We start from the raw sequence: 112,254 nt of genomic DNA, 5'->3' as shown, positions 1-112,254 counted from the left end.
GACCGCGACGTACAGCCGCCCGAAATACGTCTTCGGCGCCCGCAGCCACTGCACCACCTGCTTGGCGTCGCGGATACTCGGACTAGTGCCGCTCGGAATCACACCACTCTTGATCATGTTCAGATCCGCGTCTGAACAGTTCAACGACGCTATCCGCGCCGCCGGGGCCTCCGGCAGCAGCAGCGTGAACTCCCGCGCCAACGCGTCCGCCGACACCGGCGCGATGTAGAGGATCTGGTTGACCGTCACCACGCTCACCGCGTCCCGCCCTCTCGCCGCGGCGCGCACGGTGCGTTCGCCCTTGTCGGACTTCACCCACGAGTAGTACTCGACCCCGGGGCGCTGCAGCAGGTTCAGCACCTCGACGAAGTCGTCGTCGAGCCGCCCGCCGCGCACCAGCCCCCGCTGGCTCAGTTCATCATCCGTGTCGGCCGCCAACTGTTTCCGCTCGTCGGGCGAGTACCACAACGCCCCGCGTACCAGTGTCGGGTGGATGTCGCCAAGGTTGAGCCGCTCGAGCAACACCTCGTACGTCTGCAGGCTCAACTCCACCGGCTTGCGCAGCACTTTCTCACTCCCCCTTTGTCGAGCCATAAAGCTCTTGCTATCGAGTGCTCTTCAGGCTTTGAATGGCAAACCCGCTGACTTTCGCTGAAATCCCACACGGATCGGAGAAGTAGGGATTTCCGGTGGACAGTCGTGAGAAAATCATGAGCATCGTCTGATTATTTACGCCAACGGCGAGTTGACAGACGTACGGCCTCTCACCGCCGTTGGCAAATTTCACCACGGGGTATCCAAGCGTCGAAGACTGCGGCTCGAATGTGGTCACGCCGCTATTCTGAGCCTTTAGCGCGTAGAGGTGGCTAAGGCCGTCCTTGTCGATCGTGTCGACTCCCAGTGCGACGGTCCCCGAACCGTTCGCGAAGACGAACGTGCAGAACTTGCCTGCTCCCAGCAGTGACACGCGGATCGACTCGACCGGCCCGCCGACCTGGGCAACCTGGTTGGAAGTCGCCAAACTGCACGGCTCCGTCTCGGCCGCCGTCGTCATCAACGGTTCGTCAACCGCAGGCGCACCGTGATGAGGAACGGCAGCCGAGGCCGACGTCGCGACTGGTCTCGGTGCGGCATTACCTGAAGCGGAGGACGAACACCCCGTTGAGGCAACAGCCGCGACACACGCCAGAACCGCGACTGCAAGCGCACGCGTTCCCATTCGGTCACTCTTTCTCGACGCCCGTGCAGTCGCTGCCCGGCCGTTAATGCCAATTGTTGACTTCCCAAGATCAACCTAGCCGCAGTTCTCGGCTCAAGTCAGGGACGCAACCCCGCAGGGGCCGTTCCTCCCCTGTTCGGGCTACGCCCCGATTACCGGCGGCGTCGGCCGGTTGCCGTCGTAGCCGCCGAAGATGGAGTCCGGGTCCTCTTCGGTCAGGAGGATCTTGCGCTGGTGCTCCTCGTCTTCGGGGCCCTTGCCGCCCTTGCCACCGCCGCCGGCGCCCATGCCGCCCATGCCGGGCTGGCCCTTGGCGCCGGCCGCGCCCATGCCGCCGGGCCGCGCGACACGCGCGCCTTCGCCCATCGCGCCGGCCCCAGTACCGGCCCCGGCGCCAACGCCACGGCCGACGCCGGCCGCGCCGCCGCTCGAGGCGCCGCCGCCAGGTCCGAATCCGCTGCCGCTCCCACCTGACTCGAAGCTGCCACCTCCGCCCAGTCCGCCACCGAAGCCGCCCACCGGCCCAAAACCGGGACCGAAGCCGGTGTTGGCGCCGCCAGGCCCGTTGACCCCAACGCCGCCGGGCCCTTGCCACGACGGTGATCCAGGACCACCGGGCGTCTGCGTCGGACCCGCGAACGCCGCTTTCGTGCTGTCGTTCGCCGCCGGCACCACAGGTGGAGGGGTCGCGCTCACCGGCGAGTGTCCCGGCGGCGGAGGTGCCTGGTAGCCCGCGGCTCCAGGAGGAGCGGTGTAGTGACTCGGTCCGCCGGAGTGCCCGCCAGCCGAGTGGCCGCTGCCGGCAGCGTGCTTTCCACCGGATGTTCCGGTGTCGATGGGGTTGGGCGTGACCCCACCTGCAGACACGTTCGGGTCGTGCGCCGCGGGGTAGTCAGCCGGCATGGTGTCCGTTCGTGGCTGGCTGCTCTGGTGGTAGCCGTCGTAGAGTTCGACGTTCTTGTGAGTGTCGTTGTCGAATTGGGCAGCCTTGATCTCGTCGTCGCTGGCGCCGATCGAAAGCCAGTCTTCGACCGTATCGTCGTCCGGTCGCGTCTGGTCGACAGCGACGACGTTGTTCTTCACGTACGTGAAGGCTGAAGACTGTTCTTCGATCGACTGCCGCATGGTGTCCATCTTTTGCGCGGCGGTTCGAGAGGTATTGATGAGCGGGCTCAGTCCCGCACTACCGGTGTCGGCGGCCTCGCCTTTCCAGAAGGTGTTCAACGTCGTCTGGCTGGTTGTCAGCTTTTCGGCGACATCGTTGTGGATGTCTCTGAGTTGCCCACACCCGCTTCCCATGGCATCCAGGCTGGTCGTGTCGCCGGGGGCGTGCAGCTGCTGATAGATGTCGAATCCACTTTGCGGCATCTCAACTGGCCTTCAGTCGAGTGATCTCCGCGGCGGCGATCTGCTCCGCCATCTTGCACGGGTCCGCCAGGTACGGGTTTCCGGTCCTCAGCTGCGTGTTCACCGTGTAGGTGAGATCATCACGAACGCCGACAGCCAAGACGCATGAACCGGGACCCTCGTCACCCGCGCTGTAAACGACAGCCGGGTATCCCTCGACCGGCGAGTGAGGCGCGAAGGTCGAGAGGCGGCCAGCTTGGTTCTCAAGGTAGAGGCTGTTGAGGCCGCGCTTGTTCCCCGAATAGAACCCACCGCTGACGTTCCCGGTGTTGTCGGCGAAGTTCCATTGGCACGACTTACCGACGATCGACTGGGCGATTGCGGTTCCCTTGACCTTACCTGCGGCTTTTTCGACCTCACTTATGGACAAAGCGGAGCACGGGTCGTCCTCGAAGGCCTTGGTATTTGTCAACGGATGGTCGACTTTCGGCGCCAGCATTGGTTCGCCAGAGGGCGAACTAGGCGCTGCTGGCGTCGGTTGCCCTGCCGTCGAACTCCCGCACCCAGCCACAACAATTGCCGCAAAACCCACGAAGGCAAGCTGGTATACGTTACGGACTCGCATCAATCGACCTTCCCGGCGCTGCGAATTGCATCAATCGCGGCGTGATCTTGGTTCACGTATGCTGTGCGGATCTGTTTCAGGGTGTCGACGTAAGACGAAAGGAAGTCGACCGTTCCCCTGAGGAATTGGTTGTACGCGATGGTGGCGCGACCCGTGGCACTCATGTAGTCCTTGCTCACCTGGTCCGAGCCGGGATAACCGAGCTGGGCGAACTGTGCAGCGACGGTGCGCGCTTGTGAGTAGTCGTCGTTGAGGCTGTCTTCCAACTGCTGAATGACTTTGTCCATCGACTGCGCGTCGAACGCCCAGCTGCCGCCGCCTGACGCCGCGGCGAAGTCTGCCTTTGCTTGACCCGCGCCGAGCGCGTTGTAGTCCGGAGGCGGGCCCGACGTCACGGTCTGGCCACCGGCCAGTGGCACCGGAGGCGCACCGGGTGGCGGTGGCGTGACCTGCCCCGGTGTCAAGCTCTCGTTGTAAACGCCCTGCAGTCCACCCTGGTTTCCGTCTGGCATGTCGTGCCTCCCCGCACGGGCCGCTCCGGTCTGGGGGCGCGGCCTACCCTGTGTTCAGCTTCAGCTCCAGCAAGTGACCTTAACAGGGACGACTCCCCCACAAGATCGGTTCCCACAAGATCACCCACCGTTGTCAATCAGCTCGTCAGACGTTGAAAAAACACAGCTCAATTGGCGATCTGTCAATAACCCGCCGCTACTCCATTAGGACGATTGCCATTCCCCCTCCCTTCCGATTCGCTAAGGGCAGCACCAGCGGCAGGCGAACTGAGGGGGCACGTGCCGACCGACACGACGCTGCCGCCGCTGGATCCGTTTGCCGGGGTGCCCGACAAGAGGTACGAGCTGAAGGCCGCGGACCTGCTGAAACCCGGCACGAGCGGGATTCTCAGATGGCGCAGGCAGGCGACCAACGCGCCGATCGTGCAGGTCGAGGACGCGTACATCACCGGGACGTTCGACCTGCGGGCCGCCGAGTTGGGGTACCTGTTCCGCTTCGAGCGGTGCCGGTTCGAGTTTCCGCCGGATGTGCGGGAGGCGAACGTGCTCGGGCTCGTCTTCCGGAAGTGCTGGTTGCCGGGGCTCAAGGCCCGCAACCTGCGTAGCCGCAACGATGTTCGGCTCATCCGGAGCGTGGTGGAGGTCGGGCCGGAGGACAGTGAGATCCCTGAGACCACGATCATGCGCGGCGACGATCGCGAGCGCGGCATGCCCAACGCCGCCGTGAACCTCACCGACGCCGTGATCGAGGGCTCGGTCGTGCTGACGCGCACGACGATCAAGCACCCCCACGGCAAAGCGATCCAGGCCGACCGGCTGGAAATCCACGGCGCGCTGCTCGCGTACCGGCTCGAGGCGCGCGGCGAGGTGCGCATGCCCGGCATGCGCACGGGCGGCAACGTGAACTTCTCCGGCGCGACGTTCGACAACCCCGACGGCTTCGCGTTCAACGGCAACGGCATCCACATCGGCGGCAGCCTGCTGTGCGAAGTGGACAACTACGGTCCGGCCGCCGAACGGAAACGGTTCTCCGCCAAGGGCATCATGTACTTCCCGAGCGCCACTGTGGACAGTGACATCGTGCTGCGGGAGGCAAAGCTCACCGTCGACCAGCGCGGGCCGGTGGCCGTGGACGCGTGGAAGTCCAACGACCCGTACCTCGACCCGCGGCCCGCGCTCGTCGCCGATCGGCTGAAGGTCGACGGCAACCTGGAGCTGTCCGACGGGCTGCAGGCGTTCGGCACGCTGCGCATGGTCAACGCGCGCATCGGTGGCTCACTCAGGCTGGCCGGCGCGGAGATCAAGATGGCGCGCGGCCGCGCGACCCCCTACTACGACCGCGCGCTGCACCTCGACGGGTCGACCATCGGCGGGGACGTGGAGGCCACCAGCCTGCGCGTGCCCGTGGGGCAGCTGCGCATGGCGGACGTGCAGATCGGCGGCAACTTCCTCGCGTGGAACGCGATGTTCCTGCACCCCGGGCGCGACGTCTTCTCCGCGCGCCGAGCCAAGATCGCGGGAAATTTCCAGCTCACCGACGCGACACTGCAGGGCACGGTGCGCCTGCAGGGCGTCGAGGTGGGCGGCAGCGTGAACCTCTACGGCAGCAAGCTCACCGAGCCGGGGCAGCGCACGTCGTCGAGCTTTTCGCTCGACGTCCGGACCGCGCGAATCGGCCGTGACCTGGTGCTGACGGAGAACAAGGACCGTGCGTTCGTCGCGGAGGGCGGCGTCAACCTCGACGGCGCCCAGATCGCGCGGCGCCTCGAGCTCGGCGGCGCGCAGCTCGAATCCCTTCCCTCGCACGGGATCGCGCTCGACGCGAGCGACGTGACGGCCGACGAGTTCCTGTTCGGCTTCCGCACCCCGCCCGCGGGACGCGTCGTGCTGCGGCGCGCGCACTGCGGGACCCTCGGCGACACGGAGGAGTTCTGGGCCGCCGCGGACGGCATCGAGCTCGACGACTTCCGTTACGACGCCCTGAAACACGGCATCCCCCTCGACGACGACCGCGCGCTGGACCATCGCATCGCGTTGCTGAGCAAGGCGATGCGCGGCTACCGCCCTGGCCCGTACGACCAGCTCGCCGCGACCCTGCGCGCGGCCGGCAACGAAGAACACGCCTCGACGGTCGGCCTGCGCAAGCAGCAGTTCCGCTACGAGGCGCTCGCGAAGGGGTTCAAGATCTTCGGCCCCGGCGTGCGGCTGTGGAGCTTCCTGCAACGCTCGATGGTCGGCTACGGCTACCGGCCCGTTCGCGCGCTGGGCTGGCTGCTGACATTGCTGGTGCTCGGCAGCCTCTGGTTCGGCCTCGGCAGCGACGACTGCGTGCAGAACCCCGGCCGCTACGCCGTGAGCGGCCCGCGCTGCCTGGTCAACCAGCAGGACACGGGCCTGCAGTGGAACCCGGTGATCTACACGGCCGACCTGCTGGTGCCCATCGTCGACTTCGGCAACAAGTCGCGCTGGTACATGCACGGCGCCGACAACTGGGTGGCCGCCGGCTTCACCGTCTCGGGCTGGCTGCTCGCGACGACCGTGGCGGCCGGCTTCGGCCGCATGGTGCGCCGCGACAGCTGAACAAGAACCTCACTCCGACAACCCCGACCAGAACGCGACCTCACGAGCGTCGGCGGGCTCCTCGGCCAACGGCGCGCCACCGAACTCGTGCCGCAGGTACCCGCGCAGATCCCAGCCGCAAACCACCACGTCAGCGTGGTAGACGGACAACACCGGGTACCCCGACGCCCCCGCGATCGCCGGCAGGTAGCGGTGCCCACAGACCGGCACCAGCTGGGGCACCGTGGCGAGACATCGCTGGGCGCAGGCCAGCGCGTTGGAGAGCACCCTGGGCCGCTCGCCCCACGACGCGTGCCAGAAGCCGTTGTGCTCGACCTCGTACAGCAGCCCGTCGACGGGCCAATCGAGGCGTTTTCGCAGGTGATCCGGGTTGCCGTGCAGCCAATCGGGCCACCGGTCGCCCACCGGGACGCCCGCGGCGAGAAACGCCCGGTGGTCCAGGGAGAACCGGAAGCCGAACTGGGCTTCGACGTCGGTGAGCTCGGCTTCCGACAAGCCCGGACGCAGGGGCTCCCCGAGGCTTTCCTGCAGCGTGCGGGCCTCCTCCACCGTGAGGACTTGCTGGACATGTGACATACGAAGAAGCGTACGTACCGCCCACACGGCCTCGCGCGTCCTTTTCCGCCGGTTTGACGGTCGGACAACAACCCTCCCTCTGCGGGGTGAGGTTCTTCTCTCAGACCGTGGTTGACGGAACACACCGCAGCCACGTGTAGTTCACTCGTCGCGTGAGTTCCGCACAGGCGCGAGTACGCGCACCCGAACTGACCGGCGACGTCTGGCTCAACACCGGTGGCCGGCGACTCTCCCTCGCGGAGTTGCGAGGGCGGATCGTGCTGCTCGACTTCTGGACCAGTGGCTGCATCAACTGCCTTCACGTGCTCGATGAGCTGCGCCCGCTCGAAGAGGAGTTCGGCGACGTCCTGGTCACCGTCGGGGTGCATTCGCCGAAGTTCCTGCACGAGGGCGAGCGCGCGTCGATCGAGGCGGCCGTGCGCCGCTACGAGGTGCACCACCCCGTGGTGAACGACCCGAAAATGGAGCTGTGGTCGCAGTACGCCGTGCGCGCGTGGCCGACGCTGGTGGTCGTCGACCCCGAGGGCTACGTCGTGCACGTCGCCGCGGGGGAGGGGCACGGCGAAGCGCTGCGACGCGTCGTGGCGGATCTCGTGGCGAAGCACGCCGCGAAGGGCACACTGCGCCGCGGCGGCAACCCGTACGTGCCGGTGGAAGAGCAGCAGACGGAGCTGCGGTTCCCGAGCAAGGCCGTCGCCACGGCGGAAGGCCGCATCCTCGTCGCCGACACCGGGCACCACTCCGTGGTCGAGTTCGCGTCCGACGGCGAGACCGTGATCCGCCGCTTCGGCAGCGGCGAGCGCGGCGCGCAGGACGGGCCGTTCGACGTCGCCAGCTTCACCGAGCCCTCAGGCATCGCGCTGCTGCCCAACGAGGTCGCCCAGCGCGCCGGCTACCACGCTGTCGTCGCCGACACCGCGGGTCACCGGCTGCGCGGCCTCGACCTCAACACCGGCGAGGTCACCACGGTCGCCGGCACCGGCAACCAGTGGCGCAACGGCACGGACACCGGCAAGGCCCTCGACACCGACCTCACGAGCCCGTGGGACGTCGCGTGGTGGGCGCCCGCCGGCGGTGTCGTAGTGGCCATGGCCGGCAACCACACGCTCAGCGTCTTCGACCCCATCTCCGGCGACATCCGCCGCTTCGCCGGGACAACCGTTGAAGGCCTCAAAGACGGCGAAGTGAGCGAAGCGTTCTTCGCGCAGACGTCCGGCCTCGCGCCCGACGGCGACAAGCTGTGGCTCGCCGACGCGGAAACCTCGTCGCTGCGGTGGATCGAGCCCGAGGGCGAGACGTTCACCGTGCACACCGCCGTCGGCACCGACCTGTTCTCCTTCGGCCACGCCGACGGCCCGGCCGACGACGCGCTGCTGCAGCACCCGCTGGGCCTGGCCGTGCTGCCCGGCGACCGCATCGCGATCGCCGACACCTACAACGGCGCCGTCCGCCGCTACGACCCGTTCACGCGCGAGGTCACCACGCTCGCCACCGGCCTCGCCGAGCCGCAGGGCCTGCTCCTGCACGATGGTGAACTGCTCGTCGTCGAGTCGGCCGGCAACCGCGTCGCGCCGGTCGGAGCCCAGGTCACGACCGTGGCCGGCGAGAAGAACGCCGTCCGGCGCCCGCCGACGGTGCTCGCGCCCGGCGACGTCGAGTTCGCCGTGGTCTTCACACCGCCACCGGGTGAGAAGCTCGACGCCCGCTACGGGCCGTCCACGCGGCTCGAGGTCAGCGCGTCGCCGCCGGAGTTGCTCGCCGACGGCGCCGGCATCGGCACCGACCTCACCCGCCGCATCCGGTTCGCCGACGGCGTAACGGAAGGCGTGCTGCAGGTCGTCGCCCAGGCGGCCAGCTGCGACGAGGGCGGTGAGCACCCCGCGTGCCGCATCACACGGCAGGACTGGGGTGTGCCGGTGCGCTTCGAGAGCGGTGGTGAGCGCACGCTCAGCCTGGTCATGGCGGGTGGGCCGAAGCCGGCGGCACCCGGTCAGTAGCATTGGGGACGTGCCTGACAAGCCCAAGCTCCAGATACAGATGCTGCAGGACCGCGTGCTCGTGCGCCTGTCGCCGGAGGAGGGCGAACGCCGCAGCAGCGGCGGAATCGTGATCCCCGCGACCGCGCAGGTGGCCCGCAGGCTCGCCTGGGGTGATGTACTGGGCGTCGGCAACAGCGTGCGCAACGTCAAGCAGGGCGATCGCGTGCTCTTCAACCCGGAGGACCAGCTCGAGGTCGAGATCCAGGGTGAGGGCCACTTCGTGCTGCGTGAACGGGACATCCACGCCGTCGCCACCGAGCGGACCGAACACGGCACGGGGCTCTACCTGTAGCTCCCGGCCACGGGAGGGCAGGCGTGCGCGAAGACGAGACCTCGCAGGACCTCTTCATCGACGACCTGCTGCCGGAGCGCGAAGACGACGACCTCGCCACCGAGATCTTCGCCGTCGTCGACGGGCCGCCGCTGCCGGAGACGCCGCAGCGGCGCCTGCGCAAGGGTGTCGCGCGCACGTTCATGATCGTCGGCTGCGCGCTGGGGCTCTTCGTGCTGCTGTACGCGATCGACCTCGTCACCAGCGCCGGCGACGTGCCGCGCGGCGTGGTCGTGGCGGGTGTCGACGTCGGCGGCCTCTCCCACGCCGACGCCGAGGCCAAGCTGCGAACGGAGCTGCAGCCGCGGCTGACGCAGCCGGTGACTTTGCACGCGGGCGACATCACGACGTCGATGGTGCCGTCGGAGTCCGGCCTCGGCCTCGACTGGCCGGGCACGCTCGCGCAGGCCGGGCACCAGCCGTTGAGCCCGATCACGCGGTTCCTGTCGTTCTTCACCGCGCGCGACGTCGGCGTGGTGACGCGCTCGGACCAGGAGCAGGTGGCGCAGGCGCTGGGCATCCTCGCGACGGACAAGCTCAACCACCCGCTGGTCGAGGGCAGCATCGGCTTCCAGCCCGGGGACGACGGCGCCGTCACGGCGTACCCCGTGGAGCCGCGGCAGGGCCAGGAGCTCACCGACGTCCGCGCGGCCGCGCAGACCGTGGCGAACGACTGGCTCGCGCCGGGCGGCGTCACGCTGCAGATGGCCGTGACGCCGGCGAAAGCCACGTCGAACGGCGTCCACGCGCTGCTCGACCAGGTCGTGGCCCCCGCCGTCGCCGCGCCGGTGGTGCTGCACGGGCAGGGCAAGGATGTCGCGCTGAAGCCGGCGGCCATCGCGGCGTCGTTCCAGTTCGCGCCGCGCGACGGCGGCTCGCTCGAGCTGCGCATCGACCAGGGCAAGCTGCAGCAGGCCGTGGAATCCGACCTCGCGTCGACCGAAACCGACGGGCGCAACGCCGAAATCGTGTTCACCTCGGGCGCGCCGACTGTCAACCCGTCCGAAGACGCCCGGAAGATCAACTGGGCCAACACTTTCAAGTCGCTCACGGCCGTGCTCGCCAAGCCGGCGGGGCGTGACCTGCCGGTGGCCTACGACGCCACGAAGCCGAGCCTGTCCACCGACGCGGCCAACGCGCTGGGCATCAAGGAGGTGATCGGCGAGTTCACCACGAGCGGGTTCTCCGGCCCCGCGGCCACGAACATCCAGACGCTCGCCGAACGCGTCTCCGGCACCATCGTGAAACCCGGCGACACGTTCAGCCTCGGCGCCCGTTCCGGCGCGCGGACCGCGGCCGACGGCTACGTCAGCGCGCCCGCGAACGAAGACGGAACCGGTCCTTCCGTGGTGGGCGGCGGGGTTTCGCAGCTCGCGTCCACTTTGTACAACGCGGCGTACCTGGCCGGTCTGGGGGACGGCGGCCACCTCGCCCACGACCATTACCTCGACCGCTACCCCGCCGGCCGTGATGCAAAAGCCATCGACGACGCGGGGAACCCGGTGGAGCTGAAGATCACCGACAACGACGACACGGGGTTCGCGATCCAGGCCAGCGTCAGCGCGGATTCCGTCACGGTGCGGATCTGGGGCACGAAGCACTACCTCGTCGAGGGCCGCACCGGGGGCACGTCCGACGAGGTCTCGCCGACCGTCCAGTTCGGACCCGGGCCCGACGGCGCGTGCCACTCGTCCATCGGCGCGCCGGGCTTCAGTGTGTCCGACACGCGCGTGTTCCACGCCCTGGCGACGGGCAACGAGGTTCGTGAGGAAACGCGCAACACCACGTACTCGCCGCAGCCGATCGTCATCTGCTGACGGCGTCCACACCGGACGGAACGGCCCGGCCCGCAGAAGAGGGCCGAGCCGCGAAGTCACCTGTTGATACTTCGCCTGCCCCACAGGCTCGCGACCAAGGCCACGCCGAGTGCGGCGACACCGACCTGGGTGATGATTTCGAGCCAGTCGATACCGCTCGTGTCGGCGTATCCGATGCCGCGCGCGATGGCGCTGCCGATGAAGGCGGCTGCGATGCCCACGAGGAGCATCAGCCAGATCGGGATGTTCTGTTTGCCGGGCACGACCAAGCGGCCGAGCAGGCCGAGGATCAAGCCGACCACGATGGCGCTGATGATGCCTGAGACGGTCATCGAAACTCCTCTGCCAGATGGGTTCCGGGCCGAGCCGCGGACTCGGCGTCCGGATGCCCTGGAAACGGGCGGCCGAAACTCGAGACCACGGCGATACCACCCACCTGGCACCAGCGTGCCGTGCCCCGCGGCGGGAGCTCTCACCCGCAGCGGGCGAAGTCACCCGAAGAAACACGGATGCCCCCGGCCCGAGATGGGCCGAGGGCATCCGCAGGGGAACGGGAAGGGCCTAGAAAGCCGCCTCGTCCAGCTCCATCAGCGCGTTGTCGGCGCCTTCGACGATCGTGCGGCGCGAGGACAGCTCCGGCAGCACGGACTTCGCGAAGAACGACGCCACGGCCACCTTGCCCTCGTAGAAGGCCACGTCCTTGGCCGCCGCGCCCGCGTCGAGCTTGGCGATGGCGACCTCGGCCTGCTTGAGCAGCTGCCAGCCCACCAGCAGGTCGCCCATCGACATCAGCAGCCGCACGGTGTGCTGGCCGACCTTGTTGATGCTCTGCGGGTCTTCCTGCGAAGCGGTGAGGAAGCCGATCATCGCGCCGAGCATGCCCTGGGAGTCCTCCAGGGCCTGCTTCAGCAGCGCGCGCTCGTTCTTGAGCCGGCCGTTGCCCGCCTCGGACTCGATGAACTTCGTGATCTCACCGGCGAGGAACGCGAGCGCCTGGCCCTTGTCGCGCACGATCTTCCGGAAGAAGAAGTCGAGCGACTGGATGGCCGTGGTGCCCTCGTAGAGCGAGTCGATCTTCGCGTCGCGGATGTACTGCTCGATGGGGTAGTCCTGCAGGAAGCCGGACCCGCCGAGCGTCTGCAGCGACTGCACGAGCTGCTCGGTGGCGCGCTCCGAGCCGACGCCCTTGACGACCGGCAGCAGCAGGTCGTTGATGCCGTGCGCCAGCTTCAGCGCGGCCTCGTCCCCGTCCTGCGTCCACAGCTGGTCCTGGAACGACGCCGTGTACAGGTAGACGGCGCGCAGGCCCTCCGCGTACGCCTTCTGCAGCATCAACGAACGGCGCACGTCCGGGTGGTGCGTGATGGTGACGCGCGGCGCGGCCTTGTTGAGCATGTTCGGCAGGTCGGCGCCCTGCACACGCTCCTTGGCGTAGTCGCGCGCGTTGAGGTACCCGGTCGACAGGGTGGCGATGGCCTTGGTGCCCACCATCATCCGGGCGTATTCGATGACCTGGAACATCTGCGCGATGCCGTTGTGCACCTCGCCGAGCAGCCAGCCCTTGGCCGGGGTGCCGTGCTGGCCGAAAGTCAGCTCGCACGTGGTGGACGCCTTGATGCCCATCTTGTGCTCGACGTTCGTCACGAAGGCGCCGTTGCGCTCGCCCAGCTCACCGGTCCGCGAGTCGAAGTGGAACTTCGGCACGAGGAACAGCGACAGGCCCTTGGTGCCCGGCTTGGTCTCGATGCCGGGACCCTCGGGGCGCGCCAGCACCAGGTGCATGATGTTCTCGCTCATGTCGTGCTCGGCGGAGGTGATGAACCGCTTCACGCCGTCGATGTGCCAGGAGCCGTCCTCCTGCTTGACGGCCTTGGTGCGGCCGGCGCCGACGTCGGAGCCCGCGTCGGGCTCGGTCAGCACCATCGTGGCGCCCCACTGGCGGTCGATCATGAGCTGCGCCCAGCGCTTCTGCTCTTCGGTGCCGTTGTTGTTCACGATCATGGCGAAGTTCGGGCCCGCCATGTACATGAACAGCGGCGCGTTGGCGCCGAGGATCAGCTCGGACGCGGCCCACTGCACCGTGGGGGGCAGGCCGAAGCCGCCGAGGTCGTTGGTGAGGCCGAGACGCCACCACTCGCCGTCCAGGAGCTGCTTGTAGCTCTTCTTGAACGGCTCGGGGATCTTCACGCTGAAGGTCTTGGGGTCGTACACCGGCGGGTTGCGGTCCGCGTCGGCGTAGGACTCGGCGAGCGGGCCGGTGGCGAGCTTGTTCAGCTCCGAGAGCACGCCGCGCGCGGTCTCCTCGTCCGACTCGGCCAGCACGCCCTTGCCAAGGCGGTCCTGCACGCCGAGTACCTCGAAGAGGTTGAACTCCAGGTCTCGGACGTTGCTCTTGTAGTGGCCCATGTCGTCACTCCGTGTCGTGTTCGGCTTTCCGGCCGGGCACATGTTCCCTTACTCGCCGGTAACTTCAGGATATTACCTACGAGTAACTGGAGCAAGCGGTTCCCCTCTTCCAGGGGTGTGGATTCAGCCGAAAAACCGACATCGACCAGGAAGCCGACCTCAGGGCGTGCCGCGCGCCACGGCGCGGTCGGCGGGCAGGGGCGTGTGGGCGTCGTCGGTGTGGGGCACGAGGATGCCACTGCGGAACGCGATGGTCACGGCGTGTGTGCGATCGCGCGCGGTCAGCTTGCGCAGGATGCTCTTCACGTGCGTCCGGACCGTCTCGACGGAGAGGAACAGCAGCTTCGCGATCGCCGAGTTCTCCAGGCCTTCGGCCACGAGCTGCAGCACCTGGTACTCGCGGCGCGACAGCGGCATCGCACCCTTCGGCTGGGTGAGGTTCTCCTCGGCCGGCGCCGCTCTGGGCGACGGCTGCCGCTTGGGCCGCGCGGTGAGCGCGGCCAGCGCCGGGTCGATGTAGCGCCGGTCGGTGTGCGCGCGCCGGACGGCTTCCGCCAGCCGCCGCGGGTCCACCGCCCGCGGCACGATCGCGTGCACGCCCGCCGCGATGGCCGTGGCGAGGTACTGCTGCGTGCGGTTGACGTCGCGAACCAGCGTCACCAGCACCACGGCGGGGTCGCCGGAGTTGAGCAGCTTCGTGAGGTGGCAGTGGGGATCCAGCGCCGAGTCGAGGATCACGACGTCGGGACGCACCTGCTCGCACAGCTGCATCGCGGCGTGGTGGCTCGCCGCCTGACCCGCCCAGTGCAGCCCCGGCGTCCGGTGGACCATCGACGCGAGCCCCTCCCGAAAGATCGGGATGGGATCGACGACGGCCACCCCCAGGCTGCGGTTCGCGGTCGGTTGTCCGGGCACAGCCGGCGTTCGGTGGGGCTCGATGCCGCGCATCTCGGGCCTCCGTCTTCCAGGTCGTTCCCGGGTCGCCGGACGCCCGCGCACGCCCCCCGGCGTGCCGTCCTGGCACCACCCGATCCCCCCTGCTGGGACCGGACAGGAATGACACCTTGTCCTTGATTCGACTCCTCCGGAAGGCGCTTGTGACGCGGTTTCCCCCTCATGGCCGTATCGGCCGGTTGCAGCAAACCCTCCGTAGAAAAACCCTTGTGATCTGCGGCTTTTTGGCCCTGTACGGCATCACTGGCTCGTCCGTTTGCTACTGAGGGTGTAGCCGAAAGATGGTCGCTACGTGACAACCCGTGCACGCAGCGCGGCGAACTCACTTGCGAGGCCGGTGGGCGTCCAGTGGGCGTTGAGGCCGCTCGGGTTGGGCAGGACCCACACGCCGGTCTTGCCGATCACGCGCTCCTGGGGGCCGACTTTGGCTTTCTTTTCGCCGAACGCGGTGCGGTAGGCGGTGATGCCCAGCACGGCCAGCCAACGGGGTTTGTTGTCGAGGACTTTGTCGACCAGCGCCTTGCCACCTTCACGCAGCTCGTCGTCGGTCAGCTCGTCCGCCCGGGCGGTGGTCCGCGCGACGACGTTGGTGATCCCGAGGCCGAGGTCGAGGAGCTCGTGCTGCTCACTCGGGTCCAGCAGCCGCGGCGTGAAACCTCCGACGTGCAGGGCGGGCCAGAAGCGGTTGCCCGGGCGGGCGAAGTGCAGGCCGAGCGCGCCGGAGTAGAGGCCGGGGTTGATGCCACAGAAAAGCACGTCGAGGCCGGGCGCGATGACGTCGGGAATGACGACGTCCTGCGCGGCAGCCAGTTGGTCTTTGGTGGGTCGGATGGGCATGGGCCCAGTCTCGGGCACGCTGTCAGGCATGACCACGACACCCGACGGTTGCTCCGTGGACCTCTACCTGCGGCTGCCCGCGGCCGGCGAACCGGAGATCGTCCACGACGCCGTGCCCGACGCCGCGTCGATCCTGGAGCTGGGCAGCGGCTGCGGACGCGTGACGCACCCATTGCTGGAGCTCGGCCACGTCGTGGTCGCGGTCGACGAGTCTCCGGAGATGCTCGCCCACGTCCGCGGGGCGGAAACGGTCTGCACGCGGATCGGCGACCTGCGGCTGGAGCGTGAGTTCGAGGTGGTCCTGCTGGGCAGCCACCTGGTCAACACGGCCGATTCCGCGGAGTGCCACGCGCTGCTCGCGGCGGCTCGGCGGCACCTCGCCCCCGGGGGCCGGCTGCTCGTCGAATGGCACCCGCCGGAGTGGTTCGACCACGTGGTCGACGGGCCGGGCGGGCTCCTCGGGGAGGTCGCCGTTTCGCTGCACGACGTCGTCCGCGCGGGCGATCTGCTGTCCGCGACGGTGCGCTACCGAGCCGCCGAACGGGTGTGGCACCAAGAATTCACCTGCCGGCGGCTGGGTTTTCCGGAGCTGTCCGAGGCGCTGACCTCGGCCGATCTGACCTTCGGCGAGTGGCTGACCGCTGACCGGGATTGGTTCTCGGCGGACGGGGTAGCGGATCACGTACCGATCTAGGTAGCCTGTGTGATCTCTCGCACAACGTCGTAGGGAGGAGCCCGCGTGCAGCTTTGGGTTGTCCTCGCACTGGTGGCCCTCACCCTGGCAGCCGCCTCGCTGATCGTGGTTCTGGAAGACCGGCGCGCCGCCAAGCGGGCGGCGCTGCGGCGCAAGGCGCGGCTAGCGCGTCTGGGCGAAGTCGATCCGCTCGCGCCCGGCCGGCTGAGCGTGGATCGCTGAAGGGATTCCGCGCAGGGCGAGCAGCAGGGCGCCGAAGAGCCAGCCGAGTCCGGCGCCGAAGGTGTTGGTCATGAGGTCGTCGATGTCGAAGATGCGGTAGACGAACGGCGCCGTCCCGAAGTTCGCGGTGAGCTGCGTGATCTCGACGGCCAGTGACACCGCCGCGCCCACGGCCAGCGCGCCGACGAGGCCGCGGCGCCACAGGATGCGGGCGAAGATCCCGAGCGGCACGAAGAGCAGCACGTTGAGCGCGGCCTGCTGGAACGTCTGCGTGCTGAACCAGTGCGCAGCCGAAAGGCCGTGCTTCACCAGCTCCGTGTGGATGTCGGCGATCCACTGGAACGGCCGCAGCTGCACCGTCTGTTCGAGGCGCCGGCCGTTCGCGCTCGGCAGCGGCAGGAAGACGACCGCGAGCGCCATGCACGCGTAGAAGACGACCGCCGCGGTGGTCACGAGGCCGCGCAGCCGCGGGCGGCCGTAGCGCGCCAGCTGCAGCACGAGCTGCGGGACGAGCAGCGTGCCCCACAGCGCGAGGAATCCGATGAATCCGTACTGCAGGGCCGTGACCTGTGCGTTCGTCATGCCGAGAACGTTATGGATCTTGGGGGTCAAACCACTTCGGTCGAAGGGCCGGACGGAATCCGGCCGGATCGGCCATCTGGCCGAGGGCGGCTTAAGCCGATCGGTCAGGCTCCTCGTCGCGCTGCTCGTCCTCGGCGCGCTCCGATCGCCACGCCGCGAAGACCGTGCCGCCGACGAGCAGGGCGACGACCACGATCACGGTCAAGACGATCTGCAGTTCCACTGTGGCTCCCCAAGGTTCGCGCTTCTGATCGTCGCCCGGGCTCCGCGCGTTACGCCGGGCAGCCCCGTTGCCCGAACTGGACACCCGGCAGGAAACGCCGGGTGACATTTGCCCATCACCCTCCTTTTTCCTCTGGTGAGGTCCCTCCCATTTGGGCAGACTGCACCGCCGTGTGCCCGTTCCAGGGGACGACGGGCGCGAAATCGGAGGAAACATGAGGCTCTTCACCCGGCTCGCGGTCACCGCCGCGGCCGCACTGGCCACTGTGGCCGTCACGAGCGCGCCGGCGTCGGCCGCGCAGACCACGGACGTCCGGATCATCACGCTGAACGATCTGCACGGCAACCTCGAGCCGCCGGCGGGTTCGGCCGGCAAGGTGTTCATGTCCGACGGGACCAGTGTGGACGCGGGCGGCGCGGCGTACGTGGCGACACACGTGAAGCAGCTCGAGTCGCAGGTGCGCAACTCGATGGTGCTCTCGGCGGGCGACAACGTGGGTGCGTCGCCGGTGATCTCGGCGCTCTTCCACGACGAGCCGACCATCGACTTCCTCAACGAGCTGGGCGTGAAGGCCTCCGCGGTCGGCAACCACGAGCTCGACGAGGGCTACCAGGAACTGCTGCGCATGCAGTTCGGCGGCTGCAACAAGACCGACGGCTGCCAGTTCCGCCCGACGTACCAGGGCGCGAACTTCCCGATCCTCGGGTCCAATGTGTACTTCACGAACGGCCTGCCCGCGCTGCTGCCGTTCTCGGTGCAGTTCTCCGGCGGCGTGCCGGTCGGCATCATCGGCGCCACGCTGAAGGACCTGCCCTCGGTCGTCACGCCCGACGCCATCAAGGGCCTCAAGTTCGGCGACGAGGCGCAGGCCATCAACCGCACCGCCAATCTGCTCGACCTGCTGGGCATCAAGGCCCAGGTCGTGCTGCTGCACCAGGGCGACGAGACGCTGCCGGGCTCCGGCCCCAATGACTGCAAGGTGGCGCCGGGCGGCGAGGCCGACGTCATCGCCAAGAACGTGAGCCCGAAGGTCGACGCGATCTTCACCGGCCACAGCCACCAGCAGTACAACTGCGTGATCAACGACCCCGCGGGCCAGCCGCGCCCGGTGATCCAGGGCGCGTCCTTCGGCCGGCTGCTGTCCGTCGTGGACCTGAAGATCGACCTGCGCACGCGCGACGTCATCCGGTCGCAGACCAAGGCGCACAACGAGATCGTGACCCGCGACGTGACGCCGGACCCGGCCGTGACCAAGCTCGTGGACGAGGCCAAGACCAAGTCGGGCCCGATCGCCAACAAGCAGGTCGGCACCATCACCGCGGACCTCACCGCGGCCGGCGCGCCCTCGGGTGAGTCGACGATGGGCGACGTGATCGCCGACGCGCAGCTCGAAGGCACCAAGTCCAACAACGCGGTCGTCGCCATCACCAATCCCGGCGGCATCCGCGCGGACCTGAACTACGCGTCTTCGCCCAACGGCGAGGGCGACGGTGTGGTCACCTACGGCGAGGCGTTCACCGTGCAGCCGTTCGCGAACATCATGCAGACGATCACGCTCACCGGCGCGAACTTGAAGAACGTGCTGGAGCAGCAGTGGGGCCAGCCGGGCGGCACCAAGATCCTGCAGATCTCGAGCAGCCTGCACTACACCTACTCGGCGTCGGCGCCGATCGGCTCGCGCGTCTCGAACATCACCGTGAACGGCACGCCGGTGGACCCGGCCGCGACGTTCCGCGTGTCGGTGAACAACTTCCTTGCCGCGGGCGGCGACGGGTTCACCGAGTTCACGAAGGGCACGGACCTCGCGGGCGGTCCCGTGGACCTCGACGCGCTGATCGCGTACCTCGGCGCGCACCCGGGCGTCACCCCGCCGCCTGCGGACCGGATCACGATGATTCCGTAGCCGGTTGTTTCGAGTAGCCCCGCCCTCGCTCGTTGAGGGGCGGGGCTCTCGTTTTTCCAAGCTTTCGCCGGGTCTCAGGGCGCACGATGGGACCCATGACGACCTGGGAAGACGTGGTGGCACTCGCGGCGGAGCTGCCGGAGACCGAGGAATCCACCTGGTACCGCACGCCCGCGTTGAAGGTCGCGGGCAAGGGCTTCGCGCGCCTGCGCAGCGAAGCCGAGGGCGGCGTGGTCCTGTTCTGCGGCCTCGACGAGAAGGAAGCGCTCCTCGCGTCCGGCGACCCGGCGTATTTCACGATGCCGCATTACGACGGTTACGGCTCGATCCTGGTGGACCTGGAACGGGTGGATCCGGTGCAGCTGAAGGAACTTCTGGTGGAGTCGTGGCGGCGTAAGGCTCCTCGCAAGCTGCTGGGCTGACGGTTCCTCGTGCGGCATCCGGGTGATTTCGGGGTTGTCCACACCCGTGTATGGAGTTGTGGATGAATCGGCGCTTCGAGCCTGCGACGGTCGCGTGCGGGCGGAGCTGTTCGGTCGGCGCCTGGCCGGCCTCGACTCAGTCGATCAGCTCGGGTTCCAGCAGGCTCATCAGGTACATGTCGTGGTACTTCCCGTCGCTGCCACGGAAGCATTCGCGGTGCCGGCCGTCCTCGACGAAGCCGGCCTTGCGGTAGACGTGGCGCGCGCGTTCGTTCTCGGCGACGACCCACAGGGCGATGAGGTGCAGGCGCATCACGTTGAAGCCGTAGCGGCACATCAGCCGCAGCGCTTCGGAGCCGTAGCCGCCGTTCCAGTGGTCCTTCTCGCCGATGTAGATGTCCAGCTCCGCGCGCCCGGTCTCCGGCGTGGCGTCGCGCAGGTCGGTCACGCCGATCAACGCGCCCGACGCCACGGATTCGATGCCGCACACCACGTGGGCGTAGGTGTTGACCGGGCGTTCCTCGCAACGCTTGCGCACTTGGTCGAGCGAACGCGGGTACGAGCTGTCCATCCACTGCCCGACCTCCGAGTCGTGGATCCAGCGATACAGCGAATCCGCGTCCGACGTCTCGAGCGCCCGCAGCCGCACCAGCTTGCCTGTGAGCACAGCTCCCCCTCACTCCCGCCGCAGCAGCAGGAAGTCCTCGACCCCGACGAGCCCGAGGAACTGGCGCACCCCGGGCGGCATCGGACGGCGGGACCCATCATGCACGAGCTGTGGATCACCGACGCGCCATTTTCGGCCGCGCGTGACGATCTCCGCGTGGCCCGCGGCCAGCACGTTCTTGACCCAGTCGGTGTCGGGGCCGTAGGTGAGGGCGACGACGAAGCCGTCGTCGGTACGGAAGACGTTCAGCGGGGTGCGGAACTCCTTGCCCGACCGGCGGCCCTGGTGCACGACCATCCCGAAGCCGGGCAGCCACCCGACGAACGGTCCCGTGACGCGGTTGGTCACCACGCGGTTGAAGCGGGCGAGACGTTCTGGCAGCACCATGGGTCCAGCGTAATCCAACGTCCGTGGAATTAGCCCGTTTTCGGGCCGGTGCGAGGCCGTTTCGCACGTCTGGTGGGATGTTCGCGGACGCCGGCACGACGCGGGGAGAAGAACATGTCCAACGACTGGCCGCTGCGACAGGACCCTGAGTCGCCCGTGATCTTCGCGCGGGCGTTGCTGGAGGACCCCTCGCAGCTCGCGTTCGTGGTCCTCGACGATGACGACGACTGGTTCATCAGCGACGGCGCCGAGTTCGACGAGGACATGGACGTCAACCGCGAGCAGTTCGGCGCGGTCTCGCTGCGCGAAGCCGTGGAGCTGGTCCCGCAGCTCACGGCGCTGGCGTCGCTGCCAACGGGTATGGCGGCCGACTGGGACCCGGAGCGTTCGGCGTGGCTGCTGAGCTCCGTCGCCGACTCCGACGACGAGGCCGAGGACCGCGAGATCCGCGACGCGCGCATCGCCGCGTGGCAGCACCCAGGCTCGCCGGTAGACGAGGTGCAGTTGTCGACCGGGCTCACCGAGATCGTGACCGGTGGTGACGCGCCCGTTCGCGCCGTGCGCCAGGTGGTGCGCGAGGGTGACGGCACCTGGCTCTTCGTGGGCTTCGAGGTGCCCGAAGCCGAGGACTTCGAGGTCGAGGGCCTGGAGCTGGAGCACGTGGTGAGCCTGTACCCGGACGTCGTGAACGTGCTGCAGGCCGCGCCCGGCCAGGTCTTCGACCGCGCCGAGCCGGGTGCCGAGTGGGAGCTCGTCGAGGGCTGAAAGTTTTCCGCGGCGATTGTCCTGGCGCGGCGGGGGCCGTTCGTCCTTAGAGTGTTAGCCGGCGAACGGCGCCGGTCCGGACACTCATCAGGAGCAGCCATGCCCACCTATGCCGCGCTCATCTACTCCGCCGACGTGGACCCGACGCAGCCCGAAGCCGCGTCGATGATGAAGGACTACAACGAATTCGGTGCGGCGGCCGCCGCCGTCATCCGTGGCGGCAACGCCCTGTACCCGACCGCGACGGCCACCACCGTCCGCGTGAACGGCGGCAAGGGCGGCGACATCGTGACCAGCGACGGCCCGTACGCCGAGACGAAGGAAGCCCTCACCGGCTTCTACCTCATCGAATGCGCCGACCTCGACGAAGCCGTCAAGGTCGCCGCCCAGATCCCGGCCGCGTGGGACGGCGCCGTCGAGGTGCGCCCGATCGTCGAGTTCTCGTGACGGTCGCCGGTGACACGCTGGCGCGGCTCATCCGGGATGAGGGGACCCGGGTGCTCGCCACGCTCGTGCGGGTCATCGGCAGCGTGGACCTGGCCGAGGACGCGGTGCAGGACGCCGTCGTGCGGGCGCTCGAAACGTGGCCGCGCGACGGCGTCCCGGACAACCCGCGGGCCTGGCTGCTCGTGACGGCGCGGCGACGCGCCGTCGACGTGCTGCGCCGCGAGGCCAAGCGCGTCGGGAAGGAGGCGGACGCGATGCCGCTCGCCGACGAAGATCCGCCGCCTTCCGTGATCCGTGACGACTTGCTGCGCCTCGTGTTCACCTGCTGCCACCCGTGTCTGTCGGTGGACGCGCAGGTCGCTTTGTCGCTGCGGACGCTCGGCGGTTTGTCGACCGCCGAGGTCGCGCGCGGCCTGCGGCTGCCCGAGGCGACGGCGGCGAAGCGGCTGACGCGGGCGAAGCAGAAGATCGCGACGGCGGGGATCCCGTACCGCGTGCCGGCGGCGGAGGAGCTGCCTGAGCGGCTTTCCGGTGTGGCGGCGACCGTGTACCTGATCTTCAACGAGGGGTACGCGGGCGTGCGCGCTCCGCTGGTCGACGAGGCCGTGCGGCTGGCGCGGCTGCTCGCGTCGCTGATGCCGGACGAGCCGACGGTGCTGGGGCTGCTGGCCTTGCTGTTGCTGCACGACGCGCGCAGGTGCACGCGCGTCGCCGACGACGGGTTGCCCGTGCTGCTGGCCGATCAGGATCGTTCTTTGTGGGACGCCGCACTGATCCAGGAGGGCGTTTTGCTGGTGGGGCGTGCTTTGCGGCGGACGCCTTCCGTGCCCAATCCTTATGTGGTGGAAGCGGCGATCGCGGCTTGTCACGCCTTGGCGCCGACGTACGAGTCGACCAACTGGGACGCCGTGATCTCTTGGTATGACGTGCTTTTCACCGTCCGCCCGAGCCCGGTGGTGTCACTGAACCGCGCCGCCGCGATCGCCGAACGTGACGGCGCCGCCGTGGCCCTGCCCCTCGTGGACGCGCTGGACGGCCTGGCGGACTACCCCTGGTGGCACGCGACGCGCGCGGAACTCCTGCGCCGCTTGGGAAATCGCTCCGCGGCTCTGGCTGCTGTGGCCGGCGCCGAGGCGGCGGGCCTTGGTGCCGGCCACGTGGCCTTGCTGCGTCGCCGAGCAGGTGAATAGGTGAATAGGGCGGCCTTGACACGTTCGCGGCCCGGCGCGTTCGATGGTGACACGCCCTGCGGCCGGTGAACGCGCCCGCACCCAGGGCGCCCAACTTTCTTTGCTGAGGGGGCTCCACGATGGCCGAACACCCCAACGCGACACTCATCCGCCGCGGCTACGCGGCCTTCTCCGCCGGCGACGTCGCGGCCCTGTCCGAGCTCATCGCCGCCGACGCCGTGCAACACATGCCGGGCCACAACGTCTTTTCCGGCGACCACAAGGGCCGCGACGCGATCCTGTCGATGTACGGCGAGCTCGCCACCCGCAGCGACGGCACCCTCCGCGTGGCCCTCGAAGAGGTCTACGCGGACGACGACGAGGTCGTCACGGTCTACCACTCCACCGGCACCCGCGGCGACAAACACCTCGACACCCGCCACGCGCTGGTATTCAGAATGCGCGACGGCCAAGCGGTCGACCTGCTGGACGTCTCCCAGGACGAATCCTCCGACGACGCCTTCTGGGCGTGATCACCATGTCCGTGCTGATGCTCCTCCGCGTCCCCGGCAACGGCGCCCAGTTCGAGCAGGCCGCCGCCTCCGACCCCGACCGCATGTCAGCCATCATCGCCTCCGCCCGCGCCCACGGCCTGCAGTCCCACCACTTCTGGGCCGACGACAAGGACATCCTGGTCGTCGACGTCTGGCCGGACGAGGCGTCGTTCCAGGCTTTCTTCTCCTCCGAAAGCGACCGCATCGGCGCGCTGATGGCGGCGGCCGGCGTCACCACTCAGCCGCAGGTGACCTTCTACCGCAAGCTCGACGTCGGGGACGATGTGTGAGCCTGTCTATTGTGGATCGACCTTCTTGGTGAGCTCGATCCACGTTCCAACCCAGCCGCTGGAGACGGCGATTTCCTCCAGTGCGCCGGTGGGGAGGAAGAGTTCTTTGAGCCGTTGCTCGGCGCTGGGGTCGCCTTGGCGGATGCGGTCTTCGAGGTGTTCCAGCTCGGCGATGGCGTCGTCGGTGGAGCGGTAGCTGCTCCAGGACGTGTCGTGCTCGCCGGTGCGGAGGATGCGGATGAGGTCGTTGATGACTTCGCAGAGCTGCTCGCCATGCGTCATGGGTGGGATTATCCCTCAAGATTGGTGGCGGTGACCTGCGGTCGAGCATGTGTCGTGGGGTGCCTCTCTTGACCGGGGCTGACCGGGGCATGTGGTTGGGATGTTGCTGGAAAGTCCCGAGCGACTTGGGGCTGAGGAGATCGTCGAACGTGCCTGCCCTTCGATCTCAGAAGCGGTGCCGGGTTCCGAGGCAGAACCCGGGGTGTTGTCGTTCCAGTCGTCGTCCAGGCTCAGCTTCACCTGATGGTTGTGCGCGGCGTGCCAGATGACTCTGGCGGCGACGTGGGTACCGACGATGGGAAGTCCCATATGCCGCGGCATAGTGGTGATCTCGGCGAGTCCCACAGCATCGGGATGGTTGTCGATGCGGATGAATACCCCGAAGGGCTGCCTGCCGATGACCTGGCCGGTGATGTGGGTTCCGATCGGCAGGCCTTCGGTTGTTGCAGTCCAGGTGGTGCGCGCTCGCTCTGCAAGCTGCTGGTAGGGATCGTCGGGCCAGGAGTAGTCGTTCACTTGCCGAGTATGGCGGGCAGGACGGTCGCATGGACCGCACCAGGGCCGCCGGCCACTAGCTGGCGCCTTCGTCGAACACCGGCCGGAGAAGAAAGAGCGCGGAAATGGAGCCGCCGAGTGATGTTGCTGGGATGTTGTTGGAACAGTACGCAGAAAGCCAGAAGGGTGCTTCCCAATCTCGGGAAACACCCCGTCCGAGCTGCAAGAACAGTTCTTGGAGCGGATGACGGGAATCGAACCCGCGTATTCAGCTTGGGAACCAGGGTGATCATGGCCAATAGCTGGCCTGACCTGCGGCTCCGCCTGCCTGGCGCTGGCCCCTGTTGACCGTGGTTGACCGGCCTCAATGGCACGGCAATGGCACGCCGCCGCCTCACCCACTCCCCTCCCTTCACCCCGATATGAAGCCCGCACGCGGCCGGTGGTGCCGGGTCAAGGCACGCTTTCCCGCCTTGACGCGGTGTCGCCGGCCGTTGTCACGATCAGGCTTCGGGGTGGAACCCCGTGGGTAACGCTCGCTGGTCTACCTGTCTCCCAGCTTGCGGCTGAGGGTGTCCATGGCGTCGACCAGGTCAGCGGCGCCTCGGAGGGTGATGGTGTCGTCTTGCATGTATTTGAGCTGGTGGAAGACGGCCAACAGTCCCTCCGCGGTCGCGAGGCTGATCGGGTCGGCGGTACTCCTGCCCTGCTCGATGGCTTGGCGTGCGGCTGTGGCATGGGCTTCTGCGGTTACGCGGTCGGACGTCGGCATGAAGTCGACCTTGCCAGCGGGCCTGTCCGGCGTAACTAGGCCGATGAGCTGATCGTCGTCGGCGGGGGCGCGCTGCACGGTGCTACGTCGTCGGCGGGCTGCCCGGCGACCGGCGGCCGAAGCGGAGCGGCAGGCCGTCCGTGTCGCGGTCGGGCGAGCCCGCCGTACGCGTGGTGACGTGCGCGCCGCCGCTGGCGGCGCCTTGATCCCATAGAGCCAAGTTCGGCAAGGAGATTCGTCTAAATACACTCGGGCCAGCACCGATGGAGACCATTTGAATGCGGGGGAATCGGCCTCGCCGTGTCCGCCTTGAGCGGACCGTTAACGGTGCATTCTCGCGCGCCGATCGCGGCCGTTGTAGACCTTCGAGACTAAGTTCCTCTTACGCGATTTTAGACTATTCCGAAGAACTGTGTGCGAATTGAACAGGTTGCGATTTTTCTCTATGTCGTAGCGGTAGGCGTGGTGGGGCTAGTTGGCTGCACGAATCTAGTGCCCGACCAGAAGATTGCAGTTAAACTAACAAGGTTACGAATATCCTTGCGGATGACGGCAAAATCGCTGAAGTAGTCGGCTCCGTCTTTCCTTTTTCCTTCAATGTGAAGAACGGTTGTAGCTTGACCGTTTATCGTATATGAATCTGCGCTGATCAATTTTGGTTCAGTTGGACCTGGAGTCTGATTGGATTGAGCGGCGTCTTCAAGCTGAATGAGACAGTTCTGCTCGCTTGCGGCGACCGTCTTGCAGAGGCGAGAGAAATCGCCCGACCCTGCAAGACGGGCCGCTTCGTGGAGCAGTTGCACCGCTTCAGACTCCGATATGGATATGTTCCTGTAGTCACTTGCGGTTTTCGAACTGCAGGATGTAGCCAATGCACACGCAATGCCGCCGATGCCAATCCAACGTCGGATACTCGCGACGCATTTGCGCTGCATCGGCACCTCTCCTGTCAATTCGGCTTTATGGCACACCGTGCGCTTTGATCATATCACACCGGTTAGCAGGCAGAATAAATTACTGAGTGTCTTCGCATGGATCACCGAGCGGCCCTGGGCGGCAAATTTCTACTGAAGTCGATATCCGCGGATCGCCGCTAACTCCTACGGTTTCGGGAACAGTAAACGAGATTGCCATTTCGGTGGAGCGATTCTTGCCGGAAGCCCGGCCGCTCCACCAGGACTTAAAGTACACATCCGGGTTGTGCTTATCAATTTTTATGGTGTCGCATGCGGGGAAGCTCCATGAACCGGTAATTGCACCAATAGTAATAGCATATCCAAAGGTGCCACACGTTCCGATTTGGGCGTCAGCTCGTGGCGCCCAGTCGACCCAAGCAGCGTTCGGCGTGGTAATAAGATCCTGGACTCCGCATTCGGTCAGTGTGACCTTGCCGGTGGCCTCTGGCGTAGTACTACACGTCGACCACATCCTGTACATATAGTTTCCGCGCCCATTAGTTGGTGGCAACCAACCCAAAACATGACAGGAGTCCGCCCATGCGAGGTCTTCATCTAGGCCGAAAAACTTCATATAGGCCCGTGACCAGCACTCCGTTGGAAACCAATTCGGTTCTGCCTGCGTGCTCGCCGGCTTCAGTTTTTTGGCTGAATTAATCTCCTGCAAACTCGGAGGTTTGACGTTAAACGTGGGGCCAGCGAAAGTGTTAGGGTCGGCTGCCGCTGGGCTCTTTTTCGGCGCCGCGCTTTGTCCGGCCGAATTATACTTTTTCGCAATCTCAGAATCTGGCCTCGGCAATATAGAGATTCCAGTGCTGTCAGCCTGGACTTGGTACTCGGATTGGTCGATGTTGATATTGTATCTTTCTTTCATTCGCTGTGCAAAGTCCGATATTGCGTGACTTTGCTGCGAATTTGACGTAAACTCCCGGACTTTTTGCTCAGTGCCGTAACGACCTTCGGCGTTTGCAACTTGCGCAAACGATGCTAATAGCAATCCGGCGATCGTCGAGACGGCAAGCGTTCGACTTGTGCGCACTAAAGTTACCTTCCTGGTGCTATTCAATTGATCGAATAGAAAATTGCTGACCTATTCGTTAAATGTCAAGAGTTGAGCCCAGGGAAAAAGTCGAAGGCTTTCACTAATGTTGTGCAACAGAAATGACGCGCGGCATGCGGTCATGCAAAGCCCTCCCCTGGCTGCTGATGACCACCAGAGACTGTCATGTTAGAGGTGGCTTACACCTCCGCCGAACGAGTGATCTTGGTGCGGTTTGCTGTTATCGGTGATGTGCCGTTGAGTGGGATATATCTTGTGGCTAGGTGCTTCGCACTGAGCACCGTCGGTGCCTGTAATCGTTCAAGGGACCAAGGATGGGGCTTGAGGTCGGGCTGTTTGACACTTGTCAGCGCTATAGTGCTGTCGCTTGAAGTCGGTAGCTGGACGAGTCTCGAACAGTCAGTCGGTCCCGCGGGTAGAATTATTCGGTGCGAGTCTCTTTATGTGTTCGAGTACTCAAATCGTAGTCGTTACAAGGGTGATGTTATGTACAGATCAGACCGTGATCTTGAAATTGCAGACATGAAAATTGATGATGGACCATCAGCAGGCTTTAGATTAAGCGCTTGTCGAATCCCGATGCGATCAAGTGCTGATATGCACTCTTCACTGCTTCAGGAAAATCTTGCTCAATGGAAAACCCTCGATGAGGATAGAGATCTATACGCTGAGTATCACCAACGAGCATGTTTATGACGCGGCCCACGTCGCCGATGCTCTCAATATAGTCATCAAGCGGTAACGGTCGGGATGCACAGATTACGGCAACCTCGGGCCAGAGCTTCCTGCACGTCGCGTATGCCCGGCGCTGCTGGTACGGCCGCGAGATCAGCATGACCGACTTGACCGGGATCCGCTGCGCCTCTAGCAGCTGCCGGCTGAGGGTGATGTTGTTCCCCGTGTTCCGTGCCTCCGGCTCGACCAGGATCGCGTCATCCGGAACCCCTAGTTCCAACGCGTGCTCCCGGTAGTGGACAGCCTCCCCGCGTGGGAACCGCTCGACGGTTGTCGGTGCGTTGGCCCCGGTGAAGACGATCCGCGGGAAGTACCCCTGCTGGTACAGCTCCGCCGCGTAGGTGGCGACGCCGAGATCGTGGCTTCCCAGGCCGATCCCGACGTCCGTGGGCCGGAGTTCGTGGTGCATGTCGTGGTAGTCCCAGAGCGTTTGGACGTCGGCGCGGAGGTTGTCCGGCAGGGTGGTCGAGCGCTCGGTCATGCGGGGACTCCGGAGTCAGTCGGGGAGCTTGAACGTATAGGACCAGGAGAAACGGCTGGCAGCGTGGATGCCACGGGCAAACTCGACGACGCGGCCGTCTGCGGTGAACGTGCGCCGCTGCAACACCATGACGGGCTCGCCGGCCGGAAGCTCCAGCGTCTCGATCTCGTCGGGCGTGGGCATGCGTGAGTAGAAGGTCTCGCTGATCGTGTCGGGTTCGAGCCCCTGGAGCGTGAGGACCAGGAAGCCACCACCTCGACCGGCCGGCCCCGGGGTGTCGTCGACGAGGCGAGTGCCCTCGACGTCTTCCGGGCGGTAGTAGCTGGAGAGGGTGTGGGTGGGGTGGCCGGCGTCCTTGACTAGGCGCGCGCGCTCGTAGACGAGTGAGCCGACGTCGACACCCAGGGCCTCGGCGATCTCCTTGTCGGCTTCGACCTTCGAAACGGTCTGGGTCTGGTCGGTGGGCTTCCACTCGCGGCCGGACGCCTCGCGGTCGGCGATGAACGCCACCGTGTCGCCGTACTTCCACTTGCTCTTGGCGTAGCGGTCGGTGCCGAGGCGCTTCATGGGTGGGCGCGCGCGGACGACGGTGCCGCGCCGGCGGATCGGCGTCACCAGCCCTTCGGCCTCCAGGACGCCGACGGCTTTGCGGACCGTGTTGACGTTGACGCCGTACTCCTCGGCGAGCTCCTCTTGCTTCGGCAGCGTCGAGTCCGGGGCGTAGTCGCCCCGCTGGATCGCGTCGCGCAGGCTCGCGGCCAGGTCGCGGTACCCAGTGCCCACGTGGTCCTCCTCTGTCGGTCGATAACGCTAGCGGTATCGGCTCATCATGGTCTACTGAGCGTGTTAGAGATAGTTCTATTGACAAGTTGATCGTCGCAGACTCTAATAGAACTACCTCTAACGGGGTGAGTGGTCCCGCAGGGACCCCAGAGACCAGATGTGACGACAGAAGGGGCATCCACGATGGCGATCAGCAAGGGACACCGGTTCGCGATCGAGTTCGACGAGGCTTTCCCGCTCGGCCTGGTGCTGGTCGGCGAGGTCGCGCCGGACAACGAGTACCAGTCGCGGGAGGACCGGGCGGCGGGTCGGCCAGCTCGCCAGCGCGTTGACGAGACCACGGGCAAGCGGCAGTGGAAGGCGACGGTCACCGACCCGAACGAGACCAACTCCAAGCGCGCGTCGTTCGATGTGACGTTCTTGGCCGACGTTCAGCCGGTGCCGACGACGTCCGAGGCTCTGCCGGGCATGCGGCCGATCGAGTTGGAAGGGCTCACCGCCGAACCCCGCGTGGCCGGGAACGGCGAGTTCAAGTACCAGTCCTACGCCTTCCGCGCGACGGGCTTCAAGGCCTCTGCCAGCTCGGTGAAGCCGGCACGCAACGCCTCGACTGAGTCGGCGCAGAAGGCGGCGTGATGAAGCGGGTCCCCGCCGGGGTCGACTTGGTGCAGGCGTGGGAACACGCCTACCGCCGGTACGGCGTTGCGTCGGAGTTCGCGGCTCGGGTGGGCCGGGGAGACCACGGTGGGGCTTCCGCGATGGCGGACGCGTCGTGGTCAGTCGCTTCGGCCTGGCGGGCGCTCGCAGACAACCGGGACGACTTGGAGTGGTGGCTTCTCGCAGCAGTGGAGTCCGCCGCCGAGGCGTTCGAGGACCAGGCACGGTATTGGCAGCAAGAGAAAGGACGCGAGGGTGGCGTTCAACGCGACCTGGACCCCGGGCGCGGAGGCGGTCGCCGGGATGCACCAGCTTGGTTCGACGTCGGTCCCGGGACTGGTGCTGTACCTCGACCCGGACAGTTTGGCGATCGCCCCACCGGCGGATCCGGCGCTGTGGCCGAGGTTCGTGGAGTTCCTTCGCCAGCTCCGCGACGGGGCGGAGCAGCTGGCTGTAGTGGTCGAGGCTCGGGCCGGGGTGGTGCGTGATGGCGACGACGACTGAACCCATGACACTCCAGGCCGCGCACAACGCGGCAATCGAGCGACGTCCGCCCTCCAACGCGAATCTCACCGCGTGGGTGGCGTTCCACCAGAGCAATGCCCGGATGTACCGCGCCGTCGCGGACGTCGATCGGTGGCATCACCACGAGGCCATGTACTGGGTCGGGTACGAGGAACGAAAGGCGGGTGAGGTGTCGGCTCGGATCCAGGCGGAGAAGCCGCGGGCCGAGTAGTCCCGTGTAGACGAACAAAAGTCAACAGATTCAGGAAAAACGCGCGTGTTGACGTGCGGTGATCAACCACGCCCTCATGCGGCGGACGAGAAACGTAAGGCGCAGAAGCGGAAACCGGCTACCAACCATGCCGCTCCTGCGCTGTCCACAACCAGCGGAAGTGAACAATGACAACGCTAAACGATGACAAACGGCGCGTGTCAACGGGGGTCACCCGGACGCGTTGCTGCTCCTGCAAGCGATTCGCGAAGCTGCTTCCCGGCGAAACGAAGTGCGCCGCCTGCTCGGGAATGCTCTCCTTGGACCTCAGGTCGCGGGGTGGTCGCTGATGTCGGCCGGGTTCGTGCTCGTGGCAATGGCGGCGCTCGGCGTCGGTGTGTGGGTGCTGCACAAGGTCGGCCGTGCGTTGGCGTCGGTGGCGGAAGCCCTGGCGGCGGCTGCGGTGGCCTTCATCGCGCTCTGGTGGGTGTGCAAGGCCGTCGTCTGGGCGCTCGCGCAGCTCGTGAAGCGGTGGCGGACCAGCCTCGCCGTGGTGGCGGTGCTCGCGTGGTGTGCGGTGTTGGGCTGGGTCTCGCTTGCTGCGGTGCTTGGTGGTGTCGCGCTTGCACTTGGTGCCTGGTGGTTGATCGATGCGGTGTCGTTCGATCAGTGGTGCTGGCGGTTCCTGCGCTCGTGGTGGGCGCGGTGGTGGATGTACAACCGCAAGCTTCCGGCGTGGCTGCACGCCTGCGGCCTGTCGGTACGTGACGGCTCGTTGCCGGTCGTAGTGGATGTCAACCTCCTCGGACGTAAGGCCAGTCGCTCGACGTCTCCGGCCGCAACGCGGATTCCCAAGGTCCGCAGGGTTCGGTCGGGTGCCTCGTGGGATGAGGTGCGGGTGGAGCTCGTAGCCGGCCAGAAGCCGGAGGACTTCGACGAGGCTGCCCGGGCATTGGCGGTGGCGCGGAAGGTCGCGCGGTGCCAGGTGCGGGAGGTTGCGCCGAACGTCGTCTCCATCGATTTCCAGCGTCACGACCGGCTGGCCTCACTCGTGCACTGCCCGCCGCTGCCTGAGGGTGTCGAGGCCGGCGGGGTTGATCTGCGCAACGTGTGGGCTGGGCGCACGGAGTACGGGAAGGCCTGGCGCGTCCCGCTGCTCGGCTCTGGGGCGCACACGCTCACGGCTGGTGCGTCGGGCGCGGGCAAGAACTCCGTCATGTGGTGCCCACTCGTCGCGGCGGCCTCTGCCATCCGCTCCGGCGTCGTCCGCATGTCCGGCATCGACCCCAAGGGGATGGAGCTGGCCTACGGACGCGGCATCTTCTCCCGCTACGCCGTGAGCGGCAAGGACGCGTTGGAGGTCCTAGACGGTCTGGTGGACGAGATGGAGTCGCGCAAGCAGGCCTTCGCAGGTCGGATGCGGATGATCCCGGTGTCGACCGAGTACCCGTTGGAGCTGCTGGAATTCGACGAGATCGGGGCGTTGACGAAGTACACCGACCGCAAAACCCGAGACGCCATCGTGGAACGCGTCGCTCTGCTGACCACCCAAGGTCGGGCGTTGGGCATATCGGTCCGCGGCTACGTGCAGGAACCGACCAAGGACACGGTTCCGGTGCGGGAGCTGTTCACCCGGCGCGTGTGCCTGCGGGTGACCTCGAAGACTCACGTGGGCATGGTCCTCGGGGACGGCGCGTATGAGCGGGGTGCCTGGGCCAACCGCATCGGCGATTCCGAGGCCGGCGTCGGCTACGTCTGGGGCGAGGGCATCCGCGAACCCCTGCGGGTCCGTGCCGGCTGGGTGTCGGACGAGACGGTCAAGGCACTGGAGGAGTACGTCACCAACGGCGGTCGTGCAGATCTGGGCGCCCGTGGGATGGGGGTGGCTGCATGAACCGGCTGATGGTCTTCCTCGATGCGGTCCGCGACCACTTGGACTTGCACCATTTGCCGCCGGTGGCGTCGGTGACCGTCACCGCCTGGTCCGATCCGCTCGTCGTCCAGCTCGACGTGACCGACCTGTCGGGGGTCGCGGCCGGCCTCCTGCGGTGGGTTTCGACGCTCGACGAGGTGGCGGCCACGATCTGGCGACCTCGTTCAAGCGGCCGGGTCCACCTCGTCATCAACGGTCGGACTCCGTGCGGCGTCCCGGTGCAGGTCTACGGCGGGGTGCGGTTCGACGAGGTGACGTTCCCGGATCTGCCGGAAGGCGTTCGCCAAGACATGCCCGTTTTCGTCCTTCGGGGCTGGGCCGATGCCGGGGAGGTGGCTGCCTGATGGCCGAGACTCGTGCGGAGCGGATGCGCCAACCCATCGCGGCGGACGTCATCAAGGCGGCGGCCGAGAAGCACGGCGTCTGTGTTCGACCCTTCACGATGGAAGTCGGCGACAAGGAAACCGGGGAGCTGCAATACGTTCCTATCCCGTGTGGATCCACTGTGGAATCGGTGTGTCTGCCATGCGCACGAAAGGCCAAGGCGCTTCGGCAGGTTCAGTGCCGCGAGGGCTGGCACATGACCGAAGAACCCGACCTCACAGCAGAGGACCCCACCGAAGACCAGACGGAGCTACTGACGTACCGCGCCGATCTCGTCGCGGCCTACCGGGAGGTGGTCGACCGCGATCCGGCCGAGGCGGAGGAGGTGCGGGCCGAGGTCGCCGGAGTGGATGAAGAACTTCGGCAACTCGGCGTCCGGGGCCGGCTGCCCGCCCTCGACCTGCCAGGGAAGAAACCGATGAAGCGCTCGACCAGGCGTCGCCAGGACGCGCCCAACCTGCCTCGGAAGAAGGTCGCTAAGACCACCGTAGGCAGGGAGTTCGCGGGCAAGTTCCGGCCGTCGATGTTCGTCACGCTCACCTGCGACACCTACGGCCGGGTGCGCGCGGACGCCACACCCGTTGACCCGTCGACGTACGACTACCGCCGGGCAGCCCGGGATGCCGTGCACTTCTCCGCGCTGGTCGACCGGTGGTGGCAGAACCTCCGCCGGGTCGTGGGCTGGGACGTGCAGTACTTCGCCACGGTCGAGCCGCAGAAGCGGACAGCGCCGCACTTGCACACGGCGCTCCGCGGTTCGATCTCGCACGAGACCATCCGCATGGTCACGGAGGCGACGTATCACCAGGTCTGGTGGCCCAACCACGACGAGCTCGTCTATACCGACCGCGTGCCCAGCTGGGACGGGCCGGAGCGTGGCTTTGTCGATCCGGAGACACGGCGACCACTGACGACCTGGGATGACGCCGTGGAGGACGTCGAGGAACCCGCGCACGTGGTGACGTTTGGGCGTCAGGTGCACTCCAAGGGCATCCTTGGCGGCACCGAAGAGGCCGGCCGTCACATCGGCTACCTGACGAAGTACCTCACCAAGTCCACCGGTGAGGTTGTCGAGGCCAACGGCGCAGCACAGATCGCTCACCACGACCGGCTTCACGCGGAGCTGGCCATCACCCCGTGCTCGCCGCGCTGCGCCGTCTGGCTCCTCTACGGCGTCCAACCCAAGGGCGCCAACAGCAAGACAACACCAGGACACTGCAAGGGACGCGCTCACCGCCGGACCACCCTCGGCCTTCCGGGGCGCCGCGTGCTGGTGTCGCGGAAGTGGTCGGGCAAGACGCTCGTGGACCACAAGGCCGATCGCAGGGCGTTCGTGAAGCAGGCTCTCGCGGTCGTCGGGATCGAGAAGCCGGAACCCGATCCGGCCCGGCTGGTGTGGCGCAAGGTCGAATCCACCGACGCCCACGTCCCGCCTCGGGATCACCTCGTCATGCGCGCCATCGCCGAGCGGATCACGTGGAAGGCCGAATATGACCGGGCCCTACTCGCGGCGGGACCGCCAGAAACTTCGGCAACTCGGCACGTGGCCTGATCAGGAGGGGGGACGGATGGAAACCAAGTATCTGACGGTCGATGAGGCAGCCGAGTACCTGAACACCGGCGTCCGGTTCGTGCGACGGCTGATCGCGGAACGACGGATCGCCTTTCACAAGGCCGGCGCGCACGTGCGGCTGGCGGTGCCTGACCTGGAGGAGTTCATGCAATTGGGACGCGTCGAGCCGATCACCCGCGCTTCGGTTCGCCGAGATCTCGGAAGGGCGGCCTGAAATGGCGAACAAACACGGCCACCGAGGATTCGGAAGTGTTCGGCAACTGCCGTCAGGTCGCTGGCAGGCTCGATATCCCGGGCCGGACGGCATCACGAGGACGGCGCCCAACACCTTCGGGACGAAGCGGACGACGGAACGTTGGCTGTCCGAGGTCGAAACGCAGATCGCGCACGGCGACTGGATCGACCCGGAACGGGCGAAGCGCAAGCTCCGCGACTACGCGGACCAGTGGATCACTGAGCGGCCGGGACTGCGCCCGCGCACGGTCGAACTGTACAAGTGGTTGCTGCGCAAGCACATTGATCCCGGTCTTGGTGGGGTCGAGTTGGGCAAGCTCTCCCCGGCTCTGGTGAGGCAGTGGCGGTCGGACCGGCTGTTGGCGGGCGTCTCACAGTCGGTGACGGCCAAGTCGTACCGCCTGTTGCGCGCGATTCTGAACACGGCGGTGGATGAAGACAAGATTCTCATGCGCAACCCATGCCGCGTTCGGGGCGCTGACCGGGAGAACCCAGACGAACGGCCGGTGCTCACGGTGCCGCAAGTGTTCGACTTGGCCGGTCGCATGCCGGAGCGGTTCCGTGCGCTGGTGCTACTCGCTGCGTTCGGTTCGCTGCGCTGGGGTGAGGTGACCGCCCTGCGTCGGTGCGACGTCGCCGAGGACGCGGCGTGGGTTCTGGTGTCCCGGGCGATGGTCGAGGTTCCTGGCCGTGGGCTCGTCGTCGGGCCGCCCAAGTCGCGGGCGGGTGTGCGCACGGTGATCATTCCAGCGGCCGTCCGGCCTGACCTGGTTCAGCACCTCGACACCTGGGTCAAGCCGCCGCAGGACGCGCTGCTTTTCACGGGGGAACGAGCCGGCCATGCGGTCCGCCGTCCGAACTTCAGTCAGCGGACCCGGTGGACGGAGGTCGTCGAGAAGATGGGGCTTAAGGGACTGCACTTCCACGACCTGCGGCACGCCGGGAACATCTGGGCGTCCAAGGCCGGCACCTCGACCAAGGACTTGATGGCGCGGATGGGTCACGACGACATGCGGGCTGCGCTGATCTATCAACGGGCGACCAGCGACGCCGACCAGCAGATCGCGGACCGGCTGTCCAAGCTCGTCGACCGGCACCGCAAGGGCATCGAGCCGGAAGACGACGAGGGTGAGGACGGCCTACCGGTTCCGGTCGGCTAATGGCACATTAATGGCACGCGAGAAATGCCACCGAGACAAAACGAAAGCCCCAGGTCCACAGTAGACATCGTGTGACCTGGGGCTTTCGCAAGAGAGCGGATGACGGGAATCGAACCCGCGTATTCAGCTTGGGAAGCTGATGTTCTACCATTGAACTACATCCGCAGTGCCCCGCCAGCTTACACGGGGGCGTGGTCGGTGTGTCCAGTGGGGCGTGGGTTGACGGCGCCGGGGGCAAGTGACAACACTTGTTGTCGGACGGGGTGGCGGCGCCGGAGGTGGATGTGGTGGACGACCCGGTGTTGTTCCGGCAGGGCGGGTTTCGACTGGTCGCGCGGTTGCGCGGGGTCGAGGGGCTGCGAGCCGGGGACGAGCAGGTGCAGCGGCTGAGGGAGTTCGCGCAGCGGCAGGACGCGCCGGCGGATGCGTTGGTGGAGTGGTTCGGGCGGGATGCCGGGAATCGGGCGCGGTTCGAGCGGGCGTTGGTGCATGGGGGCGGCCAGGAAAGCAGCCCTGAGCTGCGGGAGTTCATGGCGGCGGTCGAGGCGACGCCGTATTGGGTGGATCGGGCGAGGCTGGAGCGTGGGGCGCGGGCGATCACGCGCGCGGGGTTGCTGGGGCTGTTTCCGCTGGGCGACATGTCGTTGATGGGCGGATATCTGGCGTCGCGGGCGACGAAGGCGTTGGTGGGGACCGGGGAGATCGAGAACCGGGCTCCGAAGCGGCTGGTGGAGACGGCCGCGTGGTGGATCGACGTCACCACGCCCGGGGCGATGGACCGGACCGCGGCCGGGTTCCGGGCGGCGGTGCGGATCCGCGTGGTGCACGCGCACGTGCGGCGGGCGATGAACCAGCGCGAGGACTGGGACTACGAGCAGTGGGACCGGCCCGTCAACCAGGTCCAGACCGCGGGCACGTTGCTGCTGTTCTCGCTGGTCTACGTCTTCGGCACGCAGCTGCTCGGCCTCCGCTACACCGAACGCGAGCGCGCGGACATCCTGCACCTGTGGCGCTACATCGGCTGGCTGATGGGCGTCGGCGAGGAACTCCTCCCCGCCGACGAGGGCGACGCCTGGCGCCTGCTCTGGCTCCTCGCCGCGACCGAGTTCATCCCCGACGACGACTCGAAACGCCTGGCCAAGGCCCTCGTCGAGAGCCACGCCGCGATCGGCGAGGGGCGCGGGGCGGCGGGCAAGGTGCTGGCGCACGTGAACGTCTCGGTGCACTCCGCGATCAGCCGGCTGGTGCTCGGCAAGGAGAACGCCGATTTCCTGGAGCTGCCCGACGACCCGGTCGCCCAGGCAGCTGTCGTGGCGGTGGCCGGGGTGAACTTCGCGGCGGAGACCGCCCGGCGGTTCATCCCGGGAGCCACGGCGCTGCAGGAGCTGCTCGGCGGGCTGGGGCGTCGGCGGTATCTGAAGCGGGTGCACGAGGTGTTCAAGGCGGATACGTCGTATGGGAGCGATGAGCGCGCTGCCTGAGTTCAGTTACCGTCCGAACCGGAACAGTTATCATCTGAACCAGCCTGATCCCACCTGGTTCAAAGCAGACGTTAGGCTGCGTCCGTGCTGCTCAGTGACCGTGACCTCCGCAAAGAGCTCGACGCCGGCCGGCTCGGGATTGATCCGTTTGATGCCGCGATGGTCCAGCCGTCGAGCATCGATGTGCGGTTGGATCGGTTCTTCCGGGTGTTCGACAACAGCAAGTACACGCACATCGACCCGCAGCTGCAGCAGGACGAGCTGACCTCGCTGGTCGAGAAGGAGGGCGAGGAGCCCTTCGTGCTGCACCCGGGCGAGTTCGTGCTCGGGTCGACCTACGAGATGGTCACGTTGGCCGACGACCTCGCCGGGCGGCTCGAAGGCAAGTCGTCGCTGGGGCGGTTGGGGTTGCTGACGCACTCGACCGCGGGCTTCATCGACCCGGGCTTCTCGGGGCACATCACGCTCGAGCTGTCGAACGTCGCGAACCTGCCGATCACGCTGTGGCCCGGCATGAAGATCGGCCAGCTGTGCATCTTCCGCCTGTCCAGCTCGGCGGAGTTCCCGTACGGCTCGAAGGAAGCGGGCTCCCGCTACCAGGGCCAGCGCGGCCCGACGCCGAGCCGGGCGTACAAGAACTTCCACCGCGTGGACACCTGGCGCTAGACCGACACCGGGGCCGCCCAGTCGATGCGGTGGTTCCACATGAACGCGTTGGGGTCCTCGCCGCCGGCGTTCCTGATGGTGCGCCGGATGAAGAAGTCGCGGACGACGCGGCCGAAGAAGCCCGGCGATTTGTGGTCGCCGTTGCGTTTTCCCTGCGCCACCACCGCTTCCACGCGTGAGCGGCGCAAGGCCTCGAACGTCGACAGTGCGGCGGCCGGAGCGACGTCACGCAGGCATTGCGCCAGAGTGACGGCGTCCTCGATCGCCATCGACGCGCCCTGGCCGGCCGCCGGTGACGTCGCGTGGGCGGCGTCGCCGATGATGCCGATGCGGCCGCGGTGCCAGACCGGCAGGGACGGGAAGTCGTAGGTCGGCCATGGCGCGTAGAGGTGCTCCGTGGCGCCGATGATCTCGGCGGCGCGAGTGCGGTCGCCGCGCACCAGGTCCAGCAGCTCGGCGCGCCATTCAGCGGCACTCGGTACCGGTGACGAGGGCGTCGGCTCGGTCGCGCGCGGGACATTCGCGAACCACCACACTGAACCGTCCGGGTGCACGACGTGCGCGAAGAACACCTTGCGGCCGAACACCATGTGCATCACGCCCGATTCGTCGTCGAGCCGCACAGCCGTGGTGAAGCCGCCGGTGTTGAGCAGCGGGACGTACCGGGGCGCCGGCGCGGCCGGGTCGAGGATCCGGCGCACGGTGGACCGCAGGCCGTCCGCGCCGATCAGCAGGTCGCCGGACTCCGACGAGCCGTCGGCGAATACCGCGGTGACCTCGGCCGACGTCTGCGAAGCGTCCGTGAGCCGCCGGCCGAACTCCGTGCGCACCCCGCGTCTGGCGGCCTCGTCGCGCAGCGCGACGTAGAGGTCCGAGCGGCGCACGGTCTGGCTCACCGTGCCGTCGGGCAGCGGTCCGCCCAACGGGAACTCGGCGCGCCGCTTGCCGTCGCCAAGCCCGATGCTCATCCTCGGCGTGTCGAACCCCAGGCCTTTGACCAGGTCTTTCAGCCCGAACGGCGCCAGCGCGTCAAGCCCGTTCACGGCCAGCGTGAGGAACGCGCCGACCCCTTCGGCCGTGCGGTCGTACGCCTCGAACAGCACCGGCTCGTGGCCCACCTCGTGCAGCGCGATCGCCGTGATCGTGCCCGCGATACCTCCGCCCGCGATCAACACCCGTGACATCCTTCGCCCCCTCGTATAGTTCACTGAATCGAATATTTCGATGCATCGAATAATACTGCCGATCGAATGATGCGCTAGGCTGCCCGTCGTGTCAACCGAGCACGAGAAACTGGTCGACGAGCTGCTGCTCAAGTCGCGGGAGCTGTCCACGGAGACGGTCATGTTCCACACCGCGATCGCGATCCTGCGCGACCTCTCGGCAGTCGAGAGCAAGGTGCTCGACTACGTCGCGCGCCTCGGCCCGCTCACGCCGAAGGAGCTCGCGGAGTACGCGGGCCTGGCACCGGCGTCGATCACCGCGCTGATCGACCGGCTCGAGCGCAAGCAGATGGTCACCCGCTCGCCGCACCCGGACGATCGGCGGAAGGTGCTCGTCGGTGTGGAAGAGGAGACGATCGAGCGGGCCGTGTCCCTGTGGGACCACATCGTGGCCGCGACGCGCGAGCTCGCGAACGACTACTCCGAAGGTGAACTCCGAACGGTGATCGGGTTCCTCGAAAGAGCCGCGGCGGTCACCCACGAGTCGACCTTGCGCCTCACCAGTCGCTCGCTGGAGTGAGTTGCGGCCACGGCCGGGTTGGAAAACGCGATTCGTTCACCGGTTCGTGGAAAGCTCGCGGACATGGGCTCGGCCGGGAAACGTCTGCTCGCGGTACTCGGCCTCCTGGCCACCTTCGTTGTCCCCGCGCACGCGGACACCGTCAAGGGATTGCAGCAGAATTACCACCAAGTGGTGTACGGCGATTTCCTCTACGCCGGCAACAGCGTGGTCGAGTGCACGCCGAGTGACGCCGACTGCGCGAACGCCGCCAGTCGCGAGACGAAGAAGCCCGCCGGCGATTTCGCATTGCGCTGGTCCGATGTGGACTCCGACGCGAGCACGTTCGACTCTTCCACCGCGTCGGTCACGGTCCCGCCGGGCGCGAAGGTCGCGTTCGCGCGGCTGAGCTGGGGTGGCACGAGGACGGCGTGCGCGAGTCCCGCCGGCGCACCGAAGACGCAGGCCGTGCGGTTTTCCGTCGGCGCAGCCCAAACCGACGTCACGCCCGGGTCCTACAACGAAGACGGCAAGTTCTACTCCGCCTACGCCGACGTGACCGGTCAGTTCGCGACGGCCCCGACCGGCGCGCCGCTCACCCTCACCGCAGCCAACGTCTGGACCACCGCCGGCCGCGGGTGTGGCGGGGGCTGGTCGGTGGCGATCGTCTTCTCCTACCCCGCGCGCGATCCGCAGTACGCGCCGGCCAAGCGCGCGGTTTACGTCTACGACGGTCACGTGCCGCAGGGTGCGAACGGTCCCGCCACGACCACCACCGTCACCGGTTTCCGCGCGGCCTCGGCCGACGCCCACGTCGGCGTGACCGCCGAAGGCGGCGACTGGGGCACGAGGGGTGACCGCTTCCTCATCAACGACAAACCCGTCGCCGAACCCGGCACCGGCGCGTCGGACAACTTCTTCGTGGCCAGCGCCGACAACGCCGCGAAACCCGACGTCAAGAACACCTTCGGCATCGACGCGAAGGCGTTCAGCAGCGACGCCGTGCCCAGCGGCGCAACCAACGCGAAGCTCGCTTTCAGCACGACAGGGGACGATTTCGTCGCGCAGAACCTCGTGTTCTCCGTACCCGTGCCGGATCTGCAGCTCGTGACCCACGCCGATCCGCCGCGCGCGCACGCGGGCGACCAGGTCACCGTGACGGTCGGTGTCACCAACCCGAACGACACCGCGGCCACCGGCGTCGAGGTCACCGACGAGCGCTTTCCCGCCTGTGGCAAGAAGATCGGCGAGCTCGCCGCGGGCGCGACCACGGGTTACCAGTGCACGGTGACCGCCCCGGACGACGACGTCACGAGCGCCGCGAAGGTCACCGGCACCAGCACGCTCGGTGACGCACTCGACGGCAGCGCGACCACTCACGTCGACGTCGTGCACCCGGCGATCACGCTCGCGCAGCAGGTCGACAAGGCGGCTTATCGCGTCGGCGACCCCGTGACGTTCACGGTCACCGCCACCAACAGCGGTGACGTGGCGCTCCACGACGTCGCCGTGACGGACGCGAAGGTCGGCGCGTGCGCGCGCACGATCGGGACACTCGCGCCGGGCCAGCGCACCACCGGTACCTGCACGGCGAAGGCGCCGGTGCCCGACACCAGTGCGTCCGTCACCGGAACGGATCCGCTGGCCAAGACGGTGACGGCCAAGGCCGATGTCAAGGTCCCCCTCATCGCGCCCGCCCTGGACGTCACCAAGACGGTGGACCCCGCCGTCGTCCACGCCGGTGAGCAGGTGACCTGGACGATCACCGTGCGCAACACCGGCGACAGCCCGCTGAGCCCCGTGGCCGTCACCGACGCCACCACGCCGGAGTGCTCGCGGACGTTCGGCGCGCTCGCCGCCGGCGCTCAGCAGAGCTTCCCGTGCGTGGCGAACCCAGCGCTGACCACGACGAACACGGTGACGGCGACCGGTACCGACCGGTCCGGCCAGCCCGTCACTGACACCGCGTCGGCCACGGCGAAGGTGATCCACCCGGCGTTGTCGCTCACGAAGACGGCCGCGCCGGCGCGGGTGCGCGAGGGGGACCGCGTGACCTTCACCGTCACGCTGAAGAACACCGGTGACGCGCCGCTCGACGAGGTCGCGGTGGCCGACGACCGCGCACCCGGCTGTGTGCGGAAGTTCGGCACGCTCGCCCCGGAGGCCACGCAGACCTACCGGTGCGACCTGCTCGCGCCGGGCGACGACTTCACCGACCCCGCCATCGCGACCGGCAAGGATGAGCTGGGCAAACAGCTCAGCGTGACGGCCGACGCGCCAGTCGACGTCATCCATCCGGCCGTCGCGGTCACGGAATCCGCCGCACCCGCGCAGGTACGCGAAGGGGACCGCGTGGCTTTCAGCGTCACGGTGCGCAACACCGGCGACGTCCCGCTGGACGAGCTCGCCGTGACCAGCAGCAAGGTTCCCGACTGCGCCAAGCAGCTCGGAATCCTGGCACCGCAGGGGAAACAGACCTTCACCTGCACCGCGGTGGCCGGAACGGACGGCTTCCCCAACTCCGTCACCGTCACGGGAACAGACCCGACCGCCCGCACCGTCACGGCTTCGGCCGATGCGAAGTTCACCGTCCAGCACCCGGCCGTCACGCTCACCACCACCGTCCAAGGTGGACCCTTCCGCGAACACGACAGCGTGCCGATCCAGGTCACCGTCAAGAACACTGGCGACACCCCACTCACGAAGCCGCACGTCACCACCGCGGAGCGCGCCGACGCGTGCACGCAGGACCACGACACCCTGGCACCCGGCGCCACCTGGACCTTCAGCTGCACCACCATCGCACCCGCAGACGACGTCACCGAATCGCTCACCGTCACCGCCGCCCCACCGGTGGGACCGCTCGTGACGGCGAGCGCCGAGGCCACCCTCGACGTGATCCACCCGGCCATCGCCGTCACGCAGACGGTCACGCCGACGGTCGTAAAGCCAGGCGAGCCGGCGACGTTCACGATCACCGCCACCAACACGGGCGACGCCGAACTGCACGACGTCACCGTCGAAGACCCGGCAGCACCCGAATGCGCCCACCGCCTCGGAATCCTGGCCCCGCAGGCGAAACAGAACTACACCTGCACCCACTCCGCCGGCGACGACCTCACCAGCACCGCCAAAGTCACCGGCACCGATCCGTCGAACCGCCCGGTCACCGCGACCGCCGACGCGCACCTCGACGTGATCCACCCCGCCGTCACGATCACGCAGTCGGCAACGCCGCAGCAAGTGCGCGAAGGGGACCAAGTCACCTTCACGATCACAGCGAGCAACACCGGCGACGTCCCGCTCACCAAGGTGTCCATTATGGACGACAAGACCCCGGCCTGCGTCCGCCCGGACGGCAACACCCTCGCCCCCGGCGCCACCGACCACTACACCTGCACGACCAATGCCGGCTCCGACGGCTACACCAACACCGCGAAAGTCACCGCCACCGACCCGCTCGGCGGCACCGTCACCGCGACGGCCGACGCCTCCTTCACCGTCGTCCACCCCGGCCTCTCGCTCACCCGCACCGTGCACGGCGGTCCCTTTCGCGCCGGCGACGCCGTGACCACGACACTCACCGTCACCAACACCGGCGACTCACCGGTCACCGCCGTGCAAGTAACTGACGACCGAGTACCGGCGTGCGCCAAGACCTTCGCCACCCTGACCCCCGACGCGACCCAGTCCTACGACTGCACCTCACCCGCCCCCGCCGACGACACCGTGCTCACCGCACGAGTCACCGGCACCCCCACCACCGGCCCCGCACTCACCGCGACCGCCGACGCGAAAATCGACGTGATCCACCCGGCACTCACCGTGAAACCCGTTGCCGCACAGGCACAAGCGCGACCCGGCGACGACGTCACGATCACCGTCACCGTCGCCAACACCGGCGACACCCCGCTGACGAAAATCACCCTCACCGGCTGTGCCCACGCCTTCGACCAGCTGGCCACCGGCGCCGCCGCCACCTACACCTGCACCGTCAAAACCGCGCCCGACGACTTCACCACCACCGTCAACGCGACGGCCAACGACCCGACGACCCGCCCTGTGACCACGTCCGGCACCACGAACGTCGATGTGATCCACCCCGAGCTCGCGATCATGGGCGACGCCGAGCCGTACCAGGTCCGCGAAGGCGACACCGTCACGTTCTCCGTGCTGGTGAAGAACGTCGGCGACGTACCGCTGACCAAGGTGTCCGTTGTGGACGATCACACCGCCGCCTGCGGCCGCGGCTTCGCGGCCCTCGCGCCCGACGCCGAGGAGACCTACACCTGCACGACGGTCGCGGGCAAAACCGGATTCACCAGCACCACCAAGGCCACCGGCACCGATCCGACCCAACGCACGGTGACGTCGTCGGCGCAAGCGTCGTTCGAGGTGCTGCAACCGAAACTCACCGTCACGAAAACCAGCACCGCAGGTCCCTTCGCCCCCGACGACTCCGTGCGGTTCGACCTCGTCCTCACCAACACCGGCGACACCAACCTGCACGACGTCCACGTCACCGACCCCCACGCTCCCGAGTGCTCGCGGACCTTCCCGACGCTGCCCGTCAACGGCATCCAGCGCTACCCGTGCACCACCACCGCGACCGGCACGACCACCGACACCACCCAGGTCAGCGCCACCCCGACCCGCGGCGCCCCCATCACCACCACCGCGCACGCGCCCGTCCCCGTGATCCACCCCGGCCTCACCGTCAGGACCGATCACCTCGACCAGCCCATCCGCTCCGGTGACCCCGTGACGTACCTGACCACCGTCCGCAACACCGGAGACGCAGCACTGCACGACGTGACCGTTCGCGCCACCGACCCGGCTTGCGCGTTCACGCTGCCCAGACTCGAGCCCGGCACCGAAACCCTCCGCGCGTGCACCCTCACGGCCCAATCGACGGCCGTCACCGACACCACCGCCACCGCCCAAGACCCCGCCGGCCACCAGCTCACGGCGGCCGCCACCACGACCACCAACGTCGAGAACTCCCCAGCCCCCAAGCGGGCCCACCCCACCCCGCGCCCAGCTCTGAACCTCACCGAACAAGCCGAGCCCACTGCCAACCCCGGCGACACCGTCACGTTCCTCGTCACCGCCGCCAACACCGGCACCACCCCGCTCACACTCGACGGCCACCACCTCGACCCCGGCAGCCGGCGCGAATGGACCCGCACCGCCACCGCACCCCGCGCAGGCACGCTCACCGACGCCGTCGAAGTCACGGCCCGACCCGACGCCGCGAAACCGCTCACCGTCCGAGCCGCCGCGACCGTCCGGATCCTCGGCCCCCACGCCCGACCGGCCGCACAAACGCAGCCGATCCCCGGCCCCGATCCGGACCGAACCACCGACGCGTTGGTCAGCCTCGCCCTCCTCGCCGCAGGTGCGCTGCTCCTGCGCGTCACCCGCAGGCCACGAGCCGTGAGCTGAGTCTCCCCAGCCTCTCTCCACCCCAGCGCGCACCGGAGATCACCATCCCCCTGCACCAGGAAACCCCCGCACCACGTGATCATTTCCCGGGCTTGATCAAATAAGGCACTGCGCCTTTCGGGGTAACGGTCGTAATCGGTTCGTGATAGTTTTCTCGCCCGTGTCCCCCATTGGTGCGCGTGGTCGAGTGGTTTTGGTGTCACTGAGTGTTCTTCTCGGCGGTTTCTCCGCCGCTGGAGGGACAGTATGGCTCCACGACGGACCCAGCGTGGCGACTCTCGGTAGCGCCGCGACAGGGCAGTCCGACCCGCTGTCCGGCGTGCCGCCGGTCGATCCCTACGCGAAGCAGCCGTCGTCGTCCACGCCGGGCGGCATCCCGGCCCCGGGCACGGGCGGCGCGGGCGGCACCCCGACGTCCGGTTCGACCGCCCCCACGACGTCGACCTCCGCCGGCCCAGGCCCGACGTCGACGCCCGCGTCCGGCACCACGGGCTCCGGCACCCCCGCGCCGCCCAAGCCGGATCCCAAGACCACCCCGACGTCGACCACCCAGCCCCGCACCACGAACCCCTCGATGGCAGGGCAGGTCGTGGACCTCGTGAACGACGAGCGCGCCAAGGCCGGCTGCGACCCCGTCGCCGAAGAGTCCCACCTCGACCAGGCCGCGCAGGACCACAGCGACGACATGTCGGCCCGCAACTACTTCTCGCACGACACGCCTGAGGGCAAGCATTTCGACGAGCGCATCCGCGACGCCGGCTACAGCAAGCCAGGCGCCGAGAACATCGCGAAGGGCGCGACGAGTGCGAAGCAGGTGATGCAGCTGTGGATGAACTCCAGCGGACACCGCGCGAACATCCTCAACTGCTCGCTGACCAAGCTCGGCGTCGGCGTGACCACCGCCGGCTGGTACTGGACGCAGGACTTCGGGTACTGAACAAGCCCTACCGCGAATCCTCGATCGGCCGCGTGGTCAAGTCGCCGTAGCGCGCCAGCACGGCCGCCCGCAGGCTCGGATCCGTCCGCGGCACCGGCTCGATGAACACCTCGGTGACGTCGTGGAACCCCTCGGTCAGCTCGCCCGCGATCCGCACGCAGGCGAACTCGACATCGGCCGCGCCCAGTGAATCGTCGAAGTCCACGCGGGCGCACACCAGCACCTGGTCCGTACCCATCAGCATCGTCTGCAGGTCCACCAGTGCCTCGATCTCGGGCGCCGCCACGAGGTGGTCGCGCACGCCGCGCACGATCCGCGGATCGGCCTGGCGCCCCACTAGCAGACCCCGGTTGGTGCGCCCCAGGAGGTACGCGACGCAGGCGAGCAGCAGGCCGATGAGGATCGACGCGATCCCGTCGTAGAGCGAAGAACCCGTGAGCTGGTGCAACCCGATACCGGCGAATGCGAGCAGCAGGCCGATCAGCGCGGCTGAGTCCTCGAACAGCACAGTCTTGGGCGCGGGATCGTCGATCATGCGCAGGTAAGTGAAGAACGAGCGGCCCTCGGCCCTCGACTCCTTGCGCACCTGCCGAATGGCCTGCAGCCACGAGATGCCCTCGAGCACGAACGCCGCAGCGAGCACACCGTAGGCGACGATCGGGTCGGTCTGCTCCTCCGGCTCGCCGAACACGGTGGTGAAGCCTTCGTACAGCGCGAACATCGCGCCCGAGGCGAAGATCGAGACGGCCGCGAGCAGCGACCAGAAGTAGCGCTCCTTGCCGTAGCCGAACGGGTGGACGCGGTCGGCCGGGCGCTCCGAACGCTTCAACGCCGTGAGCAGCAGGACCTCGGTGATGGTGTCGGCGAAGGAGTGCGCGGCCTCCGACAGCATCGCGCCCGAGCCGGTGATGATCCCGGCGATCAGCTTCAGGATGGCGATGGCCAGGTTCACGCCGCCGGCCAGCAGCACCGTGAGGGTGCTCTCGCCGCCCGATTCCTCTTGCTCACTCACGCGCAGAAGACTAGCCGCGCGGGTGGGTCAGAGTCGGTTGAGACCCGAAAGCACTCGCTCCATGAGCGCGATCGCCGGCCGGCCGTCCTCTTTGCGCTGCGGCGCGTGGATCGTCACGAGGCCGAGCTCGGCCAGGTCGTCGAGCAGGACCCGGGCGACGCCGAGCGGAACGCTCAGCGTGGCGGCGACCTCGGCCACCGAGCGCGGGTACAGGCACAGCGACCGCACGATCCGGAACTCGCCCTTCACCTGCGGCCCGTTCCAGCGCGGGTCCCGGGCGTTGGCCTTCACGAGCGCCTCGATGGCGAGGTTGCGGCGGGAATGCGTGCGGCCACGGGTGAGGACGTACGGCCGGACGAGCGTCCGCGGGCCGGGAACCGGTGACGGGTCGGAGACCCAGCCGTCGCCCGCCACGGGCTCGCCCGCGAACTCCTCGGGCACTTCGCTCGGCCAAACGGGTTCGGGGGCCCGGCCCGGCGCGACGCTGACTCGCCCGGAAGGCGGAAAGGGGGTTCCCGAGTGACCGATGTAACCAGGCCCGCTGTACCCGTTCACCACGTCGCGCCCCCTTATATCGGTAGCCGAATTCGCTTCCCGCAAGCGGCGTTGGTCGCGAGGAACCGTAGATTACGCCCGTTGTCCTGCCTGTCATCGGCAATGTGACGAAGCCGGACCAGAGGTGCAGAAATTGTGCACGGTAAACGTTTTCGCAGCCATTCCGGTGCGTCCGTGCCTCTTGCGTCAAACGTTTACCGGAATTCGCCGACGGGCCGTGAGCGCGAGTACCGAAAGCGTCGCGGCCACGAGGACCACCTGTTCGATCAGCGCGCCCGGGTTGCCCGCGGCGGTCAGCAGACCGACCCAGCAGTACGTGACAATCGCGCCTGCTGCCAGGGAAAACGCGGGCGGGCGGCAGCGCACGGCGAACGCGACCACGGCCACTTCGAGCGCCAGCATCAACGCGACCGTGCCCCACGAATGGAGCAACACGGTCTTGTCCACCAGGTGGAACAGCGTGCTCACCCCCAGCCCGACGGTGAACCCGGCCCACGCCGAGCCCCGCGTGTCAAGGGTTCGGACGGGCAGGCGCAAGGCAAACCACACGAGCCCGACGGCGACCACGGCCGCGCCGACGAGCTGACCGGGCGCCGCGAGGAACGCCGGAGTTCCCATCATGCGAGACACCAGGAATGTCCCCACCGCGCCGACGAGCAGCGCGCAGGTCCACGCCACCGTGCCTGGCCGGCGCAGCCACCGCTCGCGCCCGGAGAACGCGTCCGCGATCGCGATCGGCGCGCAGATGCTCCAGACCACGTGCAGCGTCAGCACGAACACCGTCCACTGGCCACCGATGCCGAGCCCGGGCACGTGCGCGGGGCTCAGGAGGTCGAGGCCGAGGTAGTGCGGGTTGAACAACGTTTGCGTGAGCAGGCCTTCTTCGACGACGCCGAAAGCCAGCGCGAGCGTGAGGATCGTCGGCCGGCCCCGGCCGCGGCGGCGCGCGACCTCGCGGATCAGTACCGCGGCCGAGCCGTAGAGCGCCACGAACATCGCGAACATGCCGAGTTGCTGGGTGATCAATACCTGGCCGGGCGGCCCGGCCAGGTATTGATCACCGAGCAGGAATTCGGCGACGAACGGGGAGAACAGAGCGAGCGCGACAACCGCTGTCTTGCGAAATGGCATGAGGTGATCGTGTCGCTCTGCGAGCATTCGTACACGGGCCGTTAATCACGACTGTTCCCGTGACAAATGATCGAGAAACGCCCCTTTCATGATGGCGAGCCATCATGAAAGGGGCGTTCATTCCAGTTTGGGACCGGCTATTCGGCCGAAGCCGACTGCTCCTCGTCCGCTGCTTCTGCCGGAGCCTCCTCCAGTGACGGCGCCCCCGTCGCCACCAAGGCGGACTCCGGCTTGCGCTTCACCGCCGTGAGCAGCAGCTGAGCCACGTCCACGACCTCGACCCGCTCGCTCGCGAGGCCGTCGCTCTGGCGCGCGGTCACGCCGTCGGTGAGCATCACGCGGCAGAACGGGCAGCCGGTCGCGATCTTCGACGGCGCGGTGCCGAGCGCCTCGTCCACGCGCTCGACGTTGATCCGCTTGCCGATCTTCTCTTCCATCCACATCCGCGCGCCGCCGGCGCCGCAGCACATGGACCGGTCACCGTGGCGGGGCATCTCGCGCAACTTCGCGCCCGAAGCCCCGACGAGCTCACGCGGAGCGTCGTAGACCTTGTTGTGGCGGCCGAGGTAGCACGGGTCGTGGTAGGTGACGTCCTCCGCGACGGGCGCGACCGGCGTCAGGTACTTCTCCCGCACCAGGCGGTTGAGCAGCTGCGTGTGGTGCACGACGTCGAACTGGCCGCCCAGCTCCGGGTACTCGTTGGCCAGCGTGTTGAAGCAGTGGGCGCAGGTCACCACGACCTTGCGCGCCTTGCGCTCGCGGCCCTCGAACACCGAGTTCAGGACCTCGACGTTCTGCTGGGCCAGCATCTGGAACAGGAACTCGTTGCCCGCGCGGCGCGCCGGGTCACCGGTGCACGACTCCTCCGAGCCGAGCACGGTGTACTTCACGCCCGCGATGTGCAGCAGCTCGGCCACGGCGCGCGTGGTCTTCTTCGCGCGGTCCTCGAAGGCACCGGCGCAGCCGACCCAGAACAGGTACTCTGCGTCACCCAGGTCGCCTTCGAAGACGGGCACCTCGAAGTCGAGGTCCTCCGTCCACTGGAGACGGTCCTTGGCGTTCTGGCCCCACGGGTTGCCCTTGTTCTCCAGGTTCTTGAACATGCCGTTGAGCTCGGTGGGGAACGAAGACTCGATCATCACCTGGTAGCGGCGCATGTCGACAATGTGGTCGACGTGCTCGATGTCCACCGGGCACTGCTCCACGCAGGCGCCACACGAAGTGCAGGACCACAGCATGTCGGGGTCGATCACGCCCCCGTCTTCGGCGCCGCCGATCAACGGCCGCTCGGACTCGGCCAGCGCCAGCACGTCGATACCCGCATGCGAGTTGTCGCCGGTCAAACCGATCTCGTCGCCCGCCATGTCCCGCTTGCCGCCGGCCAGCAGGTACGGCGCCTTCGCGTACGCGTGGTCGCGCAGCTGCGTGATCAGCAGCTTCGGCGACAGCGGCTTGCCCGTGTTCCACGCGGGGCACTGCGACTGGCAGCGCCCGCACTCGGTGCAGGTGGAGAAGTCGAGCCAGCCCTTCCAGCTGAAGTCCTCGACCTTGCCGACGCCGAACGTGTCCTCGTCCGGATCGGCTTCCTCGAGGTCGAGCACCTTGCCCTTGCTCATCATCGGCTTCACCGCGCCGAGCGCGACGCCACCGTCGTCCTCGCGCTTGAAGTAGATGTTGAAGAACGCGCTGAAGCGGTGCCACGCGATGCCCATGGTCATCGTGCGGGCCACCACGATCAGCCACACCGTGGCGCTCATCAGCTTGATGAACGCGAACACCGACACGAGCGCGGCGCTGGCAGGCAGCGCGTGCGAAAGCGGGTTGGACACGAAGGCGGCCCACGTCGGCGTCTCGTGCACGCCCATCGCGGCCTTCGCCGCGCGCACGCCGATGATGCCGATGCCCTCGATGATCACCACGGCCTCGACGAAGTAGGCCCACTTGAAGTTCGAGCCCGCGAAGCGCGACTGCCGGTCGGCACGGCGCGGGTGGTTGGCCTGGCGAATGATCACCAGGCCGATGCCGCCGACGATCGTGGCCACGCCGAGCAGCTCCATGAGCAGGCTCCACAGCGACCAGTCCTCGAGGACCGGCCAGCCCCACGTCGGCACGAACACCTCGCCGTAGGCCTCGAACAGCGCGAGCGACCCGATGAGGAAGCCCCACATCACCATCCAGTGCCAGGGCGCGACCTGACGGAACTTCGCCATGCGCGTGTGCGCGGCGAACTCCTTGATCAGGGTGCCGAGCCGCGGCATGAACGGTCCGTTGCGCGTCGGGTCGGGCTGGCCCAGCCGGATCACCCGCACGAAGCGGGCGATGGTGGCGATGAACAGTCCCCAGGCGACGATGCCCAGGAGGACCGAGATCCCCCCGAGCGTCAGCTCTACAGCGCCCATCGTCGGGTGCCTTTCGTCCGGTGTGGTGGTGCCGGTGCCTGTGCGTTTCTCACAGCGCCGGTGCCGAGCAGGGTAACGCTTCTTACTGATGGGTAACTGGTTGGCAGCGCCCAAGTCCCACCGATGTGGTGCACGCCTCGCTGGCTAGTGAGACGATCGTTCAGGTAGTTTCGTACTCATGGGTGCTTACTTGTACCTCGCTTTGGCGATCGCCGCAGAAGTGACGGCCACCGTTTCCCTGAAGCTCTCCGAGGGCTTCACGAAAGTCTTGCCGTCCGCGCTGGTCGCCGTCGGGTACGGCGTAGCGTTCTTCGCACTTTCCCGCGTGCTGAAGTCGGGGTTGCCGCTCGGCATCGCGTACGCGGTGTGGGCCGCCGTCGGCGTGGCGCTCGTGGCGATCATTGGGGTCCTGTTCCTCAAGGAACCGATCAACCTGGTGATGGCCGGCGGGCTCGTGCTCGTGATCGGCGGGGTGGTGCTGATCGAGGTCGGGAGCAACCAGTGAAGATCCAGGTCGACGGACGCAAGGCGCGCGGCGAGAAGCGGCGCGCGGAGATCATCGCGGCCACCCTGCGGGTGATCGAGCGCGACGGCGTCGCGGGCGTCACGCACCGCACGGTGGCGGTGGAGGCCGACGTGCCCACCGCGTCGACCACGTACCACTTCGCCTCGCTCGACGACCTGCTCGTGGCCACGCTCATCTCCTGCGCGCGCGACATGGCCACCGAGGTCTACTGGATGATCGACCGCGCCCGTTCCCGCGGCAGCCGCGGCGCCGAAGAGGTCGCCGGCCTGCTCGCGGAGGCACTCGGACCGCGCCGCGGGCGCACGATGGCCGAGTACGAACTGTACCTGCTGGCCGCGCGCAAACCCGAGCTGCGCCCGGCCGCGCGGCGCTGGCTCGACGTCCTCACGTCCATGGTCCGCCACGACAACGAGGTCGCGTTCCGCGTGTTCCTCGCCGGCATCGACGGCTTGCTGATCCAGGGCCTGATCGACGACGAACCGCCCTCGGCCGAAGAGCTGCGGCCCGTAGTGGACTACCTGCTCAAGCCTCGTTGAAACTCCCGTGCGCTCTTTTCACGAGTTCGGCTAACTTGCCCGCATGCGGATCGCAGGCGACTACGAACTCGACGACGACCCCGGCCGGCTCGATCTCGACGTGCTGTGGAAGTTCCTCTCCACCGAGGCCTACTGGGGCCGCTGGCGCACGCGTGATCAGGTCGAGGCGGCCGTCGCCGGGTCCTGGCGCGTGGTCGGCGCGTACGAGCGCGCCACCGGCCACCAGGTCGGCTTCGCGCGGGCGATCTCCGACGGCGTGACGTCGGCCTACCTCGCCGACGTGTTCGTGGTCGAAGACGCGCGTGGTTCGGGGCTGGGCAAGGAGATCGTGCGCGAAATGATCGACAACGGCCCGGGCGCCGGCATGCGCTGGATGCTGCACACGGCCGACGCGCACGGGCTGTACCGGCAGTTCGGGTTCGGCGAGCACACCAAGGGCCGGTTCCTCGAACGCGAGGGTGCCAACCGGGAAGCGCTCCGGTAGACCGGTCGGTCGAATTTTCAGTTGTCCTTGGCGGACAACAACTTCGAGAAGTGCGCCGCCCCGGCACGGGCGGCACGTTCGAGGTCCGAGCGGCGGTCGGCGAACTGATGCACCGGCACCGAGAACGCGACCGCACCCGTCACGCGTTGCTCGGTGTCGAGCACCGGCGCGGACACGCACGCCAGCTGGGGCTGGAACTCCTCGATCTCCAGCGCGATCCCCGAGCGCGCCACGGTTTCGAGCTCCGTCTCGAGGTCGCGCGACGTCACGCGGGTGCGGTCGGTGAGGCGGGGCATGCCAGCCCCCGCGAGGTAGTCGCGGCGCTCGCGCGCGGGCAGCGATGCCAGCATCACCTTGCCGAACGCGGTGGCGTGCGCGGCTTCGTGGAAACCGAAGTCGAGCGGCTGGGCGCGCGGGAACTCCGGCGAGTCGGCGACGGCCGCGACGACGACGTCGGTGTCTCGGAAGACCGTGTAGTACGCGGGCGCGCTCACGCGCAGGTGCAGCTGGTGCAGGCCGTCGCGCAGCTGGTGGTCGACGTCGAGCTCGCCGAGCAGGCTGTGGTAGAGGCCGCCGACCTTGTAGCCGAGGCCGAATCCCCGGCCGTGGCCGAGGCGGATCAAATAGCCTTCGTGGACCAGCGTGTTGAGCAGGTGGTAGGTGGTCGAGAGCTTGTAACCGGCGCGCCGGGCCACGGCTTTGGCCGCGATGCCGTCACCGGCACCGGCCACGATCTCGAGCACGCGCAGCGCCCGCTGCGCCGAACCGATCAGCCCGCTGGGTTCCTTCTCGGTGATGTCGTCGTCGGAAAGCGGCAGGGCGGGTTCGGACACAGCGGCACCTCCGTGAAACCGTTCGGCAGTGAACGGGCGATCACATGCGCCCACCACCATACGTGCTCCGAACGGCTCAAGTGGAGCACCCGGTCGGCAACGATTCCGACGTCGCCGCGGGTGCTCACACCGACCGGGCCTCGGCTTCACCCGGTGAGATCAGTGCAGGTCGCCCGCCGACCGGCCGTGGTGACTCCGGCGTACCGGGATCTCGGCCCGCTGGACCGAACGGGTGAGTCCCGGCGTCACACCGGTACTTTCGAGTTCGAACCGATCTCGGCCGCCGCTTCGGTCCTCCCGCAGCCGTCCGGCACCTCGAGGTCGTACAGGCGAGCCGCGTTGAGGCCGAGGATCTTCTTCTTCACGTCCGTGGTGAGCTCGCCGTACTCGTCCTGGAAGTCCTCCGGCATCTCGAAGTCCACAAAGGACTCGATCAGCCACTTCGGGTGCTGGAGCCCGTAGTCGCTGGCGAACGTGATCCGGTTCTCGTCCATCCAGTAGAGCAGTTCGCCGATGATCTCGGCGAACTGGCGCGGCCGGGTGAGGATGGCGGGCAACGCGAGCGCGAGGCCGGCGTACACGTTCGGCTCCTGCGTGGCGATCCAGCAGAAGTCCTGCAGCCGCGCCAAGCCCACGTGCTCGACGATGAAGCGCAGGTCGGGGAACGCTGCGGCGACCTCGTCGAGGCCGGCGGCGTCGAAGGCCGCGGACGCGTCGGAGCCGCCCGTGCCATCCGAGCCGTCGCGGTCGAGCGGGCGGATCGAGGGGGCGGCGTGGAGGTGGATGTTGCGGATGCCGAGCTCCTGGCACTTCTCCAGGAAGCGGTAGGAGCCCGGGTCCGACAGCTGCCGGCCCGCCTGTTCGGTGGTGACGAGCTTGACGCCCTTGAGGTTCCCGGCGACCGGCTCGAGGCCGGCGACGGTGAACCGGCCGGGGTACCGCTCGGTCAGCGCGCTCCCGGGTGCCGCGCCGTCGGGGTCGGCGGTGGCGGCGGGCTGGAAGATCGCGTGGTCCACGTACCCGGTTTCGAACAGGTCGTGGACGATCGTTTCCTCGCTCTGGTGGCGAAAGCCGACTTCCGTCGGCGTCCAGAAGTGCACGTGACCGTCGACGATGAAGTAGCGCTCGCCGTCCTTTTCGTACATCGGTGCCGGCTCCCTTGCGCTACGAGGTACGTGCTGATGTGCAGCTTCCGATCGTCTTCCCCGGCGAGGGAGCGGGTCAACGGCAGTGATTCCACCTGTCGGAAAAACACCACAGGGCCACCGCGAGCGAACCCGCGGTGGCCCTGCTATCGGTGAAACTCAGCCCTTGTTCTCGTAGACCGCCGTGATCGTGGCGCGAGCCAGGGTGTGGCCGAACAGGTTGAAGCCGAGGAACGCGGGCGTGGCGTCGCCGTCGATCTCCAGGGAGTCGACGTCGAGCGCGTGCACCACGAAGTAGTAGCGGTGCGGGCCGTGCCCGGGCGGCGGGGCGGCGCCGAGGAACTGCTTCACGCCGCCGTCACCCTTCAGAGTGACAGCGCCCTCGGGCAGGCCGGAGCCGTTCGCGTCGCCGGCGTTGGCGGCCAGCTCGGTGACCGACGCGGGGACGTTGAACACGGCCCAGTGCCAGAAACCGCTCGCGGTCGGGGCGTCGGGGTCGTACACCGTGACCGCGAAGCTGCGCGTGCCCTCGGGGAAGCCCTCCCACGACAGCTGCGGCGACCGGTCTTCGCCACCGGCGCCGAAGATGCCGGACAGGTGCGGCGTCGCGAGCGTCTCGCCCTCGGCGATGTCCGTGCTGCGCAGCGTGAACGACGGCACGGACGGCAGGAAATCGTAGGGATTGGGCGATTGAGGCATCAATCCTCCTGAACGCGTTGATCTTGGAAGTCCAGTCGGCTCCAGGCTATGACCCTGACCCGGACCCCGGCACCTCAGGGATGTTTCGGGGGGTTTACCGGATGTCGCGGCACCCGTGCCCCTCCTACCGTTTGCGGAAGACGGATGAGCGGTACTGAGGGGACGGACACCATGGCACGCCCGCTTCTGGCACTGGGTGGCGTAGTTCTGATCGGCGTGGGAGTGGCCATCGCGCTCGGCTGGGGGCTGGGCAGCACGGTGGAGCGCAGCGCGACGGTCTCGCAGCAGATCCGCGGCGTGAAGCTCGACGCGAACTCCGGCGACATCCGGATCCGCACCGGTTCCGGCCCCATCTCCGTGCACCAGAAGCTGCACTACAACTTCCGCGGCGAGCCGGGTGACGCCTTCCGGGTGGAGGGCGACCAGCTCGTGCTCGGCGACTGCGGCCGCAACTGCACCGCCGACTTCGACGTCGTCGTGCCGGCCGGGCTGCCCGTCACGGGCCAGTCCGACTCGGGTTCGCTGGACGTGACGGGCGTCGCGAGTGTCGACGTCACCGCCGACTCCGGCCACGCGCGCGTGGCGGACGTCGCGGGGCTGGTGAACCTGCGCCTCGACAGCGGTTCGATCGACCTGCAGAACGTCGGGCCGGTGCAGCTGCACAGCGAGTCCGGCCATGTGAAGGCCGACGGAGTGCGCGGGCCGGTCGACGTCTCCGCCGACAGCGGCAGCGTCGAGCTGGCCCTGACCACGCCCAACGACGTGAAGGTGCACGCCGACTCCGGCAGCGTCGACGTGCGGGTCCCGGACGGGTCGTACCGGGTGATCGGGGACACCGACAGCGGGCACCGGACCGTGCAGATCCCCACGTCGAACAACGCCGGCGAGACGAAGACGCTCGACCTCAACACCTCCAGCGGCAGCGTCACCGTCAAGGCCGCCTGAACCACCACACTTTCGGGGGAACATTCACATGCGCAAGATCGAGAACCGGGTGCTGGCGGCCGTGCTGGCCGGGGCCGTGGGGGCGTTCGTCGTGACGGCGAGCCTGGGCCTGGCAGCCAAGCCCGAGGCGTCGACGCCGGCACCCACGCCCGTCGCGGTGGTCCAGGTGACGGCGCCGGCCGGTGACGTGCGGCTGGCGGAGACGGTGATCGTGCGGGACGAGGGGTCCCACCGCGCTCTTCGGCCGGTGGCCGCGGCTCGTCCGGCATGAAGCTGATCGCTGCCGCTGTCCTGCTCTTCCTGCCGCTGCTCGCGGTGCCGGCTTCGGCGTCGACCACGTGGACGCCGTGCCCGACCTCGCAGGAACCGACCGCCGAGTGCGGGTTCGTCGACGTGCCGATCGGCTCCGGCTCCGGCTCGGGAACGGCGCGGCTCGGTGTGGTGCGGCTGCCGGCCACCGACCCGGCGCACCGGATCGGCTCGCTGCTGATCAAGCCGGGCAGGCCCGGCGGATCGGCGGCGGTGGTGGCGCACGCGTCGCAGACCGCGGTCGGGGCATAGCAGTGGTGCAGGCACAGCAGCCTCAAAACACGAGTGGCTCGCGCGGCTCGGCGGCGCCGTCTGCTCTCGCCACGAGGTCGTTTTCGAGCACCGCCTGCGAGACTCACAGCCCCCTCCCTCCCTTGGGGGGCGTGCCCATGTCCATTTTATCCGCCACCGCCGACAAAATTGGGCACAGCGAGCCTGACAGGGGTAGTTGTCCACAACCCGACCAGGTGAGATCCGATCGGGCTCGGCGAACGAACCCGCCCACAGGTATCTACTCCTGCGCTGACAACCACTTCCATGGCCAAGCCGCGCACCTGGCGGATCGAGGCCGAGTGCGGTGCGCTCGACCACGTCGGTCGGCGCGGCAGTCGATGTTGGAAGAGGCGGCAGCGACGGAGGACTCGCTTGTGCGGTTCGCGTCGTGGTGTTCGGGTCGACGACTGCGCGCTTCACGGCCAGGACGTGCTGGCCCGCTACGACGACCTGCTCGCCCACGGAGTCTGGTCCAGCGGCCTCGGGTGCGCGGCCACCGGCGAAGAGCCGGCTTCGGGTGTCTACGGCTACCTCTACATAAGGGACCAGTGGCCCGAGCTCGGCCGCGCGCTGGCCGCCGCGAGCACGGACGCCGCCCAGCTGACCTCGGCGGCGCAGTTCTTCTCCCCGAGCTACGGCATGTACCGGGCCATCGGCTGCCAGGACTTCCCGTCGCCCTTCACCGGCGTCGCGGACCTGCGCGCGACGGCTGCCGTGGTCAAGACGGTCGCCCCGCACAGCTGGCGCTACTCGGAGTGGTGGGACTTCGCGAGCGGGTGCGCGGGCTGGCCGCTGCCGGCTCGGAACCCGCCGCACCCCGAGCGGGTGCACGGCGCTCCACCGATCCTCGTCGTCGGCGGTGCCCACGACCCGGCGACGCCGCTGGCGTGGGCCAGGGGGCTCGCGGCGGACGTCGAGAACTCGGTGCTGCTGACGCGCCTCGACGACGGCCACACCGGCCTGCTGAACTCCGCGTGCGCGCGAGCGGCGGAGACGAAGTACCTGGTGAGCGGCCTCACACCCCCTCGCGGCACGATCTGCCGGTGAGCCCGGGAACAAGAGCCACTACCCCGTCGTTAGGCTGATACGAAGGTTGAGTGCAGCTGACTCAAGTCTGGCTTGACGAAGCTCGCGGGAGACCGATAGAACTTGCCAGGGGTCCGCTCAAGGCGGACCCGAAACGTGCAGGTCACGAACATAGCAGTAGAGCTGCCAACACAGGAGGAAGCACCATGGCGCGAGCGGTCGGCATCGACCTCGGCACGACCAACTCGGTCGTAGCCGTCCTTGAGGGCGGCGAGCCGACGGTCATCGCCAACTCGGAAGGCTCCCGGACCACCCCGTCCATCGTCGCGTTCGCCAAGAACGGTGAAGTGCTCACCGGTCAGTCGGCGAAGAACCAGGCCGTCACGAACGTCGACCGCACCATCCGGTCCGTCAAGCGGCACATCGGTACCGACTGGAACACCGAGATCGACGGCAAGAACTACACGCCGCAGGAGATCAGCGCGCGCGTGCTGATGAAGCTGAAGCGCGACGCCGAGTCGTACCTGGGCGAGGAGATCACCGACGCGGTGATCACCGTGCCGGCGTACTTCGAGGACGCCCAGCGGCAGGCCACCAAGGAGGCCGGGCAGATCGCCGGCCTGAACGTGCTCCGCATCGTCAACGAGCCGACCGCCGCCGCGCTGGCGTACGGCCTGGACAAGGGCGAGAAGGAACAGACCATCCTGGTCTTCGACCTCGGTGGCGGTACGTTCGACGTGTCGCTGCTGGAGATCGGCGAGGGTGTCGTCGAGGTGCGTGCGACTTCCGGTGACAACCACCTCGGTGGTGACGACTGGGACGAGCGCATCGTCAAGTGGCTGGTCGACAAGTTCAAGGCCTCCAACGGCATCGACCTGACCAAGGACAAGATGGCCCTGCAGCGCATCCGCGAGGCGGCCGAGAAGGCGAAGATCGAGCTGTCGAGCTCCAACTCCGCCGGCATCAACCTGCCCTACATCACGGTCGACGCGGACAAGAACCCGCTGTTCCTCGACGAGCAGCTCTCGCGCGCCGAGTTCCAGAAGATCACCGCGGACCTGCTCGAGCGCACCCGCAACCCGTTCAACAACGTGATCCGCGACGCGGGCATCGCCGTCGGCGACATCGACCACGTCGTGCTCGTGGGTGGTTCTACCCGCATGCCGGCCGTGTCGGACCTGGTCAAGGAGCTGACCGGCGGGCGCGAGCCGAACAAGGGCGTGAACCCGGACGAGGTCGTGGCCGTGGGTGCCGCGCTGCAGGCCGGTGTGCTCAAGGGTGAGGTCAAGGACGTCCTGCTGCTGGACGTGACCCCGCTTTCGCTGGGCATCGAGACCAAGGGTGGCGTGTTCACCAAGCTCATCGAGCGCAACACCACGATCCCGACCAAGCGTTCGGAGATCTTCTCCACCGCGGACGACAACCAGCCGTCGGTGCAGATCCAGGTGTTCCAGGGTGAGCGCGAGATCGCGGCGCACAACAAGAAGCTCGGCATGTTCGAGCTGACCGGTCTTCCGCCGGCCCCGCGTGGCGTGCCGCAGATCGAGGTCACCTTCGACATCGACGCCAACGGCATCGTGCACGTGACCGCGAAGGACCTGGGCACGAACAAGGAGCAGTCGATGACGATCACCGGTGGCTCCGCGCTGCCGAAGGACGACATCGACCGCATGGTCAAGGACGCCGAGGCCCACGCCGAGGAAGACAAGAAGCGCCGCGAGGAAGCGGAGACCCGCAACCAGGCGGAGACTCTCGTCTACCAGACCGAGAAGTTCGTCAAGGACAACGAGGACAAGCTGCCCGAGGAGCTCAAGGGCAAGGTCAAGACCGCCATCGACGAGGCCAACGAGGCGCTCAAGGGCACCGACTCGGCCAAGATCCGCGAGTCCATCGAGAAGCTGAACACGGCTTCGCAGGAGCTGGGCACCGCGCTCTACGCCAACCAGGGTGCGAACGCCGGTGCCGACGGTGCCGCTCCGGGTGCCGACGCCGGTTCCGCCGGTGGGGCGCAGGACAAGGCCGATGACGTGGTCGACGCCGAGATCGTGGAAGAGGACGAGAAGAAGTGACCCCACGACACTCCGAAGCCGAGGGCCGGGGCCCCGAGGAACCGGTGGTCGTGCGTGACCGGCGGCGGGTCGACCCGCAGACCGGTGAGGTTCGTCCTCCTGCCCCGGAAGAAGTTCAGGTCGACGAGGCGCCCGCGCACCACGCGGGCCCCTCGCTCGGCGACTCGGTGGACGACGCGGTCACGGTCGCGTCCGACGTCGAGAAGCAGCTGGCCGAGCGCACGGCCGACCTGCAGCGCCTGCAGGCGGAGTACGCCAACTACCGCAAGCGCGTGGACCGCGACCGCGAGGCCGTGGTGCTGGGCGCCAAGGCGTCGGTGGTCGGCGAGCTGCTCCCTCTGCTCGACGACCTCGAGCGAGCGGAGCAGCACGGTGACCTCACCGGTGCGTTCAAGGCGGTCGGCGACAAGCTGGTGAGCGGCTTGCAGCGCGCCGGTCTCGAGTCGTTCGGCGCGGAGGGCGAACCCTTCGACCCGAGCGTGCACGAGGCCGTGCAGCACAACACCTCGCCGGACGTGGCTGGTCCGACGGTCACCGTGGTCATGCGCCGCGGTTACCGCTTCGGCGACCGGGTCCTGCGGGCGGCGCTGGTCGGGGTCACCGACCACGAGCCGGCCGCGGCACCGGTCGACCCGCCCGTCGGCGGCGAGCTGCCGCTGGACGGGTCGATCGATGAGCCGAACCAGCAGTAACAACCGTTTCGTAGCGAAAGGAGGAGGCACCCGATGAGTGCTCGGGAGTGGATGGGCAAGGACTTCTACAAAGAGCTGGGTGTCTCCTCCGACGCCACTGCGGACGAGATCAAGAAGGCGTATCGCAAGCTGGCCAAGGAGAACCACCCGGACGCCAACTCGGGCAACACCACGGCCGAGAACAAGTTCAAGGCCGTGTCCGAGGCGTACGGCGTGCTGTCCGACCCGGCCAAGCGCAAGGAGTACGACGAGGCCCAGCGCCTTTTCGGCTCCGGTGGTTTCGGCGGGTTCCCGGGTGGCGCCGGCGGTACGGGCAGCTTCGACATGGGCGACATCTTCGGCCAGGCCGGCGCTGCCCAGCAGGGCGGTTTCGGCGGGCTCGGCGACATCCTGGGCGGCATTTTCGGCCGTCAGGGCCGGGCCGGCGGGGCCGCGTCGGCCAACCGGCCGCAGCGCGGCGCCGACGTCGAGACCGACGTGCGGATCGACTTCACCGAGGCGGTCAAGGGCGCGACCCTGCCGCTGCGGCTGTCGAGCCCCGCGACGTGTTCGACGTGTGGCGGCAACGGCGCGAAGCCGGGCACGTCGCCGCGCCAGTGCCCGACGTGTGGCGGTTCGGGTCTCGTCAGCCGCAGCCAGGGTGCGTTCGCGTTCTCCGAGCCGTGCCGCGACTGCCGCGGCCGCGGCCAGATCATCGACGACCCGTGCCCGGAGTGCCGCGGCGAAGGCATCAGCACCCGCACCCGCACGCTGACCGTGCGCATCCCGCCGGGCGTCGACGACGACCAGCGGATCCGGTTGGCGGGCCAGGGCGAACCCGGCCGCGGTGGCGCGCAGGCCGGTGACCTGTACGTGCGCGTGCACGTGGCACCGCACAAGCTGTTCGGGCGCAAGGACCTCGACCTGACCCTGACCGTGCCGGTCGACTTCACCGAGCTCGCGCTGGGCACCACGATCACGGTGCCGACGCTCGAGGGCAAGGTGTCGTTGAAGGTGCCCGCGGGTACCGCGAGTGGCCGAGTGTTGCGTGTGCGCGGGAAGGGCATTCAGAAGCGGGACGGTTCGCAGGGTGATCTGCTCGTGACCCTGCAGCCGTCGGTCCCCGCCAAGCTGGACGACAAGGCGCGCGAGGCCCTCGAGGCCTACGCGGAGGCGATGAAGGGCCACGACCCGCGGCCTGAGGTGACCGAGCTGCTCGAAGGCAGGTGAGGGTGATGTTCGGCGGAATCCCGGGACTCCCGCACGGCGCGGACGAGGACACCCCCGTGTTCGTGATCTCCGTGGCAGCCCAGCTCTCGGGCCTCCACGCGCAAACCCTGCGCTCCTACGACCGCCAGGGCCTGGTCTCCCCGGGCCGCACCTCCGGCGGCGGCCGGCGCTACTCCATGCGCGACATCGCCCTCCTGCGCGAGGTCCAGCGCCTCTCGCAGGAGGACGGGGTCAACCTGGCGGGCGTCAAGCGGATCATCGAGCTGGAAAACCAGGTCGACGCCCTGCGGGCGCGGGTGCACGAGCTGACCGAGGAGCTGGCGTCCGCGTACGCCGCCGCCGAACAAGCCGCCGCGGCGGTGCACGCTTCGTACCGGAAGGACCTGGTGCCGATGAGGCAGCAGACGTCTTTGGTGGTGTGGAAGCCGAAGCGCCGCTGAGGTTTTTGTGGGACAGCCCCTTTGTCACCGGGTTCGGTGGTGGAGGGGCTGTTTCGCGTCTGGGCGCGGTTGCGCGGGTGGCCGCGGTTGCGCGCGGTCCTCTCGTTTCGGTCCGCGACCGGTCCCTTCGCGCGCTGACAGCGGCGCGAGTGGCCCTTTCGCTCCCAGGCGGGCCTGCGAGTGGTCCATTCGCGCCGTGGCAGGTACGCGACTGGACCTCTCGCGCCGCAGTGCTCGGCACGAGGGGACCCTTCGCACCCTGCCGGCGATGCAGGAGGTCCCATCGCCCGCCGTGTGCGGCGCGAGCGGTTCCCTCGCACTCTCCCGGCGGCGCAAGCGGTCCCACCGCGCGCCATCTGCGGCGCGAGCGGTCCCTCGCCACCACCGCACCGCTCGGCACGAGGGAACCCTTCGCGCCCCGCCGGCGACGCAGGCGGCCCCATCGCCCGCCGTGTGCGGCGCGAGCGGTCCCCTCGCGCTCTTCCGGCGGTGCAAACGGTCCCCTCGCCACCGCCGCACTGCCCGGCACGAGCGGTCCCCTCGCACTCTTCCGGCGGTGCAAACGGTCCCCTCGCCACCGCCGCACTACTCGGCACAGCGGTCCCCTCGCACTCTTCCGGCGGCGCAGGCGGCCCCATCGCCCGCCATCTGCGGCGCGCGCGGTCCCCTCGCCACCACCGCACTGCTCGGCAAGCGCGGACCCTTCGCACCCTGCCGGCGGCGCAGGCGGTCCCATCGCCCGCCATCTGCGGCGCAAGCGGACCTCTCGCCACGGGGTGCGGATGCGAGTGGACCGTTGGCGCCAGTTGAAGGTCTGCGATTGGTCCCGTCGCGCCGTGTGGAGGCGGGCGGGTTCTGCTGAAGCGCGCGAGTGGACCGGTTCATACCCCGCGAGCCTGCGCGAGGGGACCTTTCGCTCCGGTGCCGTGGTTGCGAGCGGTCCCTTCGCGTTGATCCGCGGCCGGCCCTTTCGAGCTCTGTCGGCGGTGCAGGGAGGTCCCGTCGCACACCGTCTGCGGCGCGAGCGGTCCCCTGGCCGCGGGGCGCGGACGCGACTGGGCCATTGGCGCCCGTCAACCGTGCGCGAGTGGTCCATTCGCGTCGAGTTCGCGGCCGCGTGGGGACCTTTCGTGCAGCAATGAAGCCAGGCAGCGTCAGGCTTCCGACGGCGGTTTCAGGTACTCCCCGAAGAACGTCATCACGCGTTGCCAAGCGTCGCGGTCCGAAGGTTCGTGGTACCCGAACCCCACCACCTTCGCGAAGGCCGCCACCGGGGCTGGGCCCATCTTGTTCGCGAAGCTGTGCCCCGCGTCGGGGTATTCCTTCACGTCGTGCGGCACGTTGCGTTCCGTCAGGGCCGTCGAGAGCTTCGCGGCCGCGCCGCGCAGCGAGGGGTCTCGGCGGCCGAAGCTCGCCACCACCGGGCAAGCATCGTCCAAAACGGACAAATCCTTCGGCAGCTGGCCGTAGTACGGCGCCGAAACGTCGAACGACCGTGAAGCCGCCACCAGCGCGAAGCCGCCGCCCAGGCAATAGCCGGCGATGCCGACCTTTCCGGAGCAGTCGTCCCGCGAAGACACCAGCACGCGCGCTGCCTCGATGTCGTCGAAGGCGCGGCCGCTACGCGCGAACATGTCCTTGAAGACCTGCCGCACGCAGCGGAACATGCCGCCGCGCGAATACAGGTTCGGGCTGAGCGCCAGGTAACCCGCCGCGGCGAAGCGGTCGGTGATGTTGCGCGCGTCCTTGGTCAGGCCGATGGCGTCGTGGATGATCACGACGGCGGGGAAGGGGCCGGGGCCGGCCGGTGTTGCCAGGTAGCCGTCGATGTCGCCGGCCGGGGTGGGGATCGTGATCTCCATGGACCAGCACATTAGTCCAAGGTGAACGGGTCATACCGGATTCGCTCGAGGTCCACTCCCGCGGCCAGCAGTTTCGCGATCGTGCCGCGGATCATGTCCGGTGAGCCCGCCACCAGCACCTCGCGGTCCTTCCAGGCGCCACGCTGCGTCACCGCCGTGGCCAGCGTCCCCCGGTCGCCGCCGGGGACGGCGCCCTGTTCGGTGACGGGGGTGACGGTGAGCCACGGCGATGTGACGGCCAGGCGGCGCAGCTCGTCGAGCGCGTACAGATCGCCGGGCTTGCGGCCGCCGAAGAAGAGGTGGACGGGCGGGTTGCGCTTCCAGCGGGACAAGTCGTCGAGGATCGCCATCAGCGGCGCGACGCCGGTGCCGCCCGCGATCATCAGCAGCGGCCGCTGGTCGGCGGTCGGCACGACGGACAGCGCGCCCAATGAAGGTCCCAGCCGCCAGACGTCGCCGGCGTGCGTGTGGTTCACGATCGCCCGCGAGACCCACCCGCCGGCGACCGCGCGCACGTGGAAGGTGAGCAGGCCGTCGTCGCGCGGCGCCGTCGCCATGGACAGGTACCGCCACAGCCGCGGCCGCTGCGGCACCTCGACGCTCACGTAGCCGCCGGAGCGGTACGGCAGCAGCTGCTCCGTACGCACGCGCACCAGGGCGACGTCAGCCGAGAGTTTCCGGTGCTCCAGCACCGTGCCGCTCCACGACGCGGGCCCCGTCTCCTGCGCCGCGGCTTTGCGCATCGTCTCGGAGATCAACTGGTACGCCGACGTCCACGCCGTTTCCACCTCGGGCGTCCACCCTTTGCCGAGAAACCGTTTCATCGCGCTGATCAACGCGGTTCCGACGGCGTCGTAGTGACGCGTCACCACGTCGAACTTCCGGTGGTCGCGGCCCAGTTGACCGAGGAACGTGGTGAGTTCGTCAGGTCTGTCCACCATCTGCACCACGTACACGAGCGCCCGCAACAATCTGCTCCGCTGTGTGGTCATCGTCACCGGGAACAGATCTCGGGCATCCGGCGCGACCACGAACAGCGCCCCGTAGAAGTACTGCGCCAGCTCCTCGGCCTTCGGTTCCACCAGTGCGAAACTCTCGCGGATCACCCGCGCCGTCTCGGAACCGGGCAGTGGTCTGCGTACCGCGGCGGGAGCAAGATCGATCTTCACGGATTCAGCACTCATCGGGAACGGTTTTCTCCAGTCATGCCAAGCGGTTTCAGTGTTCACGCGGCTTTGCGTACGCGTGCCGCCCCCGAGGAATCCCGACTGTAGGCGCCACTGGAGAAAAACGGGTGTAGTTAACGCCGTTCCCGCTCGAACGGAGCAATTCTCAACACTGCTGGTAAACCCGATCTGGCGCTCTGTAAAAAGGATCTTCGGCGGTTTCCCTTGGCAGAGAACGCTTTTCGTGGGCCGATAACCGCCCACCGCGGATCAGTCGATGGTGAACGGGTCGTACTGGATCTGGCCCAGCACGCTGCCGGCGACCAACATGCGGGAAACCGTCGCGCGAATCATCGAGGGAGAACCCGACACGAGGATGTCGTGGTCGGGCCAAGCTCCGTACCGCGTAACCGCTTCCGCCAAGGTCCCCTGCTCGCAACCGGGCAGATGGTCGCCGCGTTCGACGACCGGGACCACGGTCAGCCACGGGTTCGTGGACGACAGCGCGCGCAGCTCCTCGAGGTCGTAGAGGTCCTCCCGCGCCGGCCCGCCGTAGAACAGCCGCGTCTTGGGGTTCTCGCCCCACATCGCCAGGTGGTCGAGAATGGAGCGCAACGGCGCGACACCGGTTCCGCCCGCGACCATCACGACACCGCGGGACCGTTCGCGGTCCACGGCCATACGCCCCAGCGGCGGGCCGAGCCGCCAGACATCCCCGGGCTGCGTGTGGCTCACGATCGCGCGCGAGACCCAGCCACCGTCGACGGCGCGCACGTGGAACTCGATGCCGCCGTCCTCTCGCGGCGCATTGGCCGGCGAGAGGTAGCGCCACAGCCGAGGCCGCTGCGGCACCTCCACGCTCATGTACTGCCCCGGCAGGTACGGCACGGGCTGCTCGGGCAGCAGCCGCACCAGCGCCAGGTCCCACGTCAACCGCCGGTGCTCGACCACGGTCGCGTGCCACGATGCCGGGTTCACGTCGGCGGCCGCGGCCTCCTGCATCGCGCGCGCGACGATCGTGAACGCCTCGGCCCACGCCCGCTCCACCGGCGCGGTCCACTGAGGTCCGAGGTGGTTCTTCAACGCGGCCAGCAGCGCCGTGCCCACGGCCTCGTAATGCCGCGGGATCACGCCGAACTTGCGGTGGTCGCGCCCGAGCTGGCGCAGGAACGGCACGAGGTCGTCGGGCCGGTCCACCATCTGCACGATGTGCACCAGAGCGCGCACGAGCCGCCCGCGCTGCACCTCCATGTTGATGGGGAAGAAGTCGCGCGTGACCGGGGCGAGCGTGAACAGCATCCCGTAGAAGAACTGCGAGATCTCCGGGATGAAGGGCTCGGACATCGCCCACGTGTCACGGATCAGCCGCACCATCGCGGCCACGGCGGCAGGCGTCTCGCGCGGCGCCGCCGAGCGGGGGATCGGGCTGATCGAATCGGCTGTCATCGAGTGTCGTTCGCAGGTCGGGGGCGGTTCGGGGACTCAGGCGGAGCGATCACGGGCGAGTGGCGGGCCTGTGGCGGCACTCCGGCTCGGGCCGGCCTCTGCGGTCGGTGCCGAGGGAATTCACCACTGTCCCACCTCGTTCCCCTCAATAGTCTTCAGGACGTTGTCGTTGCGTCCCCTGACTGCGGCTCGTCCGCAGAGTAGCCGCCCTGCGGCCCTTTGCCAGCAACGTTGCTCCGGTCGGGTTACCGGCAGGTTGACGGGCGTGGGGCAAGTCACCGAATAGATAGTTGCCCTACGCAACCATCAACAATAAACTTGTATGGCACAACCAAGTGGGCGCTCGAACAGTGTCCGGCCCGGGAGGAAAGCCCATGAGCTCTGCCGACGACGTCAGGGTCGAACTGATGCGCGAGCTCCGGTCCGCTTCACAGCTGCAGCACCTGTGGATCATGCAGGCCTGGGAAGCCGAACCCGGCCTCCACCCGGCCGCCGGGATGCTGCTGTCGGACCTCGCGAAGCACGGTGAAGCCCGGCCCTCCGAGCTGGCCAAGCGCAAGCTCGTGGACCTCTCGGTGGTCAGCCGCCAGATCTCGCAGCTGCAGGCCGCCGGCCTGGTCGACCGCCGCCCCGCCCCGGAGGACGGGCGCGCGTCGCTGATCAGCATCTCCGAGAAGGGCCTCGCCGAGGTCGAGAAGTGGCGGGATCGCTACATCGCGTTCTTCGAGAAGGCCCTCGGTGGTTGGGACGAGGAGCGGATCGCCGACCTGACGACCCGGCTCGCGGAATTGAACGACGGTCTTCGCACCGTGCTCGGGCCCCCCGAGTGCGCCGCGGACCAAGCGGAAGTCGGGAAGTGACCAAACGCAAGTGAGTACCGAAGTCGCCGGTGAGCAGATGAGCCACCGGCAGATCATGAAGGCCTTCTCGGGCCTGCTGCTCGCCCTGCTGGTGGCGATCCTGTCGTCGACGATCGTGTCCAACGCGCTGCCGACCATCCTCGCCGACCTGCACGGTTCCCAGAGCCAGTACACGTGGGTGGTCACCGCGACGTTGCTGACGTCGACCGCGACCACCCCGATCTGGGGCAAGCTGTCCGACCTGTTCAGCAAGAAGCTGCTGTACCAGCTGGCGATCGTGATCTTCACGATCGGCTCGGCGCTGGGCGGCATCTCGCAGTCGATGCCGGAACTGATCGCGTTCCGCGCGCTGCAGGGTGTGGGCCTCGGTGGCCTCCAGGCACTGATCCAGGTCGTGATCGCTGCGATGATCGCCCCGCGCGAACGCGGCCGCTACTCGGGCTACACGGGCGCGGTCTTCGCTGTCGCCACTGCCGCCGGGCCGCTGATCGGCGGCCTGATCGTGGACTCGCCGCTCGGCTGGCGCTGGTGCTTCTGGGTTTGCGTGCCCATCGCCGTGATCGCGTTCGTGGTCCTCGGCCGCACGCTGCACCTGCCGGTGCTCAAGCGCAAGGTGCGCATCGACTGGCTGGGCGCGACCCTGCTCGTCGGTGGCGTGGCCCTGGTGCTGATCTGGGTTTCCCTGGCCGGCTCGACCTTCGCCTGGGCTTCGTGGACGAGCGTGGCGTACGTCGGCGGCGCTGTCGTGGCGCTCGCGCTGGCGGTGCTCGTGGAATCGCGCGCAGCCGAGCCGGTGGTGCCGCTGCGCCTGTTCCGCAACCGCACCTTCACGCTTTCGGTGCTCGGCTCGCTGGCCGTGGGCACCGCGCTGTTCGGCGGTTCGGTCTTCCTCGGGCAGTACTACCAGATCTCACGCGGCTTCTCGCCGACGCACGCGGGCCTGATGACGCTGCCACTCGTGCTCGGCCTGGCCGTCGCGTCGACGACCGCCGGACAGGTCATCTCGCGCACGGGCCGAACGAAGCCGTTCATGATCGCCGGCGGGATCTTGCTGCCGGCCGGGCTCTTCCTGCTCAGCACGGTGGATCACACGACGAACCTGACGCTGATGGGCGGGTACCTCGCCATGGTCGGCATCGGGCTCGGGTTCCTCCTGCAGAACCTGGTGCTCGTCGTGCAGAACACCGTGGCCATGAAGGACATGGGTTCCTCGTCGTCGGTGGTCACGTTCTTCCGCTCGCTCGGCGGTGCGGCGGGGGTTTCGGCGCTCGGCGCGGTGCTGTCGGCGAAGGTGGCCACCAACATCACGTCATCGCTGACCAGCCTCGGCCTCCCGGCCGGCGACGCGGTGCACGGCGGTGGCGGCACCTTCGACATCGACGGCCTGCCCGCCGCGCTTCAGCCGATCGTCCGCGCGGCGTTCGGCGACGCGACCGGCACGGTGTTCCTGTTCGCCGGCTTCATCGCCGTCGTGACGCTGCTGGCGGTGGTTCTCATGAAGGAGGTCCCCTTGCGCCGGACTCTCGACGCCGACACCACTCCGGTCGTGGCGCCGTCGGCCTCGGCTCAGGCCGACGTGATGACGGCCCTGCGCGGCCGCGTCCTCGACGCCGACGGCCGCCCCGTCTCGGGTGTCGTGCTCACGCTCACCGACGCGTCGGGCCGCCAGGTCGACGTCGGCCGCAGCGCCCGCAACGGCGAGTTCGCCCTGGCGGCGGGCTCGACCGGCGAGCACGTGCTGCTCGCGACGGCCGGTTCGCTCCCGCCGGCCGTGTCCACGGTGCGCCTCACCGGCACACCGGCGTGGCACGACCTGCTCCTCGGCGGCACGGGCGGCGTCACCGGCCGCGTCCGCACGGCCGGGCGCCACGCCGCGGTCGCCGGTGCGGCCCTGACGCTCACCGACAGCGCCGGCAAGGTCGTCGCCTCGGGCTTGAGCGGCAGCGCCGGAGCGTACGACCTCGACGGCGTGCCGGCGGGTTCGTACACGCTGACGGTCACCGCGTACGGCCACGCGCCGCACGCCGAGCCGCTCGCGGTGAACCTCGGCACCCCGGCCCACCACGACGTGGTGCTGGAGACCGAGCCGGAGTTCGCCCGCCACAGCGGCACGTTGAACCTCGGCTGACTTTCCGCGCCTCCAGGAGAAACGCTTGAGCCCCGGCCCCCTACGCCGGGGCTCAAGCGTTTGCGGGCGGGAGTGGCTCAGGAGTCGGGCGTGGCCTGCGAGCAGTTCCTATGCCCGGCAAGCTAGAGCGACCGCCCCGGAACCCCTCCCCGGTCAACCGGACGGACGCCGTCCGCCGATTCGGGGTGAGCCCGCTCTACCGCCAGTGGCATTCGGCGGCTCGCGAAGTCTCCTTCCGGCCCTGACCTCGGGTCCTGCCCCGGCGGTAGCGTCCAGGACGTGACGCGGAGCCGGGTCGCGTTGTTGTGCGCGCTGGGGATCGACAACTTCGGCTCCGGCCTGTTCCTGCCGCTGGCGCTGGTCTACGTGACGCGCGTGGTCGGCGTCCCGCTCGCGTTGGCGGGCACGGCCGTGACGCTCGGGACGGTGGCGGGACTGGTCGTGCCGCCGCTCGCGGGCCGCCTCGTGGACCGCACGGGGCCACGCGCGGTGATCGTCGGCGCGCAGCTGCTGCAGGCGGCGGGGGCGGCGGCGTATCTGATCGCCGACGGCGTCACCGCGGTCGTCGTGGCGGCGGTCCTGCTGACGGCCGGACAACAGCTCTTCTACAGCTCGCTCTACGCGCTGATCGCCGACGTCGCCGGCGACGTGCCGAAGGACCGGCCGTTCGCCGAGGTCGGCATGGTGCGGGCGGGCGGTTTCGGGCTGGGCGCGCTGACGTCGTCGGGGATCCTGATGTGGATCGGCGACGGCGGGTACAGCGTGGCGCTGGCGGTGGACGTCGTGACGTTCATGGTTGCCGCCGTCCTCATCGCTGGGGTTGTGCGGCCGCAGCGGCGACGCACGTCGTACCCGAAGGCGCGCAGCGGAGTGCTCCGCAACCGGCCGTACCTGGCGTTGATCCTGTTCAGCGGAATGTTCGGGCTGTCGCTGGACTTCTTCCTGATCGGCACGCCGGTGTTCGTGCTCGACCTGCTCCACGGCCCGCGCTGGCTGCCGGGCGCGATCCTGTTCCTGCTCACGGTGGTCACCAGCGTCGGCGGCACCGTCGCGCTGCGGCTCACGCGCCGGCTCAACCGCGTCGCGGCGATGCGCGGCGGCTCGGCGCTCTTCGCCGCGTGGTGCGTGGTCAGCCTCGGCGTGCTGGTCGTGCCGCGCAGCTGGCAGGTGGGATACCTGCTGGCCGCGACGCTCGTCTACGCCGCGGGCGACCTGGTTTTCGGGCCGCGCTCGGGCGCGCTCGCCGAGGCCGCGGCCCCGCCGGAAGCGAAGGGCCGCTACCTGGCTGCGTTCCAGTACGCGTTCACCGTCGCGCAGGTGCTGGCGCCGGCGGTAGTGGCGTTGTTCTCCGTGTCGACGTGGTTACCCTGGGTGCTGGTCGGCACCTGCGCTTGCCTCGCCGTGGCGGGCCTGGGCAGGCTGGGACCGAGGCTTCCGGCGGACGCGGTGACGCCGGTTCAGAGTTGAGCGGAACAGACTCAAGTTTTCTGACGTTGTACAAGTCGATGGTCCTCGGTCAGGGCTGTCACCTGGACTTTTCACAGAGCGCATGAGGTGAGGGATGGACGCTTTCAACCCGACCACGAAGACCCAGCAGGCTATCTCGTCGGCGGCACAGGCGGCCACGATGGCCGGCAACCCGCACGTTTCGGCCGCCCATCTGCTGGGCGCCCTGCTGGCGCAGGGTGAGGGCCTGACCGCACCACTGCTGACCGCGGTCGGGGCCGACCCGGAGGTGGTCCACAAGGAGCTCGACCCGATCATCCACGCGTTGCCGTCCGCGACGGGCGCCACCGTGTCGAGCCCGCAATTCGACACGAACGCCGTGAAGTCGCTGACGCACGCGCAGAAGCTCGCCACCGAACTCGGTGACGAGTACGTGTCGACCGAGCACCTGCTCGTCGGCCTCGCCACCGAGGGCGGCCAGGTCGCAGACCTGCTGAAGCGCCACGGAGCGACGCCGGAGGCGTTGCAGGAGGCGTTCGCGAAGGTGCGGGGTTCGGCGCGCATCACGAGCGCCGACCCGGAGAGCACGTTCAAGGCGCTGGAGAAGTACGGCGTCGACCTGACCGAGCGCGCCCGCGCCGGTGAGCTCGACCCGGTCATCGGGCGCGACACGGAGATCCGCCGTGTCGTGCAGGTGCTTTCGCGGCGGACCAAGAACAACCCGGTGCTGATCGGTGAGCCGGGCGTCGGCAAGACGGCGATCGTCGAGGGCCTGGCCCAGCGCATCGTCGCCGGTGACGTGCCCGAATCGTTGCGGGGCAAGCGCGTGGTGGCCCTGGACCTCGGGTCCATGGTGGCCGGCGCGAAGTACCGCGGCGAGTTCGAGGAGCGGCTGAAGGCCGTGCTCAAGGAGATCACGGACTCGGCCGGCCAGGTCATCACGTTCATCGACGAGCTGCACACGATCGTCGGCGCCGGTGCCACCGGCGAGGGCGCGATGGACGCGGGCAACATGATCAAGCCGATGCTCGCGCGCGGTGAGCTGCGGATGGTCGGCGCGACCACGCTCGACGAGTACCGCCAGCACATCGAGAAGGACGCGGCTCTGGAGCGGCGCTTCCAGCAGGTGCTGGTGGGCGAGCCGTCGCCGGAGGACACGATCGCGATCCTGCGTGGGCTCAAGGAGCGCTACGAGGTGCACCACGGTGTCCGCATCACGGACGCCGCGCTGGTGGCCGCCGCGACGTTGTCCGACCGCTACATCACCGCGCGGTTCCTGCCGGACAAGGCGATCGACCTCGTCGACGAGGCCGCCTCCAAGCTGCGCATGGAGATCGACTCGCGCCCCGTCGAGATCGACGAGGTGGAGCGCGCCGTGCGGCGCATGGAGATCGAGGAGATGGCACTGTCCAAGGAGGACGATGCCGCTTCGATGGAGCGTCTGTCGGCGTTGCGCGCCGAGCTGGCGGAGAAGCGGGAGACGCTGACCGCGTTGACCGCGCGTTGGCAGAATGAGAAGGGTTCAATCGAGCGCGTCCGCGAGCTCAAGGAGCAGCTGGAGCAGCTGCGCGGCGAGTCGGAGCGCGCCGAGCGCGACGGTGACCTTGGCAAGGCCGCCGAGCTGCGCTACGGCCGGATCCCGGCGCTGGAGAAGGAGTTCGAGGCGGCCACGGCCGCGTCGGAGGTCAGCCAGCAGAACGTGATGCTGAAGGAAGAGGTCGGCGCGGACGACGTGGCCGACGTGGTCAGCGCGTGGACCGGCATCCCCGCCGGCCGGCTGCTCGAGGGCGAGACGGGCAAGCTGCTCCGTATGGAGGAGGAGCTCGGCCGCCGCGTGATCGGGCAGGAACAGGCCGTGCAGGTCGTGTCCGACGCCGTGCGGCGGGCGCGGGCCGGTGTCGCCGACCCCGACCGTCCGACGGGTTCGTTCCTGTTCCTCGGGCCGACCGGCGTCGGCAAGACGGAGCTGGCGAAGGGCCTGGCCGAATTCCTGTTCGACGACGAACGCGCAATGCAGCGCATCGACATGAGCGAGTACTCCGAGAAGCACTCGGTGGCCCGCCTGGTCGGCGCCCCGCCGGGCTACGTCGGCTACGACCAGGGCGGCCAGCTCACCGAGGCCGTGCGGCGCCGCCCTTACACGGTCGTGCTGCTCGACGAGGTGGAGAAGGCGCACCCCGACGTGTTCGACGTGCTCCTGCAGGTCCTCGACGACGGCAGGCTCACCGACGGCCAGGGCCGGACGGTGGACTTCCGCAACACCATCCTCATCCTGACGTCGAACCTCGGCTCCCAGGCCATCGCCGACCCGTCCCTGGACGAGAACCAGCGTCGCGACGCGGTGCTGGAGAGCGTGCAGCGGCAGTTCAAGCCGGAGTTCCTGAACCGGCTGGACGACATCGTGGTGTTCCACGCCCTCGGCACGGAACAGCTGACGTCCATTGTGGATATCCAGGTCGCCCGGCTCGCGGCGCGCCTGGCCCAGCGGCGGCTGCACCTGGAGGTCACCGACGGTGCGCGCGAATGGCTGGCTTTGAACGGCTTCGACCCGATCTACGGGGCCCGGCCGTTGCGTCGGCTGGTGCAGTCGGCGATTGGTGACCAGCTGGCGAAGAAGCTGCTGTCGGGGGACATCCGCGATGGTGACACTGTGCGGGTGGACATCCCGCAACTGGAGGCCGGAGACACGCTGACGGTTGAGCGGGTCTGACGGCTGCTGGTTCTGAACGGCCCTTCCACTTCGGTGGGAGGGCTGTTCTGTGTTTGTGGGGTGGTTCGGTTGGGCTGGCCCGGGGGGTTCGTTTCGTTTGGGGGAGCGAGGGGGCCAGCGTTGCCGCGGCTCTGGGGGCGAATGGTCCTTTCGCGTGGGCTTGGCGGCGCGAGTGGGCAGTTGGTACCTCTGCCGCCGCGCGAGTGGACCGCTGGCGCGGACCTGACGGCCCGTTGCTCGGCGGGACCGCTCGCGCGCACGGACCGATTGCGCTGACCGGCGGGACGCGAGTGGACCGGCCGCGCTCGGCGACGGGACGCGAGTCGACCGTTCGCGCTCGGCGACGGGACGCGAGTCGACCGTTCGCGCTCAGCAGGGCGGCGCGAGTCGACCATTCGCGTCAACGACGCGGCGCGAGCGGACCGTTCGCGCTCAGCGGCCAGCGTGAGTGGGCCGATCGTGCGGTGTTTCGGTGGCGAGTGGTCCTTTCGCACGGGCTTGGGGTGGTGAACGGCCCCATTCGTGCCAGAGCTATCGCGCGACGGGACCGATCGAACCGCGCCGAGGGACGTGCGCGACAGGACCGCTCGTGCCGCGCGGCACGGCGAGCGGACCGTTCGTACGTCGCAGCGGGCGCGAGTGGACCCATCGTGCCGTCGTTCGGTGGCGAATGGTCCTTTCGCGCGGGTTCGGTGGCGTGAACGGGCCGTTGGTGCCGGAGCTATCGCGCGACAGGGCCGCTCGAACCGCGCCGAAGGACGTGCGCGACGGGACCGCTCGTGCCGCGCGGCACGGCGAGTGGACCGGCCGGACTCGGCGGCGCGGCGCGGCGCGAGTGGACCGTTTGTGCTCGGCAGCGGGCGCGAGTGGACCGATCGTGCCATGTTTCGGTGGCGAGTGGTCCTTTCGCGCGGACTCCGCGTCGTGATCGGCCCGATTGCGTCACCGGGTGAGTTCGCGCCCGTCGTGGAAAGACTTGCCCGTCGGGCCGTCCGGGCCCACCGTGGCGAGCCGGATGGCTGCCACGGCGCCCTCTTCAGGCGTGCGCGTGCCAAGGAAGGCGTTGAAGTCCGTGGCCGCGTGCCCGGGGCAGGCGGAGTTGACCTTGGGTTCGTGGGCGTAGTGGGCGGTCAGAGCGTTGAGTGCGGTTTTCGAGCTCGAGTACGGCATCGACGGCTGCCCGGCCCACGCGCCCGGCTCGGCGAGGGAGCCGCGCATGCTCGAGACCATCAAGATGCGGCCGGCGGCCGATTCGCGCAGCAGTGGCAGGAAGGCGTTGGTCACGCGGACGATGCCGAACACGTTGGTCTCGTAGACCTGGCGCATCGCGGCGACGTCCTCCTGGGACGGCAGCCCGTGTTGGCGCCGGTGTTGTTGACCAGCACGTCGAGGCAGCCGATCGTCCGCACCGCGGCGGCGACCTCCTCGTCCGAAGCCGCGTCGAGCCGGACGAAGCGACCGCCGACCTCTGCACGGAGGCCGCGGTGCCGCGGAACCGGTCGCGGGAGGCCGAGCCACACGTCGAAACCGCGGGCGGCCAGGCCGGCCGCGATCGCCTTGCCGATGCCTTTGCCGGCGCCGGTCACGAGGCAGTCGGTGTTGTCATGACAACACCGCACCTCGGAAGGTGTTGTCATGACAACGACGCAGTACAGTGACCCGCTGTGGATCGGCTGGCCGGCGACGAGCTGGAGTTCTGGCACGCGTTCAAGCACGCGGCGGAGTCGGTGCGCGCCCGCGTCGCGGAGGACATCGCGACGGCGACGGGACTGTCCGATCCGGACTTCGGCGTGCTCGCGCGCCTGGCGGACCACGCGGGACGGCTGCGGCAGAACCAGCTCGCCGAGTCGATGGGCTGGCACCGCAGCCGGCTGTCGCACCAGCTGACGCGGATGGAGCAGCGCGGGCTCGTCGAGCGCCGGCCCGCGGACGACGGCGTCGAGGTCCTGCTCACGGAGTTCGGCCGGGCGGAGGCGGAGCGGGCGCGGCCCGTGCACGCCGCCGCCGTGCGGGAGCACCTGCTCGAGCCGCTGGGCAAGGACGACGTGGCGACCGTGAAAGCGGCGCTCGACCGTCTGCGAACCGCGAAAAAGCCCAGAGATTAACCGATTTGTCGACCCGGCACGGGGAGCTGTCCCGAAAGGGGCGCGCCGACACGGTGCGGGCGTTCGGATGTAACGGCCGAGCAGCGATACCCTCACCGTCGTGGGTATCTCGGCGTGGATCTGGTTCGTCATCGCCGCCGTCGCGCTGGTGGCGGGGCTCGGCCTGCTCGCGGCCGACCGGGCCAAGGAAGGCTCGCGCAATCGCGAGCGCATGCGCTGGGCCCAGTTGCGCGGCTGGCAGTTCGTGGAGGAGGACGAGCGGCTGCCCCGGCAGTGGTCGGGCGGCGCGATCGGCTACTTCGGCGCCGACGCGGCCGTGAACGTCGTCGCGGGCTCCACCTTCACCTCCGACGGCCGCCGCCCGGTGTTCATCTTCGACATCGAGTCCGAAGGCCAGATCCCGGCGACGGTCGTGGCCGTGCGCTGCAACAAGACGCACCGCGTGCCGGTCGAGATGTGGCTGTCGAGCGTGCCGTTCCAGCGCGAGAACATGCCCGAGATGCTCGGCCCGATCGGCCAGCGCTACGCCTTCGCCGACGACTCCGAAGGCGCCCGCGCCGTCATCACCCAGGAGCTCGTCGACGCGGCCGACCAGCTCGGCGGCGACGTCGGCGTCGCCTGGCTCGAAAACGAGTGGGTCCTGGCGAGCGTCGTGCCCAACGCCGGGCCGTCGCGCCTCGAGCGCCTGCTGCGCGACCTCGGCGAGATCGCCGACATCGTCGACCCCTTCGACGAGGACTACGACACCGGCCGCACCTGGACCCCCGCCGCCGGCACCCCCGCGCCCGGGGCTGCTGCCACGGCGTCTGCTTCGGAGCCCCGCTCGGCCACCCGCGCCCCGTCCCCGGCGGACACCCGCGCGACCACCCCGGTCGACACCCGCGCGACGACCCCCGTCGAAACCCGCCCGGCCGACGCCCCGACCCCGCCCGAGCCCCGCACCCCCTCCAGCGGCCCGAGCACCTACGGCTCCGTCCCGGCCACCCCGCCGGCGAAACCGGACCCGGACGTCGACGAAGACTGATCCCGAACGCGAAAACGGCCGCCCCGAAAGGCGGCCGTTTTTCATGTCCGGCTCAACCCACCACCGGCATCCGACACCTCAGATCCGGCACCCCCAGCGACCCGAGCACCGGCGGCTCCGTCGCGGCCGACCCGCCCGGATCCGGCCTTCGACGAAGGCTGACCCCACACGCGGAAAGGGCCGCCCCGAAAGGCGGCCGCACCAACATTCTCAACCCAACGGCGGCGTGGAAAACACTGCATCCGGCACCACCGGGGTCCCGAACGCCGTCACCCCCACCGACTGCGTCTGCCCGATCCGCGGCGAAACCGAAGTCCCGGTCGAAACCCGCGCCGAAGCCGCGTCCGCCGCCGCCATTTCGCCGCGGAAACCGTTGCCCGACAACGACTGCGTGGTAAGCAGGAAGCCCGAAACCGGCCCGACGTCTGCCGTGGCGAGGTGTCGCTGGCCGACGTCGGAAACATCCAGCGAGCCGACGAACCGACCCGTCCCGTGTTGCTCAGAGTTGGCCACCACCGAACCCAGCCCGCCGACGTCCACGGCGTGGCCGGACGTCCGGTGCGCCCCCACGCCGCTGCCGAGATCGCCGGCGAAGCGCCCGGCACCGACGTCGCCGGAGGAATCCGTGAGGACGTCGACGCCGTAGGGCAGCCAGACGCCCTCCGCCGTGGCAGCACCAAGACGGGAGCCCGGCGAGGAAGACGTGACCCGCGACGAGTCCCCCGCCATCAGCCGCACCGGCGAGCCCGCCCGGAGTTCGTGGCGCTGTGACTGCGAAAAGCCGTTTGTCGTTTTCACCGCTGTGAGTGAATCCGAAGGGCCGTAACCGGTGGTGTCGGACACCGCCTGCGTCAGGGAAGAAGCCGCCGACACCGGCAACCCCCGCGTCGCCACGGAGGTGTCGCGCACGACCCCCACCGATGCCGCCGAGGAGTGCACGGAGTGGTCGAGACTGCCGTGCTGCTGCAGGTCCAGCGGCAGGCCGTCGAGGGGAAGAGTGGGATCGGCCAGCGCGGACGCGGGGCCGGCGAGCAGCAGTGCGAAGGGTGCCGCACCGGCGGCCACCTTCGGAAGGTAGCCGGGCTTTCGCTGGGTGTGCTTGCCCATGGGCCGGACCATACTTCGCCACTGGGACAAACGCGACTGCAGGTAGGTTCGCCCCATGACCGCCACTGCCGTGATCACCGGAGCCACCGCGGGCATCGGAGCGCAGTTCGCGCGCACGCTCGCCGCCGAGAAACACGACCTCGTGCTCGTCGCCCGCGACCAAGAGCGCCTCGAGGCGTTCGCCAAGCAATTGGCAGAACGCCATCAAGTCAACGCGGAAATTCTCCCCGCCGATCTGTCCGAAGTAGACGGACGCGCGAAGGTCGAGGAACGGCTCACCGAAAAACCGGTGAACCTACTGATCAACAACGCCGGTTTCGGCCTCTCCGGCGACTTCTGGAAGATCTCCCCCGACGCATTGCAGCGCCAGCTCGACGTGAACGTCACCGCCGTCCTGCGCCTCACCCGCGCCGCGCTGCCCGGCATGGTCGAGCGCGGCCACGGCGACATCATCAACGTCTCCAGTGTCGCCGGCTTCTTCTCCGGCCGGGGCTCTACCTATACGGCCAGCAAGAACTGGGTCACGTCGTTCACCGAAGGCATCGCGACGTCACTGCCACCCGGCGTACGGATGATGGCTCTGTGCCCCGGCTTCACCACCACGGAGTTCCACGAGCGCGCGGGCCTCGCGAAGGAAGGCCCGAAGGCGTTCTGGCTCGGCGCCGAGCAGGTCGTGGACGAAGCGCTCACGGACCTGCGCCGTGGCAAGGTGATCTCCGTGCCGAGCCTGCAGTACAAGGCACTGGTCGCCGTCACCGGCCTACTGCCGCGCGGGGTGCTGCGCCGCCTGTCGGCCGGGTTCGGCAACCGCTCGCGCACGTGAGGTAGGGCTGCCCCCACCCCTTCCCGGCGAGCTGGCACCAGGGTGCGAACCGCCTTCGCTGCCTAGCGTTTTCCCCATGACGGATGAGGCAGTGCGGCTGCGGGCTGTGCGGAAGGACTACGGGCGCGTCACCGCGCTGGCGGGCGTCGACCTGGTGTTCCCGCGCGGCGGGTTCACCGCCGTGATGGGGCCTTCGGGCTCGGGCAAGAGCACGTTCCTGCACTGCGCCGCGGGCCTCGACCGCCCCACCGCCGGCTCGGTGCACCTCGACGGCCAGGACCTCGCGAAGCTCTCGGAGACGCAGCTGACGAAGCTGCGCCGCGACCGGATCGGCTTCGTGTTCCAGGCCTTCAACCTCCTGCCCGCGCTGACGGTCGAGCAGAACGTCGTGCTCCCGCTGCGCCTGGCCGGCCGCCGCATTGACCGCAAGCTGGTGACGGGCATGCTCACGCACGTCGGCCTCGCCGACCGGCGCCGGCACCACCCGGGCGAGCTGTCCGGCGGCCAGCAGCAGCGCGTGGCCATCGCGCGGGCGCTCGTGGCGCGCCCGGGTGGTGCTCTTCGCCGACGAGCCCACCGGTGCCCTCGACACGCGCACCGCGGCCGAAGTCCTTGCCCTGCTGCGGGATTCCGTGCGCGGCGGGCTCACCGTCGTGATGGTGACGCACGACCCGGTCGCCGCCGCGCACGCCGACCGCGTGGTCTTCCTCGCCGACGGCCGCGTCGCCGGCGAGCTCGCCCACCCGACGCCGGAAGCCGTCGCCGCGCGGATGACGCACCTCGGCGCGTGGGCCGGCGCCGTCGCGGTCGGTGGTGCGTGATGTTCCGGCTCGCGCTGCGCACGCTTCGGTTGCGCAAAGGCGGTTTCCTCGCGACGTTCGTGGCCGCGTTCCTGGGCGCGGTGATCGTGTCGGCGTGCGGTGGCCTGATGGAGACGGGCATCCGCGCCGACGCGCCCCCGCAGCGGCTGGCGGCCGCGCCGATCGTCGTGGCCGGGCAGCAGGAGATCCGGCTGCCCAAACGCGATCCGGACGAGGGCAAGCTCAAGACCGAAGCTGTCGCGCTGCCGGAGACCGTGCGCCTGGATCCGGCGCTGGCCGACAAGATCCGCGCGACGCCCGGTGTGTCCACTGTGGTCAGTGACGTCAACATTCCCGTTGCGCTGCCGCGAGGACCGGCAACCGGCCACGCGTGGGACTCCGCCGTCCTCACGCCGTTCACACTCACTTCCGGCCACGCTCCCGGCGACGGCGAGGTCGTCGTCGCCGACGTGACCGCGAAACCCGGCGACACCATCCAGCTCGCCGCCCGCGGCACTACCGGCACCTACCGCGTCGCCGGCGTCGCCACCGCGTCAACGACCGCGCCCACGATCTTCTTCACCGCCGCCGAAGCCGCTCGCCTGGCCGGAAACCAGGTCGACGACTTCGACGTGTTCACCAACGAAGACCCGGCCACCGTCGCCGCGCGCCTGAACCTCGGCGACGGGGTCGTCGCGCTCACCGGCGACGACCGTGGCCACGCCGAATTCCCGCAGGCCGACGCCAGCGGCACCAATCTCGTGGTCCTCTCCGCCGTCTCCGGTGGCCTCTCCGTGCTCGTCGCGTTGTTCGTCGTCGCCAGCACCTTGGGCCTCGCGACGCAGCAGCGCCGCCGGGAGCTGGCTCTGCTGCGCGCCATCGGCACCACTGGGCGGCAGCTGCGCCGGATGGTGCTCGGCGAGGCCGTGGCGATCGGCCTGCTCGCGATCGCCGTGGCCGCCGCGCTCGGCCCGCTACTCGGCCGCTGGCTCTTCGGCCGCCTGACCAACGCCGGCGTCGTGCCCGACGTCGTGCGCTTCCACCAGGGCTGGCTGCCCATGGTCGTCGCCGCCGGCGCGACGCTGCTCGCCGTGGTGCTCGCGGCCGTGGTAGCGGCCAGGCGCGTGAGCCGGATCCGGCCGACGGAGGCGCTGGCCGAAGCCGCTGTCGAACGCCGGTGGCTCACGCCCTTGCGGCTGATCGTCGCCGTGCTCTGCTTCGGCGGCGGGACGGCGCTCGGAATCGTGACGCTCGCGGTGATGACCGGTCCCATCGCGGCGAGCACGGCGGGGCCCGCGGTGATGCTGTGGGCGATCGGCGTCGCGGCGATCAGCCCCGGCGCCACGTTGGTCATGGCGATGCTGCTGCACGCGCCGGTCCGCCTGCTCGGCGGCGTCACCGGCTGGCTGGCGCTGGCCAACACGCGGGCCGCGGCCACGAAGGTGTCGGGCGCGGTCACGCCGATCATGCTCGCCGTCGGCATCGCGACGGCCAACATCTACCTGCAGACCACCACGCAAGCCGTGTCACAGCAGGCCTTCACCGAGGACCTGCGCGCCGACGCCGTGGTCGCGGCCCCGGCCGGCGTCAGCCCCGAACTGCTCCGGCGCGTGCAGGACGCACCGGGCGTCGCCGCCGCGTCGGAGTACGTGACCAGCACCGTCTTCGTCACCGCTCCCTACGACGACAGCCAGGACGACGACGGCCACCCGGCCCTCGGCCTCACCACCGGCAGCGCTGCCCAGACGACGTCGGCGAAAGTCACCGCAGGCAGCCTCGACACGCTCACCGGAGACGCCGTCGCGTTGCCCGCGAGCATGGCCACCGAGCTGCACCGCGGTGTCGGCGACGTCGTCACGCTCCGGCTCGGAGACGGGCACGAGGTGACCGTTCGCGTCGTCGCACTCGTCGACCAGCGCACCGGATTCGAGACGCTGCTGTTCCCGGCCGGCCTGCTCGCCGCCCACACCACCGCGGGCCTCGCGCCGCAGGTGCTGGTGCGCGCCGCACCCGGTGTCGACCAGGCCCGGCTCACGGCCGGCCTCACCACGGCCACCGCCGGCCTGCCCGTGTCCGTCGGCGACCGCGAGTCGCTGCTCGCCGCGCACGCAACCGGTGACGCGGTGGGCGCGTGGGTCAACTACCTGATGATCGGGATGATCATCGGTTACACCGTGATCTCCGTGGTGAACACGCTCGTGATGGCCACCGCGCGCCGTCGCCGCGAGTTCGGCCTCCAGCGTCTCGGCGGCTTCACGCGTAAACAGGTGCTGCGCATGGCGGGTGTCGAAGGCGGCCTGATCGCGACGATCGGCGTGGTGCTCGGCACGGTCGTCTCCGCGGGTGCGATCGTGCCGTTCTGTCTGGTGGCCACGGGTTCGCCGCTGCCGGCCGGGCCGATCGGGATCTACCTCACCGTGGTGGCGACCGCCGCCGTGCTCGCGCTGGTGGCGTCGCTGGTGCCCGCCTGGGTGGCCACGCGGGCGCGGCCCGTGACCGCCGTCGCGCTCGGCGAGTGACGAGCGGGCTTGTCGGTGGCGTGTGTAAGACTCTCGGCCGTGGCGTACCCCGGGTTGGATCAAAGTGCGAAGCTCGAACTGGCCAGGCTGGTCACCGAACTGGCCGTGGTGCACGGCAAGGTGACCCTATCGTCGGGCAAGGAAGCCGACTACTACGTCGATCTCCGCCGGGCGACCCTGCACCACGCGGCGGCGCCGCTCATCGGGAAGTTGCTGCGGCAGCTCACGGCCGACTGGGACTACGTCGCCGCCGGTGGCCTCACCCTCGGCGCCGACCCGGTCGCGCTGGCGATGCTGCATTCCGCCGCGAGCGACGGGATGGTGCTCGACGCCTTCGTCGTCCGCAAGGCGGTGAAGGAGCACGGCATGCAGCGCCGCATCGAGGGCGTGGAGGTGCGCGGGCAGCGCGTGCTGGCCGTCGAGGACACCTCGACCACGGGCGGCAGCGTGCTCACGGCCATCGAGGCGCTGCGCGAGGCCGGGGCGGTCGTCGCCGGCGTCGCCACGGTGGTCGACCGCGACACGGGCGCGCGTGAGGCCATCGAGAAGGAAGGCCTCGAGTACCGGTACCTGCTGAACAAGGACGACCTCGGCCTGAGCTGAGCGCGATTCTCGAAGATCCCCGAGAATGCGTGCGTGACGAACACCCCCTCGCCGGTGTCCCCCTGGTGGAAGGGGGTGTCGTGACCACGACGGAGCTCGACGACGCGACCCTGGTCGGCCGCGCCCGCGACGGCGACGTGCGGGCGTACGAACAGCTCGTGCTGCGTTACCAGGCGCCCATGTTCCGGCTCGCGGTGAAGATGCTCAACCGCCGCGGCGACGCCGAGGACGTGGTGCAGGAGGTGTTCCTCCGCGCCTGGCGCAAGCTCGCGCAGCTGCAGGACGACAGCGCGTTCGTCGGCTGGCTCTACCGCAGCACGGCGAACCGCTGCCTCAACGTGATCCGCGCGCGCCGTCCGCAGGCCGACGTCGACCTCGAGCTGGCGGAGTCGCCGCGCACCGACGGGCGGCCCGAGCACGCGGCGCAGGTCAGCGGTCAGCTCGAGGCGCTGAACGCGGCGTTGCAGCAGCTCACGCCGCCGCAACGGGTGTGCTGGCTCCTGCGTGAGGTCCACGGCCGCTCCTACGACGAGATCGCTGAGGTCGTCGGGGTGAACCCGGCGGCCGTCCGGGGCCGCATCGCCCGGGCTCGGGCGCAGCTGGCGGCGGTGATGAAGCCGTGGCGATGAACGAGACCGGCACAGATTACGAACTGCCGTGCGGCCGGGACCTGGACGCGCTCTGGGACCGGCTCGACTCGGTCGACGCGCACGAGGCGACCTGCCCGCACTGCGGAACCGCGCGCGAGAGCCTGCTCGCCCTGCGTTCGGCGACGGCCGAGCTCGTCGCCTCGCCCGATCCGGTACCGCCGGGCCTGGTGGGACGCATCATGTCGCCCGTGCGGGCCGCGGCGCGGCGCGGGCAGATGCTCGACCTGCCGACGCCGGAGCCGGGCCGGGTGGAGGTGAGCGAGGCGGCTGTGGCCGTGGTGCTGCGCTACGCCGCCGACTCCGCGGGTGACGTCCGGGCCCGCCGCTGCCGCGTGCGCACGGTCGGAATCGCTTCCGACGGGGGCGGGGTCGTCGAGGTCGAGCTCACCCTCGCGGTGCGGCTGGGGAACGTCGACGGTGCCGAGACGCTGGCCCGGGTGCGCGAACGCGTCACGACCGCGGCCGCTGCGCGCGTCGGGCTGACGCTCGCGAAGCTGGACCTGCTGGTCGAAGACGTGTACGAGGACGGGGAATGACGGGCGAGGCCGAGTACGTGATCGCGGACCCGGTGGTCGCGAGCGTCGCGGCCCGGGCCGCGCTCGTCACCCCCGGCGTGGTGCGGCTGGAGCCGGGCCTGCGCGGCCTCGTCACGGTGTGGACGCGGGCGGCCCGCGGGCGGTGGCAGGGGCTGGATCCGGCGCCGATCGACGGCGTACGCGTGCGCGACGTCGAGGGTGGGCTGTCGGTGGAGGTCGACGTGGTGACGTCGTCGTTCGACCAGGCCGCCGCTGTGGGGCGGGCGGTGCAGCGGTCGGTGACGCGCGTGGTGGCCGAGCAGACGGGGCTGACGGTCGACGCCGTGGTGGTGTCCATTGTGGATATCGAGCTGGAGCGCCGGTGAACATCGCCGAGGGCATCGTCTCGGCGCTCGCCGACGTGGAGGGGCTGCGGCCGGCGGTGGAGCGGATTCGGGGCTCTGCGGTGGATCTGACTCCGGAGGCGGTGCAGATCCGGCTGATCGCCACGCGGCTGCCGTTGCCGCCGTTGCTGGCGCGCGCGGCAGCCGTGGTGCGGCCGGTGCTGGCGGACACGGAGTGGGCGGGTGCGACACTGCGGCTGATCGTCACCGACGTCGATGCCGGCGCGTTTTCCTGAGCCCTGTGTTTTCTTTAGCGCTGTGTCACACGATCGGGTCGTGACGATCACCGGGCCGTTGTGTCGAAGCGGCGACGGGGCAGGAAAGCCTTGTCCCGCCTCGCTTCCCAACCTACCGAGGGAGAAGTCCGATGACTGCCGCAGAGAAGACCGTTGACCTCGTAGTGGCTCCTGGCCTCGTGACCGACCAGGGCACCACGACGATCGCCGACGTGGTCGTGCAGAAGATCGCCGGCCTCGCCACGCGTGAGGTGCCGGGCGTCCACGCGCTGGGCGGGGGCGCGGCGCGTGCGCTGGGTGCGCTGCGCGACCGGATCCCGGGCGCGTCCGCGAGTGCGGGCCAGGGCGTGGCCGTGGAGGTCGGCGAGAAGCAGGCGGCAGTGGACCTGGAGATCGTCGTCGAGTACGGCGTGCCGATCGCGGACCTCTCGCGCCAGGTGCGACGCAGTGTGATCGGTGCGATCGAGCGCATGACGGGCCTGGAGGTCGTCGAGGTGAACATCAACGTCGGCGACGTGCACATCCCGAGTGCGGACGAAGAGCCCACCATGAGTGATCGGGTGCGCTGAGGGATCTTTCCGGCGCACGGTTCGTACCCGGAGTGACCACTCCGTTACCCCTCGGGTGAACGCGTTGCTCCCCTGGGTGGAACATCACAGCGAGTGAGGAATTTTCGCCCGCCGGGGCACGGTTTCCGGAGTAACGTCGCTGGTAGAAGCCGTGGGGAAAGGGGGCGGTGGTGAGCGCTTCGGTTGCGCATTTCCTCGCCGACGTGACGGTGACGGTGCACATCCTCGCCCTCTTGTTCATCGGGCTCGGCGGTTTCCTCGCGTGGCGCTGGCCGCGAGTCGCTCTCGTACACGTGTTTTTCGCGGCCTGGGGCGTACTGGTGAACGTCACCCCGGTCCCGTGCCCCCTGACCGCGGCGGAGAACTTCTTCCGCCACCAGCAAGGACTTGGCGACCTACCGGGCGGGTTCAACGCGTACTACCTGTACGACACGGTCGTGCCGCGTTCGCTGCTGCCGGCCGTCGCGGCGATTGCCTTGGCCCTGGTGATTTTCTCGTACGTCGGCGCCTACCACCACTGGCGCCACCGCCACGACGACACTCCGGCTCACCGCGTCCGCCTGGGCTGAGCGAGAATCGTCCCTCGTGACGGAAGATCCCGAGGCCGGGCCCACCGAGTGGGTGGGCCGTGAGCCGGTTGGTGTGGGTCCGTGGGTGGGCGAGTGGCCTTCGGATCCGCGGTACGACCCTGAACTGCTGGAGCACGGCGATCGCCGGAACGTGGTGGATGCGTACCGGTATTGGCGCCGTTCGGCCATCGTGTCCGATGTGGATGCTCGCCGGCATCCGTTCCACGTGGCGATCGAGAACTTTCAGCATGACCACAACATCGGGACGGTCGTTCGGACGGCGAATGCCTTCGCTGCTGCCGAGGTGCACATCGTGGGGCGCCGGCGGTGGAACCGTCGTGGGGCGATGGTGACGGATCGGTATCAGCATTTGCGGCATCATGAGGATGTTGCCGGGTTGGTGTCTTTCGCTGCCGCTGCCGGGTTGGCCGTGGTGGCGGTGGACAACACCCCTGGGTCGGTGGCGGTGGAGGTGGCTTCGCTGCCGCGGGAGTGCGTGCTGCTGTTCGGGCAGGAGGGGCCGGGGTTGTCGGAGGAGGCTCAAGCTGCGGCGTCGATGGTGGTGTCGATTGCGCAGTTTGGGAGTACGCGGTCGATCAATGCCGGGGTCGCGGCGGGGATTGTCATGCATGCTTGGGTGAGGGAGCATGCCGATTTGTCTCGGTCTTGGTGATTGCGGAGGAAACTTCGATTTCAGTTCCGCGACGGTCTGGACCACGTGTCTGGGCGGAAAGACTCGCCTTCCCGCGTGGTCCAGACCGCGCGCTGAGGCAGCGGCTGCTCAGCTGGCTGCGCTCAATTTGTCAGCGCTGGGCAGGAGCCGGAGCGGAGACACCAGCGCGGCGCTGAGCGGGAGCCGGGCGGAGACGCCGGCCCGACGCGCGGGAGTGGCCGCACTGCCGCGCTGCGCGGGAGCGGCGACACCGGTCCGGCGGACGACAGTGGGTGCAGTGCCGCGCTGGGCCAGGGCGGAGACGCCGGTGCGACGGACGGCGGCCGCTGCGGTACCGCGCTGGGCAGGGGCGGAGGCGCCGATGCGGCCGACAGGGGCCGATGCCGCCCGGCGCTGGGCCGGAGCAGCCGTACCGCGCGGGGCGGGGGCGGTAGTGGCGCGTTCGGCGGGCGCGGGGGCGCTAGTGGCGGTGCGCTGAGCGGCAACCGGAGCCGGAGCACTGGCGGGCGCCGCGTTGGCGGCCGGGCCGAAGAAGGCCAGTGCGCCGCACGCGGCGGCCAGGCCGATGAGACCGGAAACGGTGAGCTTCTTGGCGTTCATGGTGTTCTCCCCGACTGTCGAGTGGATCTTGGACACCACCGAACGTAGGGGCGGGTTGTCAGGAACCGGTTTCAATCGCGTCAGGCCGGGATCAGGGGGCGCCATCCTGCGCGAACGGGCAGAATCGCGGGTATGAGCGTCGACCGGGTTGGGCGGGCGGCTGCGGCGGAACGCGCCGTGCGGGGGCGGCACCTGCGGCGCGTCTGGGGTGTGCCCGCGACGGTGCTGGGGCGCAGCGGCTGGCCGCCGACCGCCGGGCAGCGGCTGCACTGGCACTGGAACTACTGGTGGCAGGCGCATTTGCTGGACAGCCTCGTCGACGCCCAGCTGCGCGACCCGCGGCCCGAGCGCGCGAAGGTGATCGGGCAGTTCGTGAAGTCCGTGCACTTGCGCAACTTCGGCAAGTGGATCAACGACTATTACGACGACATCGCCTGGCTCGGCCTTGCCCTGCAACGCGTCCGCGCGCTAGATCTGTCCGATGTGGACCCTGCCATCTCGGACATCGACGCCCAGCTCCACGAAGGCTGGACCGACGACGCCGGCGGCGGCATCTGGTGGCGCCGCGGCGACACCTTCAAGAACGCCCCCGCCAACGGTCCCGCCGCCATCTTCCACGCCCGCGAAGGCGACACCACCCGCGCGCGCGACATGACGAAGTGGCTCACCGACACCCTCGTCGACCCCGCAACCGGCCTCGTCTGGGACGGCCTCCGAGTCGACACCGGCGAACTCGTCAAGCACATCTTCACCTACTGCCAAGGCGTCTACCTGGGCGCGTGCCTCGAACAGTCCGATGTGGAATCCGCTTCGCGCACCGTCCGCGCCATCGCCACTCACCTCGCCCCCGGCGGCATCCTCCGCGGCCAAAACGGCGGCGACGGTGGTCTCTTCGCCGCCATCGCCGCCCGCTACCTCGCCCTCGCCGTGCCGCGCCTGCCCACCCCGGCAGCCGCCACCGCCCGCACCCTCGTCCTCACCACCGCGGACGCCTGCTGGTCCGGCGCCACCCAGACGCCCTCTGGCCCCCTGTTCAGCGCCGAATGGGCCAACCCCGCCCCTCCAAGCCCGCCACCTCCCGGAGCCCCCGAACGCGACCTGTCCGTCCAAACCGGAGCGTGGATGCTCCTCGAAGCCGCCGCGACGCTCGCCTGACGATGGCCTTCCTTCCACCACAACGATTCCTGTACGGCGTCGCCCTCAGCCGTTTTCGCCGGGTTGCGCCGGTAGATGCCCCCCGGGGGAGGGCGGGGGCTGTGGTCCGGGGTGGGCCCTGCTGCAGCAAGGAAGGTCTGGTCAGGAGCTTACGCAGCGCCATGCTCGCAGCTGGTGTGAGAACCGGGCTGTCGACGCGATCGCGCGAAGACAGAAGACGAAGCTCAGCAGCCGCACGAAGCGCGGTGCAAGAACCGCGGCGCCAGCCGCACCGCTTCAGGACGACGATCCGGCTCCTGCACCCGCGCCATCAACAACTGCACCGCCCGCCGGCCGATTTCCGAGATGGGCTGGGCCATCGTGGTGATGGCGGGGGAGACCGTGCGGGCCCAAGCCATGTCGCCGAAGCCGACGACGGCGAGTTCGGCGCCGATGCGGATGCCGCGGCGGTGGGCTTCCCATTGGACGCCCATGAGCATGGACTCGCCGGCGACCACCACGGCGCTGGGGGAGGGCCAGCCGTCCAGGAGTTTGGCGGCGGCGCGGGCCGCGCCGCCCGGGGAGGACATGCCGCAGGCGACGAGTTCGGGGTTGTAGCGCAGGCCGGTGCGGTCGAGGCCGAGGCGGTAGCCCAGAGTGCGTTCTTCGCTGACGGCCGAGTCGGCGGCGCCGGTGATCATGGCGATGCGGCGGTGCCGACGCGAAGCCAGGTGCTCGACCAGCGAAGACACCGCCTGGATGTTCTCCGAGCCGACCTGGTCGACGTCGTTGCGGCCGGCGATGCGATCAACCAGCACCGTGGGGACGCCCATGCGCACAAGGCCGTTGATGACCGCGTCGTCGCCGGGGGCCGGAACCAGTAGGACCCCGTCGACCCGATCCGCCCGCAACGCACGCACCACGGCCGCCTCTTCGGCCACGGAATCGTGCGTGTCGGCGAGCATGAGATCGCACCCGGCGCGCGCGGCGGCGCCGCGGATCGCGCGCAGCAGATCACCCGTGTACGGGTTCGCGTGCATGCCCAGGGCAACACCGAACCGGTGGGTGACCGGCGTACCCCAAACCGGGATCTCCGGCGCCAGAGCGGTCATGTCCGTGGCCCTCGTCGTCGTGCTTACCCAACGGTAACCGCTCGGGAGGCCCCGCCGAGATGCACGAAAGGCGATCCACTCCAAGAATCACCGGTGTGAGTGAACGGTCAGGCCGCTCCGGGGCACCCGCACGACTGTCGGTGGCGCAGCGTGGGCGGCAGCCGCACGGTCTCGGCCGCGCGCGTCGGCTCGGCGAGGCGGGCCAGCAGCAGCTGCACGGCGCGGCGGCCGATCTCCTCGATCGGCTGCGCCATGGTGGTCAGCGGGGGGTCCACCAGGTCGGCCCACTCGACGTCGTCGTACACGACCACCGGCAGTTCACGGCCGATGCGCAGGCCGCGCCGGCGGGCCTCGTGCAGGACGCCGACCATCATGCTGTCGTTGGCCACCACCAGCGCCGTCGGCGGTTCCGGCAGCGCCAGCAACGTGCTCAACGCCAGCGCGCCACCGTCGCGGTGCGAGTTCCCGCAGGCGACGAGGCCGGGCGACCACGCGAGCCCCGAACGGCCCAAGCCCAGCCGGTAGCCGAGCACGCGCTCGTCGCTGGTCGTAAGGCCCGGCGCGCCGGAAATCATGCCGATCCGCCGGTGTCCGAGCGACGCCAGGTGAGCGGTCAAAGCCGACATCGCCTGGATGTTCTCCGCCCCGACCTGGTCGACGTCGGTGCGGGTCGAGAGCCGGTCGATGAGCACCGTCGGCACGTCCAGCGACACGAGTTCGCCGATCACCGGACCGTCGCCCGGGGAGGGAGTCACCAGCAGGCCGTCGACGCGACGGGACCGCAGGGCCCGCACCACGTCACGCTCGGTCGCCGCCGTGTCGTGCGTGTCGGCGAGCAGCACCGTGTAGCCGTTGGCCGAAGCCTCCCGTTCGATCGCCTGCATCAGCGCCGCGAAGTACGGGTTGGCCACCAGCGAGACCGCCATGCCGATCGAGCGCGTACCACCCGTGACCAGGGAACGAGCGATCGCGTCACCGGTGTAGCCGGTGGTCTCGATGGCCCGCAGCACCGCCGCCTTCGTGTCCTCCGCGACGGCGCGCGTGCCATTGACGACGTGCGAAACCGTCGTGATCGACACCCCGGCGAGCTCCGCGATGTCGCGCTGGGTGGGCCGGGAGGAGCGGGTTTGTGGCATGTCAGTCCTTAACCAGGTTCACTCGCAAGCGTTTGCGCAAACGCTTGCGACGTGACATGAGTCTGTCTACCTTGCCGACCATCGGCAACCTCGCAGGAGGGTATTCATCCATGAGACAGCGCAGTCTCTCCGCGCTGGCGTTGGCCGCCGTGGTCGGCACAGTGCTAGGCACCGCCGGCTGCACGGTCGAGCGCCACTGGGGCGGCAACACGACCCCGGCCGGCAGCGGCAAGGCCAAGGTCGGGCTGGTCACCAAGACCGACACCAACCCGTACTTCGTCGAGCTGCGCAACGCGGCCGGCGCGGCCGCGAAGGCCAATGGCGCCGACTTCAGCGCGCTCGCCGGCCAGTTCGACGGCGACAACGACGGCCAGGTCCGGGCCATCGAGAACCTCATGCAGCAGGGCGTGAACACGATCCTGATCACCCCGAGCTCGTCCACCGGCGTGCTCAAGGCGATCAAGGACGCGCGCGACGCCGGGGTGCTCGTGATCGCGCTCGACACCGCCACCGAGCCGGCCGACGCCGTCGACGCGACCTTCGCCACCGACAACTTCGCGGCCGGCCAGCAGCAGGGCGCGTACGTGAAAGCCGCGCTCAACGGCGTCGACCCCAAGCTGCTGATGGTCGACGGGACCGCCGGCTCCTCCGTCGACACCGAGCGTCACGGCGGTTTCCTCAAGGGCATCGGCCTCACGGACTCCTCACCCGAGATCAAGGGCCACACCCCCGCGAACGGCGACCAGAGCCTCGCGCAGCAGGGCATGGAGAACCTGTTGCAGCGCAGCACGGACATCAACGCCGTCTACTCCATGAACGAACCCATGGGCCGCGGCGCGTACGCCGCGCTGAAGGCCCGCGGCCTCACCGACCGCATCGTGATGGGCTCGATCGACGGCGGCTGCGAAGGCGTGCAGAACGTCAAGGACGGCCTCTACGCGGCCACCGTGATGCAGTTCCCGAAGAAGATGGCCGAACAGGGCGTGCTCGCCGCCGTCGACTACGCGAAAACCGGCAAGAAGCCCACGGGCTTCGTGAACACCGGCTCCACCGTGATCACCGACAAGCCGATGCCGGGCGTCCCCAGCCAGAACACCACGTGGGGCCTGCAGAACTGCTGGGGAGGCGCGAAATGACCACCGCGACGGTGAACGGCACCCGTGAGCGCGAGTCGCTCGGCGAGTTCCTCCTGCGCGCGCCCGCGGTCGGCCCCGCGCTCGCGCTGATCGTGGCCATCGTGGTCTTCTCCCTGGCCACGGACACGTTCTTCGACCTCGACAACCTGTCCACAGTGGTCCAGCAGTCACTGGTCGTCGGCACGCTCGCGCTCGGCCAGACGCTGATCATCCTCATCGCCGGCATCGACCTGTCCAACGCGTCGTCGATGGTCGTGGCCACGCTGATCATGGCGAAGCTCGCCGCGGCGGGCGCAGGCGGCTTCGTGGCGCTGCTCGCCGGAATCGCGCTGACGGTGCTCGTCGGCCTGTTCATCGGCACGCTCGCCACGCGGATCAAGCTGCCCGCCTTCATCATCACGCTCGGCACGTTCACCGGTCTGACCGCCGTGGCGAAGCTGATCGCGGGCGGCCAGGCCGTGCCCGTCACCGACGGGCTCCTGCAATGGCTCGGCACGAAGCGCTACCTCTTCGGTGGCATCCCGATCACCTACGGCATGACGCTCGCGCTGATCATGTTCCTCATCGTCTGGTACTCCCTTACGAAAACCGCGTGGGGCAAGCACGTCTACGCGGTGGGCAACGCGCCGGAGTCCGCGCGCCTGTCCGGCATCAAGGTCAACCGCACGGTGATCTCCGTCTACCTGGTCGCGGGTTTCTGCTTCGGCATCGCCGCGTGGCAGGCGCTCGGCCGCACACCGAACGCCGACCCGAACCAGTTCCAGCTCGGCAACCTCGACTCGATCACCGCCGTGGTCCTGGGCGGCACGAGCCTCTTCGGTGGCCGCGGTTCGGTGCTCGGCACGCTGTTCGGCGCACTCGTCGTGGCGGTGCTGCGCTCGGGCCTCACGCAGATGGGCGTGGACGGCAACTACCAGGACCTCGCGACCGGCGCGCTGCTCATCGCCGCCGTGGTCGTCGACCGGATCGCACGGAGGCAGCAGCAGTCATGACTTCCCACAACGGGCAGCAGACCACGCTTTCCGCGCGCGGCCTCGTGAAGCGCTACGGCCGCGTGACCGCCATCAACGGCGCCGACTTCGACCTCTACCCCGGCGAGGTGCTCGCCGTGGTCGGCGACAACGGCGCCGGGAAATCCAGTCTCATCAAGGCGTTGTCCGGTGCGCTGATCCCCGACGAGGGCGAGATCCGCGTCGACGGCCAGGTCGTGCACTTCAAGTCCCCTTTGGACGCTCGCCACCACGGGATCGAGACGGTGTACCAGGATCTGGCCGTGGCGCCGGCGCTCGACATCGCGTCGAACATGTTCCTGGGCCGGGAAAAGCGCCTGCGCGGGCCCTTCGGCGGGCTGGCGCGCAAGCTCGACACGGGCGAGATGCGCAAGGAGGCGCAGCGGATCCTCGACGAACTGGGCATCAACGTCAAGTCCATCTCTCAGCTCGTGGAGACGCTCTCGGGCGGCCAGCGCCAGGGGGTCGCGGTGGCGCGCGCGGCGGCGTTCGGCACGAAGGCCGTGATCATGGACGAACCGACGGCCGCGCTCGGCGTCGCGGAGTCGGCGAAGGTGCTGGAGCTGATCGGGCGCATCCGCGACCGCGGGCTGCCGGTGGTGCTGATCAGCCACAACATGCCGCACGTGTTCGACATCGCCGACCGGATCCACGTGCACCGGCTCGGCAAGCGCGTGGCCGTGGTGTCGCCGAAGACGCACACGATGAACCAGGTCGTCGGCCTGCTCACCGGTGCGCTGCAGCTCGACGAAGGCGGTGCGGTCGTGGAGGTCGCGGCCGCCACGCACGCCGGGCTGACCTGACGTGCGCGTGCTGCTGGCGGGGCTGTGCACCGTCGACGTCGTGCAACGGGTGTCGCACTTCCCGGCGCCGGGCGAGAAGGTGCAGTCGCTGCGGGTGGACGTCGCGGCCGGTGGGCCGGCGACCAACGCTGCGGTGACCGTGGCCGCGCTCGGGGCCGCCGCGACGCTCGTGACGGTCGTCGGCGCCCACCCGCTGTCAGCGCTCGCGCACGCCGACCTGATCGCGTACGGAGTCGACGTCGTGGACCTCGATCCGGCCCGCACCGACTCGCCGCCGGTGAGCGCCGTGGTCGTGCGCGATTCCGACGGGGAGCGAACGGTCGTCTCGCGCAACGCGGCTTCCGGTGCCCCGGTGGAGGTTCCGGATCTCACTGACCTCACAGGGCTCGTGCGCCAAGCCGATGCGGTGCTCGTCGACGGTCACCACCCCGAGCTCGCGCTGGCCGTCGCGCGGGCCGCGCGATCACTCGGCGTGCCCGTCGTGCTCGACGCCGGCAGCTGGAAACCCGTGCTGGAAGACCTGTTGCCGCTGGTGGACGTCGCCGCGTGCTCCGCGCACTTCGCCGCGCCCGGGCCGGGCCTGCGTGAACGCGGAGTACCCGTCGTGATCAGGACCGCGGGGCCGGATCCCGTTCGCTGGAGCACTACGGAAGACTCAGGCCAGGTGCCTGTCAACGATGTCGAGGCGCGGGACACACTGGCGGCCGGCGACGTGTGGCACGGTGCGCTCGCGCACGCGGTCGCGGCCGGTGGAAGCTCGGTGGACGGGTGGATCCGGCACGCGAACGCGGTGGCCGGCGAGCGCGTCCGCCACGTGGGGCCGCGGTCTTGGACGGCGGCGATCTCGAAGTTGGGAGAAGGAGTGCGATGACGGCGTTCGAAGACCTCCTGGCACGGGCCGAAGGGCTCGCCAAGCCGCGGCAGCGCAGCGTGCTCGGCATCATCGGCGCGCCCGCGTCCGGCAAGACCACGCTGGCCTGGGCGATCGCCAACGCGCTGGGCTCCCGCGCGGCGGTGGTCGGGATGGACGGCTTCCACCTCGCGCAGGTGGAGCTGCGCCGGCTCGGGCGCGCCGAGCGCAAGGGCGCGCCCGACACGTTCGACGCCGCGGGCTACGTCCACCTCGTCCGCCGGCTCGCGAAGGGCAAGGAAACCGTTTACGCGCCGGAGTTCCGCCGTGAGATCGAGGAGCCCATCGCCGGCGCGGTCGCGGTGGCGCCCGAGGTGCAGCTGGTGATCACGGAGGGCAACTACCTGCTGCTGCCAGACGACCCGTGGAGCGGCGTGCGCCAGTACCTCACCGAGGCCTGGTTCCTCGCGCCCGACGAGCCCGAGCGGATCGAACGGCTGGTTTCGCGCCATCGCCGTTACGGCCGGTCACTGGTCGAGGCGCGCCAGCGTGCGCTCGGCTCGGACCAACGCAACGCCGACCTCATCACGAGCACCCGTGACCGTGCCGACCTCCTGCTGGAGAACCTGCCGCTCGTGAACTTCGCCCTGTGAGCGGAGTTCTCGTCGTCACGGGCGGCAGCCGGGGGATCGGCGCGGCGATCTGCACCCTCGCGGCCGAGCGCGGCTACGACGTGGTGGTCAACTACTCCGGCGACTCCGAGCCGGCGGCCGAGGTCGTTTCCCAGGTCCGGGCGCACGGGCGCAAGGCGCTGGCGGTGCGCGCCGACGTCGCCGACGAACGGCAGGTCCGCAAGCTCTTCGGCACCGCCGGGGAGATGGGGTCGCTGGTCGGCGTGGTCAACAACGCGGCCATCACCGGCAACACGCCGGGGCGCCTGGACGAGCAGAGCCCGGCCACCGTGCGGCGCGTGCTGGAGGTCAACGTCGGCGGGGTGTTCCTGTGCTGCCGCGAGGCCGTGCGGCGGCTCTCGACGCGGTACGGCGGTCCCGGTGGCGCCATCGTCAACGTCTCGTCCACGGCCGCCCGCACGGGCTCGGCGGGTGAGTGGGTGCACTACGCCGCGACGAAGGCCGCGGTGGACACGCTCACGTACGGACTCGCCCAGGAAGTGGCGGGCGAGGGCATCCGCGTGAACGCCGTCGCGCCCGGGCTCGTGGCCACGGGTCTGCACGAAGCGGCCGGCCTGCCGGACCGGCTCGAGCGGTTGGCGCCCGGGATTCCGCTCGGCCGGCCGGGCGAACCGGAGGAGATTGCCGAAGCGGTGCTGTGGCTTCTGTCACCGGCATCGTCCTTCACTGTCGGCGCCGTCCTGGAAGTCGGCGGCGGCCGCTGAATAGCGTCCCACCATGTGGTCTTTGCCCATTTCGGCGTTCCACTGGTGTGCTACTCGTGTTCACGTCATCCCGGCTTGTGGGACGCCGGGCGACGAGGAGATCACGATTCGTGGCGGAAGTCGGTGAATCCGTCCGCCCGATCGGAGCGGCTGTGTCACTCTGGTGGAGCCTCCGGAGCAGTTGGACGACCGGGGTCGCGGCGGCGCCGGTTCACGGGGTGGGTGACAAGCGCCCCGCGTCGTAAACGCACGGAGTGCGCAGCCGGGGGTCGGAAAGGACGGCCGCGAAAGTCATGCCCAAGCTCACGTCTGTGCACCATCTGGCGCTCACCGTGACCGATGTGGAACGCAGCGTCCCGTGGTACGCGCGGGTGCTCGACCTCGAGGAGAGCCACCGCCGCGAAGACCCCGGAACCGGGATCCACAAGGTCGTGCTGAAGTCCGCCGGCGACGGGTTTTCCGTCGTCCTGGTCCAGCACCCCGACACCGACCGCCGTTGTTTCGACGAGCGCCGGACCGGGCTGGATCACGTCGCGTTCTCGGTGTCGTCGAAGGCGGAACTCGGTGAGTGGGAGGACCGGCTCTCGGAGTACGGGGTGTCGTACCTGCCGCCTCGGGAGTCGCGGACCTTCGAGGGGTCGTCGGTGATCGTGTTCCGGGATCCGGATGGGATTCAGCTGGAGATCTGGTCGGATCCGGAGTTGTAGGGCGGCCGCGGCTCAGCCGAAGAGGTCCGTGCTGGGCCGGGAACGCCGCGCGCTCAGTAGGTCGATCGGTGTGGCCGACGCAAAGAGCGGGAGCCCCAAGACCACCGTGCGAGCCGGGAACTCAGGCGTGCGCGTCGTCCGGTTCGTCGACCGGTCGCCGCATTTCCTGCCGGTACCGAAGCACCCCGTACCCCGTCCCCAGGACGAAGAACGCCACCGAAATCCACAGGGACGCCGTCTTCAGCCACGGCAGGGCGTCCAGCAGGCCGGCGCCGTAGTAGCCCAGCAGGACCAAAGTGGGGACCCACAGCAGGCCACCCAGGCTGGTGGCCAACAAGAACCGCCGGGGGTCCATGCGGGCGGCGCCGGCGATGAGCGGGGCGAGTGTGCGGATCCACGGGATCCACCGCGCCGCGACGATCGCGAAGAAACCCTTGCGGTCCAGAAACCGTTGGGCGCGGTCGAGGTTGTGCCGATTGAGCACCTTGCCGCCGCGGCGGGCGATGAAGCGGGTGCCCGTGCTGCGGCCGATGTAGTAGCCCACCTGGTTGCCGCCGACGGCCACCACGAGTGCGGCGCCGGACAGGAGCCACGCGTTCGCGTCGGAGCCGTGCTGCGCGAGCACCACGCCGGCGCCGAAGAGGAGCGAGTCGCCCGGCAGGAAGAGGCCGACGATGAGCGCGCATTCCACGAACACGAAGGAAAGCACGATCACCCAGACGAGCAGCGGGCCGGCCGTGTCGAGCCAGCTCACGCCGACTCCGGCGGCCTCGATGCTTGCGGGGTTCACGCGAAGAGCCTACGTGGCCACGATCGACGGAAAGAAGGAACCATCGAATCCAGCCTTCCGGTCACTTTCGGTATTCCTGGAATGAACTGCGCGTTCACCAACGGCTCAAACGAACGGGCCGCCCGGGACAGTTCCCGGGCGGCCCGAATCGAACAAAACGTCTAGAACTGCGGCAGGGACTCGCCTTGCACCGCTTCGATGTCCAGCTCCACCTTGACCGTGGTGCCGATCGCGGCGACGCCCGCGCGGACCATCGCGCTGTAGTTGATCGCGAAATCGTTGCGGTGCAGCTGGGTCTCGGCGTGGAACGCGGCGCGCACGCCGCCCCACGGGTCCGGGCCGTGGCCCTGGTAGCGCAGGTCGAGCTCGACCTGACGGCGTTCGCCGTGCAGGGTGAGCTCGCCCAGCAGCGCCCAGGTGTCCGTGCCGCGCTGCGAAATGCCCGTGCTCTCGAACGTGATCAGTGGGAAGGCCTCCACGTCGAGGAACTCGGCCGAACGCAGGTGGTCGTCGCGCATTTTGATGCCGGTCTCGATGCTGCCCGCCTTGATCTCGGCGAACACCGTCGAACGCTCCACCGGGCGGCGGATGTCGATGCGTCCGCCGACGTCGGGGAACCGCACCTTGATGCTGGCGATGCCCATGTGGCGCGCGGTCGCGACCACCGACGTGTGGACCGGGTCGATCGTCCACGGACCGGGCGGCGGCAGCTCCACGGCCTCGGCCACGGGGGCCAGGGCGATGTCGCCGAGCAGCCCGGCGCCGTCGGAGCCGACCTGCACGGTGCGAGCCATCGGCGTGTACCCGGGCGCCGTGATCACGGCGGTGTAGACGCCCGGGGGCAGCGGATCGGTCGCCACCGCCCCCTTCGCGTCCGTGACCTGGCGCGCGATCTGACGGCCGTTGAGGTCGGTCACCGTGAGCACGGCGTTCTCGACCGGCCAGCCCCCACTGGCGCGGAGCTGTGCGCGCAGGCCCCCGCTCATGAGCGGTCGACCAGCTCGTCGAGAGCCTGGTCGTAGCTCAGGCGCACGTCGTGCTCGGCCTCGCCGTCGGTGAGGCTCACCTGGCTGGTGGCCGGCGGGTAACCGCTCGCCACCACCGTGTACGAGCCCACCGGCAGGTCGCTCACCACGTAGCGGCCTTCACCGTCCGTGCGCGCGACCGCCGCGACGTTGCCGTTCGCGTCGAGCACGGTGATCCGCGCGTCCGGCACGATCCGGTCGCCCTCGGTTCGCGCGATGCCCTGCATCAGCACGGCACCGGCCAGCTCGACGTCGTGGCGCAGCACGCCGCTGTCGGGCACGGTCAGGGTGACCGCCACCGGGCGGTAGTGCGGGCCGCTCGCGACCAGCGTGTACTGCCCGGCACCGACACCGCTGAAGGTGTAGACGCCGTCGTCGGCCGTGATGAACGCGCCGTTGACCTCGCCGCGCGAGTCGGTGAGCGTCACGGTGGCGTTGGCCAGCGGGGAACCGATCCCCACGGACCGCACGACACCGGTCAGCTCGCCCGAGCCGGTGAGCGTCACGTCGAGCTTCGCCGGCCCGCCGCCGACCACCACGCTGGAGGCCTGCGGCTGGTGGCCGGGAGCGGCCACGATCAGCACGTAGGTGCCCGGGCCCTGCGTCGGCACGGAGTAGCTGCCGTCGCCGTTGCCGGTCGCCCGCGCCACCTGACGACCCTGCTGGTCGATCAGCGTCAGCGCGGCGGCACCGACGTGGCTGCCGTCCTGCCGGCGCACGTGCCCGGTCACCGGGGGACCGCCCGCGCCCAGCGGCACGTCGATGCCCGCACCCGCGGCCGAGTTGGTGATCGGCATGGGCAGTGAGCCCGAAATCGCCTGCGGGTCGCCGTGACCGTTGCCGTTCATCGAGTGCCTTCCCCCTGCGCCGACGAGAACGGGTTCTCGCGGCTGTTCTTCGAAGAGCGAGCCCGGCTTGGCCGCCTGGTCGACGATGTCCGTCGGCGTCTCGCTCTCCTCGAGCAGTGCCTCGCCACCTTCCACCGCCGCGGCGGCCGGGTTCATGCCCGCGAGCGGGATCTCCTTCAGGAAGCACAGCACGATCGTGGCCAGCAGTGCGACCGCGCCGGCGACGTAGAAGACCGTGGTGATCGACTCGGTGAAGCCGACGAGGATCGGGGTCTTCAGCGCGTCCGGCAGCGTCTGGATCACGCTGGTGTTGGTTTGGATGTCGGCCAGCTGCGCACCGGCACCGGCCGGCGGGTTGCCGCCGAACGCCTTGGTGATGTTGCCCGGCAGCACGTTGAACAGAATCGTGAGGAACACCGCGACACCGGCCGTACCACCGATCTGGCGGAAGAACGTGGCCGCTGCCGTGGAGGCGCCCATGTCACTGCGCGGGCCGGCGTTCTGCACCGCGATGACCAGCGTCTGCATGCACTGGCCGAGACCGAGGCCGATGATGGCCGCGGCCACCAGCGGGTGCCACAGCGGCGAGTCGTACTTGACCTGCGCGAAGAAGAACGCGCCGCCGGCGATGAGCAGGGTGCCGACGATCGGGAAGATCTTGTAGCGCCCGGTCTTCGACATGATCCGGCCGGAGCCGATCGAGCTCAGCATCAGGCCGCCCATCAGCGGCAGCATCAGCAGACCTGACTCGGTCGGCGTGTAGCCCTGAACGACCTGCATGAACTGCGGGATCATCGTGATCGCGCCGAACATGGCGACACCGACGATGACACCACCGATGATCGCGACGGTGAACGTCGAGTTCTTAAACAGCCGCAACGGGATCAGCGCGGCGTCCTTCATCAGCTTCTCGACCACGATGAACGAGATGATGCCGATCGCGCCGACGGCGTAGCAGAGGATCGCCTTGCCGTCGCCCCAGCCCCAGGTCTGGCCCTGTTCCGCGACGATCAGGAACGGCACCACCGCCACGACGAGCGAAAGTGCGCCCCACCAGTCGATCTTGTGCTTCTGTGGCACGTGCGGCACGTTCAGCACCTTGGCGACCACGAACAGCGCGACGATGCCGATCGGCACGTTGATCAGGAAGACCCAGCGCCAGCCGGAGATGCCGCCGAGCGTGTCGAACCCGGCGAAGAACCCGCCGAGCACCGGACCGAGCACAGTGGACAGACCGAAGACGGCGAGGATGTAGCCCTGGTACCGCGGGCGTTCGCGCGGCGGCACCACGTCACCGATGATGGTCATGGCCAGTGACATCAGGCCACCGGCGCCGAGACCCTGCACCGCGCGGAACGCGGCGAGCTCGTACATCGACTGCGAGAACGTCGAAGCCAGCGAACCGGCGACGAAGATCGAGATCGCGGCGAGGTAGAACGGCTTGCGGCCGTAGATGTCCGACAGCTTGCCGTAGATCGGCGTGACGATCGTCGACGTGATCAGGTACGCCGTGGTGGCCCACGCCTGCAGGTCGAAGCCGTGCAGGTCGTTGGCGATCTTGACGATCGAGGTACCCACGATCGTCTGGTCCAGTGCGGCGAGGAACATGCCGCACATGAGTCCGCTCAGGATCGTGACGATCTGGCGGTGGCTCAGCCGCGGCACACCCGACGCGTCGAGGACGGGTGCGCCCCCCCGCTGCTGAGGTTGTTTCTCGATGGTGGTCATGTGGTTGCTAGGCCCCCTTGGAGTGCACCGAGTCCGCCGGCGCGGAGTCGGTCATGTCTGGAAAGTTGTTCTCGATACCGGTGTTGAGCCGCCCGAACAGCTCGTTGAGGGTCTCGCGATCCTCCTGGGTCCAGTCGCCGAGCACGTCGGCGAGCCAGAGGTTGCGCTGCTTGCGGTTCTCGTCGAAGACCCGCAGGCCTTCGGCGGTGGGCGCGAGCAAGCAGGCGCGGCCGTCTTCGGGGTCGGCTTGACGTTCCACCAGTCCGTGCTGCACGAGCGCGCTCGACTGCCTGCTGATGGTGGAGATCTCGGAGTGCAGGAACTCGGCGAGCTTGCTGGTGCGCTGCGGCCCCTCGTGGATGAGGCAGAAGAGGATCGCGTACGCGGCCCGCTCGATGCCGTCCGGACCCTGCTTGGAGACCTGCGACTTCGCCTTGGTGATCAGGCGCATGAAACGGACCAGCTCGTGTCCGAGCTGGTCGGCCAGGTCGAGCCTGTCCTTGGGCCGGGTGGCGGCGCTGTTCGGTGCCATTCGGTCGATCTTTCTCGCGGTGAAACGAACCGTTGTTTGGCGGCTGCAACTAGTTGCCTTTAGCAAGAGTGTGCCTGATCCGTGCTTCGCGCAAGCTCGCGGACCCCGGTTGTGTCGCATCACACTTTAGTTGTTGCATGCAAGCAGATATTCACCGGAGGGTGTTCGTCCGTTTTCTCCCGAGTCCGAAGGCCCAGGTCAGGGCTCTGGAACTTGACGAGGGAACAAGACGGAATGTGACGGGTTGAAAAAGCTATGACCGACGACACACCGCTGTACGACCTCATCGGCTCCCGCCGCAACGGCGTGCTGGCCACGCTCAAGCGCGACGGGCGGCCCCAGCTGTCCACCGTGAGCCACCACTTCGACGCCGCCGAGCGCAAGATCCTCGTGTCGATCACCGAGACACGGGCGAAGACGAAGAACATGCGCCGCGACGCGCGCGTGAGCTACCACGTGGGCAGCGAGAACGGCTGGTCGTACGCGGTGGCGGAGGGCAAAGCCGTGCTGACGCCGGTCGCCACGGCCAAGGACGACGCGACGGTGGAGGCGCTCATCGACCTCTACCGCAAGGTCGGCGGTGAGCACCCCGACTGGGACGAGTACCGCGAGGCGATGGTCGCGGACCAGCGGCTGGTGCTGACGATCAACGTCGACCGGGTCTACGGCCTGGTGCGCTGACAGGTCGGCTGGATGCGCAGCCGGATGGCGCCGGGCAAGTCGCCATCCGGCTGAAATCTGGAAATTCTATTCCGCACTGCGGAGATATTTGTGCCTACGATGAAGCCATGAGCACTGACGCCCTCCTGCAGCGACTCCGCGACGAGCTCGGCAAGGAGGCCGTGCTCACCGACGCCGACGTGACCGCGAGCTACTCGCGCGACATGATGCCGCTCGCGCCGTCCGGGAAACCGCTGGCCGTGGTGCTGCCCGCGGACACCGCGGGGGTGCAGGCCGTGGTCAAGGCGTGCGCCGAAGCGAAGGTGCCCGTCGTGCCGCGCGGGGCGGGCAGCGGCCTGTCCGGTGCGGCCAACGCCATCGACGGCTGCGTGGTGCTCGTGTTGACCAAGCTCGACGAGATCGTGGAGATCGACCCCGCCAACCGCCTCGCCGTGGTGCAGCCCGGCGTGGTCAACCTCGACTTCCGCAACACCGTGGAGAAGCACGGCCTGTTCTATCCACCCGACCCGTCGAGCTACGACTGGTGCACGATCGGCGGCAACCTCTCCACCAACGCCGGCGGCCTGTGCTGCGTGAAGTACGGCGTGACCACCGACTCCGTGCTCGGCCTCGAGGTCGTGCTGGCCGACGGGTCGCTGCTCAAGACCGGCCGCCGCACCGTGAAGGGCGTGGCGGGCTACGACCTGACGAAGCTGTTCATCGGCAGCGAGGGCACGCTCGGCGTGATCACGCAGGCCACCGTGGCGTTGCGCCCGCTGCCGCAGGCGCCGGCGACGCTCGTCGCGGGCTTCAGCACCACGGAGGCGGCGGGCGAGGCCGTGGCGCGGGTCGTGCGCGAGGGACTCGTGCCGTCGCTGCTGGAGATCATGGACGCGGCGTCGATCAAGGCGTCGGAGACCTACCTCAAGACCGACCTCGGCGCGGGTTCCGATTGCCAGGCGCTGATGCTGGCGCAGTCCGACGTCGGCGGCGAGGCCGCGTTGCGCGAGCTCGCCGTGCTGGAGCAGATCTGCGCCGACTGCGGCGCCGACCTGGTCTACGCCACCGACGACCTCGAAGAGGGCAAGATGCTGCTGCAGGCCCGGCGAGTGGTCCTGACCGCGCTGGAAAGCTACGGCATCTGGCTCACCGACGATGTCAGCGTGCCGCGCACCCGTATCGCCGAGCTGATCCGCGGCTGCGAGCAGGTGAGTGAGAAGGTGGGGCTGAAGATCGCCGTGGTCGGCCACGCCGGCGACGGCAACATGCATCCGACGATCGTCTACGCGCCCGACAACGAGGACGAGTTCGTCCGGGCGCGGCAGGCGTTCGACGACATCCTGGAGATCGGCCTCTCGCTCGGCGGCACGGTGACCGGCGAGCACGGCGTCGGCAAGATCAAGCGCGACTGGCTTGCGCGCGAGATCGGGCCCGTCGGGATGCGGGTGCACCGGCAGATCAAGCAGGCACTGGACCCGGAAAACCTGTTCAACCCGGGGTCGATGTTCTCGATGACGGACTGAGGTTTCACGAAAACGGCGCCGGTCCCTTGCTCGGGGCCGGCGCCGTTTTCTGCGTTTCGATCAGTCGCGCACGCGCGGGATCCGCTGGGTGACCTCGGCGGCGTTTTCTTCCGGCGCACCCACGCGGGCCTTCTTCTCGCGGCGGCTCTTGAGGTACTCGAGCAGGATCGGAACCACGGACACGAGCACGATCAGCACGAAGATGGCGTCGACGTTGTCGCGGATGAAGCCGATGTTGCCCAGCAGCGAGCCCAGCACCGTGATGCCCGCGGCCCAGACGATGCCGCCCAGCACGGTGTAGGTGAAGTACCGCTTCGGGTCCATGCGGCCGATGCCGGCGATCCAGGTGATGAACGTCCGCACGAACGGCACGAACCGCGCCAGCACCACGGCCTTGGGCCCGTGGTGGTCGAGGAAGGCGTGCGTCTTGTCGACGTACTCCTTCTTGAAGAACTTCGAATCGGGCCGGTTGAACAGCTTCGGGCCGACGAAGTACCCGATGTAGTACCCGCAGACGTTGCCGAGCAGCGCCGCCACCGTCACCAGCACGCACACCACCCACAGGGGCGCCTGCAGCGTGCCGTTGGCGATGAACAGGCCCGCCGTGAACAGCAGCGAGTCGCCCGGCAGCACCGGGAAGATGCTGCTCTCGATGAAGATGATCAGGCAGAGCACCGCGATGACCGGCACGGTCAGGCCGGACAGCAGCTGCTCCGGGTCCAGCCAGGACGGCAGGATGGACATGGTCGTCACTGTGCTCTGGGCGAGAATCACACCGAAAACGGTACAGGGTGACGCTGAGTGCCTTCACAGGGAGAACCACCGCAGGTAGTGGGGGTTTTCCGGAATTGTCAGACGAGGGTGAGCAGTCCGATGACCGAGCCCGCGGCCAAGCCCAGCAGGAGAGCCAGCAGCAGCACCCAGTGCGCGGGCAGCGGCGCGGGGCCGGGCGCGACCTGGCGGACCGTCGCCGGATCCGGTGCGGGAACGGGCCGAACTCCCGAAGAGACCGGCGTCGTCCGTTGGCCGGAGGCGTCGTCCAGGGCCGCGCGTTCGCGTTCGAGGGAGTCGGCCCCCGCGCCGGAGAGCAGGCCGTAACGGGGTGGGAGCTCCTCGGTGGGGCCGGTCGCGCCGGCGGAGCCCGTGGAGTCCGGGGAGCCCGTGGAGTCCGGGGAGCCGGAAGACGCCGGGGGCTGCGAGCTGGTGTGCGGGGCGAACACGGCCTGGGCGCGCAGGGCGTCGGCGAGCAGTCGCTCCGGGTCCTTCGGCTCGCTCATCCCTCTCCGTACTTCCCCGCGGGCGGCCCGCGTAGTCGCTTACGTGCTCAAGGTAGCCCGGCCGGCCTCGGCGACCCACTCGCCCCGGCGCAGCACCCGGACCGGCCGCAGGTCGTCGTCGAGGATCACGACGTCGGCGGCGAGGCCCGGCCGCAGCGAACCGGTGCGGTCGGCGATGCCCAGCAGCTCGGCGGGCCGGCCGGAGGTCGCCCGGACGGCGTCGAGGACACCGAGTTTGGCACCCTTCACGAGGTTGCGGAAGGCGTTGTCCATCGTCAACGTGCTGCCGGCCAGTGATCCGTTGTCCAGCGTCGCCACGCCGTCGTGCACGTCGACCTCGAGTCGGCCCAGCGTGTAGCGACCGTCGGCGGCGTCGGTGGCCGACATGGCGTCGGTGATCAGTACGGTCCGGCCGCGGCCCGCGTGCGAAGCGGCCAGCCGGACCACGGTCGGGTGCAGGTGCACGAGGTCGCAGATGAGCTCGACCGTCACGCGCTCGTCGTCCAGCAGCACACCGACCGGGCCCGGTTCGCGGTGGTGCAGGGGGCGCATGCCGTTGAACAGGTGCGTCGCCACGGTGGCGCCCGCGTCGATGGCCGGCACGAGCTGCTCGGCGAGGCCGTCGGTGTGCCCGATCGCGGCCGTCACACCCGATTCGGCGAGCTGGCGCACGGCCTTCACCCCGCCGTTGAGCTCCGGCGCGAGCGTGACCATGCGGATCGCGCCGGCGCCCGCGCGCAGCAGCTTCTCGACGGTGCCGGTGTCCGGTTCACGCAGCGTGTCAGGATCGTGCGCGCCGCAGCGGGCGCGTGAGATGAACGGGCCTTCGAGGTGGATGCCGGCGAGCTCACCGTCCTGCACGAGCTCACGCAGGGCCGCGATCTGCTCGGTCAGCAGGTCGATCGGGTCCGAGACCAGGCTCGCGAGCGTGGTTGTGGTGCCGTGGCGGCGGTGCGCGCGCACCGCCGTGAGGATCTCGTCGGGGTCCAGTGTGGAGAACGAAGCGCCGCCCCCGCCGTGGCAGTGGGTGTCGACGAACCCGGGCACCACGAGTGCTCCGCCCACGTCGACGACCTCGGTGTCGGGGCCGCCCGGCGGCGTCCCCGTGCCGACCGCGGCGATGCGCCCGTCGGAGACGGCGAGCCAGCCGTCGTCGAGTACGCGGTCCGGGGCGACGACCCGGCCGCCCGTGATGACGAAGTCTCCGGCGTGCTTCACGCCCTCCAGCATATATTGGTCTGGACCAGACATGGCTACGCAACTCGGTGATCGCGATTGGTCCACCCGGGTCACTGTGGGGTCTGCATCGCCTTCTGCAGGGCCTCCAGCGCCCGGCTGGCGGTCGACTTAACGGTACCCTTCGAGATGCCCGCGGCCTCGGAGATCTCGGCCTCGGACAGCCCCCCGTAGTACCGGAGCACCAGCACCTCGCGCTGGCGCGGCGGGAGCTTCGAAAGGGCGCTGACCACGGCTTGGTGCTCGCTCGACAGCATCGCGAGACTCTCCGCGGAACGCGCGTTCACGGCGTGCGGAGGCACGTATTCACGCGCGGTTTTCCGCCGCCGCAGCACGCTGCGCGAGCCATTGACCACGGCCGTGCGCAGGTATCCGACGGCCGCGGCCGCATCGCGCAGCCGGCCCCAGTTGCGGTGCAGACCGGTGAACGCCTCCTGCACCACGTCCTCGGCCGTCGCCGGCTCGTCGACCAGCAGGATCGCCAGCCGCACGAGCCGCATCCGGTGCTGGCGGTACAGGTCCTCCAGGGTCAGCGGTGCGGCCGGCTGCTGCGGCGGCACCGGCCCGTCCATGGTCCGCAGGTGCCCGAGGGTCGCCTCGACACTGCGTTCCGCGTTGCCCTCCAGCATGTACCCCTGCCTGCCTGTTCTCGACCCCTGTGGTGCCCCTGCGCCGAGCTGCTGACGCAGCCCTAGCGTATCGGGTGAGCTCTGTCCCGCCACTGGTCGGATGCTGGGACCACAGGGTGTTGCCCGGTAGCGTCGGCAGCGTCACCAACGCACCCACCCGGGAGATCCACATGGCCTGGTACCTGGTCGAAATCCGTTACGTGCAGGAGAAGGTGGCCGACGTCCGGCCCCGTCACCGTGAGTGGTTGAGCCAGCACTCCGCCGACGGCCGCGTGGCCGTCGCGGGACCGCTCGCCGACGGCTCCGGTGGTCTGGTCCTGTGGCAGGCCGAGGACGAGGCGGCCCTCGAGGAACTGATCGGCAAGGACCCGTACCAGCTCGAAGGCGTGGTCGCCGATCGCTCGATCCGGGAGTACAAGCCGGTGCTCGGCGCTTGGGTCCCGCAGGCGTAGCACCTAGAGCTCCAGGACGGCGGGTCCGCGGTCCACGCAGATCCGCACCGACCCGCCGTCCGGGGTCGCCACGGCGCACGTGCCGCAGAAGCCCTGGCGGCAGGAGAACGCCACGTCAGGCAGCACTTCGCGCACGACGTCGAGCGTCGAACGGTCGGCCGGCACGGCGAGCGTGTGGCCGCTGCGGCGCAGGACCACGGTGTACGGCCGCCCGCCGATGATCGGCGGGGTCGAGAAACGTTCGAAGTACACGGCCCTGGCGCCGGTGAGCTCGAGGTCCACGCGGACGCCGGTGATCATCGGCGTCGGCCCGCAGCAGTAGACCGAGGCGCCGTCGGGGACGCCCTCCAGCAACTCCGCGCCCGAGGCCGGAATGTCGTACTCGGTGTCCGGACGGAACCACACGCGATCCCCGGGCAAATCCGAAAGTTCTTCCACAAACGGCATCGACTCGCGGCTGCGTCCCGTGTAGACGAGCCGCCAGCCGGCTCCGCGGGCGTCGGCCGCGCGGACCATCGGCAGGATCGGCGTGATGCCGATGCCGCCGGCGATGAAGACGTACGAGTCCGCCGCGACGAACGGGAACGCGTTGCGCGGGCCACGCACATCCACCTTGGTGCCGGGTTCGAGCGCGTGGACCTCACCCGAGGCCGCACCGATCCGCCGGACGGCCACGCGGTAGTGCGAGAGGTCGCCGGGGTCGCCGCAGAGCGAGTACTGCCGGACGAGTCCCGACGGCAGGGTGAGGTCGAGGTGCGCGCCCGGCCGCCAGCTCGGCAATGGCTCACCCTCGGGCCGCGCGAGGCGCAGGGACACCACTTCGTCGGCTTCCGGCCGGACGGTGGTCACGACCAGCGGCAACGTCCGGTCCACCGCCTGCACGGGCGGGCGGCGCCGGCCGGAGTACCGGGCGAGCCGGCGGTAGGCCGCGCCGACGCCGACCAAAGTGGACATCAGCCGGTCGCGGCGGCCCGTGCCGTCGAGCCGCGGCGGGAATTCCGGCGCGGTCATCGCGGTGCGGTCACTTCGGTGCGTCGGCCGCCCGGGCCGCGGGTGAGCTCGCCAGGTACGCCACGGCCTGGTCGGTGTTGCCGGTCTCCGTCGGGTGGTACGAGCGCCGGAAGTACGGCCGGATCTCGCGCAGCAGCTCGCGCGGCGAAGGTGCAACACCGCGCTTCGCGGCCTTCAGGTACGCGCGCCAGGACGCTCGCCCCGGCCGCGTCGGGTCGTTGCGCATGAGGAACTTGGTGCCCCGCACGAAAACCCACGCCAGCGCCGGCGTCACCACGGCCATGCTGCGCACGCGGCGCGAGTAGCGGCCGTCGAGGTGGCAGAACAGGTCGTAGGCCACGGACCGGTGCTCGACTTCCTCCGCGCCGTGCCAGCGCAGCAAGTCGAGCATCGTCGGGTCGGAACTGGCGTCGTCGAGCGCCTTCGCGTCGAGCACCCACTGGCCGAGGAACGCGGTGTAGTGCTCGATCGCGGCGATCAGCGCGAGCCGTTCGACAAGCCATTCCTCACCGGCGCCAGGACGATCTCCCAGCAGCCGGCGGAACAGCCACTCCATCTGCGCGACGTACGGCCGCACGTGCAGGCCCGCGGCTTCGAGGTGCTCCGCGGCGCCGTCGTGGGCCTCGGCGTGCATGGCCTCCTGGCCGATGAAGCCGAGGACGTCCTCCTTCAGCCGCTCGTCGCGGATCAGCGGCACGGCCTGCTTGAAGACCTCGACGAACCAGCGTTCGCCTTCGGGCAGGGCGATGTGCAGCACGTTGATGCTGTGCGTGGCCTGCGGTTCGCCGGGGATCCAGTGCATCGGCAGCGCGGCCCAGTCGAACTTGACGTCGCGCGCGTGCAGCACGATCTGTTCGTGCTCGACGGGATTCGCCGGGTTCACGAGGGCCTCCCGGACAGCTCGTAGTCGCTCGGCTCCACCCGGCGCGTCTCGAGCCAGTACTTCCACGTGAAGCCGGGCCAGATCGTGCGGTTCACGCCCTTGGCGTCGAGGTACCAGCTCGTGCAGCCGCCCTGCGTCCAAACGCCCTTCACCAGCTTGTCCTGGATCTCGGCCTGGAACTGGTCCTGCACGGACGGGCGCACATCGAGCGCGGCGGCGCCGTGGGAGTCGGCGAGCCTGATCGCGTCGACGACGTAGCGCGACTGCGCCTCGATCATGAACACCACGGAGTTGTGGCCCAGCGCGGTGTTCGGGCCGAGCAGGAAGAACAGGTTCGGGAACCCGGCGACGGTGATGCCCTTGTGCGTGCGGATCCCGTCCGTGGCCCAGGTTTTCGCGAGGCCGCGGCCTTCGACGCCCGTGATGTCGAGGTACTCCAACGCATCCGTGACGTGGAAGCCGGTGCCGTAGATGATCGCGTCGACCTCGTGCTCCACCCCGGCTTCGTCGACCACGCTGTTCTCGCGCACTTCGCGGACGCCGTCGGTGACCACGTCGACGCCTCCGCGGTCGAGGGCGGGGTAGTAGTCGTTGGAGATGAGCACGCGCTTGCAGCCCATCGTGTAGTCCGGCGTCACCTTGCGGCGCAGCTTCGGGTCGCTGATGCCCTTCGCGATGTGGCGGCGAGCCACGGATTCGGCCGCGTGCATGAGCTTCAGGTGCCCGTTGAAGCCGATGGCGCGCGCTTCGAGCAGCCAGTACAACGCGTTGCGGTACAGGCGTTGCGTGCCCGGCACGTAGCGGAACAGCTGCTTCGCCCAGCCGGGCATCGCGTGGTCGGGCTTCGGCATGATCCACGGCGGTGTGCGCTGGAAGAGCGTCAGCTCAGCCACCTCCGGCGCGATCTGCGGCACGAACTGGATCGCGCTCGCCCCCGTGCCGATCACCGCGACCTTCTTGCCGCGCAGGTCGAACTCGTGGTTCCACTGCGCCGAGTGCCACGTCTGGCCCTTGAACTTCTCGATGCCCGGCAGCTTCGGGATCGACGGGATGTGCAGCCCGCCGACCCCGGAAACCAGGAACTGCGCGGAGAACTCGTCGCCGCTCTTGGTCTCGACACTCCAGCGGCGCTCGCCCGCGTCCCAGTGGGCCCCGGTGATCTCCACGCCGAACCGGATCCGCTCGCGCAGCCGGTACTTGTCCGCGACGCCCTTGAGGTAGCCGAAGATCTCCGGCTGCGGCGAGAACGACCGCGACCAGTCGGGGTTCTGCTCGTAGGAGAACGAGTACATGTGCGACTGGACGTCGCAGGCGCACCCGGGGTACGAGTTGTCCCGCCAGGTGCCGCCCACTTCGTCGGCCTTCTCCAGGATCACGTAGTCCCGGATGCCGGCCTTTTCGAGCTGGATCGCCTGCCCGAGCCCGGAGAACCCGGTGCCCACGATCACGACCTTGAACCGCTCGGTCATCTGTCGGCCTCCGCTGCGCTGGGGGTCTGCCACAGATGACGTTACCTCAAGTAACAGTTACTCGAAAGTACCTGCTACCCGTTAGTACGCTCCGCCGAGTTTCGTGTGGTCCCACGAGACGACCTTCGTCGAGTGGAAGATCAGGCCGATGCGCTTCGGGGCCTGGCGGCCGATGAACTCGCCGAGCTCGGCGGGCACGGGGTCACCCGGCTTGGCGCCCGCGTAGCGCTGCATGAGCGTGATGCCCATGCGGGTGACCTCGTCGGTGTCCTCGATGATCTGCACGTCGGCCTCGAGGGAGACGCCGCGCAGCTTCTCGTAGGAATCGCCACTCTCGATGAGCACCGTCGCCTCCGGCAGGCGGCGCAGGTTCTTGGCCTTCTGCGAGCTGCCGTACGTCCACGTCGCGACGCCGTCCTCGTGCGGGAAGTACCACAGTGGCGCCAGGTGGGGCCGGTTGTTCGGCCCGACCGTGGCGACGTTGATGACCTTCTGCTCGTCGAGGTAGGCCCGGATCTCCTCGGGCGTCATGCGGATCTGGTCGCGGCGGGACATGCGCGCTCCTATTCGGCTGTGATCTATTCGGGTCGGGTCGCAGCCCGGCCGCCGTGGCCGGTCACCGCCGACTCGTACGCGCCGCGCTGCTCGATGTCGTCCAGCGCGGCCTTGTCCGCCGCCGGCACGCGGGCCCGCGCGCCGAGCTCGACGATCGGCGGCAGGAACGCGCGCAGCAGCTTGAGGCCGCCGACCCAGCGTGGCACGTGGATCGTCCGCGCGCGCTTGAGGATGCCCGCCTCGAGGTCGTCGAGCGCCACGTCGAGCGGGTACGTCTTCCCGATCAGCCCCGGCATCGACGCCCGCAGCTTCCCGAACACCGGGTGCGCGTCGGCGCTTTCGACCAGGTCCGTGCGGATCCACGTGGGGTGCGCGACGCCGACCTTCACCCCGAGGTGCGCGACTTCCGCCCGCAGGCTGTTGGAGAACGCCTCGACGCCCGCCTTGGCCGCCGAGTAGTTCGCCATGCCGGGCGCGTGTGTGATCGCGGCCAGCGACGAGATCGCCAGCAGGTAGCCGCGCCGCTCGATCACGTGGGGCAGCGTCACGCGGAACGTGCGCCACACGCCGAGCAGGTCGACCTCGATGACCTTCTCGAACGCCTTGGGGTCCACGCTCCGCACGAAGCCGGCCGTGGCGATCCCCGCGTTGGCGATGACGATGTCGATCCCGCCGAAGCGCTCCACGACGCCCTGGGTGGCCGCTTCGAGGTCGTCCCAGCTGGTCACGTCGGCTTCCCACGCCTTGGCGTTCGGCCCGATCTTCTCGGCGACCTTCGCCTGCTCGTCCGCCTCCAGGCCGACCAGCGCGACCTTGGCCCCGCGTGCGGCCAGCCGCTCCGCCAGCCCGGCCCCGATGCCCCGCGCGGCCCCGGTGATCAGCACGACCTTGCCGTCCACGTTCTTGACCACTGGTGCCCTCCTTGGCGCGCGTTTCCGCTTGTGAAGGGGACGGTACCGCAACCTACCCGGGGTAAGCTACTTCTCGGTAGGTTGCGGTGGGTGGCAGGATTCGACCATGGATGGTGCTCGCGTGGGGGATCTCGACCAGTCGTTTCTCGACGCCGCGGCGGTCTGTTCGACGCTGTTGCGACTCGATGTTGTGCGCGAGCGCTGGGCCGAACCCAGCGCGTTGCCGGAGCTGTCGGTGGGCGCGCTGGCCTGCCACCTCGCCCGCCAGGTGACACGCGCGGCCGAGCTCCTCGCGGCCCCGTCG

The 112,254-nt window shown here is 69.0% G+C and carries 115 protein-coding genes, 1 tRNA gene and 1 pseudogene (2 of these 117 running past the window's edge); 65 read left to right on the top strand and 52 right to left on the bottom strand.

Annotated features, from left to right (window positions below):
• From AB0M56_RS01345 to AB0M56_RS01325, 5 genes are all read right to left on the bottom strand, one after another.
• On the bottom strand, positions 1-567 hold the 5' portion of the coding sequence (locus AB0M56_RS01345) for an ESX secretion-associated protein EspG (RefSeq protein ID WP_364169655.1). 180 nt of this gene lie to the left of the window's left edge; 567 of the gene's 747 nt are visible here — the first part of the coding sequence; it begins with the start codon at positions 565-567; the stop codon falls past the left edge of the window.
• 37 nt (positions 568-604) lie between these two features.
• A complete protein-coding gene (locus AB0M56_RS01340; protein WP_364169652.1) occupies positions 605-1,219 on the bottom strand; it encodes a DUF3558 domain-containing protein in 615 nt (204 codons plus the stop codon).
• A gap of 141 nt (positions 1,220-1,360) precedes the next feature.
• Entirely contained in the window at positions 1,361-2,587 is a 1,227-nt protein-coding gene (locus tag AB0M56_RS01335; protein ID WP_364169649.1) for a hypothetical protein, read from the bottom strand.
• Between the two features lies 1 nt (position 2,588).
• On the bottom strand, positions 2,589-3,191 hold the full coding sequence (locus tag AB0M56_RS01330; RefSeq protein ID WP_364169646.1) for a DUF3558 domain-containing protein: 603 nt from the start codon (positions 3,189-3,191) through the stop codon (positions 2,589-2,591).
• Complete coding sequence (locus AB0M56_RS01325; protein WP_364169643.1) at positions 3,191-3,703, bottom strand: hypothetical protein; 513 nt, start codon at positions 3,701-3,703, stop codon at positions 3,191-3,193. The genes AB0M56_RS01330 and AB0M56_RS01325 overlap by 1 nt, the downstream gene beginning before the upstream one ends.
• A 279-nt stretch (positions 3,704-3,982) precedes the next feature.
• Here AB0M56_RS01325 and AB0M56_RS01320 point away from each other — a divergent pair, with 279 nt between their 5' ends.
• On the top strand, positions 3,983-6,283 hold the full coding sequence (locus AB0M56_RS01320) for an oxidoreductase (RefSeq protein WP_364169640.1): 2,301 nt from the start codon (positions 3,983-3,985) through the stop codon (positions 6,281-6,283).
• 9 nt (positions 6,284-6,292) lie between these two features.
• Here the strand turns inward: AB0M56_RS01320 and AB0M56_RS01315 are convergent, their stop codons facing one another.
• Entirely contained in the window at positions 6,293-6,859 is a 567-nt protein-coding gene (locus AB0M56_RS01315; protein WP_364169637.1) for a hypothetical protein, read from the bottom strand.
• 152 nt (positions 6,860-7,011) lie between these two features.
• On the opposite strand from AB0M56_RS01315, the gene AB0M56_RS01310 reads away from it, so the two are divergent.
• The 3 genes from AB0M56_RS01310 to AB0M56_RS01300 are packed head-to-tail and all read left to right on the top strand — an operon-like array spanning position 7,012 to position 11,046.
• The gene (locus tag AB0M56_RS01310; RefSeq protein WP_364169634.1) at positions 7,012-8,856 is read left to right on the top strand and encodes an NHL domain-containing thioredoxin family protein; all 1,845 of its coding nucleotides are present in this window, start codon (positions 7,012-7,014) and stop codon (positions 8,854-8,856) included.
• 40 nt (positions 8,857-8,896) lie between these two features.
• Entirely contained in the window at positions 8,897-9,190 is a 294-nt protein-coding gene (locus AB0M56_RS01305) for a co-chaperone GroES (protein WP_360598303.1), read from the top strand.
• A gap of 23 nt (positions 9,191-9,213) precedes the next feature.
• Complete coding sequence (locus tag AB0M56_RS01300) at positions 9,214-11,046, top strand: VanW family protein (protein WP_364169632.1); 1,833 nt, start codon at positions 9,214-9,216, stop codon at positions 11,044-11,046.
• Positions 11,047-11,102: 56 nt separating this feature from the next.
• On the opposite strand, the gene AB0M56_RS01295 is transcribed toward AB0M56_RS01300, so the two are convergent.
• The 4 genes from AB0M56_RS01295 to mug all read right to left on the bottom strand — a co-directional run bounded on the left by AB0M56_RS01295 (position 11,103) and on the right by mug (position 15,243).
• A complete protein-coding gene (locus AB0M56_RS01295; protein ID WP_364169629.1) occupies positions 11,103-11,378 on the bottom strand; it encodes a GlsB/YeaQ/YmgE family stress response membrane protein in 276 nt (91 codons plus the stop codon).
• Positions 11,379-11,607: 229 nt separating this feature from the next.
• A complete protein-coding gene (locus AB0M56_RS01290; RefSeq protein ID WP_364169626.1) occupies positions 11,608-13,452 on the bottom strand; it encodes an acyl-CoA dehydrogenase in 1,845 nt (614 codons plus the stop codon).
• Positions 13,453-13,611: 159 nt separating this feature from the next.
• On the bottom strand, positions 13,612-14,400 hold the full coding sequence (locus AB0M56_RS01285; RefSeq protein ID WP_364169623.1) for a response regulator transcription factor: 789 nt from the start codon (positions 14,398-14,400) through the stop codon (positions 13,612-13,614).
• A 294-nt stretch (positions 14,401-14,694) separates the two neighbouring features.
• Positions 14,695-15,243, bottom strand: coding sequence for a G/U mismatch-specific DNA glycosylase (mug, locus tag AB0M56_RS01280; RefSeq protein WP_364169621.1), 549 nt, complete (start codon positions 15,241-15,243; stop codon positions 14,695-14,697).
• Between the two features lie 28 nt (positions 15,244-15,271).
• Here mug and AB0M56_RS01275 point away from each other — a divergent pair, with 28 nt between their 5' ends.
• Positions 15,272-15,937: a class I SAM-dependent methyltransferase gene (locus tag AB0M56_RS01275; RefSeq protein WP_364169618.1), complete on the top strand. Its 666-nt coding sequence runs from the start codon at positions 15,272-15,274 to the stop codon at positions 15,935-15,937.
• 45 nt (positions 15,938-15,982) lie between these two features.
• Positions 15,983-16,159, top strand: coding sequence for a hypothetical protein (locus tag AB0M56_RS01270; RefSeq protein WP_364169615.1), 177 nt, complete (start codon positions 15,983-15,985; stop codon positions 16,157-16,159).
• Here AB0M56_RS01270 and AB0M56_RS01265 read toward each other — a convergent pair.
• On the bottom strand, positions 16,100-16,741 hold the full coding sequence (locus AB0M56_RS01265) for a VanZ family protein (protein WP_364169612.1): 642 nt from the start codon (positions 16,739-16,741) through the stop codon (positions 16,100-16,102). The genes AB0M56_RS01270 and AB0M56_RS01265 overlap by 60 nt on opposite strands.
• Positions 16,742-16,832: 91 nt before the next feature.
• Positions 16,833-16,964 carry a hypothetical protein gene (locus AB0M56_RS01260; protein ID WP_364169609.1) on the bottom strand — a complete coding sequence of 44 codons (132 nt, stop codon included), beginning with the start codon at positions 16,962-16,964 and terminating at the stop codon, positions 16,833-16,835.
• Positions 16,965-17,178: 214 nt separating this feature from the next.
• Between AB0M56_RS01260 and AB0M56_RS01255 the strand changes: the two genes are divergently transcribed.
• Together AB0M56_RS01255 and AB0M56_RS01250 are read left to right on the top strand one after the other, a co-directional pair.
• Positions 17,179-18,867: a bifunctional metallophosphatase/5'-nucleotidase gene (locus AB0M56_RS01255; protein WP_364169607.1), complete on the top strand. Its 1,689-nt coding sequence runs from the start codon at positions 17,179-17,181 to the stop codon at positions 18,865-18,867.
• Positions 18,868-18,962: 95 nt separating this feature from the next.
• Positions 18,963-19,289, top strand: a complete 327-nt coding sequence (locus AB0M56_RS01250) for an MmcQ/YjbR family DNA-binding protein (protein ID WP_364169604.1) — start codon at positions 18,963-18,965, stop codon at positions 19,287-19,289.
• A 136-nt stretch (positions 19,290-19,425) separates the two neighbouring features.
• Here the strand turns inward: AB0M56_RS01250 and AB0M56_RS01245 are convergent, their stop codons facing one another.
• On the bottom strand, positions 19,426-19,956 hold the full coding sequence (locus tag AB0M56_RS01245) for a GNAT family protein (protein WP_364169601.1): 531 nt from the start codon (positions 19,954-19,956) through the stop codon (positions 19,426-19,428).
• A gap of 9 nt (positions 19,957-19,965) precedes the next feature.
• Positions 19,966-20,343, bottom strand: a complete 378-nt coding sequence (locus AB0M56_RS01240; protein ID WP_364169598.1) for a nitroreductase family deazaflavin-dependent oxidoreductase — start codon at positions 20,341-20,343, stop codon at positions 19,966-19,968.
• A gap of 114 nt (positions 20,344-20,457) precedes the next feature.
• Between AB0M56_RS01240 and AB0M56_RS01235 the strand changes: the two genes are divergently transcribed.
• The 5 genes from AB0M56_RS01235 (at position 20,458) to AB0M56_RS01215 (ending at position 23,568) form a co-directional block, all read left to right on the top strand.
• Positions 20,458-21,108 (top strand): hypothetical protein, encoded by a 651-nt coding sequence (locus AB0M56_RS01235; protein ID WP_220245211.1) that lies wholly within the window; start codon positions 20,458-20,460, stop codon positions 21,106-21,108.
• A gap of 99 nt (positions 21,109-21,207) precedes the next feature.
• Positions 21,208-21,555 (top strand): YciI family protein, encoded by a 348-nt coding sequence (locus AB0M56_RS01230; protein ID WP_354865245.1) that lies wholly within the window; start codon positions 21,208-21,210, stop codon positions 21,553-21,555.
• Positions 21,552-22,745: a sigma-70 family RNA polymerase sigma factor gene (locus AB0M56_RS01225; protein ID WP_364169593.1), complete on the top strand. Its 1,194-nt coding sequence runs from the start codon at positions 21,552-21,554 to the stop codon at positions 22,743-22,745. The genes AB0M56_RS01230 and AB0M56_RS01225 overlap by 4 nt, the downstream gene beginning before the upstream one ends.
• 119 nt (positions 22,746-22,864) lie before the next feature.
• Entirely contained in the window at positions 22,865-23,257 is a 393-nt protein-coding gene (locus AB0M56_RS01220) for a nuclear transport factor 2 family protein (protein ID WP_364169590.1), read from the top strand.
• A complete protein-coding gene (locus tag AB0M56_RS01215; protein WP_364169588.1) occupies positions 23,254-23,568 on the top strand; it encodes a hypothetical protein in 315 nt (104 codons plus the stop codon). Before AB0M56_RS01220 ends, AB0M56_RS01215 begins: the two co-directional genes overlap by 4 nt.
• Before the next feature lie 6 nt (positions 23,569-23,574).
• Here the strand turns inward: AB0M56_RS01215 and AB0M56_RS01210 are convergent, their stop codons facing one another.
• The 7 genes from AB0M56_RS01210 to AB0M56_RS01180 form a co-directional block, all read right to left on the bottom strand.
• A complete protein-coding gene (locus tag AB0M56_RS01210) occupies positions 23,575-23,850 on the bottom strand; it encodes a hypothetical protein (RefSeq protein WP_364169585.1) in 276 nt (91 codons plus the stop codon).
• 15 nt (positions 23,851-23,865) lie between these two features.
• Positions 23,866-24,366 carry a hypothetical protein gene (locus AB0M56_RS01205; protein WP_364169582.1) on the bottom strand — a complete coding sequence of 167 codons (501 nt, stop codon included), beginning with the start codon at positions 24,364-24,366 and terminating at the stop codon, positions 23,866-23,868.
• Between the two features lie 523 nt (positions 24,367-24,889).
• Positions 24,890-25,195, bottom strand: a complete 306-nt coding sequence (locus AB0M56_RS01200; RefSeq protein ID WP_364169579.1) for a hypothetical protein — start codon at positions 25,193-25,195, stop codon at positions 24,890-24,892.
• A 365-nt stretch (positions 25,196-25,560) separates the two neighbouring features.
• The gene (locus tag AB0M56_RS01195) at positions 25,561-25,920 is read right to left on the bottom strand and encodes a hypothetical protein (RefSeq protein ID WP_364169576.1); all 360 of its coding nucleotides are present in this window, start codon (positions 25,918-25,920) and stop codon (positions 25,561-25,563) included.
• 211 nt (positions 25,921-26,131) lie between these two features.
• Positions 26,132-27,139: a hypothetical protein gene (locus AB0M56_RS01190; RefSeq protein ID WP_364169573.1), complete on the bottom strand. Its 1,008-nt coding sequence runs from the start codon at positions 27,137-27,139 to the stop codon at positions 26,132-26,134.
• A 547-nt stretch (positions 27,140-27,686) separates the two neighbouring features.
• A complete protein-coding gene (locus tag AB0M56_RS01185) occupies positions 27,687-28,349 on the bottom strand; it encodes a YdcF family protein (protein WP_364169570.1) in 663 nt (220 codons plus the stop codon).
• Between the two features lie 15 nt (positions 28,350-28,364).
• Positions 28,365-29,132, bottom strand: coding sequence for a GntR family transcriptional regulator (locus AB0M56_RS01180; protein WP_364169567.1), 768 nt, complete (start codon positions 29,130-29,132; stop codon positions 28,365-28,367).
• A 183-nt stretch (positions 29,133-29,315) separates the two neighbouring features.
• Between AB0M56_RS01180 and AB0M56_RS01175 the strand changes: the two genes are divergently transcribed.
• The 8 genes from AB0M56_RS01175 (at position 29,316) to AB0M56_RS01140 (ending at position 35,788) form a co-directional block, all read left to right on the top strand.
• Positions 29,316-29,768 (top strand): hypothetical protein, encoded by a 453-nt coding sequence (locus AB0M56_RS01175; RefSeq protein ID WP_364169564.1) that lies wholly within the window; start codon positions 29,316-29,318, stop codon positions 29,766-29,768.
• Positions 29,769-30,044: 276 nt separating this feature from the next.
• A complete protein-coding gene (locus tag AB0M56_RS01170) occupies positions 30,045-30,293 on the top strand; it encodes a hypothetical protein (RefSeq protein ID WP_364169561.1) in 249 nt (82 codons plus the stop codon).
• Between the two features lie 4 nt (positions 30,294-30,297).
• Positions 30,298-30,525 carry an AMED_5909 family protein gene (locus tag AB0M56_RS01165; RefSeq protein WP_364169558.1) on the top strand — a complete coding sequence of 76 codons (228 nt, stop codon included), beginning with the start codon at positions 30,298-30,300 and terminating at the stop codon, positions 30,523-30,525.
• Positions 30,526-30,853: 328 nt separating this feature from the next.
• Entirely contained in the window at positions 30,854-32,398 is a 1,545-nt protein-coding gene (locus tag AB0M56_RS01160; RefSeq protein WP_364169555.1) for an FtsK/SpoIIIE domain-containing protein, read from the top strand.
• Complete coding sequence (locus AB0M56_RS01155; protein ID WP_364169552.1) at positions 32,395-32,781, top strand: hypothetical protein; 387 nt, start codon at positions 32,395-32,397, stop codon at positions 32,779-32,781. Before AB0M56_RS01160 ends, AB0M56_RS01155 begins: the two co-directional genes overlap by 4 nt.
• Positions 32,781-34,373 carry a replication initiator gene (locus AB0M56_RS01150; protein ID WP_364169549.1) on the top strand — a complete coding sequence of 531 codons (1,593 nt, stop codon included), beginning with the start codon at positions 32,781-32,783 and terminating at the stop codon, positions 34,371-34,373. Before AB0M56_RS01155 ends, AB0M56_RS01150 begins: the two co-directional genes overlap by 1 nt.
• Positions 34,374-34,389: 16 nt before the next feature.
• A complete protein-coding gene (locus AB0M56_RS01145; RefSeq protein ID WP_364169546.1) occupies positions 34,390-34,608 on the top strand; it encodes an excisionase family DNA-binding protein in 219 nt (72 codons plus the stop codon).
• Position 34,609: 1 nt separating this feature from the next.
• Positions 34,610-35,788 (top strand): tyrosine-type recombinase/integrase, encoded by a 1,179-nt coding sequence (locus tag AB0M56_RS01140; protein WP_364169543.1) that lies wholly within the window; start codon positions 34,610-34,612, stop codon positions 35,786-35,788.
• 94 nt (positions 35,789-35,882) lie between these two features.
• Here the strand turns inward: AB0M56_RS01140 and AB0M56_RS01135 are convergent.
• Positions 35,883-35,953 (bottom strand) — tRNA-Gly (locus AB0M56_RS01135).
• 119 nt (positions 35,954-36,072) lie between these two features.
• Between AB0M56_RS01135 and AB0M56_RS01130 the strand changes: the two genes are divergently transcribed.
• Positions 36,073-37,269 (top strand): oxygenase MpaB family protein, encoded by a 1,197-nt coding sequence (locus AB0M56_RS01130; RefSeq protein ID WP_364170706.1) that lies wholly within the window; start codon positions 36,073-36,075, stop codon positions 37,267-37,269.
• Between the two features lie 84 nt (positions 37,270-37,353).
• Positions 37,354-37,935: a dCTP deaminase gene (gene dcd / locus AB0M56_RS01125; protein ID WP_220245217.1), complete on the top strand. Its 582-nt coding sequence runs from the start codon at positions 37,354-37,356 to the stop codon at positions 37,933-37,935.
• Here dcd and AB0M56_RS01120 read toward each other — a convergent pair.
• Positions 37,932-39,119 carry an FAD-dependent monooxygenase gene (locus AB0M56_RS01120; RefSeq protein ID WP_364169540.1) on the bottom strand — a complete coding sequence of 396 codons (1,188 nt, stop codon included), beginning with the start codon at positions 39,117-39,119 and terminating at the stop codon, positions 37,932-37,934. The genes dcd and AB0M56_RS01120 overlap by 4 nt on opposite strands.
• Before the next feature lie 88 nt (positions 39,120-39,207).
• Here AB0M56_RS01120 and AB0M56_RS01115 point away from each other — a divergent pair, with 88 nt between their 5' ends.
• The 3 genes from AB0M56_RS01115 (at position 39,208) to AB0M56_RS01105 (ending at position 46,039) form a co-directional block, all read left to right on the top strand.
• Positions 39,208-39,678: a MarR family transcriptional regulator gene (locus tag AB0M56_RS01115; protein ID WP_364169537.1), complete on the top strand. Its 471-nt coding sequence runs from the start codon at positions 39,208-39,210 to the stop codon at positions 39,676-39,678.
• A gap of 63 nt (positions 39,679-39,741) precedes the next feature.
• Positions 39,742-45,102, top strand: a complete 5,361-nt coding sequence (locus AB0M56_RS01110; protein WP_364169534.1) for a hypothetical protein — start codon at positions 39,742-39,744, stop codon at positions 45,100-45,102.
• A 187-nt stretch (positions 45,103-45,289) separates the two neighbouring features.
• The gene (locus tag AB0M56_RS01105; RefSeq protein ID WP_364169532.1) at positions 45,290-46,039 is read left to right on the top strand and encodes a CAP domain-containing protein; all 750 of its coding nucleotides are present in this window, start codon (positions 45,290-45,292) and stop codon (positions 46,037-46,039) included.
• 7 nt (positions 46,040-46,046) lie between these two features.
• Here AB0M56_RS01105 and AB0M56_RS01100 read toward each other — a convergent pair whose 3' ends face one another.
• The 4 genes from AB0M56_RS01100 to AB0M56_RS01085 all read right to left on the bottom strand — a co-directional run bounded on the left by AB0M56_RS01100 (position 46,047) and on the right by AB0M56_RS01085 (position 51,136).
• Positions 46,047-47,051: a cation diffusion facilitator family transporter gene (locus AB0M56_RS01100; protein WP_364169529.1), complete on the bottom strand. Its 1,005-nt coding sequence runs from the start codon at positions 47,049-47,051 to the stop codon at positions 46,047-46,049.
• 27 nt (positions 47,052-47,078) lie between these two features.
• Complete coding sequence (locus AB0M56_RS01095; protein WP_364169526.1) at positions 47,079-47,492, bottom strand: DUF742 domain-containing protein; 414 nt, start codon at positions 47,490-47,492, stop codon at positions 47,079-47,081.
• Between the two features lie 300 nt (positions 47,493-47,792).
• Complete coding sequence (locus AB0M56_RS01090) at positions 47,793-48,737, bottom strand: hypothetical protein (RefSeq protein ID WP_364169524.1); 945 nt, start codon at positions 48,735-48,737, stop codon at positions 47,793-47,795.
• A 137-nt stretch (positions 48,738-48,874) separates the two neighbouring features.
• A complete protein-coding gene (locus tag AB0M56_RS01085; RefSeq protein WP_364169521.1) occupies positions 48,875-51,136 on the bottom strand; it encodes a (Fe-S)-binding protein in 2,262 nt (753 codons plus the stop codon).
• Between the two features lie 178 nt (positions 51,137-51,314).
• On the opposite strand from AB0M56_RS01085, the gene AB0M56_RS01080 reads away from it, so the two are divergent.
• The 3 genes from AB0M56_RS01080 to AB0M56_RS01070 are packed head-to-tail and all read left to right on the top strand — an operon-like array spanning position 51,315 to position 52,682.
• Positions 51,315-51,641 carry a multidrug efflux SMR transporter gene (locus AB0M56_RS01080; RefSeq protein ID WP_364169519.1) on the top strand — a complete coding sequence of 109 codons (327 nt, stop codon included), beginning with the start codon at positions 51,315-51,317 and terminating at the stop codon, positions 51,639-51,641.
• Positions 51,638-52,198 (top strand): TetR family transcriptional regulator, encoded by a 561-nt coding sequence (locus tag AB0M56_RS01075; RefSeq protein WP_364169516.1) that lies wholly within the window; start codon positions 51,638-51,640, stop codon positions 52,196-52,198. The genes AB0M56_RS01080 and AB0M56_RS01075 overlap by 4 nt, the downstream gene beginning before the upstream one ends.
• A 43-nt stretch (positions 52,199-52,241) precedes the next feature.
• Positions 52,242-52,682 (top strand): GNAT family N-acetyltransferase, encoded by a 441-nt coding sequence (locus AB0M56_RS01070; RefSeq protein WP_364169514.1) that lies wholly within the window; start codon positions 52,242-52,244, stop codon positions 52,680-52,682.
• A gap of 17 nt (positions 52,683-52,699) precedes the next feature.
• Here AB0M56_RS01070 and AB0M56_RS01065 read toward each other — a convergent pair whose 3' ends face one another.
• The 3 genes from AB0M56_RS01065 to AB0M56_RS01055 all read right to left on the bottom strand — a co-directional run bounded on the left by AB0M56_RS01065 (position 52,700) and on the right by AB0M56_RS01055 (position 55,359).
• Positions 52,700-53,515 carry an IclR family transcriptional regulator gene (locus AB0M56_RS01065; RefSeq protein ID WP_354865302.1) on the bottom strand — a complete coding sequence of 272 codons (816 nt, stop codon included), beginning with the start codon at positions 53,513-53,515 and terminating at the stop codon, positions 52,700-52,702.
• 245 nt (positions 53,516-53,760) lie between these two features.
• Entirely contained in the window at positions 53,761-54,660 is a 900-nt protein-coding gene (locus tag AB0M56_RS01060) for an amidohydrolase family protein (RefSeq protein ID WP_364169511.1), read from the bottom strand.
• A 159-nt stretch (positions 54,661-54,819) separates the two neighbouring features.
• Positions 54,820-55,359 carry a YbhB/YbcL family Raf kinase inhibitor-like protein gene (locus tag AB0M56_RS01055; protein ID WP_364169509.1) on the bottom strand — a complete coding sequence of 180 codons (540 nt, stop codon included), beginning with the start codon at positions 55,357-55,359 and terminating at the stop codon, positions 54,820-54,822.
• Between the two features lie 171 nt (positions 55,360-55,530).
• Here AB0M56_RS01055 and AB0M56_RS01050 point away from each other — a divergent pair, with 171 nt between their 5' ends.
• From AB0M56_RS01050 to AB0M56_RS01015, 8 genes are all read left to right on the top strand, one after another.
• Positions 55,531-56,304: a DUF4097 family beta strand repeat-containing protein gene (locus AB0M56_RS01050; protein ID WP_364169506.1), complete on the top strand. Its 774-nt coding sequence runs from the start codon at positions 55,531-55,533 to the stop codon at positions 56,302-56,304.
• 28 nt (positions 56,305-56,332) lie between these two features.
• Positions 56,333-56,575 carry a hypothetical protein gene (locus tag AB0M56_RS01045; protein WP_364169504.1) on the top strand — a complete coding sequence of 81 codons (243 nt, stop codon included), beginning with the start codon at positions 56,333-56,335 and terminating at the stop codon, positions 56,573-56,575.
• The gene (locus AB0M56_RS01040; protein ID WP_364169501.1) at positions 56,572-56,865 is read left to right on the top strand and encodes a hypothetical protein; all 294 of its coding nucleotides are present in this window, start codon (positions 56,572-56,574) and stop codon (positions 56,863-56,865) included. Before AB0M56_RS01045 ends, AB0M56_RS01040 begins: the two co-directional genes overlap by 4 nt.
• Before the next feature lie 393 nt (positions 56,866-57,258).
• Positions 57,259-57,933 (top strand): alpha/beta hydrolase, encoded by a 675-nt coding sequence (locus AB0M56_RS01035; protein WP_364169498.1) that lies wholly within the window; start codon positions 57,259-57,261, stop codon positions 57,931-57,933.
• Positions 57,934-58,118: 185 nt separating this feature from the next.
• Positions 58,119-59,981, top strand: a complete 1,863-nt coding sequence (dnaK, locus tag AB0M56_RS01030) for a molecular chaperone DnaK (protein ID WP_364169495.1) — start codon at positions 58,119-58,121, stop codon at positions 59,979-59,981.
• The gene (gene grpE, locus AB0M56_RS01025) at positions 59,978-60,673 is read left to right on the top strand and encodes a nucleotide exchange factor GrpE (RefSeq protein ID WP_364169492.1); all 696 of its coding nucleotides are present in this window, start codon (positions 59,978-59,980) and stop codon (positions 60,671-60,673) included. Before dnaK ends, grpE begins: the two co-directional genes overlap by 4 nt.
• 33 nt (positions 60,674-60,706) lie before the next feature.
• A complete protein-coding gene (dnaJ, locus tag AB0M56_RS01020) occupies positions 60,707-61,882 on the top strand; it encodes a molecular chaperone DnaJ (protein ID WP_364169490.1) in 1,176 nt (391 codons plus the stop codon).
• 5 nt (positions 61,883-61,887) lie between these two features.
• Positions 61,888-62,322, top strand: coding sequence for a helix-turn-helix transcriptional regulator (locus tag AB0M56_RS01015; RefSeq protein ID WP_220245238.1), 435 nt, complete (start codon positions 61,888-61,890; stop codon positions 62,320-62,322).
• 1,154 nt (positions 62,323-63,476) lie between these two features.
• Here AB0M56_RS01015 and AB0M56_RS01010 read toward each other — a convergent pair.
• The 3 genes from AB0M56_RS01010 to AB0M56_RS01000 all read right to left on the bottom strand — a co-directional run bounded on the left by AB0M56_RS01010 (position 63,477) and on the right by AB0M56_RS01000 (position 66,796).
• Positions 63,477-64,184, bottom strand: coding sequence for a dienelactone hydrolase family protein (locus AB0M56_RS01010; RefSeq protein ID WP_364169487.1), 708 nt, complete (start codon positions 64,182-64,184; stop codon positions 63,477-63,479).
• Positions 64,185-64,195: 11 nt separating this feature from the next.
• A complete protein-coding gene (locus AB0M56_RS01005; protein ID WP_364169484.1) occupies positions 64,196-65,368 on the bottom strand; it encodes a globin domain-containing protein in 1,173 nt (390 codons plus the stop codon).
• 252 nt (positions 65,369-65,620) lie between these two features.
• Positions 65,621-66,796, bottom strand: a complete 1,176-nt coding sequence (locus AB0M56_RS01000; RefSeq protein ID WP_220245241.1) for a globin domain-containing protein — start codon at positions 66,794-66,796, stop codon at positions 65,621-65,623.
• 374 nt (positions 66,797-67,170) lie between these two features.
• On the opposite strand from AB0M56_RS01000, the gene AB0M56_RS00995 reads away from it, so the two are divergent.
• From AB0M56_RS00995 to clpB, 4 genes are all read left to right on the top strand, one after another.
• Entirely contained in the window at positions 67,171-67,656 is a 486-nt protein-coding gene (locus AB0M56_RS00995) for a MarR family winged helix-turn-helix transcriptional regulator (RefSeq protein ID WP_364169481.1), read from the top strand.
• Positions 67,657-67,693: 37 nt separating this feature from the next.
• Complete coding sequence (locus AB0M56_RS00990) at positions 67,694-69,784, top strand: MFS transporter (protein ID WP_364170704.1); 2,091 nt, start codon at positions 67,694-67,696, stop codon at positions 69,782-69,784.
• A gap of 279 nt (positions 69,785-70,063) precedes the next feature.
• Positions 70,064-71,251, top strand: a complete 1,188-nt coding sequence (locus AB0M56_RS00985) for an MFS transporter (protein ID WP_364169478.1) — start codon at positions 70,064-70,066, stop codon at positions 71,249-71,251.
• A 94-nt stretch (positions 71,252-71,345) separates the two neighbouring features.
• The gene (gene clpB, locus AB0M56_RS00980; protein WP_364169475.1) at positions 71,346-73,940 is read left to right on the top strand and encodes an ATP-dependent chaperone ClpB; all 2,595 of its coding nucleotides are present in this window, start codon (positions 71,346-71,348) and stop codon (positions 73,938-73,940) included.
• Between the two features lie 942 nt (positions 73,941-74,882).
• Here the strand turns inward: clpB and AB0M56_RS00975 are convergent.
• Together AB0M56_RS00975 and AB0M56_RS00970 are read right to left on the bottom strand one after the other, a co-directional pair.
• A complete protein-coding gene (locus AB0M56_RS00975; protein WP_364169472.1) occupies positions 74,883-75,266 on the bottom strand; it encodes an SDR family NAD(P)-dependent oxidoreductase in 384 nt (127 codons plus the stop codon).
• Positions 75,221-75,577, bottom strand: coding sequence for an SDR family NAD(P)-dependent oxidoreductase (locus AB0M56_RS00970; RefSeq protein WP_364169469.1), 357 nt, complete (start codon positions 75,575-75,577; stop codon positions 75,221-75,223). The genes AB0M56_RS00975 and AB0M56_RS00970 overlap by 46 nt, the downstream gene beginning before the upstream one ends.
• A gap of 27 nt (positions 75,578-75,604) precedes the next feature.
• Between AB0M56_RS00970 and AB0M56_RS00965 the strand changes: the two genes are divergently transcribed.
• Together AB0M56_RS00965 and AB0M56_RS00960 are read left to right on the top strand one after the other, a co-directional pair.
• Entirely contained in the window at positions 75,605-76,045 is a 441-nt protein-coding gene (locus tag AB0M56_RS00965) for a MarR family transcriptional regulator (RefSeq protein WP_364169467.1), read from the top strand.
• A gap of 100 nt (positions 76,046-76,145) precedes the next feature.
• Positions 76,146-76,790, top strand: a pseudogene (locus tag AB0M56_RS00960) (hypothetical protein); the annotation flags it as partial.
• A 489-nt stretch (positions 76,791-77,279) separates the two neighbouring features.
• Here AB0M56_RS00960 and AB0M56_RS00955 read toward each other — a convergent pair.
• Complete coding sequence (locus tag AB0M56_RS00955) at positions 77,280-78,176, bottom strand: hypothetical protein (RefSeq protein ID WP_364169464.1); 897 nt, start codon at positions 78,174-78,176, stop codon at positions 77,280-77,282.
• Between the two features lie 55 nt (positions 78,177-78,231).
• Here AB0M56_RS00955 and AB0M56_RS00950 point away from each other — a divergent pair, with 55 nt between their 5' ends.
• The 10 genes from AB0M56_RS00950 to AB0M56_RS00905 all read left to right on the top strand — a co-directional run bounded on the left by AB0M56_RS00950 (position 78,232) and on the right by AB0M56_RS00905 (position 86,537).
• Positions 78,232-78,999, top strand: coding sequence for an SDR family oxidoreductase (locus AB0M56_RS00950; RefSeq protein WP_364169462.1), 768 nt, complete (start codon positions 78,232-78,234; stop codon positions 78,997-78,999).
• A 76-nt stretch (positions 79,000-79,075) separates the two neighbouring features.
• Entirely contained in the window at positions 79,076-82,318 is a 3,243-nt protein-coding gene (locus AB0M56_RS00945) for an ATP-binding cassette domain-containing protein (protein ID WP_364169459.1), read from the top strand.
• Positions 82,319-82,357: 39 nt separating this feature from the next.
• On the top strand, positions 82,358-82,921 hold the full coding sequence (gene pyrE / locus AB0M56_RS00940; protein ID WP_364169457.1) for an orotate phosphoribosyltransferase: 564 nt from the start codon (positions 82,358-82,360) through the stop codon (positions 82,919-82,921).
• 80 nt (positions 82,922-83,001) lie between these two features.
• Positions 83,002-83,550 carry a sigma-70 family RNA polymerase sigma factor gene (locus AB0M56_RS00935; RefSeq protein WP_364169454.1) on the top strand — a complete coding sequence of 183 codons (549 nt, stop codon included), beginning with the start codon at positions 83,002-83,004 and terminating at the stop codon, positions 83,548-83,550.
• A complete protein-coding gene (locus AB0M56_RS00930; protein ID WP_364169452.1) occupies positions 83,547-84,107 on the top strand; it encodes an Asp23/Gls24 family envelope stress response protein in 561 nt (186 codons plus the stop codon). Before AB0M56_RS00935 ends, AB0M56_RS00930 begins: the two co-directional genes overlap by 4 nt.
• Positions 84,104-84,472: an Asp23/Gls24 family envelope stress response protein gene (locus tag AB0M56_RS00925; RefSeq protein ID WP_364169449.1), complete on the top strand. Its 369-nt coding sequence runs from the start codon at positions 84,104-84,106 to the stop codon at positions 84,470-84,472. Before AB0M56_RS00930 ends, AB0M56_RS00925 begins: the two co-directional genes overlap by 4 nt.
• A complete protein-coding gene (locus AB0M56_RS00920; protein WP_364169446.1) occupies positions 84,469-84,726 on the top strand; it encodes a hypothetical protein in 258 nt (85 codons plus the stop codon). Before AB0M56_RS00925 ends, AB0M56_RS00920 begins: the two co-directional genes overlap by 4 nt.
• Positions 84,727-84,857: 131 nt before the next feature.
• On the top strand, positions 84,858-85,295 hold the full coding sequence (locus AB0M56_RS00915; RefSeq protein ID WP_364169444.1) for an Asp23/Gls24 family envelope stress response protein: 438 nt from the start codon (positions 84,858-84,860) through the stop codon (positions 85,293-85,295).
• A 170-nt stretch (positions 85,296-85,465) separates the two neighbouring features.
• Complete coding sequence (locus AB0M56_RS00910) at positions 85,466-85,864, top strand: DUF2784 domain-containing protein (RefSeq protein ID WP_364169441.1); 399 nt, start codon at positions 85,466-85,468, stop codon at positions 85,862-85,864.
• Positions 85,865-85,880: 16 nt separating this feature from the next.
• Positions 85,881-86,537: a TrmH family RNA methyltransferase gene (locus tag AB0M56_RS00905; RefSeq protein WP_364169438.1), complete on the top strand. Its 657-nt coding sequence runs from the start codon at positions 85,881-85,883 to the stop codon at positions 86,535-86,537.
• Between the two features lie 108 nt (positions 86,538-86,645).
• Here AB0M56_RS00905 and AB0M56_RS00900 read toward each other — a convergent pair whose 3' ends face one another.
• Positions 86,646-87,137, bottom strand: a complete 492-nt coding sequence (locus tag AB0M56_RS00900; RefSeq protein ID WP_364169435.1) for a hypothetical protein — start codon at positions 87,135-87,137, stop codon at positions 86,646-86,648.
• Between the two features lie 132 nt (positions 87,138-87,269).
• On the opposite strand from AB0M56_RS00900, the gene AB0M56_RS00895 reads away from it, so the two are divergent.
• Entirely contained in the window at positions 87,270-88,292 is a 1,023-nt protein-coding gene (locus AB0M56_RS00895) for a glycoside hydrolase family 76 protein (protein WP_364169432.1), read from the top strand.
• 224 nt (positions 88,293-88,516) lie between these two features.
• Here the strand turns inward: AB0M56_RS00895 and AB0M56_RS00890 are convergent, their stop codons facing one another.
• The gene (locus AB0M56_RS00890; RefSeq protein WP_354865351.1) at positions 88,517-89,383 is read right to left on the bottom strand and encodes a substrate-binding domain-containing protein; all 867 of its coding nucleotides are present in this window, start codon (positions 89,381-89,383) and stop codon (positions 88,517-88,519) included.
• Positions 89,384-89,490: 107 nt separating this feature from the next.
• A complete protein-coding gene (locus AB0M56_RS00885; RefSeq protein ID WP_364169429.1) occupies positions 89,491-90,519 on the bottom strand; it encodes a LacI family DNA-binding transcriptional regulator in 1,029 nt (342 codons plus the stop codon).
• 110 nt (positions 90,520-90,629) lie between these two features.
• Between AB0M56_RS00885 and AB0M56_RS00880 the strand changes: the two genes are divergently transcribed.
• The 7 genes from AB0M56_RS00880 to AB0M56_RS00850 all read left to right on the top strand — a co-directional run bounded on the left by AB0M56_RS00880 (position 90,630) and on the right by AB0M56_RS00850 (position 96,421).
• Entirely contained in the window at positions 90,630-91,655 is a 1,026-nt protein-coding gene (locus tag AB0M56_RS00880) for a substrate-binding domain-containing protein (RefSeq protein WP_364169426.1), read from the top strand.
• On the top strand, positions 91,652-92,647 hold the full coding sequence (locus AB0M56_RS00875; protein ID WP_364169423.1) for an ABC transporter permease: 996 nt from the start codon (positions 91,652-91,654) through the stop codon (positions 92,645-92,647). The genes AB0M56_RS00880 and AB0M56_RS00875 overlap by 4 nt, the downstream gene beginning before the upstream one ends.
• Entirely contained in the window at positions 92,644-93,468 is an 825-nt protein-coding gene (locus AB0M56_RS00870) for an ATP-binding cassette domain-containing protein (RefSeq protein WP_364169420.1), read from the top strand. Before AB0M56_RS00875 ends, AB0M56_RS00870 begins: the two co-directional genes overlap by 4 nt.
• Before the next feature lie 7 nt (positions 93,469-93,475).
• Positions 93,476-94,339: a PfkB family carbohydrate kinase gene (locus AB0M56_RS00865; RefSeq protein WP_364170702.1), complete on the top strand. Its 864-nt coding sequence runs from the start codon at positions 93,476-93,478 to the stop codon at positions 94,337-94,339.
• Positions 94,336-94,971, top strand: a complete 636-nt coding sequence (locus tag AB0M56_RS00860; RefSeq protein WP_364169417.1) for a nucleoside/nucleotide kinase family protein — start codon at positions 94,336-94,338, stop codon at positions 94,969-94,971. The genes AB0M56_RS00865 and AB0M56_RS00860 overlap by 4 nt, the downstream gene beginning before the upstream one ends.
• On the top strand, positions 94,968-95,714 hold the full coding sequence (locus AB0M56_RS00855; protein ID WP_364169414.1) for an SDR family oxidoreductase: 747 nt from the start codon (positions 94,968-94,970) through the stop codon (positions 95,712-95,714). The genes AB0M56_RS00860 and AB0M56_RS00855 overlap by 4 nt, the downstream gene beginning before the upstream one ends.
• Before the next feature lie 293 nt (positions 95,715-96,007).
• Positions 96,008-96,421, top strand: coding sequence for a VOC family protein (locus AB0M56_RS00850; RefSeq protein WP_364169411.1), 414 nt, complete (start codon positions 96,008-96,010; stop codon positions 96,419-96,421).
• A gap of 121 nt (positions 96,422-96,542) precedes the next feature.
• Here AB0M56_RS00850 and AB0M56_RS00845 read toward each other — a convergent pair whose 3' ends face one another.
• The 4 genes from AB0M56_RS00845 to AB0M56_RS00830 all read right to left on the bottom strand — a co-directional run bounded on the left by AB0M56_RS00845 (position 96,543) and on the right by AB0M56_RS00830 (position 101,344).
• Complete coding sequence (locus tag AB0M56_RS00845) at positions 96,543-97,211, bottom strand: DedA family protein (protein WP_364169408.1); 669 nt, start codon at positions 97,209-97,211, stop codon at positions 96,543-96,545.
• Between the two features lie 161 nt (positions 97,212-97,372).
• Complete coding sequence (locus AB0M56_RS00840) at positions 97,373-98,197, bottom strand: YceI family protein (protein ID WP_220245271.1); 825 nt, start codon at positions 98,195-98,197, stop codon at positions 97,373-97,375.
• Positions 98,194-100,812 carry an MFS transporter gene (locus AB0M56_RS00835; protein WP_364169406.1) on the bottom strand — a complete coding sequence of 873 codons (2,619 nt, stop codon included), beginning with the start codon at positions 100,810-100,812 and terminating at the stop codon, positions 98,194-98,196. Before AB0M56_RS00835 ends, AB0M56_RS00840 begins: the two co-directional genes overlap by 4 nt.
• Positions 100,813-100,819: 7 nt before the next feature.
• A complete protein-coding gene (locus AB0M56_RS00830; RefSeq protein ID WP_364169404.1) occupies positions 100,820-101,344 on the bottom strand; it encodes a MarR family transcriptional regulator in 525 nt (174 codons plus the stop codon).
• A gap of 255 nt (positions 101,345-101,599) precedes the next feature.
• Between AB0M56_RS00830 and AB0M56_RS00825 the strand changes: the two genes are divergently transcribed.
• Together AB0M56_RS00825 and AB0M56_RS00820 are read left to right on the top strand one after the other, a co-directional pair.
• Positions 101,600-102,025, top strand: a complete 426-nt coding sequence (locus tag AB0M56_RS00825) for a PPOX class F420-dependent oxidoreductase (RefSeq protein ID WP_364169401.1) — start codon at positions 101,600-101,602, stop codon at positions 102,023-102,025.
• Positions 102,026-102,132: 107 nt separating this feature from the next.
• Positions 102,133-103,527: an FAD-linked oxidase C-terminal domain-containing protein gene (locus tag AB0M56_RS00820; RefSeq protein WP_364169398.1), complete on the top strand. Its 1,395-nt coding sequence runs from the start codon at positions 102,133-102,135 to the stop codon at positions 103,525-103,527.
• Positions 103,528-103,587: 60 nt separating this feature from the next.
• Here AB0M56_RS00820 and AB0M56_RS00815 read toward each other — a convergent pair whose 3' ends face one another.
• From AB0M56_RS00815 to AB0M56_RS00800, 4 genes are all read right to left on the bottom strand, one after another.
• Complete coding sequence (locus AB0M56_RS00815; protein WP_364169395.1) at positions 103,588-104,301, bottom strand: VTT domain-containing protein; 714 nt, start codon at positions 104,299-104,301, stop codon at positions 103,588-103,590.
• Positions 104,302-104,378: 77 nt separating this feature from the next.
• Positions 104,379-104,804, bottom strand: a complete 426-nt coding sequence (locus AB0M56_RS00810) for a hypothetical protein (protein WP_364169392.1) — start codon at positions 104,802-104,804, stop codon at positions 104,379-104,381.
• Between the two features lie 39 nt (positions 104,805-104,843).
• Positions 104,844-106,034 (bottom strand): N-acetylglucosamine-6-phosphate deacetylase, encoded by a 1,191-nt coding sequence (gene nagA, locus AB0M56_RS00805; protein ID WP_364170700.1) that lies wholly within the window; start codon positions 106,032-106,034, stop codon positions 104,844-104,846.
• 59 nt (positions 106,035-106,093) lie between these two features.
• Entirely contained in the window at positions 106,094-106,669 is a 576-nt protein-coding gene (locus tag AB0M56_RS00800; RefSeq protein ID WP_285971557.1) for a SigE family RNA polymerase sigma factor, read from the bottom strand.
• 170 nt (positions 106,670-106,839) lie between these two features.
• On the opposite strand from AB0M56_RS00800, the gene AB0M56_RS00795 reads away from it, so the two are divergent.
• Positions 106,840-107,121, top strand: a complete 282-nt coding sequence (locus AB0M56_RS00795; RefSeq protein WP_360585867.1) for a YciI family protein — start codon at positions 106,840-106,842, stop codon at positions 107,119-107,121.
• Positions 107,122-107,124: 3 nt separating this feature from the next.
• Here the strand turns inward: AB0M56_RS00795 and AB0M56_RS00790 are convergent, their stop codons facing one another.
• The 5 genes from AB0M56_RS00790 to AB0M56_RS00770 form a co-directional block, all read right to left on the bottom strand.
• Complete coding sequence (locus tag AB0M56_RS00790) at positions 107,125-108,132, bottom strand: PDR/VanB family oxidoreductase (RefSeq protein WP_364169389.1); 1,008 nt, start codon at positions 108,130-108,132, stop codon at positions 107,125-107,127.
• Positions 108,133-108,142: 10 nt separating this feature from the next.
• On the bottom strand, positions 108,143-109,015 hold the full coding sequence (locus AB0M56_RS00785) for a metal-dependent hydrolase (protein ID WP_364169386.1): 873 nt from the start codon (positions 109,013-109,015) through the stop codon (positions 108,143-108,145).
• Positions 109,012-110,484: an NAD(P)/FAD-dependent oxidoreductase gene (locus tag AB0M56_RS00780; RefSeq protein WP_364169383.1), complete on the bottom strand. Its 1,473-nt coding sequence runs from the start codon at positions 110,482-110,484 to the stop codon at positions 109,012-109,014. Before AB0M56_RS00780 ends, AB0M56_RS00785 begins: the two co-directional genes overlap by 4 nt.
• Before the next feature lie 81 nt (positions 110,485-110,565).
• Positions 110,566-111,039 carry a pyridoxamine 5'-phosphate oxidase family protein gene (locus AB0M56_RS00775; protein ID WP_364169380.1) on the bottom strand — a complete coding sequence of 158 codons (474 nt, stop codon included), beginning with the start codon at positions 111,037-111,039 and terminating at the stop codon, positions 110,566-110,568.
• 23 nt (positions 111,040-111,062) lie between these two features.
• A complete protein-coding gene (locus AB0M56_RS00770) occupies positions 111,063-111,950 on the bottom strand; it encodes an SDR family oxidoreductase (RefSeq protein ID WP_364169377.1) in 888 nt (295 codons plus the stop codon).
• Between the two features lie 121 nt (positions 111,951-112,071).
• Between AB0M56_RS00770 and AB0M56_RS00765 the strand changes: the two genes are divergently transcribed.
• On the top strand, positions 112,072-112,254 hold the 5' end (the start) of the coding sequence (locus tag AB0M56_RS00765; protein WP_364169374.1) for a maleylpyruvate isomerase N-terminal domain-containing protein. The gene runs 447 nt beyond the window's last position; only the first 183 of its 630 coding nucleotides appear in the window; its start codon is at positions 112,072-112,074; its stop codon lies beyond the right edge, outside the window.

This window comes from Amycolatopsis sp. NPDC051372, assembly GCF_040682095.1.
Taxonomy (GTDB): domain Bacteria; phylum Actinomycetota; class Actinomycetes; order Mycobacteriales; family Pseudonocardiaceae; genus Amycolatopsis.
Note: the sequence above shows the minus strand (reverse complement) of the source record. Positions and strands in the feature narration are given on the sequence as shown.

Coding starts and splice junctions, on each gene's coding strand:
- AB0M56_RS01340 (WP_364169652.1), bottom strand. CDS start 1,219: ATGGGAACGCGTGCGCTTGCAGTCGCGGTTCTGGCGTGTGTCGCGGCT.
- AB0M56_RS01335 (WP_364169649.1), bottom strand. CDS start 2,587: ATGCCGCAAAGTGGATTCGACATCTATCAGCAGCTGCACGCCCCCGGC.
- AB0M56_RS01330 (WP_364169646.1), bottom strand. CDS start 3,191: ATGCGAGTCCGTAACGTATACCAGCTTGCCTTCGTGGGTTTTGCGGCA.
- AB0M56_RS01325 (WP_364169643.1), bottom strand. CDS start 3,703: ATGCCAGACGGAAACCAGGGTGGACTGCAGGGCGTTTACAACGAGAGC.
- AB0M56_RS01315 (WP_364169637.1), bottom strand. CDS start 6,859: ATGTCACATGTCCAGCAAGTCCTCACGGTGGAGGAGGCCCGCACGCTG.
- AB0M56_RS01305 (WP_360598303.1), top strand. CDS start 8,897: ATGCTGCAGGACCGCGTGCTCGTGCGCCTGTCGCCGGAGGAGGGCGAA.
- AB0M56_RS01295 (WP_364169629.1), bottom strand. CDS start 11,378: ATGACCGTCTCAGGCATCATCAGCGCCATCGTGGTCGGCTTGATCCTC.
- AB0M56_RS01290 (WP_364169626.1), bottom strand. CDS start 13,452: ATGGGCCACTACAAGAGCAACGTCCGAGACCTGGAGTTCAACCTCTTC.
- AB0M56_RS01285 (WP_364169623.1), bottom strand. CDS start 14,400: ATGCGCGGCATCGAGCCCCACCGAACGCCGGCTGTGCCCGGACAACCG.
- mug (WP_364169621.1), bottom strand. CDS start 15,243: ATGCCCATCCGACCCACCAAAGACCAACTGGCTGCCGCGCAGGACGTC.
- AB0M56_RS01275 (WP_364169618.1), top strand. CDS start 15,272: ATGACCACGACACCCGACGGTTGCTCCGTGGACCTCTACCTGCGGCTG.
- AB0M56_RS01265 (WP_364169612.1), bottom strand. CDS start 16,741: ATGACGAACGCACAGGTCACGGCCCTGCAGTACGGATTCATCGGATTC.
- AB0M56_RS01255 (WP_364169607.1), top strand. CDS start 17,179: ATGAGGCTCTTCACCCGGCTCGCGGTCACCGCCGCGGCCGCACTGGCC.
- AB0M56_RS01250 (WP_364169604.1), top strand. CDS start 18,963: ATGACGACCTGGGAAGACGTGGTGGCACTCGCGGCGGAGCTGCCGGAG.
- AB0M56_RS01240 (WP_364169598.1), bottom strand. CDS start 20,343: ATGGTGCTGCCAGAACGTCTCGCCCGCTTCAACCGCGTGGTGACCAAC.
- AB0M56_RS01235 (WP_220245211.1), top strand. CDS start 20,458: ATGTCCAACGACTGGCCGCTGCGACAGGACCCTGAGTCGCCCGTGATC.
- AB0M56_RS01230 (WP_354865245.1), top strand. CDS start 21,208: ATGCCCACCTATGCCGCGCTCATCTACTCCGCCGACGTGGACCCGACG.
- AB0M56_RS01220 (WP_364169590.1), top strand. CDS start 22,865: ATGGCCGAACACCCCAACGCGACACTCATCCGCCGCGGCTACGCGGCC.
- AB0M56_RS01210 (WP_364169585.1), bottom strand. CDS start 23,850: ATGACGCATGGCGAGCAGCTCTGCGAAGTCATCAACGACCTCATCCGC.
- AB0M56_RS01185 (WP_364169570.1), bottom strand. CDS start 28,349: ATGACCGAGCGCTCGACCACCCTGCCGGACAACCTCCGCGCCGACGTC.
- AB0M56_RS01175 (WP_364169564.1), top strand. CDS start 29,316: ATGGCGATCAGCAAGGGACACCGGTTCGCGATCGAGTTCGACGAGGCT.
- AB0M56_RS01165 (WP_364169558.1), top strand. CDS start 30,298: ATGACACTCCAGGCCGCGCACAACGCGGCAATCGAGCGACGTCCGCCC.
- AB0M56_RS01160 (WP_364169555.1), top strand. CDS start 30,854: ATGTCGGCCGGGTTCGTGCTCGTGGCAATGGCGGCGCTCGGCGTCGGT.
- AB0M56_RS01155 (WP_364169552.1), top strand. CDS start 32,395: ATGAACCGGCTGATGGTCTTCCTCGATGCGGTCCGCGACCACTTGGAC.
- AB0M56_RS01150 (WP_364169549.1), top strand. CDS start 32,781: ATGGCCGAGACTCGTGCGGAGCGGATGCGCCAACCCATCGCGGCGGAC.
- AB0M56_RS01145 (WP_364169546.1), top strand. CDS start 34,390: ATGGAAACCAAGTATCTGACGGTCGATGAGGCAGCCGAGTACCTGAAC.
- AB0M56_RS01140 (WP_364169543.1), top strand. CDS start 34,610: ATGGCGAACAAACACGGCCACCGAGGATTCGGAAGTGTTCGGCAACTG.
- AB0M56_RS01120 (WP_364169540.1), bottom strand. CDS start 39,119: ATGTCACGGGTGTTGATCGCGGGCGGAGGTATCGCGGGCACGATCACG.
- AB0M56_RS01110 (WP_364169534.1), top strand. CDS start 39,742: ATGGGCTCGGCCGGGAAACGTCTGCTCGCGGTACTCGGCCTCCTGGCC.
- AB0M56_RS01090 (WP_364169524.1), bottom strand. CDS start 48,737: ATGCCATTTCGCAAGACAGCGGTTGTCGCGCTCGCTCTGTTCTCCCCG.
- AB0M56_RS01085 (WP_364169521.1), bottom strand. CDS start 51,136: ATGGGCGCTGTAGAGCTGACGCTCGGGGGGATCTCGGTCCTCCTGGGC.
- AB0M56_RS01080 (WP_364169519.1), top strand. CDS start 51,315: ATGGGTGCTTACTTGTACCTCGCTTTGGCGATCGCCGCAGAAGTGACG.
- AB0M56_RS01070 (WP_364169514.1), top strand. CDS start 52,242: ATGCGGATCGCAGGCGACTACGAACTCGACGACGACCCCGGCCGGCTC.
- AB0M56_RS01060 (WP_364169511.1), bottom strand. CDS start 54,660: ATGTACGAAAAGGACGGCGAGCGCTACTTCATCGTCGACGGTCACGTG.
- AB0M56_RS01055 (WP_364169509.1), bottom strand. CDS start 55,359: ATGCCTCAATCGCCCAATCCCTACGATTTCCTGCCGTCCGTGCCGTCG.
- AB0M56_RS01050 (WP_364169506.1), top strand. CDS start 55,531: ATGGCACGCCCGCTTCTGGCACTGGGTGGCGTAGTTCTGATCGGCGTG.
- AB0M56_RS01045 (WP_364169504.1), top strand. CDS start 56,333: ATGCGCAAGATCGAGAACCGGGTGCTGGCGGCCGTGCTGGCCGGGGCC.
- AB0M56_RS01040 (WP_364169501.1), top strand. CDS start 56,572: ATGAAGCTGATCGCTGCCGCTGTCCTGCTCTTCCTGCCGCTGCTCGCG.
- dnaK (WP_364169495.1), top strand. CDS start 58,119: ATGGCGCGAGCGGTCGGCATCGACCTCGGCACGACCAACTCGGTCGTA.
- dnaJ (WP_364169490.1), top strand. CDS start 60,707: ATGAGTGCTCGGGAGTGGATGGGCAAGGACTTCTACAAAGAGCTGGGT.
- AB0M56_RS01015 (WP_220245238.1), top strand. CDS start 61,888: ATGTTCGGCGGAATCCCGGGACTCCCGCACGGCGCGGACGAGGACACC.
- AB0M56_RS01010 (WP_364169487.1), bottom strand. CDS start 64,184: ATGGAGATCACGATCCCCACCCCGGCCGGCGACATCGACGGCTACCTG.
- AB0M56_RS01005 (WP_364169484.1), bottom strand. CDS start 65,368: ATGAGTGCTGAATCCGTGAAGATCGATCTTGCTCCCGCCGCGGTACGC.
- AB0M56_RS01000 (WP_220245241.1), bottom strand. CDS start 66,796: ATGACAGCCGATTCGATCAGCCCGATCCCCCGCTCGGCGGCGCCGCGC.
- AB0M56_RS00995 (WP_364169481.1), top strand. CDS start 67,171: ATGAGCTCTGCCGACGACGTCAGGGTCGAACTGATGCGCGAGCTCCGG.
- AB0M56_RS00990 (WP_364170704.1), top strand. CDS start 67,694: ATGAGCCACCGGCAGATCATGAAGGCCTTCTCGGGCCTGCTGCTCGCC.
- clpB (WP_364169475.1), top strand. CDS start 71,346: ATGGACGCTTTCAACCCGACCACGAAGACCCAGCAGGCTATCTCGTCG.
- AB0M56_RS00975 (WP_364169472.1), bottom strand. CDS start 75,266: ATGCGCCAGGTCTACGAGACCAACGTGTTCGGCATCGTCCGCGTGACC.
- AB0M56_RS00970 (WP_364169469.1), bottom strand. CDS start 75,577: ATGACAACACCTTCCGAGGTGCGGTGTTGTCATGACAACACCGACTGC.
- AB0M56_RS00955 (WP_364169464.1), bottom strand. CDS start 78,176: ATGGGCAAGCACACCCAGCGAAAGCCCGGCTACCTTCCGAAGGTGGCC.
- AB0M56_RS00950 (WP_364169462.1), top strand. CDS start 78,232: ATGACCGCCACTGCCGTGATCACCGGAGCCACCGCGGGCATCGGAGCG.
- AB0M56_RS00945 (WP_364169459.1), top strand. CDS start 79,076: ATGACGGATGAGGCAGTGCGGCTGCGGGCTGTGCGGAAGGACTACGGG.
- AB0M56_RS00930 (WP_364169452.1), top strand. CDS start 83,547: ATGAACGAGACCGGCACAGATTACGAACTGCCGTGCGGCCGGGACCTG.
- AB0M56_RS00925 (WP_364169449.1), top strand. CDS start 84,104: ATGACGGGCGAGGCCGAGTACGTGATCGCGGACCCGGTGGTCGCGAGC.
- AB0M56_RS00915 (WP_364169444.1), top strand. CDS start 84,858: ATGACTGCCGCAGAGAAGACCGTTGACCTCGTAGTGGCTCCTGGCCTC.
- AB0M56_RS00900 (WP_364169435.1), bottom strand. CDS start 87,137: ATGAACGCCAAGAAGCTCACCGTTTCCGGTCTCATCGGCCTGGCCGCC.
- AB0M56_RS00895 (WP_364169432.1), top strand. CDS start 87,270: ATGAGCGTCGACCGGGTTGGGCGGGCGGCTGCGGCGGAACGCGCCGTG.
- AB0M56_RS00890 (WP_354865351.1), bottom strand. CDS start 89,383: ATGACCGCTCTGGCGCCGGAGATCCCGGTTTGGGGTACGCCGGTCACC.
- AB0M56_RS00885 (WP_364169429.1), bottom strand. CDS start 90,519: ATGCCACAAACCCGCTCCTCCCGGCCCACCCAGCGCGACATCGCGGAG.
- AB0M56_RS00880 (WP_364169426.1), top strand. CDS start 90,630: ATGAGACAGCGCAGTCTCTCCGCGCTGGCGTTGGCCGCCGTGGTCGGC.
- AB0M56_RS00875 (WP_364169423.1), top strand. CDS start 91,652: ATGACCACCGCGACGGTGAACGGCACCCGTGAGCGCGAGTCGCTCGGC.
- AB0M56_RS00870 (WP_364169420.1), top strand. CDS start 92,644: ATGACTTCCCACAACGGGCAGCAGACCACGCTTTCCGCGCGCGGCCTC.
- AB0M56_RS00860 (WP_364169417.1), top strand. CDS start 94,336: ATGACGGCGTTCGAAGACCTCCTGGCACGGGCCGAAGGGCTCGCCAAG.
- AB0M56_RS00850 (WP_364169411.1), top strand. CDS start 96,008: ATGCCCAAGCTCACGTCTGTGCACCATCTGGCGCTCACCGTGACCGAT.
- AB0M56_RS00840 (WP_220245271.1), bottom strand. CDS start 98,197: ATGAGCGGGGGCCTGCGCGCACAGCTCCGCGCCAGTGGGGGCTGGCCG.
- AB0M56_RS00835 (WP_364169406.1), bottom strand. CDS start 100,812: ATGACCACCATCGAGAAACAACCTCAGCAGCGGGGGGGCGCACCCGTC.
- AB0M56_RS00830 (WP_364169404.1), bottom strand. CDS start 101,344: ATGGCACCGAACAGCGCCGCCACCCGGCCCAAGGACAGGCTCGACCTG.
- AB0M56_RS00825 (WP_364169401.1), top strand. CDS start 101,600: ATGACCGACGACACACCGCTGTACGACCTCATCGGCTCCCGCCGCAAC.
- AB0M56_RS00820 (WP_364169398.1), top strand. CDS start 102,133: ATGAGCACTGACGCCCTCCTGCAGCGACTCCGCGACGAGCTCGGCAAG.
- AB0M56_RS00810 (WP_364169392.1), bottom strand. CDS start 104,804: ATGAGCGAGCCGAAGGACCCGGAGCGACTGCTCGCCGACGCCCTGCGC.
- nagA (WP_364170700.1), bottom strand. CDS start 106,034: ATGCTGGAGGGCGTGAAGCACGCCGGAGACTTCGTCATCACGGGCGGC.
- AB0M56_RS00800 (WP_285971557.1), bottom strand. CDS start 106,669: ATGCTGGAGGGCAACGCGGAACGCAGTGTCGAGGCGACCCTCGGGCAC.
- AB0M56_RS00795 (WP_360585867.1), top strand. CDS start 106,840: ATGGCCTGGTACCTGGTCGAAATCCGTTACGTGCAGGAGAAGGTGGCC.
- AB0M56_RS00790 (WP_364169389.1), bottom strand. CDS start 108,132: ATGACCGCGCCGGAATTCCCGCCGCGGCTCGACGGCACGGGCCGCCGC.
- AB0M56_RS00780 (WP_364169383.1), bottom strand. CDS start 110,484: ATGACCGAGCGGTTCAAGGTCGTGATCGTGGGCACCGGGTTCTCCGGG.
- AB0M56_RS00775 (WP_364169380.1), bottom strand. CDS start 111,039: ATGTCCCGCCGCGACCAGATCCGCATGACGCCCGAGGAGATCCGGGCC.